At 61.2% G+C, this 115343-nt stretch carries 60 protein-coding genes and 15 pseudogenes (2 of these 75 cut by a window edge); 30 read left to right on the forward strand and 45 right to left on the reverse strand.

Going from position 1 to position 115343, the window contains the following annotated elements:
• Both JFV26_RS07070 and JFV26_RS07075 read right to left on the reverse strand, forming a co-directional pair.
• On the reverse strand, window positions 1–19 hold the start of the coding sequence (locus JFV26_RS07070; protein ID WP_201190947.1) for a FecR family protein. It extends 956 nt beyond the left edge of the window; only the first 19 of its 975 coding nucleotides appear in the window; the start codon lies at window positions 17–19; the stop codon falls past the left edge of the window.
• Between the two features lie 97 nt (window positions 20–116).
• Window positions 117–617 carry a sigma-70 family RNA polymerase sigma factor gene (locus JFV26_RS07075; RefSeq protein ID WP_201190949.1) on the reverse strand — a complete coding sequence of 167 codons (501 nt, stop codon included), beginning with the start codon at window positions 615–617 and terminating at the stop codon, window positions 117–119.
• A 114-nt stretch (window positions 618–731) separates the two neighbouring features.
• Here JFV26_RS07075 and JFV26_RS07080 point away from each other — a divergent pair, with 114 nt between their 5' ends.
• The 5 genes and pseudogenes from JFV26_RS07080 (at window position 732) to JFV26_RS34390 (ending at window position 6361) form a co-directional block, all read left to right on the forward strand.
• Entirely contained in the window at window positions 732–893 is a 162-nt protein-coding gene (locus tag JFV26_RS07080; RefSeq protein ID WP_201190951.1) for a hypothetical protein, read from the forward strand.
• 69 nt (window positions 894–962) lie between these two features.
• Complete coding sequence (locus JFV26_RS07085; protein WP_201190953.1) at window positions 963–2144, forward strand: acetyl-CoA C-acyltransferase family protein; 1182 nt, start codon at window positions 963–965, stop codon at window positions 2142–2144.
• Window positions 2145–2306: 162 nt separating this feature from the next.
• Window positions 2307–3476 carry an aromatic ring-hydroxylating oxygenase subunit alpha gene (locus JFV26_RS07090; protein ID WP_201190955.1) on the forward strand — a complete coding sequence of 390 codons (1170 nt, stop codon included), beginning with the start codon at window positions 2307–2309 and terminating at the stop codon, window positions 3474–3476.
• Between the two features lie 150 nt (window positions 3477–3626).
• A complete protein-coding gene (locus JFV26_RS07095) occupies window positions 3627–5288 on the forward strand; it encodes a choline dehydrogenase (RefSeq protein ID WP_201190957.1) in 1662 nt (553 codons plus the stop codon).
• A 9-nt stretch (window positions 5289–5297) separates the two neighbouring features.
• Window positions 5298–6361: pseudogene (locus JFV26_RS34390) on the forward strand (GlxA family transcriptional regulator).
• 98 nt (window positions 6362–6459) lie between these two features.
• Here JFV26_RS34390 and JFV26_RS07105 read toward each other — a convergent pair.
• Window positions 6460–7194 (reverse strand): class II aldolase and adducin N-terminal domain-containing protein, encoded by a 735-nt coding sequence (locus tag JFV26_RS07105; RefSeq protein WP_201190965.1) that lies wholly within the window; start codon window positions 7192–7194, stop codon window positions 6460–6462.
• Window positions 7195–7321: 127 nt separating this feature from the next.
• Here JFV26_RS07105 and JFV26_RS07110 point away from each other — a divergent pair.
• Both JFV26_RS07110 and JFV26_RS07115 read left to right on the forward strand, forming a co-directional pair.
• A pseudogene (locus JFV26_RS07110) lies at window positions 7322–8873 on the forward strand (aldehyde dehydrogenase family protein).
• A gap of 261 nt (window positions 8874–9134) precedes the next feature.
• Window positions 9135–10070: a choline ABC transporter substrate-binding protein gene (locus JFV26_RS07115; RefSeq protein WP_201190967.1), complete on the forward strand. Its 936-nt coding sequence runs from the start codon at window positions 9135–9137 to the stop codon at window positions 10068–10070.
• Between the two features lie 298 nt (window positions 10071–10368).
• Here the strand turns inward: JFV26_RS07115 and JFV26_RS07120 are convergent.
• From JFV26_RS07120 to JFV26_RS07130, 3 genes and pseudogenes are all read right to left on the reverse strand, one after another.
• Window positions 10369–14864, reverse strand: a pseudogene (locus JFV26_RS07120) (hemagglutinin repeat-containing protein).
• A gap of 92 nt (window positions 14865–14956) precedes the next feature.
• Window positions 14957–16684 carry a ShlB/FhaC/HecB family hemolysin secretion/activation protein gene (locus JFV26_RS07125; protein ID WP_201190969.1) on the reverse strand — a complete coding sequence of 576 codons (1728 nt, stop codon included), beginning with the start codon at window positions 16682–16684 and terminating at the stop codon, window positions 14957–14959.
• Between the two features lie 120 nt (window positions 16685–16804).
• Window positions 16805–17926 carry an MFS transporter gene (locus tag JFV26_RS07130; protein ID WP_201190971.1) on the reverse strand — a complete coding sequence of 374 codons (1122 nt, stop codon included), beginning with the start codon at window positions 17924–17926 and terminating at the stop codon, window positions 16805–16807.
• 101 nt (window positions 17927–18027) lie between these two features.
• Between JFV26_RS07130 and JFV26_RS07135 the strand changes: the two genes are divergently transcribed.
• The 3 genes and pseudogenes from JFV26_RS07135 to JFV26_RS07145 all read left to right on the forward strand — a co-directional run bounded on the left by JFV26_RS07135 (window position 18028) and on the right by JFV26_RS07145 (window position 21597).
• On the forward strand, window positions 18028–18792 hold the full coding sequence (locus tag JFV26_RS07135; RefSeq protein WP_201190973.1) for an AraC family transcriptional regulator: 765 nt from the start codon (window positions 18028–18030) through the stop codon (window positions 18790–18792).
• A gap of 96 nt (window positions 18793–18888) precedes the next feature.
• Window positions 18889–20010: an HlyD family secretion protein gene (locus JFV26_RS07140; RefSeq protein ID WP_201190975.1), complete on the forward strand. Its 1122-nt coding sequence runs from the start codon at window positions 18889–18891 to the stop codon at window positions 20008–20010.
• Window positions 20007–21597: pseudogene (locus JFV26_RS07145) on the forward strand (DHA2 family efflux MFS transporter permease subunit). Before JFV26_RS07140 ends, JFV26_RS07145 begins: the two are co-directional and overlap by 4 nt.
• Here the strand turns inward: JFV26_RS07145 and JFV26_RS07150 are convergent.
• The 3 genes and pseudogenes from JFV26_RS07150 to JFV26_RS07160 form a co-directional block, all read right to left on the reverse strand.
• Window positions 21598–22038, reverse strand: a complete 441-nt coding sequence (locus JFV26_RS07150) for a carboxymuconolactone decarboxylase family protein (RefSeq protein WP_201190977.1) — start codon at window positions 22036–22038, stop codon at window positions 21598–21600. It abuts the pseudogene before it with no gap.
• 108 nt (window positions 22039–22146) lie between these two features.
• A pseudogene (locus tag JFV26_RS07155) lies at window positions 22147–23591 on the reverse strand (mechanosensitive ion channel domain-containing protein).
• 152 nt (window positions 23592–23743) lie between these two features.
• Window positions 23744–24610 (reverse strand): pirin family protein, encoded by an 867-nt coding sequence (locus JFV26_RS07160; protein WP_201190980.1) that lies wholly within the window; start codon window positions 24608–24610, stop codon window positions 23744–23746.
• Between the two features lie 213 nt (window positions 24611–24823).
• Between JFV26_RS07160 and JFV26_RS07165 the strand changes: the two genes are divergently transcribed.
• Together JFV26_RS07165 and dkgB are read left to right on the forward strand one after the other, a co-directional pair.
• The gene (locus JFV26_RS07165; RefSeq protein ID WP_201190982.1) at window positions 24824–25363 is read left to right on the forward strand and encodes a PaaI family thioesterase; all 540 of its coding nucleotides are present in this window, start codon (window positions 24824–24826) and stop codon (window positions 25361–25363) included.
• A 197-nt stretch (window positions 25364–25560) separates the two neighbouring features.
• On the forward strand, window positions 25561–26364 hold the full coding sequence (gene dkgB / locus JFV26_RS07170; protein ID WP_201190984.1) for a 2,5-didehydrogluconate reductase DkgB: 804 nt from the start codon (window positions 25561–25563) through the stop codon (window positions 26362–26364).
• A gap of 9 nt (window positions 26365–26373) precedes the next feature.
• Here dkgB and JFV26_RS07175 read toward each other — a convergent pair whose 3' ends face one another.
• From JFV26_RS07175 to JFV26_RS07265, 18 genes and pseudogenes are all read right to left on the reverse strand, one after another.
• Window positions 26374–26718: an Hpt domain-containing protein gene (locus tag JFV26_RS07175; protein WP_342215432.1), complete on the reverse strand. Its 345-nt coding sequence runs from the start codon at window positions 26716–26718 to the stop codon at window positions 26374–26376.
• A 136-nt stretch (window positions 26719–26854) separates the two neighbouring features.
• Entirely contained in the window at window positions 26855–27481 is a 627-nt protein-coding gene (locus JFV26_RS07180) for a response regulator transcription factor (protein ID WP_201190987.1), read from the reverse strand.
• A gap of 144 nt (window positions 27482–27625) precedes the next feature.
• Window positions 27626–28059, reverse strand: a pseudogene (locus JFV26_RS07185) (response regulator).
• 109 nt (window positions 28060–28168) lie between these two features.
• A complete protein-coding gene (locus tag JFV26_RS07190; protein WP_201190989.1) occupies window positions 28169–29377 on the reverse strand; it encodes an EAL domain-containing response regulator in 1209 nt (402 codons plus the stop codon).
• 139 nt (window positions 29378–29516) lie between these two features.
• Complete coding sequence (locus JFV26_RS07195; RefSeq protein WP_201190991.1) at window positions 29517–30290, reverse strand: OmpA family protein; 774 nt, start codon at window positions 30288–30290, stop codon at window positions 29517–29519.
• 10 nt (window positions 30291–30300) lie between these two features.
• The gene (locus JFV26_RS07200) at window positions 30301–30714 is read right to left on the reverse strand and encodes a DUF4398 domain-containing protein (RefSeq protein WP_201190993.1); all 414 of its coding nucleotides are present in this window, start codon (window positions 30712–30714) and stop codon (window positions 30301–30303) included.
• 74 nt (window positions 30715–30788) lie between these two features.
• Window positions 30789–31250, reverse strand: a complete 462-nt coding sequence (locus tag JFV26_RS07205; RefSeq protein WP_201190995.1) for a response regulator — start codon at window positions 31248–31250, stop codon at window positions 30789–30791.
• A gap of 80 nt (window positions 31251–31330) precedes the next feature.
• Window positions 31331–32431 (reverse strand): fimbrial protein, encoded by a 1101-nt coding sequence (locus JFV26_RS07210; RefSeq protein WP_201190998.1) that lies wholly within the window; start codon window positions 32429–32431, stop codon window positions 31331–31333.
• A gap of 154 nt (window positions 32432–32585) precedes the next feature.
• Window positions 32586–33245, reverse strand: coding sequence for a fimbria/pilus outer membrane usher protein (locus tag JFV26_RS34105; RefSeq protein ID WP_342215433.1), 660 nt, complete (start codon window positions 33243–33245; stop codon window positions 32586–32588).
• Entirely contained in the window at window positions 33158–35026 is a 1869-nt protein-coding gene (locus JFV26_RS07215; RefSeq protein ID WP_274610330.1) for a fimbria/pilus outer membrane usher protein, read from the reverse strand. Before JFV26_RS07215 ends, JFV26_RS34105 begins: the two co-directional genes overlap by 88 nt.
• A gap of 34 nt (window positions 35027–35060) precedes the next feature.
• Window positions 35061–35801: a fimbria/pilus periplasmic chaperone gene (locus tag JFV26_RS07220; protein ID WP_201191000.1), complete on the reverse strand. Its 741-nt coding sequence runs from the start codon at window positions 35799–35801 to the stop codon at window positions 35061–35063.
• Window positions 35802–35873: 72 nt separating this feature from the next.
• Window positions 35874–36419, reverse strand: a complete 546-nt coding sequence (locus tag JFV26_RS07225) for a fimbrial protein (protein WP_201191002.1) — start codon at window positions 36417–36419, stop codon at window positions 35874–35876.
• A gap of 421 nt (window positions 36420–36840) precedes the next feature.
• Window positions 36841–40474, reverse strand: a pseudogene (locus JFV26_RS34700) (transporter substrate-binding domain-containing protein).
• Window positions 40475–41101, reverse strand: coding sequence for a response regulator transcription factor (locus JFV26_RS07245; RefSeq protein ID WP_201191009.1), 627 nt, complete (start codon window positions 41099–41101; stop codon window positions 40475–40477). It lies immediately after the preceding pseudogene.
• A gap of 163 nt (window positions 41102–41264) precedes the next feature.
• A pseudogene (locus JFV26_RS34400) lies at window positions 41265–42451 on the reverse strand (EAL domain-containing response regulator).
• Window positions 42452–42663: 212 nt separating this feature from the next.
• On the reverse strand, window positions 42664–45369 hold the full coding sequence (mgtA, locus tag JFV26_RS07255; protein ID WP_201191011.1) for a magnesium-translocating P-type ATPase: 2706 nt from the start codon (window positions 45367–45369) through the stop codon (window positions 42664–42666).
• A 491-nt stretch (window positions 45370–45860) separates the two neighbouring features.
• A complete protein-coding gene (locus JFV26_RS07260; RefSeq protein WP_201191013.1) occupies window positions 45861–47198 on the reverse strand; it encodes a lysine N(6)-hydroxylase/L-ornithine N(5)-oxygenase family protein in 1338 nt (445 codons plus the stop codon).
• Window positions 47199–47329: 131 nt separating this feature from the next.
• Complete coding sequence (locus tag JFV26_RS07265; protein WP_201191015.1) at window positions 47330–47812, reverse strand: sigma-70 family RNA polymerase sigma factor; 483 nt, start codon at window positions 47810–47812, stop codon at window positions 47330–47332.
• A 320-nt stretch (window positions 47813–48132) separates the two neighbouring features.
• Between JFV26_RS07265 and JFV26_RS07270 the strand changes: the two genes are divergently transcribed.
• The 3 genes and pseudogenes from JFV26_RS07270 (at window position 48133) to JFV26_RS07280 (ending at window position 52680) form a co-directional block, all read left to right on the forward strand.
• Window positions 48133–49305 (forward strand): efflux RND transporter periplasmic adaptor subunit, encoded by a 1173-nt coding sequence (locus JFV26_RS07270; protein WP_201191017.1) that lies wholly within the window; start codon window positions 48133–48135, stop codon window positions 49303–49305.
• A pseudogene (locus JFV26_RS07275) lies at window positions 49306–51278 on the forward strand (MacB family efflux pump subunit).
• 7 nt (window positions 51279–51285) lie between these two features.
• Window positions 51286–52680: an efflux transporter outer membrane subunit gene (locus JFV26_RS07280; protein ID WP_201191019.1), complete on the forward strand. Its 1395-nt coding sequence runs from the start codon at window positions 51286–51288 to the stop codon at window positions 52678–52680.
• Between the two features lie 1077 nt (window positions 52681–53757).
• Here the strand turns inward: JFV26_RS07280 and pvdP are convergent.
• Complete coding sequence (gene pvdP, locus JFV26_RS07285; RefSeq protein ID WP_201191021.1) at window positions 53758–55377, reverse strand: pyoverdine maturation tyrosinase PvdP; 1620 nt, start codon at window positions 55375–55377, stop codon at window positions 53758–53760.
• Window positions 55378–55630: 253 nt separating this feature from the next.
• On the opposite strand from pvdP, the gene pvdM reads away from it, so the two are divergent.
• From pvdM to JFV26_RS07320, 7 genes and pseudogenes are all read left to right on the forward strand, one after another.
• Window positions 55631–57001: a pyoverdine-tailoring dipeptidase-like protein PvdM gene (gene pvdM / locus JFV26_RS07290; RefSeq protein ID WP_201191029.1), complete on the forward strand. Its 1371-nt coding sequence runs from the start codon at window positions 55631–55633 to the stop codon at window positions 56999–57001.
• On the forward strand, window positions 56998–58278 hold the full coding sequence (gene pvdN, locus JFV26_RS07295; RefSeq protein WP_201191031.1) for a pyoverdine-tailoring periplasmic protein PvdN: 1281 nt from the start codon (window positions 56998–57000) through the stop codon (window positions 58276–58278). Before pvdM ends, pvdN begins: the two co-directional genes overlap by 4 nt.
• Window positions 58279–58316: 38 nt before the next feature.
• Window positions 58317–59204: a dihydropyoverdine dehydrogenase gene (gene pvdO, locus JFV26_RS07300; protein ID WP_201191033.1), complete on the forward strand. Its 888-nt coding sequence runs from the start codon at window positions 58317–58319 to the stop codon at window positions 59202–59204.
• Window positions 59205–59574: 370 nt separating this feature from the next.
• Window positions 59575–61233, forward strand: coding sequence for a cyclic peptide export ABC transporter (locus JFV26_RS07305; RefSeq protein WP_201191035.1), 1659 nt, complete (start codon window positions 59575–59577; stop codon window positions 61231–61233).
• Window positions 61234–61252: 19 nt separating this feature from the next.
• Window positions 61253–65394, forward strand: a pseudogene (locus JFV26_RS07310) (amino acid adenylation domain-containing protein).
• Between the two features lie 484 nt (window positions 65395–65878).
• Window positions 65879–66373 carry an antitoxin Xre/MbcA/ParS toxin-binding domain-containing protein gene (locus tag JFV26_RS07315; protein ID WP_201191037.1) on the forward strand — a complete coding sequence of 165 codons (495 nt, stop codon included), beginning with the start codon at window positions 65879–65881 and terminating at the stop codon, window positions 66371–66373.
• Complete coding sequence (locus tag JFV26_RS07320; RefSeq protein ID WP_201191039.1) at window positions 66370–66864, forward strand: RES family NAD+ phosphorylase; 495 nt, start codon at window positions 66370–66372, stop codon at window positions 66862–66864. The genes JFV26_RS07315 and JFV26_RS07320 overlap by 4 nt, the downstream gene beginning before the upstream one ends.
• Before the next feature lie 92 nt (window positions 66865–66956).
• Here JFV26_RS07320 and JFV26_RS07325 read toward each other — a convergent pair whose 3' ends face one another.
• The 9 genes and pseudogenes from JFV26_RS07325 to JFV26_RS07355 form a co-directional block, all read right to left on the reverse strand.
• Entirely contained in the window at window positions 66957–69440 is a 2484-nt protein-coding gene (locus tag JFV26_RS07325; RefSeq protein ID WP_201191041.1) for a TonB-dependent siderophore receptor, read from the reverse strand.
• 544 nt (window positions 69441–69984) lie between these two features.
• Window positions 69985–73196 (reverse strand): annotated as a pseudogene (locus JFV26_RS07330) (non-ribosomal peptide synthetase).
• Window positions 73193–75027 (reverse strand): annotated as a pseudogene (locus tag JFV26_RS34120) (TauD/TfdA family dioxygenase). Before JFV26_RS34120 ends, JFV26_RS07330 begins: the two co-directional pseudogenes overlap by 4 nt.
• Entirely contained in the window at window positions 74910–86690 is an 11781-nt protein-coding gene (locus JFV26_RS07345; RefSeq protein ID WP_201191053.1) for a non-ribosomal peptide synthase/polyketide synthase, read from the reverse strand. Before JFV26_RS07345 ends, JFV26_RS34120 begins: the two are co-directional and overlap by 118 nt.
• A 1-nt stretch (window position 86691) precedes the next feature.
• Window positions 86692–87162 carry a phosphopantetheine-binding protein gene (locus JFV26_RS34705; RefSeq protein ID WP_446739902.1) on the reverse strand — a complete coding sequence of 157 codons (471 nt, stop codon included), beginning with the start codon at window positions 87160–87162 and terminating at the stop codon, window positions 86692–86694.
• Window positions 87096–90482, reverse strand: coding sequence for an amino acid adenylation domain-containing protein (locus tag JFV26_RS34710; RefSeq protein WP_446739907.1), 3387 nt, complete (start codon window positions 90480–90482; stop codon window positions 87096–87098). The genes JFV26_RS34705 and JFV26_RS34710 overlap by 67 nt, the downstream gene beginning before the upstream one ends.
• Before the next feature lie 17 nt (window positions 90483–90499).
• Entirely contained in the window at window positions 90500–97522 is a 7023-nt protein-coding gene (locus tag JFV26_RS34715) for an amino acid adenylation domain-containing protein (RefSeq protein ID WP_446739903.1), read from the reverse strand.
• Window positions 97519–99108, reverse strand: a complete 1590-nt coding sequence (locus JFV26_RS34720) for a condensation domain-containing protein (RefSeq protein WP_446739904.1) — start codon at window positions 99106–99108, stop codon at window positions 97519–97521. Before JFV26_RS34720 ends, JFV26_RS34715 begins: the two co-directional genes overlap by 4 nt.
• A 249-nt stretch (window positions 99109–99357) precedes the next feature.
• Window positions 99358–100092 (reverse strand): alpha/beta fold hydrolase, encoded by a 735-nt coding sequence (locus JFV26_RS07355; RefSeq protein WP_201191055.1) that lies wholly within the window; start codon window positions 100090–100092, stop codon window positions 99358–99360.
• Between the two features lie 130 nt (window positions 100093–100222).
• Here JFV26_RS07355 and JFV26_RS07360 point away from each other — a divergent pair.
• Window positions 100223–100381 (forward strand): annotated as a pseudogene (locus JFV26_RS07360) (cupin-like domain-containing protein); the annotation flags it as partial.
• A gap of 122 nt (window positions 100382–100503) precedes the next feature.
• On the opposite strand, the gene JFV26_RS07365 reads toward JFV26_RS07360, so the two are convergent.
• Window positions 100504–101676 carry an MFS transporter gene (locus tag JFV26_RS07365; RefSeq protein ID WP_201191056.1) on the reverse strand — a complete coding sequence of 391 codons (1173 nt, stop codon included), beginning with the start codon at window positions 101674–101676 and terminating at the stop codon, window positions 100504–100506.
• Window positions 101677–101913: 237 nt separating this feature from the next.
• Between JFV26_RS07365 and JFV26_RS07370 the strand changes: the two genes are divergently transcribed.
• From JFV26_RS07370 to JFV26_RS34725, 4 genes and pseudogenes are all read left to right on the forward strand, one after another.
• Entirely contained in the window at window positions 101914–102714 is an 801-nt protein-coding gene (locus JFV26_RS07370; RefSeq protein WP_201191058.1) for an SDR family oxidoreductase, read from the forward strand.
• On the forward strand, window positions 102707–104533 hold the full coding sequence (locus JFV26_RS07375) for a glycoside hydrolase family 15 protein (protein WP_201191060.1): 1827 nt from the start codon (window positions 102707–102709) through the stop codon (window positions 104531–104533). Before JFV26_RS07370 ends, JFV26_RS07375 begins: the two co-directional genes overlap by 8 nt.
• A 547-nt stretch (window positions 104534–105080) precedes the next feature.
• Complete coding sequence (locus JFV26_RS07380) at window positions 105081–105470, forward strand: hypothetical protein (protein ID WP_201191062.1); 390 nt, start codon at window positions 105081–105083, stop codon at window positions 105468–105470.
• A gap of 104 nt (window positions 105471–105574) precedes the next feature.
• Window positions 105575–106476: pseudogene (locus JFV26_RS34725) on the forward strand (alpha/beta fold hydrolase).
• Here JFV26_RS34725 and JFV26_RS07390 read toward each other — a convergent pair.
• The gene (locus JFV26_RS07390) at window positions 106445–107428 is read right to left on the reverse strand and encodes a GlxA family transcriptional regulator (protein ID WP_201191071.1); all 984 of its coding nucleotides are present in this window, start codon (window positions 107426–107428) and stop codon (window positions 106445–106447) included. The pseudogene JFV26_RS34725 and the gene JFV26_RS07390 sit on opposite strands and share 32 nt — an antisense overlap.
• Before the next feature lie 91 nt (window positions 107429–107519).
• On the opposite strand from JFV26_RS07390, the gene inhA reads away from it, so the two are divergent.
• Complete coding sequence (gene inhA, locus JFV26_RS07395) at window positions 107520–108206, forward strand: isonitrile hydratase (protein ID WP_201191073.1); 687 nt, start codon at window positions 107520–107522, stop codon at window positions 108204–108206.
• A gap of 723 nt (window positions 108207–108929) precedes the next feature.
• Here inhA and JFV26_RS07400 read toward each other — a convergent pair.
• Together JFV26_RS07400 and JFV26_RS07405 are read right to left on the reverse strand one after the other, a co-directional pair.
• Window positions 108930–109730 (reverse strand): aminoglycoside phosphotransferase family protein, encoded by an 801-nt coding sequence (locus JFV26_RS07400; RefSeq protein ID WP_201191075.1) that lies wholly within the window; start codon window positions 109728–109730, stop codon window positions 108930–108932.
• 7 nt (window positions 109731–109737) lie between these two features.
• Window positions 109738–110226, reverse strand: a complete 489-nt coding sequence (locus tag JFV26_RS07405) for an SRPBCC family protein (protein WP_201191077.1) — start codon at window positions 110224–110226, stop codon at window positions 109738–109740.
• Window positions 110227–110395: 169 nt separating this feature from the next.
• Here JFV26_RS07405 and JFV26_RS07410 point away from each other — a divergent pair, with 169 nt between their 5' ends.
• The gene (locus tag JFV26_RS07410; protein ID WP_201191079.1) at window positions 110396–110800 is read left to right on the forward strand and encodes a GFA family protein; all 405 of its coding nucleotides are present in this window, start codon (window positions 110396–110398) and stop codon (window positions 110798–110800) included.
• A 205-nt stretch (window positions 110801–111005) separates the two neighbouring features.
• On the forward strand, window positions 111006–111410 hold the full coding sequence (locus JFV26_RS07415; RefSeq protein WP_201191080.1) for a lysozyme inhibitor LprI family protein: 405 nt from the start codon (window positions 111006–111008) through the stop codon (window positions 111408–111410).
• A gap of 96 nt (window positions 111411–111506) precedes the next feature.
• Here the strand turns inward: JFV26_RS07415 and peaD are convergent, their stop codons facing one another.
• From peaD to peaA, 4 genes and pseudogenes are all read right to left on the reverse strand, one after another.
• The gene (gene peaD / locus JFV26_RS07420) at window positions 111507–112625 is read right to left on the reverse strand and encodes a quinohemoprotein amine dehydrogenase subunit beta (RefSeq protein WP_201191082.1); all 1119 of its coding nucleotides are present in this window, start codon (window positions 112623–112625) and stop codon (window positions 111507–111509) included.
• A gap of 23 nt (window positions 112626–112648) precedes the next feature.
• Window positions 112649–112971 (reverse strand): annotated as a pseudogene (gene qhpC, locus JFV26_RS07425) (quinohemoprotein amine dehydrogenase subunit gamma).
• 1 nt (window position 112972) lies between these two features.
• Window positions 112973–114403 (reverse strand): quinohemoprotein amine dehydrogenase maturation protein, encoded by a 1431-nt coding sequence (gene peaB, locus JFV26_RS07430; protein ID WP_201191091.1) that lies wholly within the window; start codon window positions 114401–114403, stop codon window positions 112973–112975.
• 94 nt (window positions 114404–114497) lie between these two features.
• Window positions 114498–115343 carry the 3' portion of a quinohemoprotein amine dehydrogenase subunit alpha gene (gene peaA, locus JFV26_RS07435; protein WP_201191100.1) on the reverse strand. The gene runs 735 nt beyond the window's last position, so 846 of the gene's 1581 nt are visible here — the last part of the coding sequence; the start codon falls outside the window, past its right edge — the gene reads right to left on this strand; its stop codon occupies window positions 114498–114500.

Here is a 115343-nt window from a genome sequence, read left to right on the forward strand (position 1 = left end):
AATCACGAGTATCCATCATGGAAATTCCTGTTTGGCCGGGGTTGGAAATAGGACGTCACGGCACGTCTCCCTGTAGGAGCTGCCGAAGGCTGCGATCTTTTCCGGTGCACCAGGAATCATGACTGCAATCCATCCAGTCGATCACGCAGATGGCGCAGGGTGCGGATCATATACTTTTCCACCATGTTCTTGGACAGCCCCAACCGCTCGGCGATTTCCGCCTGGGTCAGGCCTTCGATCTTCTGCCAGACGAACACCTTGCGGCAGTTGATCGGCAGCTCCGTGAGGGCCTGTTCAATGGAATCCGCCAACTGGATCGCATGCATGAAATGCTCCGGGTCGCCGGACGACGACACACTGTGATCAATCGCCTCGGATTCCATGGCGCCCCGCCGATCCTCACGCCGATAGCCATCCACCGCGATGTTGCGCGCGGTCTGGTGCAAGTACGCCCGAGGCTGCTCCACCGCCGCCGAATCGGACTCAAGCACCCGCACGAAGGTGTCGTGGGCCAGGTCCTCGGCCTGCTGACGATTTCTCAGGCGACGGGTCCAGGTGCCGATCAACTCTTCGTAATGCTCGAAAAAGCCGTGGGTGCGAGGCAGCTTGGGGGTCATTGCGGTGTGCTGTGGGGAGGAGGCGCGAATAGTAATGCTTCCTATTAACCGGAAGCAATGTATTCCACTTAACCGGCTGTTTTCGATGAGTTACTCCGCGTTGTGCGGCGCGACATGGCAAAAAGCAGCAGTTTCATTGACTCGTTTCGTCATAGATCAACGCTGTTCGGGCGCTTAGAGTGCCCACGCACCGAGCAGCTCAATGCGCTGGACAACAACATGAACACCGAGCGGGCCGACCGGCTGCTGGCTCTGCGCCGCAATTCCCTGCCATGAAACATAAGCGGCGTTGACCGCCCTGTTCAATCGCAGTGCAGAAAAGAACTCACCAAGAGGAAAGACGTGATGAACACTCCAGAAGTTTTTGTTGTCAGCGCCGCACGTACGGCCATCGGGACCTTCGGTGGTTCGCTCAAGGACGTCCCCCTGGCCGATCTGGCGACCACGGCGGTCAAGGCGGCCTTGCAACGCTCCGGTGTGGACCCGGCGCAGATCGGTCATCTGGTGATGGGCAATGTGATCCCGACCGAGACCCGCGATGCCTACATTTCCAGGGTAGCGGCGATGAACGCCGGCCTTGCGAAAGAGACGCCCGCCTACAACGTCAATCGCCTCTGCGGCTCCGGCCTGCAAGCCATTATCAGTGCGGCCCAGACCCTGTTGCTGGGCGACGCCGAAATCGCCATCGGCGCCGGTGCCGAGTCCATGAGCCGCGGACCGTACCTGATGCCTTCCGCACGCTGGGGTGCACGCATGGGCAACGTCCAGGCCATCGACTACATGCTCGGCATCCTGCATGACCCGTTCCACGGCATCCACATGGGCATCACCGCCGAGAACGTCGCCGAGCGCAACGGCATTACCCGCGAGATGCAGGACGCGCTTGCACTGGAAGATCAAAAACGCGCGGCGTTCGCGATTGCCAATGGCTACTTCCGCGAGCAAATCGCCGCCGTCGAAGTCCGTGATCGCAAGGAAACCAGGCTGTTTAGCGTCGACGAGCATCCTCGCACCACGACCCTCGAACAGCTGTCGCAGATGAAGCCCGCGTTCAAGAAGGACGGCTCGGTGACTGCCGGCAATGCTTCAGGCCTGAACGATGGTGCCGCTGCGCTGGTCATGGCCACCGGCAGCGCGGTTCAAGCCAACAACCTGCGGCCTCTGGCCCGCCTGGTCAGCTATGCCCATGCAGGTGTCGAACCGGAACTGATGGGCCTGGGACCGATACCAGCCACGCGCCTGGCACTCAAACGCGCGGGTTTGACCGTGGCGGATCTGGACGTGATCGAAGCCAACATCGCCTTCGCCGCTCAAGCGTGTGCGGTCAGTCAGGAACTGGAACTGGACCCGGCCAAAGTCAACCCGAACGGCTCGGGCATTTCCCTCGGGCACCCGGTGGGCGCGACAGGGGCAATCATTGCGACCAAAGCCATCCATGAACTTCACCGCATCAACGGCCGATACGCACTGGTGACCATGTGCATTGGTGGCGGTCAGGGGATTGCGGCGATATTCGAACGGGTTTAAATCATTGAGCGATGCCCGGTGGATCACCGGGCATCGTGACTGCTTGATGATTTCCTTCGGCAACTGGTCGCAATCCATCAATCCCCACCCTCCCCCGCCCCCTAAATTAGCTCCCAGAACCAGCCGCCGTGCCGTGCGGCCAGCCACTGTGGAGAGCGTCCCATGCAAAATTTCCAGACCCGCAAACAGCAAAGCCCCGTAGAGGGTTGGGATCATCAGGACCCGGAAGAGGCCTTCACCCTGCCCTCGCGTTATTTCTTTGACGAGACGCTGTTCAAGGCTGAGCGCGACAATATTTTCATGCACGCCTGGCACGTGGCCGGGCATGTCAGCGAGTTCGCCGAGCCGGGTCAGTACGTGGTGACCGACCTGTTCGACCAGAGCGTGGTAGTGGCGAAGAATCGCCAGGGCCAGATCCACGCCTTCCACAACGTTTGCCAGCATCGCGGCAATCGCTTGCTCGAAGAACGGCGCGGCACCACTGGCGGCGTGGTCCGCTGTGCCTATCACTCGTGGTGCTACGAAATGGACGGCAGCCTGCGCAGTGCGCCGCGCTGCGAGAAGATGAAGAACTTCGAGTTGCAACAATTCAACATTCCGCAAATCCGCACGGAAGAACTCGGCGGATTTATTTACTTCAACCTCGACCCGGCGGCGCCTTCGCTGCGGGACTTGTTTCCCGGTGCTGACGAGGAAATGCATCGGGTGTTTCCAGACCTGGCGAACATGCGCTTGATCGAGGAACAGGAGGTGATCGTGCCGGCCAACTGGAAGGTAATCATGGACAACTCCATCGAGGGTTATCACTTCAAGTTGTCCGGGCCGTGCCACATTGACCTGGCCAAGCTGATCGACTTCAAGGGCTATCAGTTGAGCAAACGCGACAACTGGTGGACCTACATCGCCCCGGCCAACCTCTCGGTGACCGAAGCCTACGGTGTGCCACTCAAGCCTGAGGTGAATCCCGACGAATGCTTTTTCAACATCGGCATGTGGCCGAACAACACCTTCTACACCTTCCCGTTTTCGGAGTTCCTGGGCTCGTTCATCATGATCCCGCTGGACGCCGAACGTTCACTGCTGCGCTTCGGTTACTACTCCAACAATGCCGAAACCGCGGCGGTCAGTGCGTCTTGCATGAAGTGGATGAACGAAGACCTGGGACCGGAAGACATTGCGCTGAACATCTCGGTGCAAAAAGGCCTGCATTCGCTGGGTTACGACCAGGGCCGCTACATGATTGACGCCCAGCGCAGCAATGAAAGCGAGCACCTGGTGCATCACTTTCATCGGCTGGTGTTTAACGGGATTCACGGCCCCTCCGCCGCTTGAGCCAACGCGGTCCCTGTGGGAGCGAGCCTGCTCGCGAAAGCGGTATGTCCGTCAACATCAATGTTGAATGATTGATTGCAATCGCGAGCAGGCTCACTCCCACAGGTCTGAGGCCTCTTCATAAAAGCTATTGATGGAGTAACGCAAACCATGGTCGATCATGAGTTTGATTACCTGATTGTGGGCGCAGGGTCAGCCGGCTGCGTGTTGGCCAACCGCTTGGGCGAAGACTCAAACGTACGGATTCTGCTGCTGGAAGCCGGGCCGGCGGACAAGAGCTGGACCATCGACATGCCCTCGGCCGTCGGCATCGTCGTGGGCGGCACGCGCTACAACTGGAGCTACAACTCCGAGCCGGAACCGTATCTGGACGGTCGCCGAATTGGCACGCCACGGGGCCGGACCCTGGGTGGTTCATCGTCGATCAACGGCATGGTCTACATCCGCGGGCATGCCCGGGATTACGACGCTTGGGCCGAGCAAGGTTGCAGCGGATGGAGCTATCAGGAGGTGCTGCCGTACTTCAAACGGGCGCAAACCCATGCCGACGGCACCGATGATTACCGTGGGGCGACGGGACATTTGCACGTCACGCCGGGCGATACCGAAACCCCGTTGTGCGCGGCGTTTCTGGCGGCGGGTGCCGAGGCCGGGTATGGCTTGAGCCGCGACTTGAACGGCTATCGCCAGGAAGCCTTCGGGCCGGTGGATCGCACCACCCGCAACGGGCGGCGCTGGAGTACCTCGCGGGGTTATTTGAGCGAGGCGCTGGCGCGGGGCAATGTTCGGGTGGCCACCGATGCGTTGGCGTTGCGCATTTTGTTCAAAGGCCAGCGTGCTGTCGGGATCGAGTACGAGCAAAACGGGAAAACCCATAAGGCTTTCGCCCAACGCGAAGTGTTGCTGACCGCCGGGGCGATCAATTCACCGCAGTTGTTGTTGCTCTCGGGCATCGGCCCGGCAGCCGAATTAAGGGCTCTGGGTCTGAACGTGATTCACGATCTGCCCGGCGTCGGCAAAAGGCTCAACGATCACCCGGACACCGTCGTCCAATACCGGTGCAAAAAACCGGTGTCGCTCTATCCGTGGACCACCGCGCCGGGCAAGTGGTGGATCGGCGCCCGTTGGTTCGTCACCCATGACGGACTGGCAGCGAGCAATCATTTCGAGGCCGGGGCGTTTATCCGTTCGCGGGCCGGGGTCGAGCATCCCGACCTGCAACTGACCTTCATGCCGTTGGCGGTGCAACCGGGCAGCGTCGATCTGGTGCCGGATCACGCATTCCAGATCCACATCGACCTGATGCGTCCTACCAGCCTGGGCAGCGTCACCCTGAACAGCGCCGACCCTCGACAGCCGCCGCGCATCCTGTTCAATTACCTGAAAACCGAGCAGGATCGAGCCGACATGCGTGCCGGTGCCCGGCTGGTGCGCGAGATCATCGAGCAACCGGCGATGGCCGCATTTAAAGGTGAGGAATTGGTGCCCGGCGCTCACGCCCAAAGCGACGAAGCGCTGGATACGTGGGCCAGAAACGTGACGGAAACCGGCTACCATGCCAGCGGCACCTGCAAAATGGGACCGATTGGCGACCCGCAAGCGGTGGTCGATCCACAGTTACGGGTGCACGGCCTCGACGGCCTGCGAGTAGTGGACGCCTCAATCATGCCGATCATCGTCAGCGGCAACACCAACGCGCCGACAGTGATGATCGCGGAAAAGGCCAGCGACCTGATTCGTGGCCTGCCAGCGCTGCCGATGGCTGATGCACCGGTCTGGAGCCATCCGCAGTGGCAGACTCGACAACGATAGAGATCACTCATGATTAATCAGTCGTCCAACAGCACAGAAAGTCGCTTCACCTGGCGCCGTGGCGATGTCGCGCCGTTGCGGGTCGCGGTGTTGCTGTTGCCGTCGTTTTCCAACTTCGGCCTGGCGGCGGTGCTGGAACCGTTGGCGATTGCCAATTGGCTGACCCAACGCCAGATATTTGAATGGTCGCTGTTGTCGCTGGACGGCGAACCGGTGCAGGCCAGCAATGGCCTGACCACCGTAGCCAACGACGGCCTGCGCGCCGATCAAGGTTTCGATGTGTGCCTGGTGATCGCCAGTTTCGATGTGCACAAACACAGCCGCAACCTGACGCTCAAGAGTTGGCTGCGTAAACAGGCGTTGTTCGGCGCGGTGTTGATGGGCGTCGAAACCGGCACCGAACTGCTGGCCGCCGCCGGGGTGCTGGACGGTTATGAAGCGGCCGTACATTGGGACAACCTGCAAGGCTTTCAGGAAAGCTATCCGCGGGTTCACGCCAAGCCGCAGCTCTATACGCTTGAGCGCCAACGCATGACCTGCGCCGGCGCCACCACCACGCTCGACATGCTGCTCGGCTGGATCGGCCAAAGCGTCGACAGCGACCTGTCCCGGAAATCGCCATGCACCTGCTGATGGGCCATGTGCGGGCGCCGGCCGATAACCAACTCGACGGCGGCCTGAGCAACACCGGAATGTACGGCAGCAAGATCCGCCGCGCGGTGCAGTTGATGGAAAAAGCGTTGGAGGAACCGCTGGATTGTGAGGCGATTGCCGGTCAGGTCGGGCTCTCGCGGCGGCAACTGGAGCGTCAATTCAAGCATCAAACCGGCCTGTCGCCGCTCAAGTACTACATCACGCTGCGCTTGGCCAAGGCCCACAGTTTGTTGCAACAGACGCGCCTTAGTGTGGCGCAAGTGGCGGCGTGTTCGGGGTTTGGTTCGCTGGAACATTTCTCCCGTACCTACCGTGCTCGCTTTGGCTGCCCACCCAGCGAAGACCGAAGCCAGGTCTTTACCGCCCCGGTGATGCGCCAGCCTTTAAGCAAGGCGCATCGCCCGGCCGAGGCGGACTGATTTATAACCAGCCAAGAAAGTTTCAGGCGAAAAATGCTCGTTGTAGCAGCTGGCGAAGCCTGCGTTCGGCCCGAGCCGAGCGCAGGCTTCGCCAGCTGCTACGGCATTAGCCGATAGCCCGGCTCTTCTTCATCCAGAATCCCCATCAGCGCGTTGAAATGCTTGTCGGCAAAACCTGGGTAATCCAGCCATTGCCGGCAAGTCTTGCGGGCGATCTCGTCGCTGGTAATGCGCAGTTCGCGGCCGGTTGAGAGTGCGGTGATGTAGGTCTCGCAGGCGCGCTCGAAATAGTACAAATCGTCGAACGCCTGGGCGATAGTCGGCGCCGCCACCAGCAGGCCATGGTTGCCCATCAACAGGATCGGTTTGTCCCCGAGCAAATGGCTGACGCGCTCGGCCTCGTCACCCAAGCCCATGCCGTCGAATCCGTTGTCGATCACTACGCGCTCGAAAAAGCGCATGGCGTTTTGTTCGATGGGTGGCAATCGTGAGTCCGCCAGGCAGGCCAGCGCGGTCGCGTATCTGGAATGGGTGTGCAGGATGCACCGCGCGTGGGGCTGGTTACGGTGCAAGGCGCTGTGCAAGGCCCATGCGGTAATGTCCGGCGCGTCCGGGCGGTCGAGGCTGGCCGGGTCATCGGCGTTGACCAGCAGCAAGTCACTGGCCTTGATCCGCGAGAAGTGCTTGCCGTAAGGGTTGATCAAAAACTCCCGACCGTCCCCCGACACCGCCACGCTGAAGTGATTGGCGATGGACTCGTGCAGGTTCAGCCGCGCGGCCCAGCGAAAGGCGCAGGCCAGGCGGATTCTCAGTTGCTCGACAGGTTGATTCATCGTGTGCCCTCAGCGTGGTAAATCGGCTTTTCGGCAGTGTAGAGAGACGCCGCGTCAGCACTTGATGGGAAACGACATTGGCTGCCGTTATTTCGCGGCGCTGGCACCGTGAAAAAACGGCGTGCTTATGCCGCGTTTGATCAAGAGCAGCGCTGCCGGCACCGCCATAGTGAGCGCCACGACCCACTTGGCTGGAGACACCGATGTTGCAGATTCCGTTGTTTATTGCGGGGTTTGGCAGGCGCCGCAGCAGGCGCGCTACCGGGCGGTGATCAACCCGGCGAATGAAAACGTGTTGGCCGAAGTGGCGGTGGCCGGGCCTGTTGATGCGCAACTGGCGATCAGTGCCGCGCGCCAGGCATTTGATCAAGGCCCCTGGCCAACGATGGCCGTCACCGAACGCGCGCAACTCATGCAGCGGATCGCCGGGTTGATCGAAAAGGATGCCGAGCATCTGGCACGTCTGGAAACCCTCAACGCCGGCAAGACCCTTGGCGAAAGCCTCGGCGACGTCGGTAATGTGGTCGCCACCTTTCGCTTCTATGCCGCGCTGCTGGAAACCGAAAGTGCCAGCGTCAACAGCCATGCGCCGGCCCATGTCATCAGCTTCAACCAACGCGAACCGGTGGGCGTTTGCGCGTTGATCGCGCCGTGGAATTACCCGCTGCTGCAAGCGGTGTGGAAGATCGCCCCGGCGCTGGCCGCCGGCAACACCGTGGTGTTCAAGCCCAGCAGCCTGACGCCGATGACTGCGCACCGGTTGGCTGAGTTGCTGGCTGAAGCGGGTTTGCCGGCGGGCGTATTCAACCTGCTCTGCGGTCCAGGCGATGTGGGTGAACTGCTCGCGGCAAGTGGTGACGTGGACCTGGTATCGCTGACCGGTGGGGCCGGGGCCGGCGGCAAGGTGATGCGTGCGGCCAGCGGTAACTTCAAGCGGGTGGCGCTGGAATTGGGGGCAAGAATCCGAACATCGTGTTTGCCGATGCCGATTTCGAAGTGGCGCTGGATCAAGCGCTGAACGCGGTATTTTTCAACGCCGGGCAGATCTGTTCCGCCGGTTCGCGGTTGCTGGTGGAGGACGGGATTCATGATCGATTTGTCGAGGCATTGCGCAAGCGGATTTTGAAGATTCGCCTGGGGGACGGCCTCGATCCACTGACGCAAATGGGACCGCTGATTTCGGCCGGCCAGCGCGATCAGATCCTGACGATGATTGCCGGCGCTGTTGAACAAGGCGCGACCTTGCTGGCCGGCGGCACAATTGCGGAGCAGTTCGAACGGGGTTTCTGGCTGCGCCCGACCTTGCTCGGCAGCGTCCGTGCCGACATGCGCATTGCCCGGAAGAAGTCTTCGGTCCGGTGATCACCGTCGAGCGCTTCAGCGGCGAAGCCCAGGCACTGCAGTTGGCCAATGACACGCCCTACGGCCTGGCCGCCGGGGTTTGGACCAAGGACCTCGGCAAGGCCTATCGGATGGCCAAACGGCTGCGGGTCGGCACCGTGTGGATCAACGACTACAACGCCGCGTTTCCCCAGGCACCGTGGGGCGGCTTCAAGTCCAGTGGCATCGGCCGCGAACTGTCCCGCGCCGGGCTCGATGAATTCACCGAACTCAAGCACATCTACCTCAACACCGAACCGGCGCCGTTGAACTGGTTCGGAGTTGATCAGTTGGGCTGAAGCCATGAGCCCAGTCAGCTAAGGAGTGAACACCGCAGCACCTGTGGGAGCGAGCCTGCTCGCGATAGCGGCGTGTCAGGCAACATTTTGTCGGCTGAATGATCGCTTTCGCGAGCAAGCCCGCTCCCACAGGTTCTGCGCCTTGACTGACTGGCACTTTGGTAAGCGCCCCACCACAGGCAGGCTTTTGCATCACCCCACAACAACAAGACCGCCACACCCCAAACCGCTGCCGACGTTTACCTTCGAGGAGTTGATCCCATGAAAGCCTTGCTCTTGCTTGCAACCCTTACCCTGCCGTTGATGGTGCACGCAGCGGAACCTGAATCCTGCGCCACCGTGCGGTTTTCCGATGTCGGCTGGACCGACATCACCGTCACCACCGCCATCACCAGCGAAGTGCTGGAGTCCCTCGGCTACACCACCAAAACCACCCTGCTGTCGATCCCGGTGACCTACCGCGCCCTGGCCGCGGGCAAGGACCTGGACGTGTTCCTCGGCAACTGGATGCCCACCACCGAAAACGACATCAAGCCCTTCCGTGACGCCGGCACCGTGGAAACCGTGCGCGCCAACCTGCACGGCGCCAAATACACCCTGGCCGTGCCGGATTACGTGTACGACGCCGGGCTGCACGACTTTGCCGACATCGCCAAATTCAAGGACAAACTCAACGGCCAGCTCTACGGTATCGAACCGGGCAACGACGGTAATCGGCTGATCCAGAGCATGATCGACAAGGACGCCTTCGGCCTCAAGGACTTCAAAATCGTGGAGTCCAGCGAAGCCGCCATGCTCTCGCAACTCAAGCGCGCCACCCGCAAAAACGAATGGATGGTCTTCCTCGGCTGGGAACCGCACCCAATGAACACCCGCAACAAGATGAAGTACCTCAGCGGTGGCGATGAGTACTTCGGGCCGAATTTCGGCCAGGCGACGGTTTATACCAATGTGCGCAAGGACTACCTCACGCAATGCAGCAACGTCGGCAAGTTACTGCAGAACATGGAGTTCAGTCTGGCCATGGAGAACCAGTTGATGGACGCGGTGTTGAACCAGAACCAGAAGCCGCGGGCGGCGGCGAAGGCGTGGTTGAAGGCAAATCCACAGGTGCTGGAAGCTTGGTTGGTGGGGGTGAGTAGTCGGGATGGGCGCGATGGGGTGAAAGTGGCCAGTGCCAGCCTGACCGGTCAATAACGCCGAACACATTTTCCAATGCCAATCACAGCTCCCCTGTAGGAGCTGCCGAAGGCTCGGGCCGCGTTCGGACGAGCTTTTGACCTTGATCTTCAGCGGGCTCGAAAAGATCAAGGTCAAAAGATCGCAGCCTTCGGCAGCTCCTACAAGGGATCTTCGTCGAACTCAAAATCTGTGTACGACAGTGACCCAATGTGGGAGTGAGCCTGCTCGCGATGGCGGCGTGTCAGGCAACATTTTTGTCGACTGGACGGCCGCTTTCGCGAGCAGGCTCGCGCCCACAGGGAGGATGTGGTGCTTAGGTGTTTTTCTCGTCAATCCCGGCCTGCAGCGACTGGCTGTCGTAATGACCGCCAATCGTCACGGGGCCGAGTTTGACGCTGTGTTCACCCGCAGGCAAAACCTCGGGCTTGCTGCCCTCGGCTTTCGGTTTCTCTGGCAGATCGAGACCGGCCGTTACACCGTAGTCGCGGTTACTCAGGTCCGTGGTACTGAGTTTGGAGCCACCCAGATCGACCCGACCTGCAGCCGAAACAATCCGTGCGCCGGTCAGTTGCGTGGCGCCGTCGACCTTCAGATCCACACCTTGGGTGCCGCTGATGCCGGAAGCCTGGCCGACACTGTCCTTATGCGCGTAACCGCCATCGAGTTTCAGCGTCGGCGTGTAATCCATCCCGCCAGCCACTTTGTCCTTATCAGCCGGTGCAGCCTTCTTGCCGGTCACCCCCAGATCCACATCGACCTTGGCGCCAGTCTGGCGGTCCTGACGACTCTCCACGTTCAAGTCGCCGCCGACCTTGCCGCTGACCGTCGCCGCATCAACTCGCGCGCCGGCCACATGCACATCCCCGGTGCTGTTCAACACCACGCTGTCAGCCTTGATCTGGCTATTCTGCTGAGTGGTGCCCTGCAGATAATCGACCCCGACCTTGGCCCCGGCATTAAAGCCGTGATCACGGGTGGCGACGTTCTTTTCATCGACGACAGCCGGTGTGCTGTTGCTCAGGTTGCCGCCGGCATTCAGCGCGACATTCCAATGGGTACGGTTCTGCGTGGACTGGGCCGACTCCTGATTGATCCCGCCCTGCTGCGCATCAAGGCTGACGCTCGGGGCACTGATCTGGGTGCCTTGCAGGTGAATCGCATCACCGCTGAGGGCAATGTTGCCCTGACTGTTGAGCTGGCCACCGGTCAAGGTTTGAGTGTATTCGTTGACCCGGCCAATGTTGAAATTGCCGCTCAAATTGCCGCCCTGATCAGCGCTTTTCTCAGTGCTGGTTTTACTGCCACCGACCTTCAGGCCACCGCCAAGGTTGCTGCCCGAAGCAGTGTGCGTGTCGGTCGCCGCTTGCAGATCGAGTTTGCCGTCAGCCTTCAGTTCGATGCCGCCAGTCGTATCAACCTTCGTCCCTTGCAGGATTTGATCGCCACCACTGCTCAACACCACCGGGCCTTTGCCCTGAATGCTCGCCACCTGAGCCTGGCTGTCCCGGGTCTGTTTGCCGGTGTGATCGAGCTGGAAGCCGGCGCCAAGATCAACATTGGTGCCGTTGGTGCCCGGCGCCGTACCGACGTTCAGCGAGCCATTGCCGCGCAGGCTTGACGTATCACTGCCCCGACGGTCGTTGGCCTGATTCAGCGCCAGCTCACCGCCAGTCTTGATCGAAACCCCGCCCTGCCCGCCATCGAAATGGCTGCCTTCAAACTGACCATCGCCGCGCAGGTTGATGTTCACCCCGTCGCTGCCGGCATAGTTGCCAGCCACTGCGGTGGAACTGTCCTTGCGCGTCTGGCTGCTACCACCCGCACCGCTGCCGGCAACATTCACGTCTTCAGCGGTTTTGGTGTAGACCCGTACGTCAGCCTTGGCGTCCAGCGCCTGATCGGTGCTGCTGTGGGTGTTGCTCGCAGCGTTCGCCACCAACGCGTCGGCGCTGATGTTCACCTTGCCCGCACCCGCCTGATACTGCGTGCCCTGGTCCTGCAAGGTGCCGGCGACGTTGACGTCCACGGTGCCGCCCTTGAACTGGCTGACCACGGCGTTGCCGGTTTGCCCGGTGTGGCTGGTGTCCTGATGACCGATGGCCACGTCGATGCCGACGTTCGGTTGACCGAGGTTGGCCAGTGCATCCTTGTCCGGCACCTTGCCGTTCAACACGTCCTTGACCGCCCCGGCGATGGGCCGGGTAATGTCTTTGTATTCGACGTTGGCACCGATGTCCGCCGACCAGTTGCTCTGGTTATGGGTGCCGCTGTCGGTATTGCTCGCCGCCCGATTGTCGACCTCGCCCGCCGCAACATTCAAACCTTTGCCGGCATCCAGACGTGCGCCTTCAGTGCTGAGTTTGTCGGTGTTGATGTTCAGGTTGCCGCTGCTTTGGACGCCGCTGGTTTGCGCCGTGGTTTTGCTGGCCGTGTCTTGCGAGGTGTTGTGGGCGAAATCGACACCACTGCCGGCTCGGTCGAGGCCGCCGGTGTAGTAGAAACCACCGCTGGTGCTGGTTTTATCGGTCGAAGTGCTGTGGCTGTCCTGCTCGGCCAGCAGCGAGACATGCTTGCCGGTCAGGGTCGCGTCACCGTTGATGGCTTTGACCTCGGCACCCTTGAGCGTCAGGTCGCCGCCCGCCACCAGTTGCACGTTGCCGCCGCTGAGGCTGGAGCCCTGCTGCTTGACGTCGTTACTGGTGACAGCTTGCTGCGTGTCTTGGTAATGCACACCGGCGCGGTACTGGCCGGCGTCCGGGGCGTTTTCCCTGGCGTAGGCGTCGAAGCCACGGGGCTCGGTGGTTTTGCTGCTGTCGCTGGTGTTTTGCGCAGAATGCACATTTACATCCCCGGCCGCATCAGCGCTCAGGGTGCCACCAGCCTTGACTGTGGAACCCGCCACTTCGATGTCCCTGGCGCTCTTGAGCTTGAGGTTGCTGTCGGAGCTCAGCTCGCTGCGCACGGTGGTGCTGTCGTTGGCGTTCTGCCGGGTTTCGTCCTTGCTGATGCCGAAGAATTTGCTGTCCTTGGCGTGGCTGTTGGCGTGGAAGGTGTCCTGAACGCCATCGATGATCAGCGACCCCTTGTCGCTGATGACGCTGGCCTCGGTGCCACCGCGCACCTGGCTGGCGCTGATGCGCACGTCGTCAGCCTTGACGATCAGTTTGCCGGCGGCGTTGACCTTGCTGCCCTGGTTTTGGGTTTTACCTTGATCGGCGTCGCCGGTCTTGCCGAAGAAACCGCCGCCGACCAGATCACCCGAGTAGCTGTTGTCGCTCTTGCGCTGGGTGCGGCTGGCGCTGGTGATTTCGACCTGTTTGCCGGCGAGGTTGATGTCGCCCTTGCCAGACAATTGCGCACCTTCGGAACGCAGCAATGCCGCCGTGGCCAGGGCGATATTGCCGCCCGTCAACTGGCTGGTGACGCTGCGTTGCTCTTCACTGCGGGTGTCCCAGTCGGCTTTCCACAGGTGTTTGCGATGGTTGCCCTGGTCGGTTTGGGTGTGACTTTCGGTGGCGGCGGTCAGGCGTAGGTCGCCGCCGCTCTGGACGTTTAAATGGTTGGCCGCTTCGACTTTGACCGCCTTGAGTTCGGTGTCGCCACCGGCGGAAAACTGCGCATCCCGGCTGGCGAGAATCTGGCTGCCGTGCTGGCGCGAGTCGCTGTCGGTCTGGGTCCGGTCGTAGGTTTCCCAGGTGATGCCGAGGGTGCTGTTGTTCCAGTTTTCCGGGTTTGCTGAAGCTTGCGGCTTTCGACGGTGGTCAGGGTCAGGTTGCGTTTGGCGTCGAGTTTGACGTCGCGGCCACTGACGTCGGCAGCGGCCAGGGTCAAGTCTTTGCCGCTGTGCAGGCCGACATCGCCCTGACTGCTGCGCACGCCGGCACGGCTGACATCGAGGCTGTCGGCAACGGCTTGGCCGCTGATGCTCAGGTCGCCAGCGGAACGAATCTGCACGCCATCGCGGCCCGCAACTTGCACCGGGCCCACCCGCACGCCTGCACCTTCGGCGGTGCTGACAATGTTGATACGCCCGGCCTGCATCGCGCCGAACAGGCTGGCGTCGATGCGTTGGTCCTGGGTGTTGCCGGCCGGGTCCACGGCTTTCACCTGGCCGGTGGCGTAATCCACCTGATTGCGACCGACCGTGAGGTTCAGTTGATCACGCGCACTGAGGCTGCCCTGGCTATCGATGCGCGGGGCGATCAGGTTGATCGAGCCTTCGCGGTTTTGCAGGCCTGCGCCTTGAATCTGCAAGCTGCCCGTCGCGTCGCGGGTGCTCAGGGCTTGCAGCTTGCCGTCGTTCAATTCGGGGCGACCGACCACGAGGTTGGCGTTCGGCGTGTTGATGAAACTGCCGCCGTTCACCGAGATACCGTTGGGGTTGGCCAACACGTAATCGGCGGATTTGCCGAAGATTTCCTGGGCACCATTGAGGGCCGAGGCATTACGGCTGATCACTTCGTTGAGGATCACGCTCGCGGCCTGGCCCCGAAACTGCGGGTTGGCCGCCAGTTGCCCGGCGAGCTGGGATTGCCCGGCCTGCAAGGCGTTGTTCAGCACCAGACCCTGGCGGTCGACGTTGTAGTCCAGAAACTGGTTATGCGACAGACCGGAACCGTTGGGCGCAACGATGTTGACGATGGGCACGCCGCCCTGGGTTTGCAACTGCGCCGTGCCACCGGGACCGGGCGCAACCACCACGCCACCCGCAAGGGCGTTGGGCAGATGGGCAAGCAGGAACAGGCTGGCAATCGCCCAGCGCAGTTTGCCCCGAGGGGAAAGATGGAACGCAAATGTCTGTGCAGGCATAAAAACCTCTCAATTAAAGTGCGGCATCACGTTGCGCGCCGAGTTATTGGCCGTGGCTGTGGCGCTCAGGTCCGACGGCTGTTGCTGGGTGTTCATAAGGCCAATCCCACGCGCATCAGCCAGATTTCTGGCTCCTGATGAAAACCGCTGGGGGTGTTGAGACTGCGTTGGTAATCGATGTCCACTTGCAGGTTTTTCCAGCCCAGGTTGACCCCGGCACTGGCCCCGCTCAGGCGTTGCCCCTGGGCGCCGTGGTCGGCCTTGACCCAGCCGTTGTCCAGGCCCAGGCGCGGGGTGACCTGCAGCGCAAAATCGTTTCGTAAAGGCAGGCGCAAGGTGTTGCGCCAGATCGCGCCGCTGGCGCCGGAGGCACTGTTGACCCGGTAGCCGCGCACGGCAGAATCGTCGGTGCCCAGTAGTTGCTCGATGGTCGGCAGCGGATCGGAGCTGTATTGCACGTTGAACTGGCTCTGCCATTGCCACGCCTGTTGGCCGTATTGGCCGTTGCGCCACTGGCTGAGGCCGGCCCGGTACTTGCGGAACTGCGCTTTTGGCTGGTTGTTGACCTGCCGATTGGCATCGTCGTCGGCACCGAGCCAGCGCAGGCCCTGGGCATAATTGATGTCCAGGTTCCAGACCGCGCTGTTGAGCCAGAACAGGTTCAGTCCGGCTTCGGCCACGGTCAGCGTCGGGCTCTGGATACCGAGGCGAACGTTCTCCAGGTAGCTGTCGACGTCCTTGTGCGCCAGTTGCAGGTTGGCGCTGAGCTGACGGCTTTGATCGCGCCACAGCACGCGGTCGGCGCGCAGGCTGAGCTGGTCGGTGATCCCGGTGCTGTGGAATGTCACGCTGGGGAGCTTGAGCAGCGCGCGATATTCGGCGTGGCTGGCGAAAACGCTGTAGGTCCAGTAGCCGTAAGGAATCGCGTAATAAAGGCTGGCGTTGCGGCTATAGCGATCGCCGTGATTGAGGGTGTCGCTGACGCTGAGATTGAGTGAGTCGTTGAGTTCCAGGGGGCTGTCGAGACTCAGGCTCAGGGTGTCGCGATCACGCCCGGTGCTGGCGCTGCCGAGGTTGTCCGCGCCCAGGCCCAAGGCCCAGCGCGACTGACCGCTGGTGCGCGAACGCAGGATGATTCGCGAGGCGCCGGGCTGGCTGCCGGGGGCGATGTCGGCGGTCAAATCAATAGAGCGCAGGCGGTTCAACTGGTCCAGGCCTTGCTCAAGATCGCGCAGGTTCAGCGGTTTGCCGAGCATTCCGGGGAATGCGCCGCCGAGGGACACTGGCAGGCTCTGGTCGGCCAGTTCGATGGATTCGACATAACCTTCATCGACCACGATATCCAGCGACTGCCCCGCCGCCGGCGCGCTGCGGAGGTACGGCCGACTGGCGATGTAACCCGCGTCCACGTACAGCGCGGTGATGGTCGCCAGCAGATGGTTGATCTGGCCGACGCCCATGCACGCCGACAGCTGCGGCTTTATTCGCTCATTGAGTTTTGTGCTACTGATCAGGGTGACACCGCCGATGCGCGTACCGCTCAGCGGCCAGCAGCGTTCATCCGGGGTGACTTGGGCGGGCAGCACGGGCGTCACCGGCGGCGCACCGAAACTGCCGCGTTCCAGTTGCCGACGGCGTTCTTCCAGTTGCAGTTGTTGCAGGTCGCGCTGTTGCTGTTGCTGCTGGCGCAGCACTTCCTGGCCTGGAGCGGAAGGTTCAGCGGCCTGAAGGGATGAAACACTCAGGCTCATCAACAAAACCAACAACAGCGTGCGAGGCGTGGGACTGCGGCGAGGAACAGCGCGAAGCGAATACGGCACTCAACATCCTTGCGATCATCAAATGGCTCAATGCCACCCCATCAATTTTCGTGATAGTCAGATCGTTCCCATGCAAATGCAAGATGAGTCCTACAACGCTTACATTTCTTAAACAATTGCTCAGCTATGCCTTTTCGCCAGCAGCAAGGCCAACGCGCCACACAGCATCAAGGTTTCACCCAATGCCTGGGACCACGCGACCAGCATCAACCCACCGCCGATCAACAGGTAATACATCAAACCAAACAGCGCGCCGGCAGTACCGAGTCGATCACCGTAGTTCGCCAGGGCCGAGCCGAGGATGTTCGGGATCGCCATGCCGAACGCCAGCACCACCAGCACCATTGCCAACACAAACACGCCGCTGCCTTGCATCAGCCACACGCCGACGCCGCCCAGCAATCCCAGGCAGGCCGCAATACGGATCATGCGCAAACCACTGAAGCCGTTAAGCAGCAGACGCTTATTGAGCCAGGCGCCAAGACCGGAACCCAACGCCAGGATCACACCGCTGTAACCGAACAGTTGCCCGCTCAAATCCAGCCGTTCAAATACGAAGGGGCCAAGGCTGTAGTAGCTGAATAGGGCAATGTTGAACAACGCCACCAGCAGCACCGAACGCCAGATCTCGCGATCTTTCAGCATGTGCCCCAGCGTCTCGAACAGACCCGCCGTGATCAGTTGCGCGGGTCGGGTTTCCGGCAGGCTTCGCAGACACCACAGCCACAATCCCAGTGACAGCAGCAACAGGCACCAGAGCACGCCTCGATAACCGAAGGCTTGCACCAGGCTTGCCCCGCTGAACAGCCCGATGGCAGGGCTGGCGGCCAACGCCATGCCGATCAGCGAAAACACCTGCGCCAGTGCTGCGCCCTGGAAGCGGTCACGCAACAGGGTTTGCGTCACCACCGAGCCGACCGCCGCGCCACATGCAGCGAATGCCTGGGCGATCAACAGGCCGCTGAACGTGCCAACCGTCAGCGCCAGCGCCGAGGCCGCTACGTATAACGCCAGTCCGATCAGCATCGTGGGGCGCCGACCGATCCGGTCGCACACCCTGCCCCACACCACCACGCCAAACGCAAAAGCCAGGAAATACACCGACAGGGTTTGCGCCGCCGCTTGTGGCCCGACGTCAAATGCCTGGCCGATGTCCGCCAGCGCCGGGCTATACAGGGTTTGGGCTATTTGCGGAAACATCAGCAAGGTCATTGCCAAGATCAATAAATTTCGAGGGTTCATCACAGCGTCACTCTTCAATAAAAACTGCTGAGGAGTTTAAGAAGGCGCGCCTGACGTATTATCCAAACCCGGACACTTTATCGTTGAAATCGGACATCTTTATGGCCTGGCTGGATTCCCATGCATCGTTCGACCCCGATGGCTACCTGGCGCCTGTCATAGGCATCGCCTCAACCCTCGGCGATCACGATTCCGGTCTGCACCGGCATCTTCGTGGACAACTGCTGTTCACTCGACAGGGCTGCACGCGCATTACGTTGGCGCAGCAGTTGTGCTTATTGCCACCGTCCCGCGCGGCGTGGATTCCCTCGGGGATTGCCCATCGCGCGGTCATGCAGCAAAGCGTCGACTATCGATCCCTCTACCTGACAGCGGACGTGTGCGCCGACTTGCCACATCAAGTCTGCGTGATTGAAGTCAGCCCATTGCTGCGCGCAGTGCTGGAACCGATGGCCCTGGCTGAGTTCGACACCGATTGGCAGCAGGGCAAATTCAGCCATCTGCTGGCCCTGTGCTTGAGCGAAATTCGTGAGGCTGCGCAGCAGCCGATGCTGCTGCCCCTGCCCCACGACAAGCGCCTGGCCCCTCTGCTGGCAACCCCGGAACAACTACCGCCGGAGCTCCAGGTGCTGGAGCAACAGATCGGCGCGAGCGGGCGGACCATCGGTCGAATCTTCCAGCGTGAAACCGGCATGAGTTATCAGCAATGGCGCCAACAATGGCGGCTGATGCGCGCCATGGAGTTGCTCGCCACCGGTCGCAGCCTTAGTTACAGCGCTTTCGAACTGGGTTTCGCCAGTGACAGCGCGTTCATTGCGTTCTTCAAGGACATGACCAGCGTCACGCCCGGCACCTGGCTCAAATAAGCACCTGACGACCGGCAGTAAAAATCAATTGTCAGAATATATTACCTGCGTCATATTACATCCGTAATAAAGAGTCATTTGCCACAGGTATTCCCCATGACCAGCATGCCCACCGTTGAACCCGACCTGGCTGTCCCGGTGACCACCCACAAGCCTCCCGTGCTCAAACGTCTGCTTCTACTGAGCGTGGCCATCGCAGCGCTAGTGGGCATTGGTCTGTACGGCGCCCATTGGTGGACCGCCGGACGCTTCCTCGAAGAAACCGACGATGCCTACATTGGCGGCGATGTCACGGTGATCGGGCCGAAAGTCGCGGGCTATATCGAAGAAGTGCTGGTGACCGACAACCAGAAGGTCAAGGCTGGCGACGTATTGGTTCGGCTGGATTCGCGAGACTATCGCGCCAACCTGGCCAAGGCCGAAGGCGCGGTCGCCGCCGAGCAAGCCCTGCTCGCCAACCTCGACGCCACCGAACAATTGCAACACGCGGTTATCGGCCAGGCCCGCGCCGGGATCGATGCCGCTGGCGCCGAAACCTCCCGCTCACGGGATGACGATGCGCGCTACAAAAAGCTGGTCGGCAGCAACGCAGTCTCGGTGGAAAGCGCCCAACGCGCCAACGCCACCTTCAAGACCGCCCAGGCGATCAGTGCCCGGGCCCAGGCCGAATTGCTGGCCACCCAACGTCAACTCGACGTGATCGACACCCAGAAACAACAAGCCCGAGCGGCGCTGATGCAAGCCAAGGCCGAGCGTGACCTGGCGCAATTGAACGTCGGTTACACCGAACTCAAAGCCCCGGTGGACGGCGTGGTCGGCAACCGTCGGGCACGGGTGGGCGCCTACGCCCAGGCCGGTTCGCAACTGCTGTCGGTGGTGCCGTCCAGCGGGTTGTGGGTCGATGCCAATTTCAAGGAAGACCAACTGGCGCGGATGACTTCCGGCCAGCGCGTCGTCATCCGTGCCGATGTGCTTTCGGGCCAGGTGTTCCACGGTCATCTGGACAGCCTCGCCCCGGCCAGCGGCGCGCAGTTCAGCGTGTTGCCGCCGGAAAACGCCACCGGCAACTTCACTAAAATCGTCCAGCGGGTGCCGGTGCGGATCGTCCTCGACCCGGCCGATGGCGTGCTCGGCCATTTGCGTCCGGGCCTGTCGGTGACTGCAGAAGTCGATACCCGCACCGAGGAGAAAACCCCAGCCGTGGCCAGCGCACCATGAGCCGCGCCCTCGCCGCCCCGGCGCAATCGTTCAACGCTGCTGACATGGCGACTGCGACCAAAATCTTCGCCTTCGCCAGCATGTGCATCGGCATGTTCATTGCCCTGCTGGATATCCAGATTGTCTCCGCCTCGTTGCGCGACATCGGCGGCGGACTCTCGGCCGGCACCGACGAAACCGCGTGGGTGCAGACCAGTTACCTGATTGCCGAAATCATCGTGATCCCGTTGTCGGGCTGGCTGTCCCGGGTGTTCTCGACCCGTTGGCTGTTCTGCGCCTCGGCGGTCGGTTTCACCCTCGCCAGCCTGCTGTGCGGCGCGGCCTGGAACATCCAGAGCATGATCGCCTTCCGCGCCCTGCAAGGGTTTCTTGGCGGTTCGATGATTCCGCTGGTGTTCACCACCGCGTTCTTTTTTCACCGGCAAAAAACGGGTGATCGCTGCCGCGACCATCGGCGCGGTGGCCTCGCTGGCACCGACCCTCGGCCCGGTGATCGGTGGCTGGATCACCGACATTTCATCCTGGCACTGGCTGTTCTACATCAACCTGGTGCCGGGGATTTTCGTCGCCGTGGCGGTGCCGATGCTGGTGAAGATCGACCAGCCGGAACTGTCGCTGCTAAAGGGCGCCGACTACATCAGCATGGTGTTTATGGCGCTGTTTCTCGGCTGCCTGGAATACACCCTCGAAGAAGGCCCGCGCTGGAACTGGTTCAGCGACAGCACGATTCTGATCACCGCATGGATCAGCGGTCTCGCCGGTCTCGCCTTCATCGGCCGAACCCTGAACGTAGCCAACCCGATTGTCGATTTGCGCGCCTTGAAGGACCGCAACTTCGCCCTCGGCTGCTTCTTTTCATTCGTTACCGGGATTGGCCTGTTCGCCACCATTTACCTGACGCCGCTATTTCTCGGGCGGGTGCGGGGCTACAGCGCGCTGGACATTGGCCTGGCGGTTTTCTCCACCGGGGTGTTCCAGATCATGGCGATTGCGCTGTACGCCTTTCTGGCGAATCGCGTTGATCTGCGCTGGATCATGATGACGGGCCTGGGACTGTTCGCGTTGTCGATGTGGGATTTCAGCCCGATCACCCATGACTGGGGCGCAAGGGAACTGATGCTGCCGCAAGCCCTGCGCGGGATTGCCCAGCAACTGGCGGTGCCGCCGGCAGTGACGCTGACCCTGGGTGGCCTGGCGCCGGCGCGGCTCAAACATGCTTCGGGGTTGTTCAACCTGATGCGTAACCTCGGCGGCGCCATCGGCATTGCCGCGTGCGCAACCATCCTCAACGACCGCACCAACCTGCACTTCACACGTTTGGCTGAACACTTGAACAGCAGCAACGAAGCACTCAACCAGTGGCTGTCCCAGGTCGGTAACAACTTCGCCGCCCTCGGCCAAAGCGGTGACGCGGGTGTCACCGCCAGCCTGCATCAGCTGTGGTTGCTGACGTATCGCGAAGCCCAGACGCAAACCTATGGCGACGCGTTTTTGATGATCATGGTCTGCTTCATTATTGCCACGGCGATGGTGCCCTTGATGCGCAAGGTGCAACCACCGGCCGCGCCGTCAGCAGACGCTCATTGATCAGGCTTGAGGCATTTTGCGAAAGCCAATGGCCAGGCGGTTCCAGGCGTTGATGGTGGTGATCGCCACCGTCAGGTCGACCATTTCCTTGGGGCTGAACTCGCAGACTGCCAGTTCATAGTCCGCGTCCGGGACGTGGGTCTGACTCACCAGGGTCAGGGACTCGGTCCAGGCCAGCGCCGCACGTTCGCGCGGGGTGAAGAACGGCGTTTCACGCCAGGCCGACAAGGTGGACAGGCGACGCTCGTCTTCACCGCCCTTGCGGGCGTCGGCGCTATGCATGTCCAGGCAGAAGGCGCAGCCGTTGATTTGCGAGGTACGCAGCTTGACCAGTTCGATCAGGGTCTTTTCCAGCGGCAATTTCGAGACGGCAGCTTCCAGGGCGATCATGGCTTTGAGGGCGTCTGGGGAAGCGGTGTAGAAATCGATGCGAGGTTTCATGGCAGGGCTCCGTCACAAGTGGGTGTGGAGCACACCTTAATCCCGCACCGGGCCTGAACAAATAGCCAATTCCTGGGAAGTTGAGGTAGCCAATAGACCACTGGCCCCTCAATGACCGCGACTACGCAACCACTGCAAAAATCCTTTTTCTCCACCACTGTCGGCACTTCCCGGGTCAGCGCCTGTGCGGTGTGCAGACGGTAATCGAGCAGCGCCTTCATCGCTTCGCTGATGTCATGCCGGGCATCGAGGCATGGCTTGAGGTATTCCTTCTCGATGCGATACAACGCGCAAAAGGTCTTGGCCGAAAAATCCGCCGGCACGGATTCGTCCGAGAGAATCCCGGCTTCGCCGATCACCTCGCCCGGCCCCATGCGCCCGGCCTCGAACTTGATCCCGGCCCGACTCAGGGCCACCGAGACCACGCCGGATTCGATGATGAACAGGTGATCGCTGACCTCGCCGCCCGCCAGGATCATTTCCCCGGCGCGGAAGGTTTGCAGTGTCATGTTCTGGCTGAAGGTTTCTTTCTCTTCCTGGCGCAGGGTGGAGAAAATGCTCGAGCTTTCCAGCAGCGCCCGTGGCCGTGACAGGCTGGCCGGTACGTTGGATTCGACGCTCGACAACAGGCTGATGCCCGACGCCTGCAAGTGCCGGTACGCCAGGTCGAACAGTTGATTGCGGACCATGCGTTTCTGGTCCATGGAAACCACAAAACCGCTGATTTCATACTCCACGCCACTGCTGCTGGAGCTTTTCAACGCCACGCACGGCGCCGGCTTATTGAGCAGAAAGCGACAGCCCTGCATGGCCCGCTCCAGCGCTTCGATCACTGTGTGCGGCCGGGCGTGGGGGCTCAGTTGCAGGCTGATCGACACGCCAAAAATATCGCTCGGGCGGCTGAAGTTGATGATCTTGGCCTTGGCCGCCAAAGAGTTGGGAATCACCGCCATGCTGCCCTGAGCGGTCTGCATCCGGGTGGCACGCCAGTCGATGTCGGTGACCCGGCCTTCGGTGCCGTCGATGGAAATCCAGTCATCGATTTGATAAGGCTTGGTGGTGTTCAGCACGATGCCGGAGAACACATCGCTGAGCGTGCTTTGCAATGCGAGGCCGACGATGATCGCCACCGCGCCGGAGGTCGCCAGTACGCCTTTGACCGGCAGGTCGAGCACGTAGGCCATGGCCGCGATGATCGCGATCAGGAAAATCACCGCGCCAAGCAGATCCTGGAGCAAACGCCCGGTGTGCCCGACCCGCTGCATCATCACCGCACCGATCAGCACCGTCAGGGTTCGCGCACCGAACAGCCACCAGCCGATCTGCAAACCGGTGGCGGCCAGGTGCAACGCTACGTTGTCGGCCCAGGGCGCCGGCTCCATCGGGTTCAGGCCTTCGTTGAACAACAGAACGCTGAACAACGAGAAAATCACCAGGCGCACGACCAGTTTCCAATTACTGCCGTTGGTGCTGATCAAACGCCATAGACCCAGATCAATCAGGATCAGGGCCAATGCGATAAGCAACGGGTGATCGGTGAGCAGTGACAGCATCAAGCAACTCCAGCAAGGGCCAATGGTGCAAACATCTCACACATTGTAGGAGCTGGCGAAGCCGGCGATCTTTTGATCTTGAGCTGTTTAAGGAAGCTGAACACCAAAGGCCAGATCAAAAGATCGCAGCCTTCGGCAGCTCCTGCGAGTGGTTAACCTTTCATGTGGCCAAACCGGCCCGACTGGTAATCGGCAAAGGCCTGGTGAATCTCCTGTTCGCTGTTCATCACAAACGGGCCATGGCCGACGATCGGTTCGTCGATAGGCTCGCCGCTGAGCAGCAACACCACCGCGTCGTTATCGGCTTCCAGGCTGAGCTGATCACCGTCGCGTTCGAACAACGCCAACTGCCCTTCGCGCACCCGTTCCACGCCGTTGACCTGCACCGTGCCGCGCAGCACCACCAGCGCCGTGTTGCGACCTCCATGCACATCCAGGGTCAGCAACTTGCCGGCATTCAGGCGCAGGTCCCAGACATCGATCGGCGTGAAGGTGCGTGACGGGCCGGTGTGGCCGTCGAACTCACCGGCGATCAAGCGCAGGCTGCCGGCCTGGTCCTTGAGCGGGATGCTCGGGATGTCGCTGTCGAGAATCGTCTGGTAACCGGCATCGGCCATTTTGTCCTTGGCCGGCAGATTGACCCACAGTTGCACCATTTCCAGGGTGCCGCCGCTCTTGGCGAAACCTTCGGAGTGGAACTCCTCATGGATAATCCCAGAAGCCGCCGTCATCCATTGCACATCGCCAGGGCCAATCTTGCCACCGCTGCCGGTGGAGTCGCGGTGCTCCAGTTCGCCGTTGTAGACGATGGTCACGGTTTCAAAACCGCGATGCGGGTGCTGGCCGACGCCACGACGCTCGGTGGTCGGGGTGAATTCGGTGGGACCTGCGTGATCGAGCAGCAAAAACGGGCTGATGTGTTTGCCCTGGGTGTCGTAGGAAAACAGCGTACGAACCGGAAAACCGTCTCCTACCCAATGGGCCCGTGGGCTGGTGTAGATACCGATGATGTTTTTCATGGTGCCTCCGAAAAAGGTGGGTGAAGCCATGAGCCCAGCTTAAATCTGATGCCAATCGCACACTAGACGGCAAAAATCGGCTTTAGCGTTCTACCAGAAGGACAATGCCTGCATTGTTCCTATTGAAGAGGGGTAGCCAGGATTTTATTTCGGACATAATATTGCCCTCGAATTACAACCATAATATCCGCCTGCCCGACCGAGGACATGACCATGCAAAGCCCGACCCGTGAAGCCACACTCGCCCAATGGATCGCTCAGGAACACGCCATGCGCGCCCGCCTCGCCAGCCCCGGCAGCCTGTCCATGGCCGAGGTCAGCACCCTTACGCCCTCCGAGTTTTTTGAAGGCATCGGTAACGGTGAATTGCCCTCGCCGCCCATTGGCACGCTGATGGATTTCATCCCGATTGAATGGTCAGCCGGGCTGTTCATCTTTCAAGGCACGCCGGATTCGCGGCATTACAACCCGCTGGGCAGTGTGCACGGCGGCTATGCGGCGACCTTGCTGGATTCGTGCATGGGTTGTGCGATTCACACCCAGCTGATAAAAGGTCAGGGCTACACGACGCTGGATTTGCGCATCAGTTATGTCCGGGCGTTGACCGGCGCCAGCGGTCCGGTACGGGCCGAGGGCAAGATTGTGCATCTGGGGCGTTCGACGGCGTTGGCCGAGGGGCGGATTTATGACGTGGATGGGCGGCTGTATGCGACAGGGTCGACGACTTGCATGATTCTTGAGGCGCGGGGGTAAAGCAAAGATCAAAAGATCGCAGCCTTCGGCAGCTCCTACATGGCATCGGTGGAGAAGCTGCCGAAGGCTGCGATCTTTTGATTGTGATTCTGGATTCATGACTTGCGGTAAACATTGCTTTGCCTCATCAGCGGTTTTTCTCAAGGACATCGACGCGGATACTCGTGCTCATTCCCACTGCAACCCTGGAGTCATCAATGTCTGTTCCCGCATTCGGTCTTGGTACCTTTCGCCTGCAAGGTCAGGTGGTCATCGATTCGGTGAGCACCGGCCTTGAACTGGGCTACCGGGTCGTCGACACCGCGCAGATCTACGAGAACGAAGCCGACGTCGGCCAAGCAATTGCCAACAGCGGCGTCCCCCGACATGAGTTGTTCATCACCAGCAAGATCTGGGTCGCCAACTTCGCCAAGGATCAACTGCTCGACAGCCTCAAGCAGAGCCTGCGCAATTTGCAGACGGACTACCTGGACCTGACGCTGATTCACTGGCCGTCTCCGGAAGATCAGGTGCCGGTAGCAGAATTCATGGGCGCCCTGCTCGAAGCCAAGAAGCTGGGCCTGACCCGCCAGATCGGTGTTTCCAACTTCACCGTGGACCTGATGAAGCAGGCCATCGCTGCGGTCGGTGCCGAAAACATTGCCACCAACCAGATCGAACTGCACCCGTACCTGCAAAACCGCAAGGTTGTCGAATTCGCCCAGAGCCAAGGCATCCAGATCACTTCCTACATGACTCTGGCCTACGGCGAAGTGCTCAAGGACCCGGTGATTCAGCAGATCGCCGAGCGCCTGCAAGCCACACCGGCACAGGTCACCCTGGCCTGGGCCATGCAATTGGGCTACGCGGTGATCCCGTCGTCGACCCAACGCGCCAACCTGGAAAGCAACCTGCAAGCCTGCGCCCTGACCCTGAGTGAGGCCGACATGGCGCTGATCGCCGGCCTCGATCGCGGCCATCGGCTGACCAGCCCCAAAGGCATTGCCCCGCACTGGGATTGATCTCCAGCGCTAGCCAAAGCTTTCGTCCAGGCGCGCCATGGTCTGCTGCAAACGCTCGACGGCTTCGTCGATCATTGCCGCACGACCTTCGGCGCAAACCTGCTCCAATTGCTCGCAACACTCGATCAGTTGCAACGCCCGGACCATGCGCGCACTGCCCTTGATGCGGTGCGCCAGGTCGCGCAGTCCCTGGCGATTCTTGGCTGCGTGGGCCTGAAGCAGGTGCTCGCGATCCTCGCGGTTGGTTTGCGCCAGATCGTGCACCAGGCGATTGATCAACGCGCGGTCGCTGCCGACGTACTGTTCAAGGCTACTCAAGTCGATCTCTGAAACCGGTTGTTCTTCGACAGACATTTTTGACTCCCCCTCAAACCTGGTCGCCAGCCATCCGCTCAAATCGCCCAAACGAATTGGTTTGAACAGACAATCATCCATGCCGGCTTCCAGGCAACGAAGTTTTTCCTCGGGCTGGGCGCACGGTCTGGCTCGTTCAAATCAGATGATTGCGTTTAGCGAAATCCCGGCAGTGCACCGCCGAGGTCAACCCGAGCTTTTCGTTGCAGCGTGTCTTGTAAGTGCTGACGGTCTTGTGACTCAGGTGCATGGCCTCGGCGATGGCCTTGTTGCTCAACCCCCGCGCCAGATGCTGAAAAATCATCAATTCGCGATCAGAGAGCTTGTCGATCAGTTCCTTTTCGCTGCTTGGCAGGTTATTCAGCGCCACCGCGCCTGAAGCGAGCTGGATGAAATAGGTGTAACCGGCCATCAAGGCGTGCACTGCCTTGTGCAAATGGCTCAAATCATTGGTCTTGGGCACATACGCCATGGCGCCGGCCCGCATGCAGCGTTCTTGATAAAACTGGGGTTCCTGGGAGGTGAAGACCAATACTCTGGAAGGCACGTCAGCCATCTTCATCCGCCCCAGCACATCGAGCCCATCGAGTGAAGGCATCACCAAATCCAGCACCACCAAATCAGGTGAATGCTCACGGACCATTGGCATGACCTCATTCCCGATAGCCACCTCGTAAATCCGATTGAACCCCTCTTGCTCAAGTACGATTTTGACTGCGGCGCGTACAACCGGATGATCGTCCACAATCAGCGCAGACTTCATGGCAACTCCCTATGCAAAAACATGACGATTGCACTGCGAATACTCGCCGCGCCTGACCCGGCGTAGACGCAACGGCTGCGCAACGACTTTTGCATGGCAGGCAAGGCAAAACTACCGGTCAGATCTGACAGTAGCGACGAACGGTCAACCGCGGTTTTGCTTGTAGAGCGAGGTCAGCCAGGGTTGGTCGTCCGCTTGCGCCGGCAGATCGATGATCGCCATCAGGCGCGTAAGGGTACTCAGGTCGGGCAGCCCCGATTGGCTGACCTGGATTTTTTGCTGCGTACAGGCCGGGATCGGCGGCAACTGCGCCTGCCCGCCGTTATAGATCAAGGCGTGATGCACTTGCGGGTTATTGCGAAAAAACCCAGCAGATCCAGCGCCCCGGACGCCAGCGCAGCATTGATCACCACCAGGTCAAACGGCTCGCAACCGTATTCCACCAGGGTCAGCAACTCTTCAAGGTCTTGTGCCGGTGCCACCCGGTAGTAGTCGAGCTGATTGAACAGCCGCTCGACTTTCATCCGATGAAAATGCTGCTCATCGGCGATCAGGATTCGTAAGGCTTTGTTCGGCATCGTCGCCCCCCATGAGAGTGAATATCGTGAGGGCGCAAGGCTACGGAACACTGACGAGGGTATCTGTAGGACTTTTCCTAAAGATCACTTTTCGCCTTAGATCATTGATCTACAGCTTCAATGCCTGCGCAGCATCGCGTAACGGCAGCCAACGGAGCAAATCCTCGCCATTCATGGGCCGCGCATACCAATAGCCCTGCCCTAACGTGCAGCCGAGCGCCAACAGTTGCTGGCATTGCGCCTCGGTCTCGATACCTTCGATAACCACCGACATTCCCAGGGTTTCACCCAGCGCCAGGGTGCTGCTGATGACCGCCCGGCAACGGGGTTCGTGTTCCAGGGTGCGGACGAACTCGGCATCAAGCTTGATCTCGTTGAACGGCAACTGACAAAGGCGTTGCAACGAAGAAAACCCGGCACCGAAATCGTCGATGGACAACCGGCAACCCATCATCCTCAAGCGCACCAGGCTTTCGAGGCTGGTGGCCGGGGCTTCCAGCAGCCCGCTTTCGGTGAGTTCGAAGGTCAGGCTGGCGCCCGGCGTGGCATGGCGGGCCAGGATGGCCTTGATGGTGGACGTCAGTTCGCCATTGGCCAGTTGCGCCGTTTGCAGGTTGAACGCCATGTTCAGGGCAAAGCCATGGTGCCTGGCCAGTTGTTGCAGGCTCAGCGCCTGATCCAGTTGGACAAACAACAACTCATCCATCAGCCCGCAACGCTCCAGCACCGGCATGAACACTGCGGGCGAGATAACACCGTTAATCGGGTGCAACCAGCGACATAGCACCTCAACACCACACACTTCACCGGTTTGCAGGTTGAACTTGGGTTGATACCAGGCCTGCAATTGCTGCTCGACCAATGCTCGACGTACCGCCTCCTCGCTGGCCAATGCCACGGTGGCCGCCGTCCACAGCTCAGTCACCGGGCTGTCGAGGTATTTTTTCAACAGAGGCGCCAGCACCTGCGCGTGCAACGGCTTGCCGACATCGCCCAATAATTCCAGGCCCAACAACGAAACGATTTGATGCACCGCCCGACGCAAGTCTGCCGACAGCGAACTGCTGATGATGATCGACTTCACCTGCCCCGACGCGCCGACCCGCTGCAAAAACGCCAGACCGTCCATGCCTTCCATCTGCAAATCGCACAGGGCGATATCCACCGGGCCGATGGCGTTCAGAACGTCCAGCGCCTGGGCGCCGTCACTGGCTTCGAACACCTCGCGACAGCCCAGCGAACGCAACATATTCACGGCAACGGAGCGCTGGAAGGTGTGGTCTTCGAGAACCAGAACGCGGAGCGGCAGGCTGGGCATGGGATGTCGACTCGTCTTTTAATTGGGTGGAGGATTGTCCATAAAGCGAGGGGGAAAGCTAATTAGGAAACGTCTGAAGCTTTGTAGGAAATTTCCCAGAAACACCGGGAAACGAGCCCATTCCGGGCTCGTTTTCTGTTCAGTTACGCGTTCCGACCGCCGATGAACCGTAGGAAATGATCACTTCCACCCGACGATTCATCTGCCGGGAATGCGCATTGCCGTTGTCGGCTATCGGGAACTGTTTGCCATAACCCTTGGTTCTCAATCGATCCGCACTGACGCCCAATTGCGTCAGCGCCAATGCCACCGACTCGGCACGGTGCTCGGACAGCCGCTGATTGAAGGCATCCCCGCCCACCTCATCGGTGAAGCCTTCGATGCGCACTTTGCGCTCAGGGTTGTCCGACAGGTATTGCGCCAATTGCTGGACCGTACGCTGGCTGCCGTACTTGAGGTCAGCCTTGCCGGTGTCGAACAGCACATCACCAAACGTCACTACTTCGCCACGCTCGGTTTTTTTCGCCTTCAACGCTTGCAACGCCTTGAGCTGCTGGGTGCGCACATCGAGTTGCACCTGAGTGCGCTCGGCGTCGATTTTCTTCAGCCCGACCTCGGCCTGGCGACCGACTATGGTCTGCTCGGCGAGGGCGATTTTCTGGCTGGCGAGGTAAGCCAACTGATCCACTTGCGGCGCCTTGCGGTCCTTGAGGGACGCCTGATCCGCCTTGTTCAGTGCCGTGAATGCGTCCTTGGTTTCGATGGCCGCCAGGGTGTTGGACTCGGGCTTATGTTGCAGCGCGCTGAACTGTTCGCGAGCCTGGACCAGGTTCGGGTTTTCCGGTGGCGTGGCGCAGCCGGCAAGCATCAGGCCCATCACGCCCGCAGCAGGTAACAGCAGAGAAATACGCATGGTCGGTTCCTTATTGAGCGCTGGACGGTGGCGTGAAACCCGTGGCCGGGTCTTGCAGCATTTCCTGCTTGAGCACCTGGATACCGTTGCGTGCATCGGTCAATTGCCGCTGCCATTTCACGGCCCGGGCTTTGCGCTCGGCGAGGTTGGCGTCCGCTTCGATTTGTTCGGCCAGGGTCCGAGCCTGAACGTAATCACGTTCCCCCATGGCTCGTTCCATCAGAAACATCTTGTCCTGAGCGGCTTTCATTTCCAGCGGCGCGTATTGCGTCGCTTCAGCGGACACCGCACGGTTGACCGCGTCCCGGGACAGCGAAATCTGCTGCTCGGGAATCGGTGCACTGGCGCAGGCACTCAAGGCGCCAGCCAGGATAATCAGGCAGGCTGATGCCCGCGCGCGGGAAGACACACGTTGAATAGTCATCAAACGCTCCAAACAGTAAAAGTGAGGTGAACCCGGTCGTTATCGATCTGTGGGTTCTTGTTTTTCGCTCTCAATCAACCACGTTTTGCTGCACACACTCTTGGGGGATAGGAAGACACAAACGACGCGAGTGCCGATTCGTCGCTTGGGTCGATGTGCGCCATAAAGCGACGCACCGCATACTCATCGGCGGTGTCGATCAGCCGAATCTGCCGGGGCTCGCCGACGGCGGGTAACGTGCGAGACATCTGCCCGTGGGCAACGCCATAGACCAGGGCGTTACGCACCTGGGGATTGCCGCGACAGAACAGCTCCATGTCAATACCGGCGGCCTTGGCCAGGTCCATGTTGATCAGCAGCACGTCGAATAACTCGATGGGCTCACAGGTGTAGTGAGTCAGGATCAGCAACTCTTTGAACGACTGCACCGGGGCCACACGAAAGTAGCCCAGCCGATTGAGTATTTTTTCCAGTCGCACGCGCTGTGCGTGCTGGTCATCGACAATCAGGATGCGTAAACCTTGGGTGGCCATCATGGGCAGTCGTCCTAACGTTCCGGGGTTAAACAAACGCCTGACTCTTCTTCAGCAGAGGCTCCAGCGCGCGTCTTGAATGGCTAGTAGTAATTAATGGTGAACGTCGCCGTGGCATTGGCCGGGCCAGCGGTGATGCTGTCTTCAGTCTGGATGTAGCGTGCCTTCAGCGCGATGGTGTAACTGGCGCCCTCGACGGCACGCGGGGTGATGCCACTGGCACGCAGGGCGGCCAGGGGTAATGGCGTGCCGCTGCTGTCGGCTACTTGCAGGCCTACGCCGGTGGCCGCCGGATCATCGCCGGGGGCGCTGGGGTTCAGGCTCATGATGCCCAGGTTCGGCGTGATCGCCGTTCGGGTCGGGTCCAGGCGCACTTGCAGCACGTTGTTTTTGCGCGAGTCGAGGTTATTGCTGGTGCCGTCGCTCAGCCAGCGTGGGCCGGTGTCTTGGTAGTAACCGTTGAACGCAGGGCAGTTGTTCAGCGCGATGGAGAAGTCCTTCCATTGCGTGAAAGTGTTTTTGCCGGAGAACTCGTTGAGCATGTGCGTGCCCATCGGTACCGAGACGTCCGGTGTCGAACAGGTGCGCGAGACAATATTGATGCTGCCGGAAACGTTGACTCGCATTACTTCGACTGAATTGCTTCCGACCCGAGTCTGAGTCGTCGTCGGCAACTGCGAACCCTGGATGGTGCCTGGTGACACGTCACCGATCTTGATGAACGACATGTCGAAAGCCAGGGTGCCCTGCAAGGTGTACACACAGTACGCCGTCCCCGACCCGCAATTGATGGCATCCGAATTGAAGGGCATAGCCGTACCCGCGAACCAGAGCGCGACACCTATGCCCGGGACGCCGGTCTGATAAACGTTGCCACCCCAGGGCGACCCCGTCCAGGCAGACAGCGGCAACGGTCTGACGGGCAGCTCACGGCGCGTCTGAATGTTGTAGAGACCGGGGGAACAGCTCAACAAGCTTGGCGAGGCAATGTTGAACGTCTGGCGATAGATTTCCGCGCCCAGCGGCACATCGCGTCCCACCGTGATGTTGCCGCCCAGTAACGGCATGGTGCGTATCACTGAACTGCCGCTGTCAACGAAGTTGCAATCCGCCATCGCCATCCCGGCCATCAACGACAACCCCGCCACCGCCACACTCGACTTGATCACACGCATCATCTTCATCACTTGTTCCCCTGTGCGCTGTTCACAGAAGCAACGCGATTATCTGATTGAGCGACCGAGCACAGCGCATCCACTTGGCGCAGTTGCTTGCCATCGCTTTTGCCTGGCGGCAGTGGCAACGCGCACTGCTGACCGGCCTGAGTGCCCCAACTGATCAACAGCCGGCGCGCATCGTCCTTGACCCGGCATAGAGCTGACCGCCCTGCCCGACCACACCCACCGACACGCCGCGGTCATCGACCACGCTGGCGCCGAACGGCAATGGATTGCCATCAGACAGAGTGACGTTGAGCAACAAGGCCTGGCCGTTGCTGGTGCCGTATTTGAGGGCCACGACGGCGCCGGCACGCGGCGCGACTTGCTGGCTGGTTTCAGTCAGTTCGACGTCCAGGGAAGTGCCGAGCGGATCGATCGCCACTTCGTTCAACTCATAAGGCCGCAAGTACGGCACCACGGCGTTGCCGCGACCGTCGAGTTTCAACCCCGGAAAGCCGACCACTTTGGCGCCTTCGGCACCTTCGGCCGTGATCACCGCCATGGTTTCGCCGCGATACGGGGTCATGGTCACGCCGTTCGGGTGGGCGACCACCGAGCCACTGGCATTGAGCGACAGGCTGTCATAGCCCTCGCCACGGCTGACGGTGGCGCCAACGATGGCTTTGGGACCAATGTACTGGCCGTTGACCGAGGTGCTGTTGGTGCGGCTCGCGCCTTCATGACCGGCGGTCACGCCATAGTTGTACTGGCGGTCTTCGCCGGCGGTGCCGCTAAGGGTCGCCTGTTCGCTGAAGTTGCCGTTGGTGTCGCGCAGCACCGGGCCGAGATCTGTGGCCGGTTGACCGTAGAACCGAACTCGATCGGCAGGCTCACGGTAAACAGCAAGCTGTTGTCCATGTCGCCCAGGCCGATGCGCGCACGGTTGGCGCTGACGCCATAACTGACCGAACCGACCTGCTTGTTGTAGCTGAACTGATACTGCAGGTCGCTGCCCGGCAAGTTCCAGTAATTCTGCGTAAAACCACTGAACGCCACTTGGCCCCATTCGCCCAGACTCTGGTTGGCGGTCAATGACAGACGACTGCGCGGACGGCCGAACAGGCTGGTGTCCAGGCCGCTGCGCTCGGCGTCTAGCAATTGCACGGCGTTGCTGAAGTCCAGGTAGTTTTCCGTGGAAAACCGCGTCGCCGCCACGGCGAAGTTACTGCCGGTGCTGAGAATGTTTTTGCTGTAGCTCACCCGCGCACTCTGGCCGCTGGCCGTGCCGCTTTTGAGGTCGGTCTGGGCATGGGTGACGTCCACCGCCACCGCGCCGACCGGCGTGCTGAACGCCAGGCCACCGAGCGCCGAACGATAGTCGTCACTGGCCTGCGCGCCGCCGTAGCCGGTGAAGATATTGCTCAGGCCCCGCTGATAGGTGCCCTGCAACAACTTGGCCTGGCTGTCGATGTAGTTGTTGCGGGTTTCGCCGGCCGTGACACTGAAACGCGACGTGCCGGGGCGCAGCAATTGCGCGGTGGAGGCGAACGGCACAATAAAGCTCTGTTCGCTGCCATCGGCTTCATAGACGGTCACGTCGAGGTCGCCGCCGTAACCAGTGGAGTACAGGTCATCGATCACGAAGGCGCCCGGCGCCACCGTGGTTTCAAACAACAGGTTGCCGGCCTGGCGCACCGCCACTCGCGCACTGGTGCGGGCGATACCGCGGATCACCGGCGCATAGCCGCGTTGGGACTCGGGCAACATGCGGTCGTCGGTGCCCAATTGCACACCGCGATAGGCCAGGGTGTCGAAAATCTCGCCGCTGGTATTGGCCTCGCCCACGGTCAACTGGCTCTTGAGCGAGGTGATATCGCGCTGGGCATAGGTGTTCAGTGCCTGGTAGTTCTGCCCGGTTTCTTTCTGCCAGCTCATTGAACCGTTATGGCGCAGGCGCCAGTCACCCAGGTTCAGCCCGGCGTTGAGGCCCAGGTAGGCCGAATCGTAATTGCCGGTGTCGGTTTTGTTGTGGTTGGCGTTGAAGTTGTAGCTCAAGGTCCCGGCGGTCACGCCGCGATCCCACAGCTCGGGACTGACGTAACCGCGAGCGTCACGCCGCAAGGCAATCTGCGGGATGCTGACATCCAGTTGCTGACTGGAAGGCGAAAAAGTAGCACTGGCGCCTTCGATCAACTGCGCGATGTCCAGGCACGATGCGCCACTTTCCACGCTCGCCGTGGCCTCGGGTGACAACCGACGCAGGTCGACGCCGATCAGCTCCAGCAAGCCACGACTGAAGCACACGGTCGGATGGCTGCCATCGGCGTCGGCATTGATACGAATGTCCTGGCGATTGACCAGTTTGCCGTTCACCGCCACGTCGGCACGGTATTCGCCGGGCAGCACCGGGTTGCCTTGCTGGTACTGGGTCAGGTCGAGGCTGCGCGAATCTTCGGGTAAAAATGCGTCGTTGAACTGCACGTCTTCGGCCAGGGCCGCCTGAGCCGCCAACACACCCGAAACAGCTGCCAGCGTACGAAGAATCAAGGCTGTCACCGGATTCAAGGCAAAGCGAGGGCGCGCCTGCGGGTTGGCCCCCAGGCTTGGAAAAGTCGTCATAAATTACTCGTGCACTAGAACGATCGCGAAGAAATCAGGGCTTGAGCGCTTGCTTGATCGGCATCAGCGCGCCGTAGTCGTTGATGGCATTGAATTCGACCTGAGCGGCTGCACCGGGCAGCGACTTGAGCGTCGGCAAGGCAAAGACTTTGGTCTCGCCGGGGTTGACCATGCCGTTTTCACTCTCATAACGCTGGTTGCCAACGGCCAGGGCCAGTTCAACCTGAGACACGTGAAACGCCGTCGGGTTGTAGGCTTGCAGCGCGTAGCCGTGGTCGGCCGGGATGACCTTCCACTGCACCGATTGCGGCGCATCAGTCGGGTTACCGGGCAGGCCGTCGGGACGGTAGAAAATCTTGATCCGCGAACGGAAGGCCATTTGCAGCACGTTCAAGTCCACCGGGCCTTCAGCCTTGGGTGGAATCTCCAGTACGTTGAGCCAGAACACAGATTCCTGATTGGCCGGCAAGCTTGCGCCGGTGAACATCAGGCGCAGGCTCTGGCCTTTGCTCGGATCGACGCGCGACACCGGCGGCGACAGCACAAACGGTGCTTTCGAACTGGTGGGGCTGGATTGGATATCGCCAGTGTCGACCCAGGATTGCACCAGGGCCGGACGCGTGCCGTTGTTATTCAATTTGACGGTGATTTCCTTCTGGCCCGCCGGGTACACCAGGCGAGTCCCGGTGATCACCACACCGGCCTTGGCGTGTGAATACATCAACGTGGAAAACATCAGCAAGGCTGTAAGTCGTATTACGGTTGCATAACGCATGACGCACCTCATCGGCTGCACGGTTGCGCGCCCCTGCCCGCCTGGGCAGGAGCGTGCCGCCATGGGCATGGCTTATTGGTAGTCGACGTTGTACGTCACGGAGCTGACCACGGTACCCAGGGTGGTGGTGCCGGTGGCGAAGTACTGGACGGTGTACGGCATGTTGGCTGCACCGGTTGCATCGATAGTGTTACGGGTGGTCTTGGTTTTCTGGTTGGTGTTACCGGCCTGAATAACTGCGCTGCCCTGTTGATCGACCAGTTGCAACTGAACGTGGCTGGCAGTGCCGGTCATGTTGAGCAGGTTGCCGCTGGCCGGGTCCACGGTTGCGCCCGAGTTGAAGAACGCGGCGGCGGTGGTCGCCGTACCGACGCAATTGGTCAGCTGGATGTTGAAACCGGTCTGGCCTTCAACCTCGCCGGAAGTGGTCAACAGCCCCGTGGAAATGGTCGGCAGCGTGACGGTCGCAACGGCTGGCGTAACCACGCCATCAACGGCGATGGTGCAAGTCTGGTTGCGCAGTTCACCGTTGAAATTGATGGTGCCGTCGGCAGCGTTGGCAAATTGAACGCCAGTGGCGGAAACCAGTACGGCGAGGGCGATGGCTTTGCGATTCATGGGACAACTCCAAAAGTAAGATTTCAAACCTTGTCGCGAAAGCCTGAATGGGTTGCCAGACGCGGGATGCGTCGTGGTTGTAACAAACCATGTGCCTGGGCGACGGGGTGAATCATCGGCTTCTGGAAGGGCTCTTCGTGTAGGGCCCATCCCTGCACTGCGTAGGAAATTTCCTAGCGATTTGGAATGGATCAACCGCAAAAGATCGCAGCCTTCGGCAGCTCCTACATTGGAATGGGTGTACGTCCTGCAGGAACTGCCGAAGGCTGTGATGGGCTTGATGTGATTGCCGGCGATGCCAGCCAGTTAAAGCACGAAACCCGTGGGAGCGAGCCTGCTCGCGAAAGCGGTGTATCAGCCAACATTGATGCTGAATGTAAGGCCGTCTTCGCGAGCAAGCCTGTTCCTACAGGGGTTGCGGTTAAGCGAGGTAATCCTGCAGCCGTTCGGCCAAGCGCTCCATCGCCTGTTGCAGCACATCAACCGCCTCGGTCAACACCACTGAATCCAGTCCGTTGCAGGCTGTTTCCAAGGCCTCGCAGGCCAGGATCAAGCCCTGTGCCCTGATAATCCGCGCGCCGCCCTTGACCCGATGAGCCAGGTCCGCCAACCCCGGCAGGTCATGCTGGGTGAACAGACGCATCAACCGCGCCATGTCGTCAGCGTTGCTGCTGGCCAAATCGCCCAACAGGCTCTTGATCGAGTCTTCGTCACCGCGCGTCAATTGCTTGAGGCTGGTCAGGTCGATGTCATCGTCCACTGGCTCACCCGTGACGTCGGTCGGGACGTGCACGGTATTGGGCGCCACCGTGGCCAAACGTGCGTTGAGGTCCTTGAGGCTGATCGGTTTGAACAGGCAATCGTCCATGCCGGCCTGCCGGCAGCGGTCCTTTTCTTCGGGTTGGGCGTTGGCCGTGAACCCCAGAATCAGGCCCGGTGACAGATCGCGTGCACGTTCTTCGTCGCGGATCGCCCGGGCCAGTTCGTAGCCGTTCATGATTGGCATGTTGCAATCGGTAATGACCACGTCAAAGTGCTGACTGCGCCAGGCGCGCAGGCCATGGGCGCCGTCTTCGGCATCCTTGACCCGATGACCCAGGTAGCTCAACTGTTGAGACAGCAGCAGTCGGTTGGCCGGGTAGTCGTCGATCACCAGGATGTTCAAGGCGTGCGCCGGGGCGGTGGGTTCGACGGCAGTTGACGGGGACTGCACCACGGCTTGCAGGGTGGGCAATGAGAGCAGCACTTCAATGTCGGTGCCCACGCCCAGTTTGCTGGTCATGTTCAAGCGCCCACCCATCATTTCGCACAACGTACGGCTGATCACCAATCCCAGGCCGGAGCCGCTGCGCGCCGACTGGTTATTGTTGCCGGCCTGAGTGAACGGGCTGAACAAACGCTGCTGGTCTTCGCTGGAAATGCCGCTGCCGGTGTCTTCGACCCGCAGGCAAATGTCCAGGCGCTCTCCACTGCTGTCCGGCGTAGCTTTCACGCTCAAGCGCACCTGGCCTTCAGCGGTAAACTTGATGGCGTTACTCAACAGGTTCGACACCACCTGCTTGAAGCGCAGCGGATCGATCAACACATCACGGTGCAGCGCCGTGTCCAGGTCCAGCACCAGGCGCAACTGTTTTTGCCGGGCCAGGCCTTCAAAAATGCGCACCACCGACTCCAGCAATTCGCGCAGGTTGGCCCGCTCCGGCGCCAGGGATAAACGCCCGGACTCAATGCGCGCGATGTCGAGGATGTCGCCGATCAGGTCAAGCAAGCCCCGCGCCGCACCTGAAGCCACTTCGATGGCGAAACGATCCATCACGCCTTGATCGGCCTTCTTCATCGCCAGTTCAAGCATGCCGATCACCGCGTTCATCGGCGTGCGGATTTCATGACTCATGGTGGCCAGGAACGTGGTCTTGGCCCGGTTGGCGTCGTCAGCGCTGTCCTTGGCGTCCTGCAACGCTTCAAGCAAACGCCGACGTTCGCTGACATCGATCCAGCCGCCGATCATGCCCGTGACTTCGCCGTCGCTGCTACGGTACGGCAGCATCCAGTGGTAAATGGTCAACAACTTATCGTCGATGGTCAGGCTGCGATCCTGTACCCGCGGCAAACCTTCCTTCATCACTTGCAGGAAATCGTCGTGGTAAGCGGTTGCCTCATCAAGGTTGTGCACGACGCCTTCGATCACGGTCTTGCCGATCACCGCTTCACGCGCCAAGCCAAAGACTTGCAAATAACCGGCATTACACACCAGTAATCGCCCCTCACGATCCCGGACATAAATCGGGTGCGGTGTGCCGTCGATCAACACGCGCATGAATTCCAGCTGATCGTTGAGGGCGATTTCCGCGAGCCGACGCTTGCCAATCAACCGCCGCAGATAGGCAATCCAGCCCAGCGCGATCAACAGCAACACCGCTGCCACGGAGAAGCCCTGGACAATCGCCGTCCGATTGCGTAGCCAATAACTGTCATCGACCACCACTTCACTGCGCCAGCGATTGGTTACCTCGTCCATCTCTTCGGGCGGGATGCTCAACAGCGCCTTGTCGAGGATCGAATACAGCTCCAGCGAACCCGGGCTGTGGCGAAAGCCACGCGCGCCGATTGAGTGCCGACGGTGCTGGTGATACGCAAACGGTCGCGATATTGCCGCGAGATCATGTAGCGCGCAGTAATCAGGGAATTGACGGCGGCATCGGCCTGACCATTGGCCACCAGGGTCATGGCCTGCTGGGCGTTGCTGGCGTCCACCAGGGTTATTTTCGGGTATTGCTCGATCAACAGATCACGCACCGGGTTGCCACTAATCACTGCCAGGCGCTTGCCGTCCATGTCATCCAGGGTGCCGGGGCTGTCGGGGCCGATGCGGCTGACCAGGACAAACGGCATGCTCAGGTAAGGCCGGGTGAACCGCAAAACACCTTCGCGCTCGGTACTCGGAGTCAGCGTAATCAACAGGTCAGCCCGATCGGTGCGAATCTGTTCGACCAGTTCGGGCACCGACTGGGCACGCTGAATATCGAATTTCAGGCCAGTGCGCAGCGCCACCTTGGCCAGCACATCGGCGCTGATGCCCCGGAATTCGCCGTCCTGACCGAAAAACGACAATGGCAGGAAACTGTCATCAATCGCCACCCGCAAACGCGGATGCTGAGCCATCCAGCGCTGCTCGCTGACACTGAAATGCAGCACCTGCTTGCCCGGCATGCTCGCACCACCGGCACTCCAACGGCGCAGAATACTCATGCTCTCACCCGCAGGAATGACCGCCAGCGCCGCATTGACGATACGCAACAGCTGCGGATTGCCACGGGCCATTGCGAACGAAAAATGGCCGACTTCCAATTGCGAGAAGTCGGCCAGTTGCACATTGTTCAGGTAGTTCTTGTTGATCAGGTAATTGGCACTGATGGAGTCGCCCAGGTAGACATCGGCCGCACCGAAGGCCACGGCGCCGATGGCACTGAGGGTCGAAGGATAAAGTTGCAACTTCGCCTTGGGGTAGAACGCCTTGACCACCTCGGGTGGCAGGTAGTGATAAAGCATCGCCACTTGCTTGTCAGCCAGGTCTGGCGTCAGGTTCTGGCTGTCACCAACCCGGTGACCAGGGTCGGCTGATCCTCGGCATAAGCGCTGGACATAGCCAGTTCCGGATCGGCGATTTCAAAGCTGTTAGCCGTCCCCAGCAGGTCCACTTCACCTTTTTTCAACGCCTCGACCACGTCTGCCCGTGAGGCAAAACGTCGTACCTCAACACGTACATGCAGCAACTCGCCGAGTAATTGCGCGTAGTCGGCGGTCAGGCCTTCATAGTCATCACTGCTGCCGGTGATCTCGAAAGGCGCGTAATCGGGCGCCGACGCGCCCAGCAACAAGGTGCCCTTGGCCCGCAGCCAGCGCCAGTCCTGATCATCGAGGGGCACGCTGTAGTCATCGACGTTCGAGCGCCCGAGCACCAACAATGATTGCGGGGCCTCGGTCGCGGCCAGTGCAGTGTGCATGACGCTGAGCAGCGAGAACGCAATAAGCCATTTTCTAAAGTAAATGCTCATTCAGATCAGGTTATTGCGCTTGGCGAAATCGGCCAGGTACACCACCGATTTCACATTGAGCTTCTCGATCAGCCGGGTCTTGTAGGTGCTGACGGTCTTGTTACTGAGCAGCATGGCGTCGCCGATTTCCTTGTTGCTGAGGCCATGGGACAGTTGCTGCAAAATCGTCAGCTCGCGGTCGGACAGGCTCTGGATCAGCTCCAGGTCTGTGGATTCGACATCGCTGCGTCGCACCGAACTGGTGGCCAGGTTGGGAAAGAAGGTGTAGCCGTCCATCACGGCTTTGATCGCCTTCACCAACTCGTCGAGGTCATTGGTCTTGGAGATGAAGCCGGCAGCGCCAGCCTTCATGCAGCGCATGGAATAGAACAGCGCCGACTGCGAGGTCAGCACCAGGATCTTGCTTTTGAGGTTCAGGGCGCTGATGCGGCTGATCACTTCCAGGCCATCGAGCTTGGGCATGGCGATATCCAGCACAATCAGGTCCGGCGTATGTTCGCGGGCCAGTTGCACGGCATCGGCACCGTTGTCCGCCTCGGCAACCACCTCAAAACCCTCCTGTTTCAAGAGCATTTTGACCGACGACCGAATAAACGGATGATCGTCTACCACCAACGCTTTAAACATATGAACTCCTGTAAAACACGCCGGAAATAACCGGTGACGAGAATGTCCATGGCGCAAAAAAACAATGAAATGGCTGACCAGTCGCCGCCGTGTTCGAAAATACACGAGCCCGACTGAAGTGTAGGAAATTTCTCGGCTTTTTCTGTCAAGTTTGAAACTGCTCTCATTTTGCCACTCCGTGCCCGTCCAGCCATTGCAGCAGGTCGTGACCGGTCATGGGCCGGGCCAGATGAAAACCCTGGCCCAATTCACACCCCATCGCCACCAATTGATCGCGAATGCGCTGGCTGCTGACGCCCTCGATCACCAGGCTCATCTCCAGTGAACGGGTCAGCGCCAGGGTGCTGGCAATCATCGCCCGTCGGCCGGGTTCGCGCAGCTGCTGGACGAATTGCCCATCGAGTTTGAGCTGATTGAAAGGCAATTGGCACAACAGACTAAGAGAGGAAAATCCGACACCAAAATCATCGATCGACAGCCCACACCCCAAGATGCGCAACCGCAACAGGTTCTCCCGGTGCTGGACGGCAGGTCCAGCAGGCCGTTCTCGGCCAGCTCGAACATCAATGTGGAGCCAACGAACCCGTGGCGTTGCAATCGGTATTGGATGTGATTGACCAAGACGCTGTCGGCCAGTTGCGAGGCATGCAGGTTGAACGACAACTCAAGACTCAAACCCTGGCGGCGCAAGACACCCAACAGGCTCAGCCCCTGCTCCAGTAACTGTTTGAACATTTGATCAATCAGATCGTAGGCCAGCACCGCGCCCAGAAAATCCCTGGGCAGCAGCACCCCTTTGGCCGGATGTTCCCAGCGCACCAGTGCTTCAGCGCCGGCAATGGTGGAGCGGCTCATGACGAACTTGGGCTGAAACCAGGCCCGAAACTCACCCAGGGCCAGCCCTCGACGCACTTCATCTTCGCTGGGCAGTTCCGTCAGAACGACGTCTGGAGTACAGAGCCCATGATTGAGGTTGTAACGATGAAGCAAGGTATACAACGAGCGCAGTTGTATCGGCTGGCTCATCACGCCCAGAAGCTGTAAGCCGGACAACGAAGCCATCTGCCCCAGCGCCCGACGCAGTTCCGGTTGCAAGGTGCTGCACAAGGCGACCGCACGGACCATACCGACCTGGCTGGCACAGCGCAGGAACTCCAGGCAATCGAGGCCCTTGTCCGCCAGATCGCACAACACAATATCGACACCGCCGCACAAATGCAGCTGCACCATAGCCTGTTCGCCGTCACTGGCTTGCAACACTTCACGCACACCCAGGCGCTGCAGCATCTTGACCTGCACACTGCGGGCAAAGCCGTGGTTTTCCAGCACCAGAACACGTGGAGAGGCCATATTCCATTCATCACTTCACAGACCCGAAGGCGCGAATAGTGACGATTGGAGGTGTATTTGACTGAAGGATTTATCCTGCCACCATGTAGGAAATTTCCCAGAACTATGACCGTAGGAGCGAGGCTTGCCCGCGAAGACGGAGTGTCAGCCATCATCCATGTTCAATGACACTCTGCCTTCACGGGCAAGCCTCGCGCCTGCAACTGGCAGGATTACTGCCAGCCAAACCGGCGGATATAGAAGCCCTTCACCGCTTGGGTCAGGACCATGTACGCCAGCAAAATCACCGGCAGGAACACGAAGTACAACGACGGCAGTGCCTGCAGTTTGAAGTAGTGCGCCAGCGGCCCCATCGGCAGGAAGATCCCGACCGCCATGATGATCCCGGTCATGACCATCAGCGGCGTGGCCGCGCGGCTCTGCAGGAACGGGATTTTCGGCGTGCGGATCATGTGCACGATCAGGGTCTGTGTCAGCAACCCCACCACAAACCAGCCGGACTGGAACAGGGTCTGGTGGTCCGGGGTGTTAGCGTCGAAGACGTACCACATCAACGCAAACGTGGTGATGTCGAAGATCGAACTGATCGGACCGAAAAACAGCATGAAGCGCCCGACGTCCGCCGGCTGCCAGCGTTGTGGTTTTTTCAGCATCTCGGCATCGACGTTATCGAACGGGATGGCGATTTGCGAAATGTCGTAGAGCAGGTTCTGCACCAGCAGGTGCATCGGCAGCATCGGCAGGAACGGGATAAACGCACTGGCCACCAGCACCGAAAACACGTTGCCGAAGTTCGAACTGGCGGTCATTTTGATGTACTTGAGCATGTTGGCGAAGGTCCGGCGCCCTTCCAGCACGCCCTCCTCCAGCACCATCAGGCTCTTTTCCAGCAGGATGATGTCGGCCGCTTCCTTGGCGATGTCCACCGCGCTGTCCACCGAAATACCAATGTCGGCAGCCCGCAGCGCCGGGGCGTCGTTGATGCCGTCGCCCATGAAACCGACCACGTGGCCGTTGCCTTTAAGCAAGCGGACGATGCGTTCCTTGTGCGACGGCGTCAGTTTGGCGAAGACGTTGGTGGTCTCCACGGCCAGTGCCAGTTCGGCGTCGCTCATTCGCTCGACGTCGCGGCCCATCAACAGGCCTTGTTGCTCCAGGCCGACTTCGCGGCAGATCTTGGCGGTCACCAGCTCGTTGTCGCCGGTCAGCACTTTTACCGCAATGCCGTGTTCGGCCAGCGCGCGCAGGGCCGGCGCGGTGCTTTCCTTGGGCGGATCGAGGAACGCCACATAGCCGATCAGGGTCATTTGCTGCTCGTCGGCGAGGCTGTAAACCGACTGCTCCTTGGACGTGTGTCGCGCCGCCACGGCCACCACGCGCAGACCTTCCTCGTTGAAGGAGGCGGTCACTTCGCGAATCCGCGTCAACAGTGCTTCAGTCAGCGGTTCGTCGTTTTCGCCATGCCGAACGCGGGTGCACACCGCGAGGATTTCTTCCACGGCGCCCTTGCACACCAGCAAGTGATGCTGTTGATCATGCTCGGCCACCACCACCGACATGCGCCGACGGTTGAAGTCGAACGGCACCTCGTCGACCTTGGCGAACGCGGTGGCCACTTCCAGCTCACGGTGTACCTCGACGTGTTGCAGCACCGCCACGTCCAGCAGGTTTTTCAGGCCGGTCTGGTAGTAGCTGTTGAGATAGGCCATTTCCAGCACGTCATCGGACTCTTCGCCCCAGACGTCCACATGCCGGGCGAGGAAAATCTTGTCCTGGGTCAAGGTGCCGGTCTTGTCGGTGCACAGCACGTCCATCGCGCCGAAGTTCTGGATCGCATCCAGACGCTTGACGATGACTTTCTTGCGCGAGAGGAACACCGCCCCCTTGGCCAGGGTCGAGGTGACAATCATCGGCAGCATTTCAGGGGTCAGGCCGACGGCGATGGACAGCGCGAACAGCAGCGCCTGCATCCAGTCACCCTTGGTGAAACCGTTGATAAACAGCACCAGCGGCGCCATCACGAACATGAAGCGAATCAGCAACCAACTGACCTTGTTGACCCCGGTTTGAAACGAAGTCGGCGTGCGGTCAGTAGCGCTGACCCGCTGCGCCAAGGCACCGAAATAGGTGCTGTTGCCGGTGGTCAGGATCACCGCGATGGCCGCACCCGAGACCACGTTGGTGCCCATGAACAGGATGTTGTCCAGGTCCAGCGGGTTGCTGGTGTCGCGGTCTTGCTGACGGGGGAATTTTTCCACCGGCATCGACTCGCCGGTCATGGCGGCCTGGCTGACAAACAGGTCCTTGGCGCTGAGTACCCGGCAATCGGCCGGAATCATGTCGCCGGCCGAGAGCACGATCAGGTCACCGGGCACCAGTTGCTTGATCGGCAGTTCAATGCGCTGCGCGCCCTGGCGCATGACCGTCGCGGTGTTACTTACCATCGCCTTGAGCGCATCGGCGGCCTGGTTGGACTTGGCTTCCTGCCAGAACCGCAGCAAGGTCGAGAGCACCACCATGGAGAAAATCACCACGGCGGCTTTCACGTCCTCGGTCAGCCAGGAGATAAACGCCAGTAACGTCAGCAGCAGGTTGAACGGGTTTTTGTAGCAATGCCACAAGTGAACCCACCACGGCAGCGGCTGCTCGTGCTCGACCTCGTTAAGGCCATATTGCTCGCGCAGGGCCTCGGCTTCGAGCTCGCTCAAACCATCGGTGTGGCTGCCGAGTTTGTCCAGCAATGGACCGGTGTCACTGTTGGCGGCAGACACCAGGGTTTGCGCCAGGGTGGGCGGTACTTCACGGCTGACCGTGGTGTCGGTGAAGCTTTCCAGCAACGCCAGGCGACGGAAGTGCCGGGCGATGTGGCGGGTGCGCAGGAATCCGGCGAAGAATTCCTTGAGCAAGGTCAGGTTCATGGCAGTTGCCCCCCAGGGTCAGCCGGGAAACCGTCAAGCAGGCATGTTGAGTCGCCGCGATGACGACGGGCACGTCGAACATCACACGATTCAGTGTCGATGAGAGGACATCGGGACGGGCCAGCACTGGCCGCGATAGAGAATGCCGCTACTCGCTTTTCAGCAAGATAACGGCACAAAAAGACTGCGCGTTATCTTGCCGAGAAAATGCCGGTTACCTGAACCGGCCGACTACTGTCACTCGAACAAGTGCCCACTGTGGGTCTCCGCTATTGAAGAAATCGCGCGAAGCTTACGCCCCGACTCAAGGAGAGTAAACGACGCTGGGGCGTGTGCCGGGGGAATCGCAGGGGTGTTCAGGAAGGGTTCAGGATTGATCAATTTCAGGCCCGAAAAAGCAAAAGATCGCAGCCTTCGGCAGCTCCTACATTGGGATGGCGTACACCCTGTAGGAGCTGCCGAAGGCTGCGATCTTGAGGGCCGCCCCGCTATCAGCTGGCAGTCGCCAACAACATGTCCAGCACCGAACGGCTGTGCCCACGGTGTTTGCCATGGTCATACAGGGAGCCGGCAATTTCATCGGCCCGAATCGGCAGGATCGACAGCAAGGTGTCGCTCAAGCCGTGGCTGGCCTGGCAGAAGCCCTGCATGTAGATGCCGGCCTTGCAGCGCTCGTCGGTGATCAGTTTGTAGTTGCGATCGACGTCGAAATCACCGAGATACTGCTCCAGCGGCGCCAGCAGTTTGCGGTGCATCTGGCGCTCGTAACCCGTGGCGAGCACCACCGCGTCGTAATGACGAACCGTGACTTCGCCGGTGGCGTTGTTGCGCACGACCAGTTCAATACCGTGCTCGGTGGCGGTGGCTTTTTCGATAGTGGTCAGGGTGCGGAACGCATGACGGGCGATACCCGAGACCTTCTGGCGATAGAAGATGCCGTAGATGCGTTCGATCAGGTCGATGTCCACCACCGAGTAGTTGGTGTTGTGGTACTCGTTGACCAGACGCTCGCGCTCGCTGCTCGCTTGCTGGAACACCAGGTCGGTGAACTCCGGCGAAAACACTTCGTTGACGAACGGGCTGTCGTCTGCCGGCTTCAGGGCCGAACCGCGCAGGATCATGTCCACTTGCACCGACGGGAAGCTGTCGTTCAGGTCGATAAAGGCTTCAGCCGCGCTCTGCCCGCCGCCGATGATCGCGATGCTCATCGGTTGATTGTCCACGCACGGCTGCTGGGCCATCTGCGCCAGGTATTGGGAGTGATGGAAGACCCGACTGTCGTCCTTCAGCGCCTTGAACGCTTCGGGGATACGCGGTGTGCCGCCGGCACTGACGACCACCGAGCGGGTGGTGCGCACATGCTGATGACCCAGTGCATCACGGGAAATCACCCGTAGCGCCTCGACCTGCTGCTGGTGCAGCACCGGCTCGATGGTCAGCACGTCTTCGCCGTAACGGCTCTGTTCGGTGAACTGCCCGGCCACCCAGCGCAGGTAGTCGTTGTACTCCATGCGGCACGGATAGAAGGTGCCCAGGTTGATGAAGTCCACCAGGCGGCCATGATGCTTGAGGTAATTGACGAACGAGTACGGGCTGGTCGGGTTGCGCAGGGTCACCAGGTCCTTGAGGAAGGAAATCTGCAACTCGCTCTGGGCCACCAGGGTGTTGCCGTGCCAGCGATAGTCGGCCTGCTTGTCGAGAAACAGTACATCCAGCTCACCCTGATTCGCCGAACGCTCTTGCAGAGCGATGGCCAGCGCCAGGTTCGACGGGCCGAAACCGATGCCGATCAGGTCGTGAACGATGGGCGATGCAATTGCCTGTGTCATTTCCAGTGTCCTCTGGATGAACCCCTCAACCGTGGGGATAAAGCCTGGGTGACCTGACCGGCCTTGGGCGGGACAGCAGATCGTCTGTTGAGTAGGAACGAGGACAATGAAAAAAATTTAATCGCAAGGGATCAATGGGCATCCCACTGCTTGATTCGCACCCGGCAGTGTTTCATGGCGTTGACGATATGCTTCTCCACCAGCGCCCGGGAAATGCCCAGCCGTTCGGCGATCTCCGGGTGCGACAGGCCATCGATCTTGCGCAGCAGGAAGCTCTCGCGGCACAGCCGTGGCAGTTCGGCCAAGGCACGCTGGAGCATTTCCAGGCGCTGACCGTGGTCGAGGCAATGGTGCGGCGAGGGAATGAAGTAGCGCTCTTCGGTATCGAGCACTTCCAGGGATTCGACCTGACGCAGGGCATTGCGCCGATGGTCGTCGATCACCAGATTGAGTGCGGTGCGATAGAGAAACGCCCGGGGCTGCTCGATCGGCGTGTCGCTGGAACGCTCCAGTACCCGCACATAAGCGTCATGCACCACATCTTCGGCCACCTGACGGTTGCCCAGCTTGGCGTTCAGGAAACACACCAGCTCGCGATAGTAGTTTTCCAACATGACTCCCGACCGCTGGGAGTGCGGCTTCTGTCCTTGAGCCAGATCCGCGACTGCCGAATGGGCAACGGCACGATGATGGCAATTTGAGTCGCGTAATTTATAGTAATTCTCATATAGATTTAAAGTACTGATTCGGTTTGCCCGACAAATAGTGCGGCGCTATCCCTGTAACTCTGTGTGTCCGCGCTTAAATTGCGCCCTTCTCTCCTCGTTTACAGGACAGCTCCCCGTGTCTGTCGGCTCCCCGACAGCGTTTGGCTGTCGCCCAGATGTGCGCGCCGCCTGAACGACGGGCCGATTTCCTTTGGCCGGAACCCTGCATGAAACGTCCCCGACACACCCGACGCGCCCTGCTTGTAGCCCTGTGTCTGATCCCCGTTATCGCCGTCGCTGCCTGGCAGATCATCCCGCCCGGTCGCGATCAGTTCGCCACGGTTCAAGTCACACGCGGGGATATTGAAAGCAGCGTCACCGCCCTGGGCACCCTGCAACCGCGGCGTTACGTCGACGTCGGCGCCCAGGCATCGGGGCAGATCCACACGCTTCATGTGGAGGTCGGCGACGTGGTCAAGGAAGGCGATTTGTTGGTGGAAATCGATCCGTCCACCCAGCAAGCCAAGCTCGACGCCGGGCGTTTTTCCATCGACAACCTCAAGGCCCAGCTTCAGGAGCAACGGGCGCAGCACGAACTGGCCCGGCAAAAATTCCAGCGCCAACAACATCTGGCCGCTGGCGGCGCCACCCGCGACGAAGACGTGCAAACCGCCCAGGCCGAACTGCGCGCCACCCAGGCTCGGGTCGACATGTTCCAGGCGCAAATCCGCCAGGCCCAGGCCAGCCTGCGCAGTGATCAGGCCGAACTCGGCTACACGCGCATTTATGCACCGATGAGCGGAACGGTGGTCGCCCTCGATGCCCGGGAAGGCCAGACCCTCAATGCTCAGCAACAAACACCGTTGATTCTGCGCATCGCCAAACTGTCGCCGATGACGGTTTGGGCCGAGGTCTCGGAGGCTGACATCGGCCACGTCAAACCCGGCATGCACGCCTGGTTCACCACCCTCAGTGGCGGCAACCGCCGCTGGACCAGCAGCGTGCGGCAGATCTTGCCGATCCCGCCCAAGCCGCTGGACCAGACCGGCCAGGGCGGCGGCAGCCCCGCCAGTTCGAGTAAAAGCGGCACCGGCCGCGTGGTGCTCTACACCGTATTGCTCGACGTCGACAACGCCGACAACGCCTTGATGGCGCAAATGACCACCCAAGTATTCTTCGTCTCCAGCCAGGCGAAAAACGTTCTGAGCGCACCGATTGCCGCATTGCAGGACGGCTCGCAGCCCGACAGGCAGACCGCCCGGGTCGTCGCCAAAAACGGTGACATCCAGCAACGGGACGTGCGCACCGGTATCAGCGATCGTCTGAAAGTGCAGATCCTCGATGGCCTCAACGAAGGCGATCACCTGCTGATCGGCCCGGCTGACGGGAGTGGCGGCTGAATGCAGACGCCTCTGATCGACCTGCAGGACATCCGCAAAGCCTACGGTGGCGGCGACGCCCCGCAAGTTCACGTGTTGCGCGGCATCGACCTGTCGATTCATGCCGGCGAGTTCGTCGCGATTGTCGGTGCTTCCGGTTCCGGCAAATCGACGCTGATGAACATCCTCGGCTGCCTCGACCGACCGACCTCGGGCGAATACCGCTTCGCCGGAGAAAATGTCGCCGGGCTCGACAGTGATGAGCTGGCTTGGCTGCGCCGCGAGGCGTTTGGTTTTGTGTTCCAGGGTTATCACCTGATTCCGTCCGGCTCGGCCCAGGAAAACGTCGAGATGCCGGCCATCTATGCCGGCATCCCGGCGGCCGAACGCCACGCCCGCGCCGCCGCCCTGCTCGACCGCCTCGGGCTGGCCTCGCGCACCGGCAACCGGCCGCACCAGCTCTCCGGCGGCCAGCAACAACGAGTGTCCATCGCCCGCGCCTTGATGAACGGCGGCCACATCATCCTCGCCGACGAACCCACCGGCGCCCTCGACAGCCACAGCGGCGCCGAGGTGATGACCTTGCTAGACGAATTGGCGAGCCAGGGCCATGTGGTCATCCTCATCACCCACGACCGCGAAGTGGCGGCCCGGGCCAAGCGCATCATCGAGATCCGCGATGGCTTGATCATCAGCGACAGCGCACGCGACGACCCAACGGTGCAAACCTCGGCCAACCCCGGCGCGTTGCAAGCGGTGGATTTGCGCAAGCGCCTCAGCGCCGGCGCCGAGGCCACCGGGGCCTGGAAAGGCGAGCTGATTGATGCGGTGCACGCGGCGTGGCGTGTGATGTGGATCAACCGCTTTCGCACGGCGCTGACCTTGCTCGGGATCATCATCGGCGTGGCGTCGGTGGTGGTGATGCTGGCGGTCGGCGAAGGCAGCAAGCGCCAGGTCATGGCACAAATGGGCGCCTTCGGCTCGAACATCATTTACCTCAGCGGCTCGGCACCGAACCCGCGCACCCCGCCCGGCGTCGTCACCCTGGCGGACGTCGCCGCACTGGCCAGCCTGGCGCAAGTGAAGCGGATCATGCCGGTCAATGGCGCCGAGGCCGGCGTGCGTTACGGCAACGTCGACCACATGAGTTACGTCGGCGGCAATGACACTAATTTCCCGACGATTTTCAACTGGCCGGTGGTTCAGGGCAGCTACTTCACCGAGGCCGATGAAAAAATGCCGCGGCCGTCGCGGTGATCGGACACAAGGTTCGCAGCAAATTGCTCAAGGATGTCCCCAACCCCATCGGCCAGTACATTCTGATCGAAAACGTGCCATTCCAAGTGATCGGCGTACTCGCCGAAAAAGGCGCCAGTTCTGGCGACTCCGACAGCGACAACCGGATCGCCATTCCGTACTCGGCGGCCAGTGTCAGGCTGTTCGGCACACTCAACCCTGAATACGTGGCCATCGCCACCGCCGACGCACGCAAGGTCAGGGAAGCGGAAGTCGCCATCCGCGAGCTGATGCTGCGCCTGCACGACGGCAAGCAGGATTTCGAACTGACCAACAACGCGGCGATGATCCAGGCCGAAGCCCGGACCCAGAACACCCTGTCGCTGATGCTTGGCTCGATTGCCGCGATCTCGTTGCTGGTGGGTGGCATTGGCGTGATGAACATCATGCTCATGACTGTGCGCGAACGGACCCGCGAAATCGGCATCCGCATGGCCACCGGCGCCCGTCAACGCGACATCCTGCGCCAGTTCCTCACGGAAGCGGTGATGCTCTCGGTGGTCGGCGGCATTGCCGGGATCGGCCTGGCGCTGATCGTGGGTGGTGTGCTGGTGCTCAGTGAAGTCGCCGTGGCGTTTTCCTTGATGGCGGGGCTCGGTGCCTTCGGCTGCGCCCTCGTTACCGGGGTTGTCTTCGGCTTCATGCCGGCCCGCAAAGCTGCCCGGCTCGACCCGGTCACGGCCCTTACCAGTGAATGATCGATCTATGAAGCCGCCATTGAGTCTGTTGACCCTCTGCCTGCTGCTCGGTGCATGCGCCAGCCCTGGCCCGCTCCCGGACAGCAGCCTCGTTCCACCCGCCACCTGGCAATCCCCGCACCGCGAAAGCGCCGTGCACAGCAATGCGCAATGGTGGACCCGGTTTGGCAGCCCGTCACTGGATCGCCTGATCGAACAGGCGCGGGCCGGCAGTTTCGACCTGGCGGCGGCGGTCGCCCGAGTGCGTCAGGCCCAGGCCGGCACGGTGATTGCCGGCGGTTCGTTGCTGCCGCAGGTCTCGGCTGGAGCCAACGCCAACCGTCAGAAACTGCTGCACGGCAAGGGCTACAGCCAGCTCGATGCCGACAGCAGTAACAACGCGGTGGACTACTTCGACGCCAACCTCAGTGCCACTTACGAAATCGACTTCTGGGGCGCTAAACGCGCGTCCCGCGACAGTGCACAGTTCGGGCTGAAGGCCAGCGAGTTCGATCAAGCCACCGTGGAACTGACCTTGCTCAGCGCCGTAGCCAACCGCTATGCGCAGACCCTATCGCTGCGCGAACAAGGACGAATTGCCGAACTTAACCTGGCCAATGCCCAGAGCGTTTTGAAACGGGTGCAAACCCGCTTTGATGCAGGTTCTGCCACCGCGCTGGAACTGGCCCAACAGAAAAGCCTGGTCGCGGCGCAGCAACGGCAATTGCCGGCGGTGCAGCAACAAGCCCAGGAGGCGCTGATCAGCCTCGCGGCCCTCCTCGGACGACCGATTCAACAACTGGTGCCCATCGACGAATCCTTCGATCACTTGCAGTGGCCGGTCATTGGCACAGGCGTGCCCAGTGAATTGCTGGCCCGCCGCCCGGACATTGCCCGCGCCGAAGCGCAACTGGCCGCCGCCCAGGCCGACGTCACCGTAGCCCGCGCCGCCATGCTGCCGGCCGTGACCCTCAGCGCCAGCCTCGGCTCCGGGGCGAACAGTGCCGGCGATATCATGCGCAGCCCGTTCTACAACCTCACCGCGGGCCTGCTGGCGCCAATCTTCAACAACGGCCGCCTCGGCGCCGAACGCGACAAAGCCACGGCGCGCCAGCAAGAACTGCTGGAGATCTATCGCGGGGCCATCATCAACGGTTTGACCGACGTCGAAAAAGCCCTGAACAGCATTCGCGGGCTGGACGAACAACGCCAGTGGCAACGCGAAGAACTGAGCCAGGCGCAGACCGCGTTCAACATTGCCCAAAGCCGTTATCAGGCAGGCGCTGAAGATTTGCTAACGGTGCTGGAGACCCAGCGCACGCTGTATGCGGCGCAGGATATGAATGTGCAGCTGAAACTGGCGCGAGTGCAGGCCAGCGTGGCGTTGTACAAGGCGCTGGGTGGCGGGTGGCAAGCGATGTGATGGCGGTGAGTGTTCGGACGCCTTCGCGAGCAGGCTCGCTCCCACACTGGATCTATGGCGAACACATTATTTGTGAACGCTGAAGACCCCCTGTGGGAGCGGGTTTGCTCGCGAAGGCGGTCTGACCGTCGACTGAGAAGGTGAATGTGAAGGCCTCTTCGCGAGCAAGCCCGCTCCCACGGTTGATGTTCAGTGGCCGCAGAGTTTGCGTACGACTTAGATCCAGTATGGGAGCGGGTTTGCTCGCGAAGGCGGTCTGACCGTCGACTGAGAAGGTGAATGTGAAGGCCTCTTCGCGAACAAGCCCGCTCCCACAGTTGATGTTCAGTGGCCGCAGAGTTTGCGTACGACTTAGATCCAGTGTGGGAGCGGGCTTGCTCGCGAATGCGGTCTGACCGTCGACTGAGAAGGTGAATGTGAAGGCCTCTTCGCGAGCAAGCCCGCTCCCACAGTTGATGTTCAGTGGCCGCAGAGTTTGCGTACGACTTAGATCCAGTGTGGGAGCGGGCTTGCTCGCGAATGCGGTCTGACCGTCGACTGAGAAGGTGAATGTGAAGGCCTCTTCGCGAACAAGCCCGCTCCCACAGTTGATGTTCAGTGGCCGCAGAGTTTGCGTACGACTTAGATCCAGTGTGGGAGCGGGTTTGCTCGCGAAGGCGGTCTGACCGTCGACTGAGAAGGTGAATGTGAAGGCCTCTTCGCGAGCAAGCCCGCTCCCACGGTTGATGTTCAGTGGCCGCAGAGTTTGCGTACGACTTAGATCCAGTGTGGGAGCGGGCTTGCTCGCGAAGGTGGTCTGACCGTCGACTGAGAAGGTGAATGTGAAGGCCTCTTCGCGAACAAGCCCGCTCCCACGGTTGATGTTCAGTGGCCGCAGAGTTTGCGTACGACTTAGATCCAGTGTGGGAGCGGGTTTGCTCGCGAAGGCGGTCTGACCGTCGACTGAGAAGGTGAATGTGAAGGCCTCTTCGCGAACAAGCCCGCTCCCACAGTTGATGTTCAGTGGCCGCAGAGTTTGCGTACGACTTAGATCCAGTGTGGGAGTGAGCCTGCTCGCGATGAACGATGACGCGGTACTCAGGCCTGGCGTTCTTTGGCCTTCAAATTCCGCGCATACCACGGCCGTTTCGGCACGCGGCGGAACAGGTCGGCGAGTTTCTTTTCGTCGCTGGCAAAGGTAATGCGCAGCGCCAGCTTCATGGTTTCCGGGTCCATTTCCACTGATTTTCCGACCTGCAATCCCGGCGTGGTGCTGCAACCATGAGTCACCGGACCGAGCCACGGGTCATCGACTTCAACCCAGCGCCCAGGCGCAAACCAGTGCACACCGTTGACTTCCAGCCGGCCGACTTCACCCGGATGGAAGCGCTCATGGGCGCGAAACCAGTCTTCGACGCGGTCGTCGATCCAGCCATGAAAGTGCCAGAACACCGGGTTCACGTGGGACGAAAACGGATCGCCGAGGAAGTCGTTTTCCGGGGCAAACCAACGCGCCGCAAAGTCGTCGAGGTCACGGGCGAGTGGCACCGGTTGACCATTCGAAGGGTCACGCGGCACTGACGCCCAGCGCATGTGCAGCCAGTCGTGCAGCCCCAGCTCCACTTCGGAACCGAACTGGCCAAGGGTCAGCGTCGACAGGTATTGCGGGTCGCGGTACCGGGATTCCCAGACCTGGAAGTTGCTTTGATACGTCTCGGCGGTCTTGAGGTCGGCGACCCACTGGGTGTATTCGTCATCACCTTCGGCCAGCCAGGTCGGCGGCAGCGACGTACCGTCGTGGTTGTCGAAGTAACGGGCGAAACCGGGGCGATCACGGATAAGCTCCGGTTGTGGCAACGGAAAGTACTGCCAGGACGGCAAGTCCTGCATCGAGCGTGCAGTGCCGAGCATGTGCCGGTGCATGAAGAAGAAGTCGATCCCGGAACCGTTGCGATCCTTGCGTGCGCCTCGGGCATCGCGCTCGCTGTCCCAGGGGCCCGGCTGCCAGCCGATGCCGCGCAGGGCATCGCGCTTTTCGTCGGGCAGGGTGTGCCATTTGTCCCGGGACGCGTGCCAGAGCTGGTGAAACAACCGATGTTCCGGCGACACCAGCCAGGCCAATAACATCGGGGTCAACCCGGTGCGCTCGCGGGCTTCGGGGAAAACCCGCTTGACCGCGAGGAAGCGATTGTCCTGCATCGGCAGGGCCAACGGCCGGTCCAGGCGCAGCACCCGACCACTGAGGCTGCCAATGCCGGCATTGCCAAACGCGGCCCAGACTTCATCCAGGTCCATGTTGAATTGGTAATCGGTGGTGCCGTTGACGCCAACCAGTCGCCAGCTCAACTGCGCAGCATTGGCATCGGCCAGGTCGCCGACGATTCGATAGCGCGGCACGTCGCTGGTGCGCAAACGCTCGGCCGTGTCGAGAAACCCGGTGACACCACGGCCCTTGTGGCCAATGTCGAGAAACACTTCGAGCCCGTCCCGTGGCAAGCCGTCGAGGCCGGCATCGCGACCGTCAAAACGAATCGTCCAGACCCCACGCAAGGCATCCGCCAGGCGCTGGCCGGCGACATCTGCCACATCGAACGACGCTTCACCGGGAGTCATCGTCGGGTCCGGCTTCGTCCATTCGCGATGCCCATAAAAAGCTGCAGGCACGGCCGCGCCGGTCAGCGCCAGGCCCGCCATGAACCATCGTCGAGAAATCGTCATTGCCCTACCTGTGTCAGCCATGAAAGCAGGCTTTATCCAAGCTAGGACGTTCATCCCCGGCACAAATTTATGCTGTTCCCGAAAAGATCGCAGCCTTCGGCAGCTCCTACAAGGGTATGCGCTCCAAAGCAGGCGCTGCCGAAGGCTGCGATCTTTTCGGCGACACCTAAATTCCTCTGCCGATCACTCGTTCTTCCCAGATAGCAAAGGCCCCTGCGCCTGCACCGGGGCGGCGAACCTGACTGAGATGGCAATGACAAAACCACGTTCGAAAAAGGCTCTTTACATCGGCCTGCCGCTGGCCCTGGCGATCAGTGCCGGTGCAGGTTTTGCGGTTTGGGATCACTGGTTCAAAGACAACCCCGGTTACCCGCTCAAGGTGCTTCAGCAGGCCGATGAACTCCATGAGCGGATGCTCTCGTTTGACAGCCACATCACCGTGCCGCAGGAATTTGGCACCACCGGCAACGAAATCGACAAGGATGGCAGCGGCCAGTTCGACCTGGTCAAGGCCAATCGCGGACGCCTGTCCGGCGCAGCCCTGACAATCTTCGGCTGGCCGGAACTGTGGAACGGCCCCAACGCGCCGCACAAACCCACCGCCGGGTTCGTCGCCGAAGCGCGTAACCAGCAAGAGATCCGCTACAAGATCATCTCCGGCATGGTCCGCGACTTCCCCAATCAAGTCGCCATCGCCTACAGCCCGGCCGATTTCCGGCGCCTGCACGGCGAAGGCAAGTTCGCGATCTTCATCAGCATGCTCAATGCCTACCCGCTGGGCCACGACCTGAACCTGCTGGACCTGTGGGCCGCCCGCGGCATGCGTATGTTCGGCTTCAGTTACGTGGGCAACAACGACTGGGCCGACTCCTCGCGCCCGCTGCCGTTCTTCAATGATTCGCCGGATGCGTTGGACGGTTTGTCGGACATCGGCAAGCAAGCCGTGCAGCGCTTGAACGACCTCGGCGTGATCATCGACGTCTCGCAGATGTCGACCAAAGCCCTGGAGCAAGTCGCGCAATTGAGCCGCACACCGCTGGTGGCCTCGCACTCGGCGCCACGGGCGATGGTCGATATTCCACGCAACCTCAGCGACAAGGAATTGCAGCTGATCAAGAACAGCGGCGGCGTGGTGCAAATCGTTGGCTTCTCCCAGTACTTGCGACCGCTGAGCCAACTGACCCAGGACAAGCTCAACACCCTGCGCGCCCGCTTCGACCTGCCGCCACTGCCTAACCTCGCCTACGCCTTGATGCCGGGCGACCCGATCATCGCCGCGTGGTCCGAGCAGAAGTTCGGCGAATACGCCGGTCAGCTCTACGCGATCCTCGACGAAGAACCGAAGGCCAGCCTCAAGGACCTGGGCGACGCCATCGAATACACCGTGCGCAAGATCGGCATCGACCACGTCGGCATCAGCTCCGATTTCAACGAGGGCGGCGGCGTCAAAGGTTGGGAGAACGTCGGCGAAATCCGCAACGTCACCGCCGAGCTGCTGTCGCGCGGTTACTCCGAGGCCGACATTGCCAAACTCTGGGGCGGCAACTTCCTGCGGGTCTGGGATCAGGTGGAAAAAGCCGCCAAACCCGCCCTGATTTCAGCTCGGGATGCCAGCAAGCCATGAGTAATCGTCGAGACTTCCTCAAGCAGGCCGGGATTCTTGCGGCCGCATTGCCGCTGGGCGCGGGGCTGCAAAACGTCGCCAACGCCGCCAGCATCGCGCCGCTGCCACGGGACAAATGGGCGCAGTTGCGCCAGTTGTTCAATCAGGACCCGGACTGCCTGCACTTCTCCAATTTCCTGATCACCACCCACCCAAAACCGGTGCGTGATGCGATCGAGATGCACCGCGCCGCACTGGACAAAAATCCGGGGCTGGCGATGGATTGGGACCTGGGCGTTATCGAACAGCGCGAAGAGGACGTGCGGGTCTGGGCCGGTAAATACCTGCAAGCCGACCCGAAGCAAATCGCCCTGACCGGCAGCACCACCGAAGGCCTGGCGATGATTTACGGCGGTGTGCACGTGCGCCCCGATCAGGAAATCCTCACCACCGTCCACGAACACTACGCGACCCACACCCTCCTCGAACTGCGCACGCAACGGGATGGCACCAAGGTGCGCAAGATCACGTTGTTCAAGGACCCGCAGACCGTCACCCAGGAAGAAATCCTCGCGTCCATCGACCGCAGCATCAAACCGCAAACCCGGGTGCTCGGCATGACCTGGGTGCAATCGGGCAGCGGCGTGAAAACCCCGATCAGCGAGATCGGCGCCCTGGTGGACAAGCACAACCGTCATCGCAAAGACCAGGACCGAATCATCTACCTGGTCGACGGCGTGCACGGCTTCGGGGTCGATGACCTGGGCTTCCCGGCGATGAACTGCGACTTCTTTATTGCCGGCACCCACAAATGGATGTTCGGCCCGCGCGGCACCGGCATCGTGTGCAGCCGTAGCACCGAGGTCAAATACGTCACGCCGATCATCCCGACCTTCTCCGAAGCCGAGCATTTCTCCACCACCATGACCCCCGGCGGTTATCACGCCTTCGAACACCGCTGGGCGCTGAACGAAGCCTTCAAGTTGCACTTGCAACTGGGCAAGGCCGAGGTTCAGGGGCGCATCCATGCGCTGAACAGCTACTTGAAAAAACGCCTGCAGGCGCGGCCGCAGATCGAACTGGTCACGCCGCTGAGCCCCGAACTGTCAGCCGGTTTCACCTTCTTCCGGGTCAAGGGCAGGGACAGCGACAAAATCGCCGCCTACCTGATGGCCAACCGCGTGATTTGCGATGCCGTCGAACGCGACGTCGGGCCGGTGATCCGCACCGCACCGGGCCTGCTCAACACCGAAGCGCAAATCGACCAATTGCTCGCCGTGCTCGACAAAACCCTTTGACCCCAGACGCTGCCTTTTACCCTTTATCGAGATCAATGATGAACAGTGACCTGCGTAGTTTTTCCTTGAAGGCACGCCCGGCCCTGCTGTTGGCCGCCCTGGCTGCCAGTCTGCTGCCGGGCGCTGCCCAGGCCGCCGCTTCGGCGCAACCGGGCAAGGTGTTCAAGGACTGCAAGGACTGCCCGGAAATGGTCGTGCTGCCCACCGGCACTTTCACCATGGGCACACCGGAAGATGAAGTCGGCCGCGAACCCGATGAAGGCCCGCTACACCCGGTGACCTTCGCCAAGCCTGTGGCGATCAGCCGCTTCCAGGTGTTGAAAGGCGAATGGGACGCCTACCTCCACGACACTGGCTACGTGATGCCCGATGGCGACACCCGCCCTGGCCGTGAATGCAAGACTGGCATCCCGCGCTACGAATACACCGCCAAACACCCGGCCGTGTGCATGGACTTCCCCGAGGCCAACGCCTACGTGGCGTGGCTGTCGAAGAAAACCGGGCAGAATTATCGACTGGTCAGCGAGTCCCTTCGCGAGTACGCGGCCCGTGGCGGCACCAGCGGTCCCTTCCCCTTCCCGTTCGATGAAGGCAAGGAATACAGCATCGCCAAGCACGCCAACACCTACGGCGCGGCGGACGGCTACAACTTCACCTCGCCGGCCGGCAGCTTCCCGCCCAACGCCTTTGGCGTGTACGACATGCACGGCAACGTCTACGAATGGACCGCCGATTGCTTCAACGATGACTACGTCGGCGCCCCGAGCGACGGCAGTGCCTGGCTGACCGGTAAATGCGAGTTCCGGCGCATGCGCGGTAACGACTGGAGCGAAGCGCCGGTGTTCTCGCGCTCCGGCAACCGCAACGCCACCTCCCCGGATGACCGCGGCGACTGGCTGGGCTTTCGCGTCGCCCGGGACCTTTAAGGCTTTTAAATGTGGGAGCGGGCTTGCTCGCGAAGGGGCCGTCACGTCCACCTTCTATATTGACTGTCAGAGCGCTTTCGCGAGCAAGTCGAATCGTCGCACCGCCGCTCCCACAGGGGATCTGTGTCGTACGCAAATTCTGCGACCACAGGGGATCTAATGTGGGAGCGAGCCTGCTCGCGATGACGGACTGTCAGCCAACAGGATGCTGACTGACACGCCCACTTCGCGAGCAGGCTCACTCCCACCTCCCATCGCCATGACTTGCAAGAGACCCGTGCACGGCTAAATCGCCGCCCACGGGTTTCGTCTTTTAAGCAGCCAAACTCTTGAACCATTGCCCTCAGCGGCACTTGAAGCGGAAACCTCCATGACCTCAAATTCCCGCGGAGCCATCAGTGAAGTCCTCGGCCTGCTCAAGCCATTCCGGGTCATCGTTGTGGTGTCGATCGCGCTCGGCATGCTCGGCGGCCTCAGCATCACCGCGTTGCTGGCGACCATCAATGATGCCCTGAATGCCGACGGCAGCCCGACACCCCGGCTGCTGGCGACGTTTGTCGGCCTGTGCGTGGTGGCGTTGCTGACGTCGATCCTGTCGGACATCGGCACCAACCACGTCGGGCAGAACATCATTGCCGGGCTGCGCAAGAACCTGGGCGAAAAAGTCCTGCGCGCGCCGATTGAGCAGATCGAACGCTTTCGCAGCTATCGACTGATTCCGGTGCTGACCCACGACGTCGACACCGTCAGCGATTTCGCTTTCTCCTTTGCGCCGCTGGCCATTGCACTCACCGTCACCCTCGGTTGCCTGGGCTACCTGGCCTGGCTGTCGCTGCCGATGTTCGCCTTGCTGATGGTGGCGCTGGTGATCGGCACATTGGTTCAACTCGTTGCACGGACCAAGGGCATCCAGGGTTTCGAGGCCGCTCGCGCCGGCGAAGATGAACTGCAAAAACACTACAGCGCGATTGCCGATGGCGCCAAAGAACTGCGCATCCATCGTCCGCGCCGCCAACGCATGTTCCACCAGCGCATCGAAGCCACGGCCGACTACATCTGCAAGACGCACATCCGCGCGGTGAATACCTTCGTGGTGGCCAAGACCCTCGGTTCGATGCTGTTTTTCGTGGTGATCGGCCTGGCGCTGGTGCTGCAATCGTTCTGGCTGGGCACCGATAAAGCCGTGCTCAGCGGCTTCGTGCTGGTGCTGTTGTACATGAAAGGCCCGCTGGAATACCTGGTGACCACCCTGCCCGTAGTCAGCCGCGCCAACATCGCCTTCAAGCGCATTGCCGACCTGGCGGAACAGTTTTCCTCGCCGGAGCCGCATCTGCTGCTCAGTGACCAGGCCGCGCCGAAACCGGCGGTCGAACACCTGGAATTGCGCGACGTGCACTACGCCTTCCCGGCCGTCGACGGCAACAAGCCGTTTGCTCTCGGGCCGGTCAACCTGTCCATCAGCCAAGGCGAAATCGTCTTTATCGTCGGCGAGAACGGCGGCGGCAAGACCACGTTGATCAAGTTGCTGCTGGGGCTCTACGCGCCACAGGGCGGTGAAATCATCCTCAATGGCGCGCCGGTGGTGGCCGAAAACCGCGACGACTATCGCCAGTTGTTCACCACGATTTTTGCCGACTACTACCTGTTCGATGAACTGGTGCAGGGCGACCAGGAGATTCCCGAAGACGCCGACCGCTACCTGGAACGCCTGGAGATCGCCCACAAAGTCACGATCCGCGACGGCGCCTTCAGCACCACCGACCTGTCCACCGGCCAGCGCAAACGCCTGGCACTGTTGAACGCCTGGCTGGAAGAACGCCCGGTGCTGGTGTTCGACGAATGGGCCGCCGACCAGGACCCGGCCTTCCGCCGGATCTTCTACACCGAGCTGCTACCGGAACTCAAATACCTGGGCAAGACCCTCATCGTTATTTCCCACGACGACCGTTACTTCGATGTCGCCGACCAACTGGTGCGGATGGAAGCGGGTCGGGTCATCAGCGAAAAAGCGCCGGTCGCGACCGCCTGAGCCCTTTGCGAGAACCCTCATGAACGAACTGCTTGATGATGATCTGCTGGCGCTGCTGATGGCCGATGCCGCAGACGATGAACCCTCTACCCCGTCGCAGCGCCGGGACCGGGCGCCGCTGTCGTTTGCCCAGCAACGCCTGTGGCTGGAGCAACAACGGGCGCCGGACAGCTCGGCCTACAACTTGCCGCGCGCCTTGCACCTGACTGGCGAACTGAATGTCGATGCGTTGGAAGTGGCGCTGAATCGCGTGATTGATCGGCATGACATTCTGCGCACGGCCTTCACTGAACTTGATGGCGTGCCGACGCAGGTAGTCGAGCGTCAGGCTCGGCTGACCTTGTATCGCCGGGACCTCACGGCGCTCGACATTGACGCCCGTGCCGATGAACTGGCGCAGCGTGTCCAGAGCCAGGCCACGCAGGCGTTCGACCTGGGTCAGGCGCCACTGATTCGCGCGACGTTGCTCAAGTCCGACACCCGGGACTACGTGCTGCTGTTGAACATGCACCACATCGTTTCCGACGCCTGGTCCAACGGGATTCTGATGCAGGACCTGTCCCGCGCCTATGCCCAAGCCTGCCTCGATGATCATTCGCCGCTGCCAACGCTGACCATGCAGTACGCCGACCACGCTGATTGGCAGCGCGGTGAATACCTCGACAGCGCCGCGTGCACCCGCAGCGGCGAGTATTGGCGTGAGTACCTGGGCAGCGAACTGCCGGTGCTCGAAATGCCCCAGGACGTGGCTCGTGCAACCGGTCAGCAGCATTTGGCCGGTCGTTTTCAATGGACGCTTGAACCGGCGCTGAGCCAGGCCTTCAACGCCTTCTGCCAACGACAAGCGCTGACCCCGTTTGTGCTGGCATTGGGTGTATGGCAATTGCTACTCGGGCGCTACAGCAACCAGCACGACTTCACCGTCGGCGTGCCCAACGCTAACCGAAATCGCGGCGAAACCCAGGCGTTAGTCGGTTTTTTCGTCAGCAGTCAGGTGTACCGCGCACGCATCGATTCGACCCAATGCATTGCCGATTATCTGCAGGATCTGCGCGGGCAATCCCTGGCCGCACTGGAACATGCCGATTACCCGCTGGAACTGATGTTCGATCAACTGCAACGACCGGGCAGCCAGAGCGCCAACCCGTTGTTCCAGGTGTTGTTCAACTGGCGCACTGGCGGCGCCGAGGCACAACCCGTCGAATGGGACGGCTTGGCGCTGGCGTTTCTCGATGCTGGTGATAACCAGGCGAAATTCGACCTGTCGCTGGACATCGACTATTCGCACCAAGGCCTGACCGGAACCTTCGAATACAGCCGCGACCTCTACCGTCCGGCGACGATCGAGCGCATGGCCGGGCATTGGCAGAACCTGTTGCAAGGGATCATCCAGGCGCCCGGGCGCAGCCTCGGCGAACTGCAACTGCTGAGCCCCGACGAGCAGCAACAGACGTTGGCCGACTGGAATCGTCAGCCCACCGTGCTGCCTCGCGGTCAGTGCCTGCATCAGTTGATCGAGGCCCACACCGAGCACTGCGCTGACGCCATCGCCCTGAGTTTCGGCGAGCAACACATGAGTTACGCCGAGCTCAATCGCCAGGCCAATCGACTCGCTCATCAATTGATCGGCGAAGGTGTCGGGCCGGACGTTCTGGTCGGCATCGCCGTGGAGCGCACGCCGCACCTGATCGTCGGCCTGCTGGCGATCCTCAAGGCCGGCGGCGCCTACGTGCCGCTGGACCCGGCCTACCCCGCCGACCGCTTGGCTTACATGATCGAGGACAGTGGTGTCGCGTTGGTTTTGACCCAGGCGCACCTGCGGGAACAGCTGGCGCTGCCGGCCGACGTTCGCTGCCTGTTGCTTGAGCAATCGTCCGCCGGCCACGAGCACAACCCCGACGTCGCGGTGCATCCGGACAATCTCGCCTATGTGATTTACACCTCGGGCTCCACCGGCAAACCGAAAGGCGCGCTGCTGCCCCATCACAACGTGGTGCGGCTGCTCCAGGCCACGGCCGGTTGGTTTGATTTCAATCATCGCGACGTCTGGAGCCTGTTTCACTCCTACGCCTTCGACTTCTCGGTGTGGGAGATTTTCGGCGCGCTGCTGCACGGTGGCCGCCTGGTCATCGTGCCCCACGCGGTCAGCCGTTCGCCGCAAGAGATGTATGCGCTGCTGTGCGAGCAAAAGGTCAGCGTGCTCAACCAGACGCCGTCGGCCTTCAAGCAATTGATGCAGATCGCCTGCGAGCCGGGGCAGCCTCTGACCCAACACCTGCGCCATGTAATTTTTGGCGGCGAAGCGATTGATGTGCAGAGCCTGCGCCCGTGGCTCGAACGCTTCGGTGATCGTGCGCCGCAACTGATCAACATGTACGGCATCACCGAAACCACCGTGCACGTGACCTACCGCCCGTTGTCGTTGAACGACCTGGATTCGAACGCGGCCAGCCCGTTGGGCGTGCCGATTGTCGACCTGTCGTGGTACGTGCTCGACCCGCACCTGAACCCGGTGCCCAAGGGTTGTGTGGGTGAGTTGTACGTTGGCCGCGCCGGCCTGGCACGGGGTTACCTCAAGCGCGCCGGCCTGACCGCCACTCGCTTCATTCCCGATCCATTCGACCCGTTGCCGGGCGGGCGCCTGTATCGCACCGGCGACTTGGCCCGTTATGGCGCCAACGGCAGCATCGAGTACATGCGCCGCATCGACCATCAGGTGAAGATTCGCGGTTTCCGCATTGAACCGGGAGAGATCCAGGCCCGTCTGCAAAGCCTGCCGGCGGTGCAGGACTGTGTAGTGCTGACCCACCAAGGCCTGAGTGGCCTGCAACTGGTCGGCTACGTAATCGCCAGCCAGGCGGCCAACACCGAGCTGCGCGATCACCTGCTGGCCGCGCTCAAGTTGCAGTTGCCGGACTACATGGTCCCGGCTCATTTGCTGTTCATCGAGCACTTCCCGCTCAACGCCAACGGCAAGCTGGATCGCAAAGCCTTGCCCGAACCGGACGCCAGCCTGTGGCAGCAGACCTATGTCGCGCCGAGCAATCATCTGGAAGAAGCCCTGGCCGAGCTGTGGCAGCGAACCCTGGGACTGGAAAGGGTCGGCGTCACTGACAACTTCTTTGAGCTGGGTGGGCATTCGATTCTGGCGATTCAGTTCATTTCCACCCTCAAGTCACAGCTCAACATCGAACTGCGCCTGCAAGAAATGCTGGCCCAACCGAGCATTGGCGAGTTGGCGGCGCTTATCTCGCGCAAGCACCGGGAACAGACCCGGTGCGTGGTCGAACTCAACGGCGCACCGGCCGCTGTACCCACACTGTTCTGCATGCACCCGAGCGGCGGCATCGTGTTTTGCTATCAACCACTGGCAAAAAACTCAAGGCCCGAGCCGGCGTCAGCGGCGTCATGCACCGAGGGTTCGGCAAGCAGCACAACGACCGGCAAACCTGGGACGAGATGATTGACGACTACAGTCGCGAAATCATCAAGGCCCAACCTCAGGGGCCTTACCACTTGATGGGCTGGTCGCTGGGCGGCGCAATTGCGCTGGACGTCACCGCGACCCTTGAAGGGCTGGGGCACGAAGTGAACTTCCTCGGTCTGGTCGACAGCACCCTCCCGGAACACGTGTACCCGGAGGACATGCCGCGTTATCGACAACTCAATCCCCACAAAACCAGCGATGAAGCATCGGCAGAACTCCTCGACGCCATTCAATACTTCGACTTGTTGTTTCCCCTGCTCACGGAGCGCACGGCGGCTTACCTGAAAGACGCGCCACACAGTTCGGCCAAGGACTTCTATGACTGGGCCACCGACCAGGTCGCACCGGGCCAGGGCGATTTGTTGGCCATCGTGCAAAACGTCAAAAACGAAATCATGAACGCCCAGGCGTTCTCGGTGCACGACCGACTGCTGGAAGCGTTTGCGGCGTTTACGTTCAAACCGGTCAACGTCAAGCCGAGTTGCTGGTGGGCGCTGCCGGAAAAAACCAAACAGGAACTGGCGTTCGGCGAAGCCCTGATCAAGGGCTACAGCCGCTCGGGCGAATTGAACTGTTCGGTTTACTCGCCGCTGCTGCACCGCAGCATGATCTTCGAAGATGAAATGATCGACTCGTTGATCGAGACCTTCCTGGCCAGCACCCTCCTGCGCTGACCGGCCTCGTATGATTGCAACCCGCCGTACGTCTATGGCGGGTTGCCCGTCGCTACAAAACCTCGATATCAGTTGGCCGGAACGAGGTTATCCAGCACTCGATTCACCGCTAACGCCCCGAATGCCGATCAGTTAAGAAGATCTCAAGGTGACACATGCTTTGTGTAGCAGCTGGCGAAGCCTGCGTTCGACTGCGAAGCGGTCGTAAAATCTGAGCACGCGGTCTTTCTGACACACCGCGTCGTCTGGATTGACGACTGCTTCGCAGTCGAACGCAGGCTTCGCCAGCTGCTACAGATCGCGTTTGGCTTAACTAATCGGCAGTGGCCAACGCCCTCGTCTTTAAATACGCGCGATTAAATCGCGTGAATTCATATCAAAGATTTCAGGAGTTTTCTGACAGCACTCAAGGAAAAGTCCACTTGCCCAACCCGCGACATTTGGCGCTACTATTGTGCCAAGTGTCGTATTGGAGGACATCGGTATGTCCGCAGCGAATCAGCTAGAAGAAAGAGCCGCTAAATACACGGGAACGAGCACCAAGAAGGTCAGCCGTAAGCCGACTGAAGTGCTGTTACATGGCCGCAGTGGTGATACGCGAATGCTGATCATCCGGTACACGCAGGAGGGCTTTGACCTGAGCGATGTCCGGGACATGCTTTCCACCTCCGCGCTGTACATGGAACACGATCTTGTTCAGCGCATCACCGGCAAGTCCCTCAGGACTGTCCAACGCTTGGTGAAAGAAACCAAACCGGTGCGCCTGAACCAGCAGCAGAGCACGGTTGCCTTTCAGTATGCGCAAACGCTGGAGCACGCCACCAACGTGTTTGGCAATCAACAGTTGGCTGAGGACTGGCTGAAGAAACCCTGCAAATACCTGGACGATCATGTCCCGCTGGAGTTGATCGATAACTCGCTGGGCTTCCAGGTGGTAGAGGAATATCTGACCCGGATAGAACATGGGGTCTATCAATGAATCCTTTGCCCTGGGACGGGAAGTGGCACGCTTGGCGCCTTGACCGCGAGGTCTACAAGCACACCTGGGACAGTGGCATTGGTGCACAGAGATCCGGTGGTCGATGGAATCCTCCCGGCCGCCGGGTCATTTACGCCTCGGCCGACCCCTCGACAGCCATTCTGGAAGTCGCAGTCCATACAGGCTTCGATACCCTTGATCGGGTGCCTCACGTACTCACGTGCTTCGAAGTGCTTGACCCGAACATCATCAAGATTGTTCAGCCCGAAGATGTACCGAACCCGAACTGGCTGGTCCCGTCCCTGCCCTCGCCCAATCAGCAACAGTTTGCTGACGGGATGCTGGCCGAGCATCCTTTCGTGCTGATCCCCTCTGCAGTAACCCGCCATTCGTGGAATTTGCTGGTGAGTTGCGACTTGGCGGCGAACCAATTCAAACTCGTCTCGCAGGAGCGCTTTGGACTGGATACGCGGCTGGTCAGGCAGACGTGACGGCGCGTGGTGCGCCTGAAATTTTCTTCAGGCCATAAAAACCCCGACCCGCAATCTGCGGGTCGGGCTCTTTACAACCGGCACAGTACTTATCAGAACTGCGGTTTGTACGTCACGCTGAACATCATGTTGCGCGGGTCGCCGTAGTAGTTGTTGGCGCCGATCTGGCTGTAGGACGGGATGAAGTACTTCTTGTCGAAGATGTTGTTGAAGTTCACCGCCAGGTTCACTTCGTCGCTCAGGTCGTAGCCGACGCGGGAGGCCCAAATGGCGAAGCCCGGCTGGTTGAAGTTGCGGTCGAAACTGATGGTGCTGGTCTGGGCGTTGACGCCGCCACCCACGCTGACTTTGTGGAAGTCACCCGGCAAGCGGTAGTCGGCCCACAGGCGCGCCATGTGTTTCGGGGTCCAGGTGCTGAAGACTTTGCCTTTGAGGTCGGTGTCTTCCAGGAACTTGGTGGTGTTGTAGGTGTAGCTGCCAGACAGTTGCAAGCCTGGCGCCACTTCACCGCTGACTTCAGCTTCGAAGCCCTGGCTGCGGACCTTGCCCGATGCCTTGGAGCAGTACCAGCCGCCGCAGGCTTCGCTGCTTTCGATGTCGGTGCTCAGGTCGGTGACCGCGCGGTTCTTCTGCTCGGCGCGGAAAATCGCGAACGAGGTGTTGAGCTGGCCGTCCATCAACTCGCCTTTGAGGCCGAGTTCATAGTTGTGGCCTTCGATCGGCTTGAGTACTGCGTGCTGCTTGTCCATGTCCGTTTGCGGGATGTAGACGTCGGCGTAACTGCCGTAGACCGACCATTGTTCGTCCAGCGCATACACCAGGCCGGCGTAGGGTGTGATCTTGCCGTTATGCCGGGTGGTGCTGTTGACCGCGGCGGTCGGGTCCACTACGCGGGCAAAGGCGTTTTCGGCATCGTACTCGTATTGATACCAGGTCGACCGTGCGCCCAGTGTCAGGGTCAGCGGGTCGGCCAGTTTGACCCGCCAGGTGCCGTAGAGGCCTTTCTGGCGCACGTCATAGGTACTGGTCGTCAGGTTGGCGACGTCGGCAATCGAGTTGAAGCTTTGTTGCGGTCGATGGTGGTCGATCTCGTCGATATCGACGCCCGGCGTAAAGGCACGCGCGTATTGGTCGTCGGAGGTGTACTTCGAATAGTTGGCGCCGAACATCACGCTTTGCTTGAACGACAGGGCTTCGAAGTCGCCATTGACGTAGACGTCAAAACCACGGTTCTTGTTGTAGAAGTCGGTGGAGTAATCGGCGTACTGGGGGCCGGTGGACGTGCCCGGCGTGACGGGTCCGGTGATGAACTGGTAGGTCGATTCGTTCGACTCGTTCATGGCCAGGGCAGTGGCCTTGATTTTCCAGCTGTCGTTGAAGTGATGCTCCAGGTCCAGGTAAACGGAGGTCTGGTTATTGAAACCACGGTTCCAGCTCGCGCCGCCGTAGGCAGAACGCCCCAGGTTCAGCACGGTGCCGTCAGCGTAGCGTGGCAGGCCGATCAGGTAAGGCGTGGAATGGCTGGTCTTGTTGCTGAAGCCGACGCCGAGCACGGTGTCCGGGCTCAAGTCGAAATCGAGGGCGCCATAGACGGTCTGTTCCCAGTTCGACACGTAGTCGGTGAACGATTTACCGGTTTCGTAGTTGACCACCGCACGACCGCGGATAGTGCCTTCATCGTTCAACGGACCGCCCACATCGGCCTGCGACGCGTAACGATCCCAGCTACCGGCCTTGGCGCTCAGGGTCACGGTCGGCACGTCTTGCGGACGCTTGCGCACCATGTTGATCGCGCCGCCAGGGCTGTTCGCGCCTTGCAGCAGGGCCGACGAACCACGGAGGATTTCCATGCGGTCGTAGATCGCCATGTTTTCGGTGATGTAGCTGCCCAGCGAATACATGTTGCGCGGCACGGGCACGCCGTCGTACTGCAATGACTCGATATCAAAACCGCGGGCGTAGATGAACATGCCCGGCCCCGGGGTCTTGACCGAACTCATGCCCGGCGTGGCTTCCAGCGCCTGGGTCAGGGTGGTGATGTTCTGGTCATCCATGCGCTTGCGGGTCAGGACGCTGACCGATTGCGGGATGTCCTTGAGTTTCTGCTCACCTTTGCCAATGGTCACGGCCCCGGTGGTGTAGGAGTGGGTGCCTTCGGTGGTGGTACCCAACTGTTGTGCGTTGATGGTCGTGGCGCCCAGTTCCAGACCCTCGGTCGAACTGCCGCGCACCAACATCAGCGTGTTGCCTTCAAAGCTGTAGCGCACGCCCGTGCCTTTGAGCAGTTGGGTGATCGCCGCTTCGCGGCTCAACTTGCCGCTGACACGGGTGCTGCGCAGGCCGGCCATGTCGTCGGCGCTGTAGATCACCTGTTGATTGGTCTGCGCGCCAAACGCCTGCAGGGCCTGAGGCAACGGCTGGGCCGCAATATTGAGGGTGAATTCTTCAGCGCACACCTGCACGCTGAGCGGCAGCAGGCACGCCATGCCCAAACCGGCCAGCGAGCGACGCGAGCGCAGGGTTCGGGCAATGACCAAGGCCTTGAACAGAGGTTTCAACTCATGAATTGCTGACATCGTGCTCTCTATTATTGGTTGAAGTGGATAAGACCAATGGGCCACCGAGTGCCCTGACGCTGCCTGGACCTGTGAACCGTTTCGCTCCCGCAAAAGTCGGTGATCGGCCCCTCCCGGGCTCGATCGTGGGTCCGGGCAGCGGTAAAAATGCTTCTACAACCAGGAAAAACCGAACCCAGTGGCTACCCTGCCCGGCTCTATTTGCCTGCTTACATTAGTAAGACGCAGCACCGGAGCAAAACCGGAATGAGTTTATTTATCATTAACGCGAAATCTCAAAAAAAAAGGCCGACGCGGTGGGCGTCGGCCTAATGCCTATCAGTGAAGCCGACACTCGATCTGTAGCAGTTGGCGAAGCCTGCGTTCGGCTGCGTAGCAGTCGTGAAATCAGGCTGCGCGGTGCTCCAGAAAGACCGCATGTTCAGGGTTTACGACTGCTGCGCAGCCGAACGCAGGCTTCGCCAGCTGCTACAAAAGAGCGCATTTCGCCCGATATTTTCTTACCTGATCGACATTAGGGCGTCGGCCTGTTCCTTGGGCTACCTCAATCGTTTTGTGCAGCCTTGGCGTTTTGCAGTTGCCGGGCTTTTTCGGTGAGCAGGGCTTTTTCTTCGGGGCTCATGTTGTCCAGACGTAACCGCGCCTGAGCGATTTTCTCCAGTTGACCGGGGCTGCGTTCCCCGGATCGCAGCGCCGCCGCCAGACCCGCCACGGTCGGGTGGTCAAACACCACGCCCGGCTGGATTTCGCACTGCAACAGCTTGCGAATCCCGGCCACCAGTTTGATCACCAACAAGGAATGGCCACCGGCGGCGAAAAATCGCGGTCGATGCCCAATTGCTCGACACCGAGCAATTGCGCCATGCGAATAGCCAACAATTGCTCAAGGGCATCGCGGGGCGCCATGCCCTCGTCGCCAGCCTTGGCGGCGGCGAGTTGCTGCAAGGCTTTGCGGTCGACCTTGCCGTTGGCCAGTCGCGGGAAGCTGTCGAGCCATTGCAGATGCTGCGGCAGCATCACGTCGGGCAGGCGTAGGGCCAGTTCGTCGCGAATCTCGTCGAGCACAGTGGCCGAAGGTGTTTGCTGCGGGACGATGAACGCCAGCATCGCTTCTTGACCTGGCAACACCAGGGCCTGCGCGACGTGGGGCAGGCGCAGCAACTCGGCTTCGACCTCCGCAAGTTCGATACGGAAACCGCGCACCTTGATTTGCTGATCGCGCCGACCGTGTAACTGAATCGCCAGATCCGGGCGATAGCGGGCCAGGTCGCCAGTGCGGTACAGACGCTCTTGTGGGTTGAACGGACTCTGAATGAATACCTGCGAATCAGCTTCGACGTTGACGTAGCCCCGGCACAACTGCGCGCCACCGAGGTACAACTCGCCCAGCACACCGACCGGCGCCAGTTGCAGGTTGTCGTCGAGGACAAACACCTGATTGTTGCCCAGCACCCGGCTCAGAACGGCAGCATCCGGCTCTTGCGCATTGAGCAACAACGGATGAACCAGCACGCCCACGGTGGCCTCGGTCGGCCCGTAGTGGTTGAACACTTGGCAATCGCTGCGCAAGCGAGCGATACGCTGCACCAGCGCCGGGGCAATCGGCTCGCCACCCAGAATCAGCGTGCGAGGCAATTGCGCGCACTCGCTTTCGAGCAACGCGGCGAGATGCGACGGGACGATCTTCAGGCAATCAATCGTCTGCTGTTGCACGAAGTCGGCAAGCAACGCGCCGTCCTGCATCTGTTCATCGCTGGCCACGTGCAGTGTCGCGCCATTGAACAGAGCGCCGAACAGCGCCGTGTTGCCCAAGTCCGCCGCCACCGTGGAGGTGAAGCCGAACTGTTTGCACTGCTCCAACGCCAAGGCCTCACTAACCTGAGCGGTGTAATTGAGCAATTGCCGGTGCTCGATCACCACACCTTTCGGTACACCGGTCGAGCCGGAGGTGAACAGCACATAGGCAGCCTCATCCCCCTGCGTGACGAGCTCGATGGCCGGCCCGGCAGCCGGCGCCGATTGCAGCACTCGCGCCACCGTCGCCAGGGGCAACGGATGAGCGTGCCATTGCGCGATGTGCCGGGCATCAACCAACAGCAGCGCGGCGCCGGCCTGTTCCAGCATCAAAGCCTGGCGCGCCTGCGGCCATTGCGCATCCAGCGGAAGATACGCCGCCCCGATCCGCCAGGCCGCCAGCATGGCGACCACCAGGTCCGCGGAACGCGGCAAGGCCAGCGCAACAATCGCGCCCGCCGTCAGGCCTTGGGCTTTCAGTGCCTGGGCCAACGCCTCGACGTTCGCCTGCAACTGCCCATAGCTCAGGCGTTGATCGCCGTCGGTCAACGCGATGGCATCCGGCGTGGTCCGGGCCCAATCGGCAATGCGCTGCGGCAGGAACCGGCCATCGTCCAATGCCCGCGCTGGCGGGTTGATCGCCAGCAGGCGCTGCTGTTCAGCGGCGCCCAACAGGCTCAATTGGCCGAGTTCGGCGTGAGCATTGGCAACGATGTTTTCAAACAACACACGCCACTGCGCCATCAACCCTTCAATGGCCTGAATCGAGTAGCGGGACGCGGCGTAGTGCAGATGGAGTGCCTGCGGATTGCCCGATTCGTCTTGCTCCAGTTCCAGCATCAGCTCAAACAGCGCTTCTCGCGCCAACGGACGCGGAACCGGCGTCCATTGCAGATTCGCCGATGTCTCGGCCTGCGAGGCCCGGCGGACGGCAAAACCATAAGCCGGGCGAGCGGCCGCCGGTGCCAACTCGGGCGACCAGTATTCCTGCCAGGTACGGTGCTCATCCAGACGCGCCGCCAGCTCGACCAGCCACGTGCTGAACGTTGCAGTCGCCGGCAGCACAAGGCTCAGCGGCAGGGTTTTCTCGAACACGCCCACGGCTTCGCTGAAGTATTCGTAATCGTCGCGGCTGTCATGCCGCACGCCGACCAGCACCTGTTCATGCCCGCTCAATCGCCCAAGCAGCAACCACCAGGCGGCTTGCAGCACCACGCTTGGCGGTTGCTCCAGAGCATGGGCCAACTGCTGAAAACCGGGGTCGACGGCGACCGTCAGCGAGGCCCTGGCCGACAACGATGCCGGGGTGCGATAAGCCAGCCACGGCGTGCTCAGCTCCGGTTCAGCACCTTGCAGGTGTTGCTGCCAGTAGGCGCGAGCGCCGGCCGCGTCTTCGTCGAGCACCACTTCACTGCGCCATTCCAGGTACTGGGTGAATTCCCCGGTCTCTTCGTCGTCCGCCGTCGCCTGTTGCTCATACGCCCGAACCAATTGCTGAAACAGCAACCGCACGGCACTTTCATCGAGGCTGTGCCGGGCAATGCCAAGGACCAGTTTCCAGCGATCATCGGCCAGGCGATAGAGCACCGCGTGCGTATTTTCGGACTCAGCGATATCAAAAGCGCGCTCCGCCCATTCGGTGAGCTGCGCCTGAACATCGGCCGGCGTTTCGAGCTGCATCAGCACGGTCAGCGGGAAGCGCTCAACGGTCCCGACGAACTGCCGAAGACCATGAAAACCTGCCGCCTTACCGAGCCGCGCGACCAGCATCGGCTGCTGCGCCAGCAAGGTATCGAGCGCCAATTGCACACGCTGCGGATCGAGGGCGCCGCTGATCTCGACCTCCAGAAAACGCAGCGCATCCGCGCAGGTCGATGCCTTGGGCAACTGTTCAATCAACAGCTGCTGCTCGGGCGTCAAGGCGTAACCCAGGTCCTGCTGGTCCATCGATACCACGTTCATGCTCCGGTTTCCTCGGTGTTCATTGCGCGTTCAAGGGCGCTGCGGTCGAACATGTCGCCCATGGCCACGACAATCTTGCGTGGGCCTTCAAACGGATCACGGGCGTGAGCCACCAGCATGTTGTCGAGCAGGATCGCGTCGCCTTTTTGCCAGTCGAAGCGCACCGCGCATTCTTCGTACAAGTCCCCGATGCGTTGCATCACCTCGTCTTCGATCGGTGTGCCGTCGCCGTAAAACACCTGGCGCGGCATGCGGTCCAGGCCGAACATCGACAGCAGGTCTTCGCGCACATCCGGCTCCAGCCAGTAGATGTGATGCAGTTGCACCTGGTTGAAGAACGACTTGGCGCCGGTCACCGGGTGACGAATGATCGCCGGCCCTGGAGTACGGGTTTGCAATTCGTTGTTGTCGAGCCAGCGCCATTCGATACCACCGGCCCGGCAGCGGGCCTCGACTTCGGCGCGGTCTTGCGTCTTGAAGAAGTGCTGCCACGACACATCGAGGTTGTCGGTGAAGGTGCGCACGTAGAGCAAGCCCTTTCTTCGAACGTGTCACGCAGGTCCGCCGGCAGTTTTTCGTACATCAACCGGCAATCCACCACCGGCGTCGCCCCACCGACCGGCGCGGCTTGCTCGCAATAGAACATCTGCTTGCGCGGCCAGCGGTCCTGATGAGAGCTCTCGTTGTGGAACAGGATCATCTTGCGCTCCGGGTATGGCGTGGAACGGTAGGTGTTCTTGCCGCCCTCCTTCTTCGGCAGATCGCCGTACTGGCCGTAGAGTCCTGGCTGGATCGCTTCGGCGAAGGCCTCAAAGCCCTGAATGCCGTCGAGCTCGAAGCCCCGGAACAGAATCCCGGCATGGGTTGCCAGTTTTGCTTCGATCAACGGCCGGTTGTTGTTGATCCATCCGATCAAGTCCAGGTGCGGCTCGTTCGGTTCCAGCAGCAGCGGGAACGGCTGGGGTTCGGCGATCAGCGATTCGCGCACCGGCGCTGGCCGGGCCTTGCCCGCCGGGGCAGCAGCGCGTTTGAGGAACTTGCCGAGTTTGTCGGCCTTGGGTCCCGGAGCGGCTGGCTTGGCGGCCACCGCTAAAGTGTCGACTGGCATGCTGATAGCTCCCAATTGAATGTCCTGATCAGCGACGATCTGTTCCAACAGGGCTATCCAGGCCTTGGCCAGGTGCTGAATGCGCTCGTGTCCGAACACGCTTGTGGCGAATTGCCAATTACCCAGCAATTGCCCGTCTTCATCGTCAACGAACAACGCCATGTCGAATTTAGAATGAGTGTCCAGCGCCGGCAGCGCTTCCACGCTCAAACCGCCCATGGCCTGGGTGCGTCCCGGCAGGTTGTTCATCACGAACAACACCTGCACCAACGGGTTCATGCCCTTGTGGCGCGGCACGCCCGAGGCGTCGACGATCATGTCGAACGGCAGGTCCTGATGTTCCATCGCACTGAGCAAGGTTTCCTGGGTCTGGGCGAGGAATGTCGCGAACGGCGTGCCGGCCTCGAACTGCGAACGCAGGGGCAGGACGTTGACGAAGAAGCCGATCAGCCGCTCCAGCTCCGGCTGTTCACGCCCGGCCACATCGGCACCGACCAACACATCCGAACCGCCGCTGACCTGGTGCAACAACACCTGGAAAGACGCCAGCAGCGTGCTGTACAGCGTGACGCCTGCGTCCCTGGACAGTTGACGCAACGCAGTGCTCAGCGTCGTGTCGAGCTGGAATTGCAGCGCATCGCCCTCGAAGGACGGCGCCAGGCCACGGGGGTGTCCAACGGCAGCTTCAACTGCCCGTTGTAGCCGGCAAGTCGCGCCTTCCAATAGTCGGCCTGGCGTGCCAGAACGCCTTGTTGCTCAAGCTCCTGCTGCCAGATCGCGAAGTCGGAATACTGCACCTCCAGCGCGGGCAGCGGGGTCGAATCACCGAGCTTGCTGCGGTCGTAAATCTGCACCAGTTCGTTGACCAAAACTCCCATCGACCAGCCGTCGGAAATGATGTGGTGCATCGCGTAGAGCATCACGTGTTCGGTCGGCCCCAGGCGCAGGATCCGGCCACGCAACAGCGGTGCGTGTTCCATGTCGATTGGCGTGCGCGCATTTTCCAGTGCCGCTTGCGCCACCCATTCTTCCTGGGCGCTGCGCGACAGACCGGAGAGGTCGATCACCGGGAAATCCAGTTCGACCTGCTCGGCGATCATGGCAATCGGGTCACCTTCATCGTCCTGGGTGTACGCGGTGCGCAGCACTTCGTGGCGGCGAACCACCTCGGCGAAGCTGCTGATCAACCGCTCGACCGACAACTCACCGCGCAAACGCAGGGCCATCGGCATGCCATAAGCCGCCGTGCCGCCGGACAATTGCTCGGCGATCCACAAGCGCCGCTGCACCAGCGACAACGGTGCGCTGTGCCGCGTGCCACGGGCCTTGAGCACCACGCCATGGTCGCCAGACTCAGGGCTGCCTTGCTGCTGCGTCATCCACGCCACCAGGTCCTTGAGGCGCGGATGGCTGAACAGGTCACGCAGGCTCAGGGTGCCGGTGGTGAATTTGCGCAACCGCGAAACCACTTGAGTCGCCAGCAGGGAATGCCCGCCCAGTTCGAAGAAGTGATCGTCGCGGCCGACCTGATCCAGCTCCAGCACGTCCTGCCAGACGGCGGCGACCTGCTGTTCGAGTTCACCTTGCGGCGCAACGAAGTCCAACGCCGCGAGGCTGAGATCAACGCTCGGCAAGGCCTTGCGATCGATCTTGCCATTCGGGCTCAGCGGCAGGCGTTCAAGGAACATCACCTGGGTCGGCACCATGTAATCCGGCAGGCTCGCTTTCAGGCGGGCCTTGATGTCATCGCGCAGCGCCGCCAGCGTCGAGGCATCGGCGTTGGCTTGCGCCGGGTTATCGAGTACCACGTAAGCGACCAGTTGCTGACCGATGACGCCGGGTTGCGCGACCACCAAGGCCTGACGCACCGCTGGAATCTGCAACAGATGGCTTTCGATTTCACCGAGTTCGATGCGCAAGCCGCGAATCTTCACTTGATGATCCAGGCGCCCGACGTACTCGATCACGTCGTCGGCGCGATAACGCGCCAGGTCGCCGGTGCGGTAGACGCGGCCACCGCCCAGTGGATCAAACGGATCAGGAATGAAGCGCTCGGCGGTCAATTCCGGACGCTGGAAGTAACCGCGAGCCAGCAGCTCACCGCCAATCACCAGTTCACCGACCACCCCGACCGGCGCCGGTTGGCCCTGGGTGTCGAGCACATGAATCGCCCGGCCGCCCAACGCCCGGCCAATCGGCATGGTCACCGGCAACGCGCTGCGCCCGGACACGTAGTCGCGGCAATCGAGCAGCGTGGCGCTGACCGTGGTTTCGGTCGGGCCGTAGGTGTTCAGCAGGCGCACATGGGCCAGGCCAGCCTTGCCCCAGGCAGCCACGCCTTCCGGCGGCATGGCTTCACCACCGACGATCACCTGGCGCAGTACCCCGTAATCGCGATGGCCGGCAGCGGCGAAGTCCTTGGCCAGCATGTTCCAGTAGGCGGTGGTCAGGTCGCTGACGCTGAACTGTTTGTCGAGCAATTCGCGATACCAGGTCTCACAGTCCCAAATGTCCGGACCGCGCAACACCACCGAGGCGCCGCAAATCAGCGCCGGGTACAGCTGCTCGACGAAGGCATCGAAGTTGAACGTGGCAAATTGCAGCGAGCGGTCCTGCGGCGTCAGGCCGAGGAAGTCCAAAGCCACCTGGGCGTGACGAGTCAGCGCCGAGTGGCTGATGCCGACGCCTTTCGGGCGCCCGGTGGAGCCCGAGGTGAACATCACATACGCGAGGTTCTGCGGGCCGCTGCCCTCGGGCAGGTTGTCGGTCTGAGTCGGGTAATCCAGCTGATCCAGGCTCAGGACGGTCACGCCCGCCGCACGTGGCAACGCCGCCGCAAGGTGACTTTGGCTCAACAACACGCGCAGGCCACTGTCTTCGATCATCGCGCCGAGGCGCTCGGCCGGGTATTCCGGGTCCAGCGGCACGTAGGCACCACCGGCCTTGAGCACCGCCAGCAGGCTGATGATCATCTGCGTCGAACGCTCGACCGCGATGCCGACCAGGACTTCCGGGCCGACGCCGTGTTGCAGCAGCACGCGGGCCAATTGGTTGGCCTGGGCATTGAGCTGCGCGTAGCTCAAGCGTTGTTCGTTGAAGATCAACGCCAAGGCTTTCGGCGTGCGCTCGGCTTGTAGTTCAAACAGACGCTGCACGCACACCTCATCCACCGGCAGCGGCAGCGGCTCGCGAACGGCAGTCGAGACCAGCGCCAGATCGCCAATGCAACTGGCAGCCGGTGCCTCGACCATTTGCAACAACAGATGCGCGAGGTGCGCGGCCAATTGCTCAATCGCCGCACCGTCGAACTGCTGACGGTCGTAACTCAGTTGCAGCGACAACTCTTCACCCAGGTTGACCGCCAGGGTCAGCGGGTAGTTGGTCTGTTCGAAGTTACCGACTTCACCGAAGCGCAGTTCTTGCGGCGCGCCTTGTTGCAGGGCTTCGGAGATCGGGTAGTTCTCGAACACCAGGATATTGTCGAACAGCGCTTCACCGCCCTGCCCGGCCCAGCGCTGGATGTCGAACAGCGGCGTATGTTCCTGCTCGCGCAGGGCCAGGTTTTGCGCCTGCACGTGCTGCAACCACTGCGACAGCGGCTGCTCGGCACGCGGGCTGGCGATCACCGGCAGCGTGTTGATGAACAGACCGATCTGTTGCTCGACTCCGGCCAACTGCGCCGGACGCCCGGACACGGTGGCGCCAAAGCTGACCGTGTCGAGCCCGGTGTAGCGCTGCAACAGCAGCAGCCAGGCGGCTTGCACCAGGGTGTTGAGGGTGACTTTTTGTTCCCGGGCAAATGCATTGAGCCCCGCGGTCTGGGTCAAGTCCAGTTCGAGGAAGTGTTCGCCCTGCGTCATGTTGCCCGCTTCGCTGCCGGTCCAGACCAGCGCTTTGGCCAGGCGTGTTGGCTCCTCGAACTCGACCAATTGGCCTTTCCAGAAACGTTCGGTGACCTGCGCGTCCTGCTTGGCCAGCCACTCGATGTAGTCGCGATAACACCCTGCCGTATTCGCCGGCACCTCGCCGCTGTAGCGTTGCAGCACTTCGCCCAACAGCTGCGAGTTGCTCCAGCCGTCCATCAAGATGTGATGGCTGGTGTAGATCAGGTGATAACGCTCGGCGGCAATTTGCACCACGGTCAGATTAAGCAACGGTGCGCTGGCAAGGTCAAAACCCTGCTGGCGCTGGGTGGTCGCCAACTCGTTAAGCGCCTGGGCCACATCGCGGTGGGCACGCCAGTCGTGGAAGGTGAATGGCACATTCAGTTGCTTGTGGATCACCTGCAACGGCTGCTTGAATTCACCGTCCCAAACAAAACTGCTGCGCAGCACATCGTGGGCGTCCATCGCCGCTTGCCAGGCATCGCGAAAGCGCTCGACGTTGAGGCCTTCGATGTCCACGCACATCTGGTTGATGTAATCGCCACCCTGCTGCTCGTAGAGCGAATGGAACAGCATGCCCTGCTGCATCGGCGACAGCGGATAGAGGTCGGCGATCTGCGGCGGCGCGACCGGCACGCGGTCGAGCTGCACCTGGGTCAGGCCGGCCAACGGGAAGTCCGACGGTGTCAGGCCCTGGACGCCCGGCGTTATGCAGTGGGCGATCAGCGCCGCCAGTTCTTCTGCGTAATCTTCGGCCAGGCGCTCAATGGTCGCGGTGTCGAAACGTTCGCTGCTGAAGGTCCAGCCGATCGTCAGCTGGCCGCCGTAGACCTGACCATTGAGGGAAAGCCAGTTGCCCAGCGGTGCATCGAGGCTCTGGTCCAGGCCGCAGTTCTCTGACGCAGGGATAAACAGTGCCGCGTCATCCTTGTCGAAACTGCCGTCGAACTGGCCGAGGTAGTTGAAGGTGATCCGCGGGCTTGGCAAGGCACGCAACGATTGCTGCGCTTGCTCATCCCCCAGATAACGCAAGGCGCCGAAGCCGATGCCTTTGTGCGGGATCGAACGCAGTTGTTCCTTGACCTGTTTGATCGAGTCGCCCAGCGCATCGGCCGGGGTCAGCCGGACCGGGAACAGGCTGGTGAACCAGCCGACGGTGCGGGTCAGGTCAACGCCGTCGAACAGCTCTTCGCGGCCATGACCTTCGAGCTGAATCAGTGTCGAGGCCAAACCGGTCCAACGACCGATCACCCGCGCCAGCGCCGTCAGCAACAGGTCGTTGACCTGGGTGCGATAGGCCGCCGGGGCTTCTTGCAGCAATTGCCGGGTCAATTCCTGATTGAGCTGCGTGTGAACGTTGAGTGCCAGACGATTCTGCTGACCGGCATCCACGCGTTTGCACGGCAGGTCGGTGCTGACATCGCTCAAACAGGCTTGCCAGTACGCCAGTTCCTGCTGCAACGCCGGGCTGTGGGCGTAACGCTGCAAGTGCTCGCTCCAGTCCTTGAAGGCACTGGTCTTGGCCGGCAGGTTCAGGGCTTTGCCGTCCTGCAAGTGTTGATAAGCGTTTTGCAGGTCTTCCAGCAGAATCCGCCACGACACGCCGTCCACCGCCAGGTGATGAATAACCAGCAGTAACCGCTGGCTGCCATCACCGAGGGTCGCGAGCACGCCGCGCAGCAGCGGGCCGTCTTGCAGATTCAGGCTGCGTTGGGCCTGATTGGCCAGGACTTCCAGCGCCTCGGCATTGGCCACTTCGGTGTTCCAGAGCAGGCTGTTTTGCACCAGGACATCGCGGTGGTGGGCCTGCCAACCTTCCGAGGTTTCATTGAAGGACAAACGCAACGCATCGTGGTGCGACACCAGTGCCTGCAACGCCTGTTCAACCAGCGTCAGTTGCATCGGCCGGGCCGCTTTCAGCAGCACCGATTGGTTGTAGTGATGGCGCTCGGGGATCGCATCAGTGAAGAACGCTTGCTGGATCGGCAGCAACAGCGCCGGCCCTTGCACCGGGGCTTGATCGATGACCAGCCCTTCGCCACCGACTTGGGCCACGGTCGCCAAGGCTTGCACGGTCTGGTGCTGGAACAGGTCTTTCGGGCTGAAGCGAATGCCGGCCTGCCGCGCGCGGCTGACCACCTGGATGGAGATGATCGAGTCACCGCCGAGTTCGAAGAAGTTGTCGCTCAGGCCGACGCGCTCCAGTTTCAGCACGTCCTGCCAGACCGCGGCGATCTGTTGTTCCAGTTCGCTGTGCGGGGCGACGTAGTCTTGCTGTGCCTGGCTTGCGTCGGGTTGCGGCAGGGCCTTGCGGTCGAGTTTGCCGTTGGCGGTGAGTGGCCATTGCTCGAGGAACAACAGGTGCGTCGGCACCATGTAATCCGGCAGGTCAGCCTTGAGTCGGGTCTTGAGGCTGTCGCGCAGGACTGCTTCGTCGTCGGTGGTTTGATGTGCGATTACGTAGCCGACCAATTGCTGGCCGCTTGGGCCTTCCTGGGCCAGCACCACCGCTTCGAGCACGGCGTCCAACGCATTCAGTCGAGCTTCGATTTCGCCGAGTTCGATACGAAAGCCACGGATTTTCACTTGATGGTCAATGCGGCCGACGTACTCGATCACGCCGTCGCTGCGGTACTGCGCCAGGTCGCCGGTGCGGTACAGCCGCGCACCGCTTTCGCCGAATGGATCAGGGATAAAGCGCAGCGCGGTGAGATCGCCACGATTGAGGTAACCACGAGCCAGGCCGGCGCGACCGACGTACAACTCACCGGTGCAGCCTTTCGGTACCGGGTTCAGGTCGCCGTCGAGCAAGTACCAGGACAGGTCGGTAATTGGCTCGCCGATTGGACTGCTGGCCTCCAGCTCAAGGTCGGCCAGGGACAGCGGACGGTAGGTGACGTGGACGGTGGTTTCGGTGATGCCGTACATGTTGATCAATTGCGGGGCTTGATCGCCGAAGCGTTCGAACCATGGACGCAGGGACTTCACGTCCAGCGCTTCACCGCCGAACACCACGTAGCGCAGGGCGTTGGCGCGTTGATCGGCAACGGCGACGTGCATCAATTGCTTGAACGCCGAGGGTGTCTGATTCAGCACCGTGACGCCAGCGTCGCACAGCAAGGCGTGGAAATCCTGCGGGGAACGGCTGACGTCATACGGCACGACCAGCAGTTCGCCGCCGTGCAGCAAGGCACCGAAAATCTCCCACACGGAGAAGTCGAAGGCGTAGGAGTGGAACAGACTCCAGACATCCGAAGGGCCAAACCCGAACCACGGCTCGGTGGCTTCGAACAGGCGCAGGATGTTGTGGTGCGCCAGCAACGTGCCTTTCGGTTTACCGGTGGAGCCGGAGGTGTAGATCACGTAAGCCAGGTTCGAGGAGTGCATCGCCACGTGCGGATCGCTGTCGGCGTAGGCGCTGACGTCGACGTCCAGCATCAAGGCTTGCACACCTTCCGGCACCGGCAGTTGGCTCAACAACGACGCCTGGGTCAGCAGCAATTGGATACCGCTGTCCTCGATCATGTAGGCCAGACGATCCTGCGGATAGGTCGGGTCCAGCGGCACGTAGGCACCGCCGGCCTTGAGGATCGCCAACAGGCCGACCACCATTTCCAGACCCCGTTCAGCGGCGAGGCCGACCAGCACATCCGGGCCAACGCCCTGCTCGATCAGCTGATGGGCGAGACGATTGGCACGGCTGTTGAGCTGCGCGTAAGTCAGGGTTTCTTGGCTGAAACGCACGGCAATCGCCTCAGGATGCAAACGTGCCTGCTCGGCAATCAGTTGATGCGCACACGCTTCGTTCGGGAACGCCTGGGTCGACGGGTTCCAGTCCTTGATAATCGCCTGCTGCTCAGCCACATCGAGCAACGGCAATTCGCCGATGCTCTGTTGCGGGTTGGCGACGATGCCTTGCAGCAGGTTCAGCCAATGCCCGGCCATGCGCTGCGCGGTCGCAGCCTCAAACAAGTCAGTGGCATAAGTCAGCGCCGCAGTGATTTCACCCTCGGCTTCGAGGGTGTCCAAGGTCAAATCGAACTGCGCAGTGTGGCTGTCCCAATCCTGCGCCTCGATGGTCAACCCGGACACTGACGGCACCGCCTGACGCCCGGCGTTCTGGTGGTTGTACAACACCTGGAACAGCGGGCTGTGGCTCAAATTACGCTCAGGGCGCAGCGCTTCGACCAGTTGTTCGAACGGCAGATCCTGATGCGCCTCGGCACCCAATGCCGCGTGTTTGACCTCGGCCAGCAGTTCACTGAAACGCTGCTGCGGGTTGACCTCGGCCTTGAGCACCTGGGTGTTGACGAAGAAGCCGATCAGCCCTTCGGTCTCGACCCGGTTACGGTTGGCAATCGGCACGCCGACCCGAATGTCCGACTGGTCGCTGTAGCGATGCAGCAAGGTCTGGAACGACGCCAGCAGTAGCATGAACAACGTGCCGCCTTCGCGCTGGGCCAGTTGCAGCAACTGTTTGCCCAGCGCCGGCGGCAGGTCGATGGCCAGGCGTGCGCCGGCAAAACTTTGCTGGGCCGGACGTGGACGGTCGGTCGGCAATTCAAGTAGCGGTTGATCACCGCCGAGCACACCGGTCCAGTACGCCAATTGCCGCTCGCGCTCGCCGGCGTCCATCCACTGGCGCTGCCACACGGCGTAGTCGGCGTATTGAATTGGCAGTTCGGCCAGATCGACATCCTGGCCCTGGCTGTAATCGGCGTAGCGCTGAATCAGTTCCTGCACCAGCAACTGCATCGACCAGCCATCGGAGACGATGTGGTGCTGGGTCAGCACCAGCACATGTTCGTCAGCGGCGATGCGCAGCAGGCCAACCCGCAGCAGCGGACCGCCTTGCAGGTCGAACGGCTGTTGCATCTGCCGTTCAACGAACGCGCGGACCTGAGCACTGTTGTCGCCAGTCGTCTCAGTCAAAATCTCCGGCACCACAGTCGGCGCCAAATCAGCATGAATGACCTGGAACGCCCGATCATCGATCTGGACGAAGGTGGTGCGCAGACTTTCATGGCGCTGCACCAGCGCGCTGAAACTGCGCTGCAGGGCCCCAAGGTCGAGGGCACCGTGAATCCGCAGCGCCGCCGGAATGTGATACGCCGTGCTCAACGGCTCCATCTGCCAAAGGAACCACTGGCGTTGCTGGGCGTACGACAAGGCCAACGGCGCATCCCGGGACACCCGCGTAATCGTCGCCGGACGACTGACCTGGGTTTGTTCCAGCGCGGCAATGCAGGCCTTGAGGCTGGCGTTTTCGAACAACTGGCGCAGTTGCAGGTTCAGACCGAGGCTCTGGCGAATGCGCGAGACCATTTGCGTGGCCAGCAGCGAGTGGCCGCCGAGTTCGAAGAAGTTGTCGCTCAGGCCGACGCGCTCCAGTTTCAACACGTCTTGCCAGATCGCGGCGATCTGTTGTTCCCGTTCGCTGTGCGGGGCGACGTAGTCTTGCTGTGCCTGGCTCGCGTCGGGTTGCGGCAGGGCCTTGCGGTCGAGTTTGCCGTTGGCGGTGAGTGGCCATTGCTCGAGGAACAACAGGTGCGTCGGCACCATGTAATCCGGCAGGTCAGCCTTGAGTCGGGTCTTGAGGCTGTCGCGCAGGGCGGCTTCGTCGTCGGTGGTTTGATGTGCGATTACGTAGCCGACCAATTGCTGGCCGCTTGGGCCTTCCTGGGCCAGCACCACCGCTTCGAGCACGGCGTCCAACGCATTCAGTCGAGCTTCGATTTCGCCGAGTTCGATACGAAAGCCACGGATTTTCACTTGATGGTCAATGCGGCCGACGTACTCGATCACGCCGTCGCTGCGGTACTGCGCCAGGTCGCCGGTGCGGTACAGCCGCGCACCGCTTTCGCCGAATGGATCAGGGATAAAGCGCAGCGCGGTGAGATCGCCACGATTGAGGTAACCACGAGCCAGGCCGGCGCGACCGACGTACAACTCACCGGTGCAGCCTTTCGGTACCGGGTTCAGGTCGCCGTCGAGCAAGTACCAGGACAGGTCGGTAATTGGCTCGCCGATTGGACTGCTGGCCTCCAGCTCAAGGTCGGCCAGGGACAGCGGACGGTAGGTGACGTGGACGGTGGTTTCGGTGATGCCGTACATGTTGATCAATTGCGGGGCTTGATCGCCGAAGCGTTCGAACCATGGACGCATGGACTTCACGTCCAGCGCTTCACCGCCGAACACCACGTAGCGCAGGGCGTTGGCGCGTTGATCGGCAACGGCGACGTGCATCAATTGCTTGAACGCCGAGGGTGTCTGATTCAGCACCGTGACGCCGGCGTCGCACAGCAAGGCGTGGAAATCCTGCGGGGAACGGCTGACGTCATACGGCACGACCAGCAGTTCGCCGCCGTGCAGCAAGGCACCGAAAATCTCCCACACGGAGAAGTCGAAGGCGTAGGAGTGGAACAGACTCCAGACATCCGAAGGGCCAAACCCGAACCACGGCTCGGTGGCTTCGAACAGGCGCAGGATGTTGTGGTGCGCCAGCAACGTGCCTTTCGGTTTACCGGTGGAGCCGGAGGTGTAGATCACGTAAGCCAGGTTCGAGGAGTGCATCGCCACGTGCGGATCGCTGTCGGCGTAGGCGCTGACGTCGGCGTCCAGCATCAAGGCTTGCACACCTTCCGGCACCGGCAGTTGGCTCAACAACGACGCCTGGGTCAGCAGCAATTGGATACCGCTGTCCTCGATCATGTAGGCCAGACGATCCTGCGGATAGGTCGGGTCCAGCGGCACGTAGGCACCGCCGGCCTTGAGGATCGCCAACAGGCCGACCACCATTTCCAGACCCCGTTCAGCGGCGAGGCCGACCAGCACATCCGGACCAACACCCTGCTCGATCAGCTGATGGGCGAGACGATTGGCACGGCTGTTGAGCTGCGCGTAAGTCAGGGTTTCTTGGCTGAAACGCACGGCAATCGCATCAGGATGCAAACGTGCCTGCTCGGCAATCAGTTGATGCGCACACGCTTCGTTCGGGAACGCCTGGGTCGACGGGTTCCAGTCCTTGAGAATCGCCTGCTGCTCAGCCGCATCGAGCAACGGCAATTCGCCGATGCGCTGTTGCGGGTTGGCGACGATGCCTTGCAGCAGGTTCCGCCAATGCCCGGCCATACGCTGCGCGGTCGCATCCTCAAACAAATCAGTGGCGTAGGTCAGCGTTGCCGTCAGTTCGCCGTCGGCTTCATGCGTATCCAGCGTCAGATCAAACTGCGCCGTATGCGAGCTCCAATCCAGGCTTTCGACCCGCAAACCGGGCAGTTGCAGGGCTTGTGCCGCGCCGCCGTTCTGGTGGTTGAACATCACCTGAAAGAGCGGGCTGTGGCTCAAGTGCCGTTCCGGCGCCAGGGCCTGCACCAGTTGCTCGAAAGGCAGATCCTGGTGCGCCTGGGCGCCGAGCGAAGCCTGTTTGACCTGGGCCAGCAACTCGGTAAATGGCGTCGTCCCCTGGATCTGGGCGTCGAGCACCTGAGTGTTGACGAAGAAGCCGATCAAGCCTTCGGTTTCGGTGCGGTTGCGGTTGGCCACCGGCACGCCGACGCGGATGTCCGATTGGCCGCTGTAGCGATGCAGCAAGGCCTGGAACGACGCCAGCAACACCATGAACAGCGTCAGGCCTTCGCGCTGGGCCAGTTGTTTGAGGCGTTCACTGAGGTCAGCGGCCACGGCCAGGTCCAACCGCGCACCGCGATGGCTCTGCACCGCCGGGCGAGCGCGATCAGTCGGCAATGGCAACCCCGAACCGCCATCGCCCAGGCGACCGGTCCAGTAAGCCAGTTGCCGCGACAACTCGCCGGCCTCCATCCACTGGCGCTGCCAGATCGAATAGTCGGCGTATTGAATCGGCAACGGCGCCAGGTGGGTCGTCTGACCCGAGCTGAAGCCGGCGTACAGCTTGACCAGGTCGCCGACCATGATCTGCGCCGACGCGCCATCGGAAATGATGTGGTGCTGGGTCAGCACCAACACGTGATCGTCCGCCGCCAGTTGCAGCAGTTTGATCCGCAGCAACGGCCCGCGCTGCAGATCAAACAGTTGGGCGATTTCGGCATCGATCAGCGCCTTGAGCGCGCTGTCGTCCGGGATGTCATCCAGCGCAACCGGTGTGATCGGCAGGCTCAGGCGCGCTTGCGCCACTTGCACCGGACCGTCCGTGCCTTCAACAAACACGGTGCGCAACACGTCATGGCGCTCCAGCAGCGCATCGAAGCTGCGCTGCAAGGCCGGCAAGTCCAAGGCGCCGTGCAAGCGCAATGCCGTCGGCACATGGTAGGCCGCGCTGTCCGGATCCAGCTGCCAGAGAAACCACTGGCGCTCTTGGGCATAGGACAAGCCGATGGTCTCGAACTCGTCGCGCATCGGCGGAATCGGCAGCGCCGCGAAGCTCATGTTCTTGCTGTGCAGCTTTTGCAAAAAAGCCTGACGCTGGGCAAGCGGCAAACGGATAAAACGCTGAACCAGGGCCAGGTTATCGAACTGTGTCATATCAAAGGGTCTCCAGGTCCGCGAGGAAGTCGTGCATTTCACTCAGGTCGTCGCTGGAGTGAGGGCTCAGGTGTATCGCCAGTTGTTCGGCGTATTCAGCCAGGGATGAAGTCCGGAAAAGCAGGTCCAGAGGCACGGCGGCGCCCTGTTCCATTTGCAGGCGTGCCGTGGCTTGTGTCGCCAACAGTGAATGTCCACCCAGTTCAAAGAAGTTGTCGTCGCGCCCTAGCCGTTCCAGCTTGAGCACGTCCTGCCAGATCACGGCCACGCTCTGTTCCAGCGCGCCCTGCGGCACCACGTAGGCGCGCAGCAATTGGTTGGCGTCCGGCAGCGGCAAGGCGTTGCGATCGAGCTTGCCGTTCGGCGTCAGCGGGAAGCGTTCGAGCACCAGCCAGTGGGCCGGGATCATGTAGTCCGGGAGCATCGGCGCGAGGTGCGATTTGAGTTCGTCGCGCAATGCCGCGTCGGACACCGGCTCAGTCGTCGGGATGACGTAGGCGACCAATTGCGTACCGCCGGGCCTTCCTGCGGCACAACCATTGCCTCGCGAATCGACTCGTGGACGAGCAGGCAGGCTTCTATCTCGCCCGGTTCGATACGCAAACCGCGAATCTTCACCTGGTGATCGACCCGACCGAGGTACTCGACCACGCCGTCGGCGCGATGCCGTGCCAGGTCACCGCTGCGGTACAACCGCGCCCCTGTGCCGAACGGGTCCGGCAGGAAACGCTCGGCGGTCATTGCCGCACGCCCGTGGTAACCACGGGCCAGACCACCGCCGCCGATCAGCAATTCACCGATAAGACCGGCGGGGTTCGGCGCAAAGTGGTCGTCAACGATGTACAGCGACGTGTTGGCAATCGGCCGACCAAGGAATGGCTGACGCTTGCGTTCGGTCAGTTGATAAGCCGCCGACCAGATCGTGGTTTCGGTCGGGCCATAGAGGTTCCAGATCTGTCCGGCCACACCCAGCAGCCGCTCGGCCAGATCCTCGGCCAACGCTTCACCGCCGCACAGGCATTTGCGCCCGCCAAGGTTCGCCGCCAGCGGGTGGTCCAGCAACATCCGCCAGGTGGATGGCGTGGCCTGGACGATGCTGATCTGTTGCTGCTCGATCACCCGCAGCAGCGCCTCGGGATCGTGAGCGCTGAGTTTATCCACCAGCACCACGGCCGCGCCGCAGAACAGTGGCCCGTAGAGTTCCAGCCCGAAAATATCGAATGAGAAGGTGGTCAGCGACAACATCCGATCCGCCGCCGCAATGCCCGGCTCTTTCGCCAAGCTCGCGACAAAGTTCACCAGCGCTTCATGACGCACCATCACGCCCTTCGGCTTGCCGGTCGAACCGGAGGTGTAGATCGCGTAGCAGAGATTGTTGCCATCGACCGCGACTTGCGGGTCGTGGTCGGCGGCCGATTCGTCCGGCGCGCCGAGCAGCAGGGTTTGCACCCCGGCCGGAATCGGCAGTTGTTCCAGCAGCGACACCTGGGTCAACAGCAGTTGCAGGCCACTGTCTTCGATCATGTGCGCCAGGCGATCCGCCGGGTATTGCGGGTCCAGCGGCACGTAGGCGCCACCGGCCTTGAGGATCGCCAACAGACCGACAATCATCTCCAGACCACGGTCCACCGCAATCCCGACCAATTGATCCGGGCCAACACCTTTTTCGATCAAGCGGTGGGCCAAGCGGTTGGCGCGGCTGTTGAGTTGGCGGTAGGTCAACGACTGTTCGGCGAAGACCAGCGCAGTGGCGTCCGGCGTGCATCGGGCCTGGGCCTCGATCAATCGATGGATGCAACGCTCGCTCGGGTAGTCGGCCTGACTGGCGTTCCACTCCAACAGGTGCTGTTGGGTTTCCCGCAGGCCCAGCAGGGTCAGCTCGCCCAGCGGTTGCTGTGGGTTGCCGATCATTTGCTGCAGCAAGCGCTGCAGATGCGTGCCGATCTGCTCGATCGAGTCCTGGGCAAAACTCGCGCACTGGTAGCTGAACTGCACCGCCAGTTGCGCACCGAGGCTGACCGACAATGTCAGCGGATAGTTGGTTTGTTCCAGGTTATCCACCGCGCCAAAGCGCAGGCCTTGCGGCGAACCTTGCTCCAGCGCCTCGGAAATCGGGTAGTTCTCGAACACCAGGAGGGTGTCGAACAAGGCTTCACCGCCCTGCCCGGCCCAGCGTTGAATGTCGAACAACGCCGTGTGTTCAAACTCGCGCAGCGCCAGGTTCTGCGCCTGCACGACGTGCAGCCAGTCGACCAGGCGCTGCTCGGCACGCGGGCTGGCAATCACTGGCAAGGTGTTGATGAACAGACCGATCTGCTGCTCGACCCCGACCAGATCCGCCGGGCGCCCGGACACCGTGGCGCCGAACGCGACGCTGGAGTTGCCGGTGTAGCGCTGCAACAGCAACAGCCACGCCGCTTGCACCAGGGTGTTGACGGTGACTTTCGCCTCGCGGGCGAACTCGCTCAAGCGCAGGGTTTGCCCATCGTCCAGCGCTATGCGGTGCTGGCCATACAGGTGGGCCGTGACATCCTCGGTCGGCCGCGTAAACACTGGCGCCAGGCGCATCGGCTCGTCGAGGCTGCGCAACTGCGGCGTCCAGAACGCTTCGCTGGCTGCGGCGTCCTGACGTTGCAGCCAGGCGATGTAATCGCGATAACGCCCAGGCTGGCGAGCCACGCCCTGACCGCTGTAATGCTGCAACACTTCGCCGAGCAACTGCGCGCTGCTCCAGCCGTCCATCAGGATGTGATGGTTGGTGTAGATCAAGTGATGATGGTCGGTGGCGGTGCGCACCAGCACCAGACGCAGCAACGGCGCCTGAGTCAGGTCCAGGCCCTGGGCCCGTTCTTCATCGGCCAGGGTTTGCAGCGCCGCGTCGAGGTCAACCTGATCACGCCAGTCGAGTAGCGAGAACGGCACTTCGATATTGCGATGAACCACCTGAATCGGCTGCTCCAGATCGCCCTGCCAGAAGAACCCGGTACGCAGGATATCGTGGGCATCGAGCACCGCTTGCCAGGCATCGCGCAAGCGCTGCGGGTCAACGCCGTCAACGTCCAGACGCATCTGGTTGATGTAGTCGCCGGCACCTTGTTCAAGCACGGTATGGAAGAGCATGCCTTGCTGCATCGGCGACAACGGGTAGATGTCGTCGATCGATTGAGGCGCCACGGCCAGGTTGTCGAGTTGCGCCTGAGACAGCTGCGCCAACGGAAAGTCCGACGGCGTCACACCACAATGGGCGGTGTCGCAGCAATGGCCGATCAGCGCGGTGAGTTCTTGCAGGTAGTCATCGGCCAGGCGCTGGATGGTCGCTGCGTTGAACATCTCGCCACTGAAGGTCCAGCTCAGGTCCAGTTCGCCGCCAAACACTTGGCCGTCGAGGGCCAACGGGTTGCCCAGCGGGCCTTGCATATTCACTTCCTGGCCGCCGGACTCGCCGGTCGGCACGAACAGGGCATCGTGCGCCGCATCGAAACTGCCGTCGAACTGGCCGAGGTAGTTGAAGGTCAGGCGTGGTTTTGGCAACGCTTGCAGGGTTTGGCGCGCAGGGTCATTGCCCAGATGCGCGAGGGCACCGAAACCGATGCCTTTGTTCGGGATGGCGCGCAGTTGCTCCTTGATCTGTTTGAGCGAGGCGCCCAGCTCGGCGACCGGCGTGAGTTTCGCCGGGAACAGGCTGGTAAACCAGCCGACGGTGCGGGTCAGGTCGACCGCTTCGAACAGGTCTTCGCGACCGTGGCCTTCAAGCTGGACCAGCACGCTGTCGTCACCGGTCCAGCGCACCATCACCCGCGCCAGCGCCGTCAGCAACAGGTCGTTGACCTGCGTGCGATAGGCCGCCGGGGCTTCTGCAGCAGCCGCCGGGTCAGGGTTTTGTCGAGTCGGCTGCGGATCGCCAAGGCGTGCTGATGTTGCTGCCCGCCTTCGGCGTTGTCGCACGGCAAGGCCACCGGCGCGCCTTGCAACTGTTGCTGCCAGTAAGCCAATTCGGCCTGCAACGGTGCGCTGGCGGCATAGTCTTGCAGCGCTACGGCCCAGGCCTTGACGGCGCTGGTCTTGGCCGGCAATTGCACGGTTTCACCGGCCAGGCATTGGCGGTAAGCGGTTTGCAGGTCTTCGAACAGAATGCGCCACGACACGCCATCGACCACCAAGTGGTGAACGACCAACAGCAAGCGTTGAGAGCCATCGGCCAGGTTCGCCAGCACCGCGCGGATCAACGAACCGTCGCTCAATTGCAGGCTGCGTTGGGCTTGATTGCCCAGCACTTCGAGGGCTGCCAGGTCGGCAATGTCGGCTTGCCAGAGGATCGCTTCGGCCTCGAAGACGTCACGGTACTGCGCGGACCAACCTTCGGCCTGCGAAACGAAGTTCAAGCGCAGGCTGTCGTGATGCATCACCAGCGCGCCCAAGGCCTGCTCCAGCGCTTGAGGATTCAACGCCTGAGTCGGCTTGAGCATCACCGACTGGTTCCAGTGATGACGATCAGGAATCGGCTGGGCGAAGAACACCTGATGCACTGGCAACAGCGGGGTTTCGCCGCTCACCGGACGCTGATCGATCTGCTGCAACGGCTCGCCGGTCTGGACCACCGCCACCAACGCCTGAATGGTCGGGTGCTGGAACAGGTCTTTCGGCGTGAAGCGCAGGCCAGCCTGACGGGCGCGGCTGACCACTTGAATCGAGATGATCGAGTCGCCGCCCAGCTCGAAGAAATTGTCGTTCAAACCGACGCGCTCCAGCTTCAGCACGTCTTGCCAGATCGTCGCCAATTGCTGTTCCGGCGCGCTTTGCGGCGCCACGTAGGCTTGCTGCAATTGGCGGGCATCCGGACGTGGCAGGTTCTTGCGGTCGAGCTTGCCGTTGGGGGTCAGCGGCATGCGTTCGAGCAGCAACACGTAGGCCGGGACCATATGCGCCGGCAGTGCAGCTTTGAGTTGTTCGCGCAATGATTCGGCAACATTCCTGCCTTGCGCATCGCCGACCACGTAAGCGACCAGCCGTTTGCTACCGGCGCTCTCCTGAGCGACCACCACCGCTTCGCGAACGCCATCGAAGGTTTGCAAGCGCGCTTCGATTTCCCCCAGTTCGATGCGGAAACCACGGATCTTCACCTGGTTATCGATACGCTCCAGGTAATCAAAGGTGCCATCGGCGCGTTGGCGCACCAGGTCGCCAGTGCGATAGAGCAAACCGCCGGTGCAACTGAACGGATCCGCGACAAAACGCTCGGCCGTCAGGCCCGGACGATTCAGGTAACCACGGGCCAGCCCGGTGCCGCCGAGGTACAGCTCACCGGCCATGCCTTGGGGCAACAGATTCAGGTCGGCGTCGAGCACATAAGCGCTGCGATCACCGATGCGGCTGCCAATCGGCGCGTAGGCCGCACCGCACTGCATGTCGCGGGCAGCCTTCCAGATCAGCGGCGTGACCACGGTTTCGGTCGGGCCGTAACCATTGATGATGTACTCCGGGTTCAGCGCGCGCTTGACCCGTTCAAAACTGGCATGTGGCACCGCATCGCCGCCGAAGCAGTAGATGCGCACCTTCGGCGGGTTGCCTTCACGTTCGGCGTGTTCGGCCAGTTGTTGCAAATAGACCGGCGGGAACGCGACCACGGTCACGCCGTGTTCGATCATCGCGTTGTAGGTCTGCTCCGGGGTCCACAGGCTGTCATCGCGAATCAGCAGCGAAGCGCCGTGGGTCAGACTGGTCAACCAGCGTTCATGAGCACCGTCGAAGGCAAACGACATGAAATGGAATTCGCAGTCGCTGTCACGCATCTCGTAGCGCTCACCGATGGCCAGGCAATGCATCGCCAGTGGGCCGTGGGTCACGCTGACGCCTTTCGGATTGCCGGTGGAACCGGAGGTGTAGATCACGTAGGCGAGGTTGTTCGGGTCGAGGTTTACAACCGGCGCCACTGCCGGACGTGCGCTCAGGTCGAGGTGATCCAGTTCCAGAACGTTCATGACATCTTCAATCGGCAACCGCGCCGAAATCCGCGAATCGGTCAGCAGCAGCGCCAGACCCGAATCCTGCATCAGGTACGCCAGGCGTTCGCGCGGGTAACGGGTGTCCAGCGGCACATAGGCGCCACCGGCCTTGAGCACCGCCAGCAACGCGACGATCAAGCCTTCACCGCGCGCCAAGGCCACGCCGACCCGCACTTCCGGCCCGACGCCTTGCGCCACCAGTTCATGGGCGAGGCGATTGGCCCGCAGGTCCAGTTCGCCGTAGCTGAAACGCTGACCGTCGAAGATCACCGCCGTACGCTCGGGCCGCCGGGCGGCGAGTTCAGCGAAACGCTGATGCACCGCGACATTCACCGGGTACGGTTGCGGCTGATTGTTCGCTTGTTGCAGGGCCTGTTCTTGCGGGGTGACCAGGGCGATTTCTCCCAGGCGCCGCTCGGCGGACTCGGCAAAAGCGTCGAGCAGATGCAGCAGATGGGCGCTGAGACGTTCGATGGTCGCAGCGCTGAACTTCGCCTGATCGAAGCTCAGATGCAGCGCCAGGGTTTCACCCAAGGTCACACCAATGGTCAGCGGATAGTGGGTTTGATCCTGGTTGGCGACTTCGCCGAACACCACGCCTGGGGCGGTACCCTGTTGCAGGGCTTCGGAAATCGGAAAGTTTTCGAACACCAGCAAGGTGTCGAACAGTGACTCACCGCCCTGCCCGGCCCAGCGCTGGATGTTCGCCAGCGGCGTGTGTTCGAACTCGCGCAGGCTGAGGTTCTGCGCCTGCACGGCGGCCAGCCACGCGCCGACGCTCTGGTCCGGACGCGAACCGGCGATCACCGGCAAGGTGTTGATGAACAGGCCCACTTGTTGCTCGATGCCCACCAGGTCCGCAGGACGGCCGGCCACAGTGGTGCCGAACGCCACGCAGGCGTTGCCGGTGTAGCGCTGCAACAGCAACAGCCATGCGGCCTGGACCAAGGTGTTGACGGTGATTTTCTGTTGCCGGGCGAAATCACTCAGGCGACGGGTACGCAACGCGTCCGCCTCGAAATGACGCAGCGTATGAGCGGTTCCGCTCAGCACTTCGCCGCCGCTCGCCGCGGCTTGAGCCAACACGGTCGGCTCCTGGAAATCGCCGAGTTGCGCCAGCCAGAACGCTTCGCTGACCGCCCCGTCCTGGCGTTGCAGCCACTGGATGTAATCGCGATAACGACCGGCCGGGCGCGGCGGTTGTTGGCCGTTGTAACGCTGCAACACCTCGCCGAGCATCTGCGCGCTGCTCCAGCCATCCATCAGAATGTGGTGGTTGGTGAAGATCAGGTGATGACGGTCAGGCCCGGTCTGGATCAGGGTCAGGCGCAGCAACCCGGCCTGGGTCAGGTCGAAGCCTTGGGCCAGGTCGGCGGCGGTGAAATCGCTGAGGGCCTGGGCGATGTCAGTGCGTTCGCGCCAGTCGAGCAGCACATAAGGCAGCGGCAGGTGGCGATGGATGATTTGCAGTTGTTCCTGCAACTCGCCCTGCCAGATGAAACCGCTGCGCAGGATGTCGTGGGCGTCCATGGTCGCCTGCCAGGCGTCACGGAAACGCTCGGCGTCGAGGCCGTCGACATCGACGCACAATTGGTTGATGTAGGTGCCGGTGCCTTGCTCATACAAGGTGTGAAAGAGCATGCCTTGCTGCATCGGCGACAGCGGGTAGAGGTCCTCGATGCCAGCGGCCGGCACGGTGATCGCGTCCAGTTGTGCCTGATCAATGTGCGCCAGCGGAAAGTCCGACGGCGTGACGCCCATCGAGTCCGGCAGGCAGCAATGGCTGATCAACGCTTCGAGTTCGCGAGTGTATTCATCGGCCAAACGGGCGATGGTCGCTTGGGTGAACACCTCGCTGCTGAAGGTCCAGCGCAGGTCGAGTTCGCCTTCAAACACCTGGCCTTCGACGCCCAGCCAGTTGTCCAGCGGCGCTTCGGCACTTTGCTCCAGGCCGGCACTTTCACCCGCCGGGCTGAACAACGCACCGTCGTCGGCGTCAAAACTGCCGTCGAACTGGCCGAGGTAGTTGAAGGTGATGCGCGGTGCCGGCAAGGCTTTCAGGCTGGATTGCGCTGCCTCATCACCGAGGTATTTGAGTACACCAAAACCGATGCCTTTGTTTGGGATCGCTCGCAGTTGTTCCTTGATCTGCTTGAGCGCTGCGGCCAGGGAATCAGCCGGCGTCAGGCGCACCGGGAACAGGCTGGTAAACCAGCCGACGGTGCGGGTCAGGTCGACGGCGTCGAACAGGTCTTCGCGACCGTGGCCTTCGAGCTGGATCAAGGTGTCGGCGTGGCCGGTCCAGCGGCAGATCACCCGCGCAAGGGCGGTCAGCAGCAGATCGTTGACTTGCGTGCGGTAGGCGGCTGGCGCCTGCTGCAATAGTTGCTGGGTGAACGTTTTATCCAGTCGGCTTTGAACGACTTGGGCATGACGGCTTTGCTGGCTGCCTTGCGGGTTGTCGCACGGCAACTCGACCGTCACGCCGTTGAGTTGCCGGTGCCAGAAACTCAGCTCCGCTTGCACGGTTTCAGTGTGCACATAAGCCTGCAGATGCTCGCCCCAGGCCTTGTAGGAACTGGTTTTGGCCGCAAGTCTGGCACTCGCGCCCAGCGACGCTTGCTCGTAAGCGAACTGCAAATCTTCCAGCAGAATGCGCCAGGAAACTCCGTCGACCGCCAGGTGATGGATCACCAGCAACAGGCGCTGGCTGCCATCGGTCAACGTCGCCAATACACCGCGCAGCAACGGACCGCTTTGCAAGTCGAGACTGCGCTGGGCCTTGGCGTAGAGTTCGTCCAGTTCGGTGGTGCTGACGTTGTTGGCGGTCCAGAGCAATTCGTTGTCGACTACGACGACTGCGACTTCAGCACGTCCATCGGCAAACCGTGAACGCAGCACGTCGTGGTGCGCCACCAAGACGTTCAATGCTTGAACCAACGGCGCTGCTTGCAAGCGTTGATGGGCGCGCAGCAGCACAGCCTGGTTCCAGTGATGACGTTGCGGGATTTGTTCTTCAAAGAAGGTCTGCTGGATCGGCAGCAACGGCAGCTCGCCGCTGACCGGGCCCTGATCGATGGTCAGCGCCGCGATGCCCTGCTGCGCCACACCCGCCAGCCCCTGCACGGTTTGATGCTGGAACAGGTCGCGCGGACTGAAATGAATCCCGGCCTGACGCGAACGGCTGACCACCTGGATGGAGATGATCGAGTCGCCGCCCAATTCGAAGAAATTATCGGTCAGGCCGACCTTCTCCAGCTTGAGCACGTCCTGCCAGATCCCGGCGATTTTCTGTTCCAGTTCACTGCGCGGCGCCACGTAGGCCTGCTGCATCTGGCTGGCATCCGGGGCCGGCAGGGCCTTGCGGTCGAGCTTGCCGTTCGGGCTCAACGGCAATGCCACGAGAAACAGCAAATGCGTCGGGACCATGTAATCGGGCAGGTTGTCCTTGAGTTGAGCCTGGATCGCTTCGCGAGCCGCGCCTTGTTCTTCGGCGCGCGCGTGCACGAGTGAGGTGTCGGTCGGCACGACGTAGCCAACCAGTTGCAGGCTGCTACCGCCCTGCACGGCCAGAACCACGGTGTCGCTCACCGCATCCAGTTCCAGCAGTCGCGCTTCGACCTCACCCGGTTCGATGCGAAAACCGCGAATCTTCACTTGATGGTCGACGCGCCCGACGTACTCGATCACCCCTTGAGCGTTGAATCGGGCCAGGTCACCGGTGCGGTACAGGCGCGCGCCGGAACCAGAAAACGGATCAGGGATAAAACGCTCGGCGCTCAGGTCCGGGCGTCGGAAGTAGCCACGGGCCAGCAACTCACCGCCGATCACCAGTTCGCCGATCACACCGACCGGAGCTGGCTGGCCGTTTTCATCAAGCACGTAGGTGTGACGGCCGGGCAATGGCTTGCCGATGGGCAAAGTCAGCGGCAACGGCTGGCGGCCGAAGATGTAGTCGCTGCAATCCAGGGTCGTGGCAGTGACGGTCGCTTCGGTCGGGCCGTAGGTGTTCAGCAACTTGACCTGTTGCAGGCCGGCCTGACGCCAGGCCAGCACGCCTTCCGGCGGCATCGCTTCACCGCCGCTGTGCACTTGGCGGAGTTTTGCGTAGTCACGCGGGCCGACGGCGGCGAATTCCTTGGCGACCATGTTCCAGTAGGCCGTGGTCAGGTCCATCGCCGTGATGCCCTGTTCGACGATCTGCCGGTAGAGGGTTTCGCTGTCCCAGACTTCGTTACCGCGCAGCACCACCGAGGCACCGCAGGTCGGCGGACCGAAGAGTTGCTCGCCAAAGGCATCGAAGTTGAACGTGGCGAACTGCAGCACGCAATCGGCGGCGCGGAGGTTGTAGTAATGCTGTGAGGCAAACGCGTGTTTGCTCAACGCGCCATGGCTGATGCCGACGCCTTTCGGGCGACCGGTCGAGCCCGAGGTGAACATGACGTAGGCCAGGTTGTCCGCCCATACCGGGCAGGCGAGATTGCTTTCGTCCAGGGACATCCAGGCATCGGCCTGATCCAGGCACAGGCAAGCCACGCCGTCCGGCACCGGCAAACGCTCAAGCAGATAACTTTGGCTGAGGATCAACTGGCTGCCACTGTCTTCGATCATGCACAGCAAGCGGTCGCGCGGGTATTGCCGGTCCAGTGGCACATAGGCACCGCCAGCCTTGAGCACCGCGAGCACGGCGACGATCAGCTCCAGTCCGCGATCCACTGCGATGCCCACCAACACTTCCGGTCCCACGCCTTGGGCCACCAACGTGCGGGCCAGACGGTTGGCCCGAGCGTTGAGCTGGCCGTAAGTCAGGTGCTGGCCATCGAAGATCAACGCGGTCGCACCGGGGTTTTCTCGGCAGCAGTTTCAAACAGTTCATGCACCGGGCGCTCGCTCGGCCACACGCCGTCGTTGCGGCCCCAGTCAGCGATCAGTTGCTGATATTCGTCCGTCGCCAGCAGCGGGATTTCGCCCACCCGTTGCTGCGGGTCGTTGACGATGCTGCGCAGCAGGAACGTCCAGTGCCGGGCCAGACGCTCGATGGAATCAGGCTCGAACAGGTCGCTGGCATAAGTGAACGCCGCGTGCAGTTGCCCACCCTTCTCATACGTATCCAGGCTCAGGTCGAACTGGGTGCTGCGGCTTTCCCACTCGATCACACTCAGTTCCAGACCGGTGCCAACCTTCAGCGTGGTGACATCCGCCACTTCCGGCTGGTGGTTGTACATCACCTGGAACAGCGGGTTGTAGCTCAGGCTGCGTTCCAGTTTCAGCGCTTCGACCAGGCGCTCGAACGGCAGGTCCTGATGGGCCTGGGCGCCGAGGGCGGTTTCCTTGAGGTCGTGCAGCAGATCGCCGAGACGGGTCTGGCCGTCCAGTTGCACCCGCAGCACTTGAGTGTTGACGAAGAAGCCGATCAGCCCTTCGATTTCCCGGCGATTGCGGTTGGCAATCGGCACGCCGATGCGCAGGTCGTTCTGGCCGGTGTAACGGTGCAGCAGAATATTGAAGGTGCCCAGCAGCAGCATGAACAACGTCACGCCGTGCTGACGGGCAACGCCGCGCAGTTGTTCGGCCAGTACGGCGTCGACCACCTGCTCATGGCGACGACCGCGACAGCTCGGCAACACCGGGCGCGGATGATCGAGCGGCAACTCCATCACCGGGTGTTCGTCACCCAGTTTCGCCAGCCAGTAATCGAGTTGTTTTTGCTGCTCTCCGGCCCCCAGCCAGCGGCGCTGCCACAAGGCGTAGTCGCTGTATTGAATCGGCAGCGGGGCGAAATCCGGGGTTTGGCCCTGATCGTGGGCGTCGTAGAAGCGGCAGAATTCGTCGATCAATACGTTCATCGACCAACCGTCGGAGACGATGTGGTGCAAGGTCAGCAGCAGCACGTGCTCCTGCTCATCCAGCTTCAACAAGCGCACCCGCAGCAGTGGGCCCTGGGCCAGATCGAAGGGAATCAGCGATTGCTGCCCGGCGGCTTCGGCGACACGGGATTCACGCTCTGCCGGCGGCAGAGCGCTGAGGTCGATGCGCTCGATATCCAGCGGTTGCTGCACCGAAACTTGCAACAGGCTGTCGTCGGATTGTTGCTGGAATACCGTGCGCAGGGTTTCGTGACGCTCGATCAGGCTGGCGAACGCTTGCTCCAGCGCAGCCTGATTCAGGCGCCCGCTCAGGCGCACCGCCGCCGGCAGGTTATAGGCGCCGCTTTGCGGGTCCAGGTGCCAAAGAAACCACATGCGCTGCTGGGCATGGGACAACGCCTGGCGGTCCTCGGCCTCCACCCCGGCCGGGATCGGGAATTGCGAGAAATCCACGCCTTCCTTTTGCAAGGCCGCAAGGAACATCTGGCGCTTTTCCAGGGGCAACCCGATAAACCGGCGAGCAAGTTTCAAGGAGTCTTCAGCATTCATTTCTTAGCATCCGGATCAGTAGGCAGGAAGCACAAAGGCACGTCGTCCCTATAAAACGAATGCAGACCGGAAAAATTAGCGAATGAGAACAACTATCAGGAAGGGGGTATGTCGGAGAGTTTGAGGCTGTCGCAGATCAATGTGGGAGCGGGCTTGCTCGCGAATGCGGTGTGTCAGTCAACAACAATGCTCACGGACATACCGCATTCGCGAGCAAGCCCGCTCCCACAGGGTAAAGCAGTTGAGTCGTCAGGCGCTGGCGGCCATGGCATGCCGCCGCCGATGCACTTCCAGATGATCCTTGATCACCCGCAGCACCTTGGGTTCATGCTCATGGATAAAGAAGTGCCCGCCGGCCAGCATGTCCACCGAGAAGCTGCCGTGGGTTTCCTTGCTCCAGCCGATCAATTGCTCGGTGGTGGCCTTGTCGGCCTTGCCGCCGAGCACGTGCACCGGGCATTTGAGCAACGGGCGCTGGATCGGCTGAAAACGCCCGCACAACAGAAAATCCGCGCGCAGGATCGGCAGGGTCAGGCTCATCAATTCTTCATTGGCCAGCACTTCTTCGCTGGTGCCATTAAGGGTGCGCAACTGATCGATCAGTTCGGCATCGGTCTTGGGCTCGGCAAAACCGCGATCGTAGTCGGCGCGCAGGGTCGGCGCGGCGGTGCCGGAAGCAAACAGTGCCACCGGTTCCGGGCAGCCCAGGGCACGCAACGCGTGGGCCAACTCGCACGCCATCAAGGCGCCCAGGCTGTGCCCGAACAAGGCATACGGGGTCTTGAGCGTCAGGCGCAGTTCCTTGGCCAGTTGCATCGCCAGCCCGCGCATGTCGGTGTGCAACGGTTCGTCGAAACGGGCACCGCGCCCCGGCAACTCGACCGGCTGCAATTGCAGCCACTGCGGCAACTTGCGCCGCCAGCGGCTGTAGACCATGGCGCTGGCGCCGGAATAAGGCAGGCACAGCAGGGTCAGCTTGGTCACCGTGGGCTCCTCAAAAAGATGTCTGTAAAAAGGAACGCTCCGGCGCCCGGGTAAATTAGTCGAGGCGGGTTAAATTTCCAGCGCAAGCGATCGGTCCCTCCTCAGACCAAAACCTGCAAGAGTGAACGTCGTGGACCTGCAGACCATCCTGGGCAAACTGTTCGCCAACGCCGGCGCCGTCGGCATCGAAGGGGTTTTTCAATTTATCTTCGGTCCTGACCAGGCGTACTGGTCCGAGGTCAAGGCCAGCAGCCGCACCGACGCCGGGCGGCACGCCAGCCACGACGTGAACAGGCTGGTAACCCATTCCCCTGTGGGAGCGGGCCTGCTCGCGGAAGCGGTACATCAGCCAACATCAATGCTGAATGATACATCGCATTCGCGAGCAGGCTCGCTCCCACAGTTTGATCTTCATTTCAGATGGCGCAAGCTCTGGATCGCCGAGCCCAACACCACCATCCCCGCCGCAATCGCTACCCAAAACCCGCTGCGCGCCCCGAACGCATCCACCAGCCACCCGGAACTCGCTGCCCCCATTGCAACGCCAATGCTCAACCCGGTGACCAGCCACGTCAGGCCTTCGGTCAGTTTGGCTGGCGGCACGATTCGCTCCACCAACGCCATCGCCACTATCAGCGTCGGCGCAAAGAACAGCCCGGCGACAAACACCGCCAGCGCCAAGCCAACAATATTCGTCGCCAGCAGCAACGGCAATGTCGTCACCGCCGTCGCCACACCGCCATAAAGGAACAATCGCGGCAGCGGCACTTTCGAGCGCAACGCGCCGAACGCCAACCCGGCCAGGCACGAGCCAATGGCGTATACCGACAGCACGATACTCGCCGCCGCCGGTTGGCCCTGCTGCTGGGCAAACGCCACGCTGACCACCTCCACTACGCCGACGATGGTGCCCATCGCGGTCATCAACAGCATGAGCAGGCGGATTTCACCGGAACGAATGATCGAGCCCTGATGGTGAACTTCATGGGGATGCACCGCCGGCTCGGTGCCGCGCTGCAACACAAACACCGTGACTCCGATCGCCAGCATCAGCAATGCCGCCAAGGGACCTGCCTCGGGGAACGCCACCACACACAAGCCCACCGACAGCGGCGGCCCGACGATAAAGCAGACTTCGTCCAGCACTGATTCCAGGGCATACGCGGTTTGCAGTTGCGGCTGGCCACGATAGAGCTCGGTCCAGCGCGCCCGGACCATCGCCGACATGCTTGGCATGCAGCCGGCCAGGGCGGCGAACACGAACAGCGTCCAGTGCGGCGCCTGCAACCGTGTGCAAAGCAATAACAGCAACAACGAACCACCGCCCAGCAGCGCCGACACCGGCAAGATCCGGCCCTGGCCATAGCGGTCGACCAGCCGCGAAACCTGCGGCGCGCAGAATGCCGTGGCCAGGGCAAAAGTTGCCGCGACGGCGCCGGCCAAGCCGTAGCCACCCTGCAACTGCGAGAGCATGGTGATCAGGCCGATGCCGGTCATGGAAATCGGCATGCGCGCGATCATCCCGGCCAGCACGAAGGCCCGGGAGCCAGGGGCGTTGAATAGTTCGCGGTAGGGGTTTGCCATCGGTTGCGGCCTCAATCGGGGCCTGCAAGTTGCCATAAAGGCTGGTTGAGGGGAAAGCGGGGAATTGGGTCATAAGCCCATGAAGATCAAAAGATCGCAGCCTTCGGCAGCTCCTACATGGGAATGCGTACTTCTGTAGGAGCTGCCGAAGGCTGCGATCTTTTGATCTTGGCGCTGAACTCTCCAAGCTTTCTATCAGTCAGCTAGTTAGGCCCTCCCTTCAAGGCGCTAACGCTCATGCAGATATCTCTCGACCAACAAGTCGCCCTGGTCACCGGCGCCAGTTCCGGCATCGGTGCCGGTGCCGCCAAAGCCCTGGCCGCTGCCGGTGCGGCCGTAGTGCTCAACTACAACGCCCAGCCCGGCCCCGCCGAAGAGCTGGCCAAGCAGATCAATGACAGCGGCGGTCGCGCCATCGCCATCGGTGCCGACGTGTCGAAAGAAGAGGACGTCGAACGCCTGTTCGCCCAGACCCTCGACGCCTTCGGTTTCCTCGACATTCTGGTGGCCAATTCCGGGATGCAAAAAGATGCGAATGCCGTGGACCTGAGCCTGGCCGACTGGAACCAGGTGATCGGCGTCAACCTCACCGGCCAGTTCCTTTGCGCCCGCGCCGCCCTGCGGATTTTCAACAAACAAGGCATTCGCCAAGGCGTGTCCCGGGCCGCCGGCAAGATCATCCACATGAGTTCGGTGCACCAGCGCATTCCGTGGGCCGGCCATGTCAATTACGCCGCGTCCAAGGGTGGGGTCGATATGCTGATGCAGACCCTGGCCCAGGAAGTCAGCCAGCAGAAAATCCGCATCAACGGCATCGCGCCGGGTGCCATTCGCACGGCGATCAACCGCGCCGCCACCGAGGGCGACGCTGCGCAGGAACTGCTCAAGCTCATCCCTTACGGCCGTATCGGTGACGTCGAGGACATCGCCAACGCCGTGGTTTTCCTTGCTTGCGATCTGTCCGACTACATTGTCGGCACCACCCTGTTCATCGACGGCGGCATGAGCCTCTATCCGGAGTTCCGTGGCAATGGCTGATCATCATCCCGAACGACAAAGCGCCATCGACGCCCACGGCATCATTGGCGACATGCGCAGTGCGGCGCTGGTCAACGACAAGGGCAGCGTGGATTTCTTCTGCTGGCCGGAGTTCGACAGCCCGTCGATCTTCTGCTCGCTGCTGGACACCCCCGAGGCCGGGATTTTCCAACTGGCCCCGGACCTGCCCGACGCCCGCCGCGAGCAAATCTACCTGCCGGACACCAACGTGCTGCAAAACCGTTGGTTGAGCGAACGCGCCGTGGTCGAAGTCACCGACCTGCTGCCGATCGGCGACAGCGAAGATGACCTGCCGATGCTGATGCGCCGGGTGCGGGTGGTCAGCGGCACAGCGACGATGCGCATGCGGTGCGCGGTGCGACATGACTACGCCAGGGCAAAAACCGGTGCACGCATGGATGAAGAGGATGCGGTGTTTGAAGCCGCTGACCAGCCGTCCCTGCGCCTGTCTTCGGATCAAGCCTTGAGTCTCGATGGCAATGCCGCCATCGCAGAATTCACCCTTGAACAGGGGCAAAGCGCGGAGTTTCTGTTGGGCGCGGTCGACGACCCACGCTTCAAGGAAGGCGCCGCCGGACTGTGCCTGGAACGCACCCTGAAGTTCTGGCGCGACTGGATCGGTCAGTCCAACTATCGCGGTCGCTGGCGGGAAATGGTCAACCGCTCGGCCCTGGCCATGAAGCTGCTGACCTCGCGCAAACACGGTGCAATCCTCGCCGCCGCGACCTTCGGCCTGCCCGAAACCCCCGGCGGCGAACGTAACTGGGACTACCGCTACACCTGGGTCCGCGATGCCTCGTTTACCGTCTACGCCTTTATGCGCCTGGGCTTTGTCGACGAAGCCAACGCCTACATGAAGTGGATGCGCGGGCGGGTCAGTGATTGCCACGGCAACTCGACGAAAATCAACATCCTCTACGCCATCGACGGCCGCCAGAAGCTGCCGGAAACCGAACTTACGCACCTGGCCGGCCACGGCGGCGCAAAACCGGTGCGCATCGGCAATGACGCGTACGATCAGGTCCAGCTCGACATCTTCGGCGAGCTGATGGACGCGGTGTACCTGGTCAACAAATATGGCGAAGCGATTTCCCATGAAGGCTGGAAACACACCGTGGAGGTGGTTGATCAAGTCTGCCAAACCTGGGAAAGCGAAGATGTCGGCATCTGGGAAATGCGCGGTGAGCAGCACCACTTTCTGCATTCGCGGCTGATGTGCTGGGTCGCGGTGGACCGGGCCATTCGCCTGGCTTCCAAACGCTCCCTGCCCGCCCCGTTCGCCCGCTGGGACCAGACCCGCCAGGCGATCTACGCCGACATCTGGGCAAAGTTCTGGAACGAAGAACGCGGGCATTTCGTCCAGCACATCGGCGGCACCGCCCTTGATGGCTCGATGTTGCTGATGCCGCTGGTGCGCTTCGTCAGCGCCAAGGACCCACGCTGGCTCTCGACCCTGGAAGCCATCCAAAAAACCCTGGTGCGTGACGGCATGGTTTACCGCTACCGCAACGAGGAGACCCAGATCGACGGCCTGGCAGGCACCGAAGGCGCCTTCGCCGCATGCTCGTTCTGGTACGTCGAATGCCTGGCCCGCGCCGGCCAGGTGGAAAAGGCCCATCTGGAGTTCGAACAACTGCTGAGGTACGCCAACCCGCTGGGCCTGTATGCCGAAGAGTTCGACAGCCATGCACGACACCTGGGCAATACGCCGCAAGCGTTGACGCACCTGGCGCTGATCAGTGCGGCGAGTTTTCTGGATCGCCAGCTGAGTGGGGAGAAGAATTATTGGCAGCCTTGAGACCGCATCGCCTGCATTCGCGAACAAGCCCTCGTTTGACCGGATTCACTCAATTCCAATGTGGGAGCGAGCCTGTTCGCGAAGAGGCCATCAGCCAAAACGAAGGACTACCGACCTGAACTCGTCATCCAAAGCCACTAGATCTCGTCAGAAATATCCCTTTTCCAATCGCAAGCTGTAGGAACAAGGCCTATTCGCGACAAACAAAAACGCGATCCATCTGCCAAAACCCACTCCCTGTGGTGAGGGGGCTTGCTCGCGTCAGGGCGCGCAGTGGCCCCTTTAACTTTTTACCCCATTGAGCCTGAAGCACCGCGTTTGTTGGTTCTGCAACGGCTGCGCAGCCGACCGAGAGCAAGCGCCCTCACCACAAAACAGTGTAGGGCACAGACTTACAGCAACCAAACAGAGCATGGCGTTCCACCCACCTGCACCTGCGTCTTACACCCCAAAATACCTTGTTGCAAGCTGTTACATCCGCCCCTAACATCCACCGTCAACGGGCACAGCGGAGCTGTCCAACAAAACCCGAATTCAAGGAAACAGAATGACCCAGCGCATCCACCGCACCATCGACACCCCACTGCGCTCCGGCCTGAACCGGGATGAACTGTGGGAAGCCCACGACAAGGGCCTGATCAAATGCTGGGAAATCGGCCGCCAACGCGCCAGCCGATTCCCCGACATCGCCCAACAGTGCCTCGCCGGCGAACTGCCGGTGCTGGGCTGGAAAGGTGGAGTGAGCCGCAGCCTGAAGAAACTCGAAAAGTACGGATCGCTCAAGTATCTGGCGCAATGGCAGGGATTACGTGGAGAAGATCTGGATATTGATCTGAGTGAAGAGCGGGCGTTGACGTGTTCACGGACAAAAATGGTGGTGACGTTTACGCCGGATCGGTCGAAGTATTTTAATCAGGTGGCGGAAGTCGAGGCCTGAGGCTGACACACTCCCTCGCCACAGGTTCAGCGTGCGGCTTCAAGTCAGTCGTCATCACCGTAGATGATCTAGTGTTCTCGAATGCCAATGTTCAGGAGCCTGTCATGATCACGCCGCACGCCATTCAGTACGTTGAAACGCCCAACCTGAAAATCGCCTACGAACAACACGGCCCCACCACCGGCGAAGCCGTCATCCTGCTCCACGGCTTCCCCTACTCCCCCCGCGCCTACGACGACATCGCCCCAGCCCTCGCAGCTCAAGGCCTCCGCGTCATCGTCCCGTACCTGCGCGGCTACGGCCCGACTCGCTTCAACAGCCCCGACACCCTGCGCTCCGGCCAGCAAGCCGCCCTCGCCCAGGACCTGCTGGATTTGTTGAACGCCCTGGCCATCCCACAAGTCGCCCTCTGCGGCTATGACTGGGGGGTCGGGCGGCGTGCATTGTCGCGGCGCTATGGCCGCAGCGGGTTCGCTGCCTGGTCACCGGCGATGGCTACAACCTTCAAAACATTCCCGGTTCAACCCAACCGCTAGACCCAGAAACCGAACATCGTCTCTGGTATCAGTACTACTTTCACACTCCGCGTGGCGTTGAAGGTTTGACCAAAAATCGCCGAGCCTTTTGCGAACTGCTTTGGCGCTTGTGGTCGCCGACCTGGGCCGGGAAAGCCGAGCGTTATGCCTTGAGTGCACCGGCCTTCGACAACCCGGATTTCGTCGAAGTGGTGATTCACTCGTATCGGCATCGCTTCATGTCTGTCCCCGGCGATCCTGCGCTTGAGTGGATGGAAGAAGCGTTGGCCAAGCAACCGCCGATCAACGTGCCGACGATTTCCCTCTGCGGCGCCGACGATGGTGTCGGGCCAGCGACCGAGATCGACGAAGACGTCGAGCACTTCACCGGCCATTACGAGCGCCGCGTGCTGGCGGGTGTCGGGCATAACATTGCCGAGGAAGCGCCCGAAGCAACGATCAAAGCGTTACTGGATCTGCTGCGAGGCTGACGCTGAAGCGCTCGCGATAGGCCAGCGGCGTCACGCCCATGGCCCTCAGAAAGCTGCGACGCAAGGTTTCTTCGCAGCCAAACCCGCATTGCACCGCGACCCGTTTGATCGGCACGCCGGTATCGCTGAGCAGCCGCTGCGCCGTCTCGACCCGAATCAGTTCGATGGCCCGGGCCGGGGTCTGGCCGGTGTCGGCGCGGTAGTGACGGATAAAGCTGCGCTCGCTCATCCCGGCCTGCAGCGCCAGGGTCGGGATCCCGAGGTCTTTGGTGAGATTTTCGCTGATCCAGGCATGAAGTTCATCGAAGCGGTTGCCTTCCTGTTGCAGTGACCGGGTCACGCTGAATTGCGACTGACCGCCCGGGCGCTTGAGAAACACCACCAGGTGCCGGGCGACCTCCAGCGCCATCGCGCGGCCGAGGTCTTCTTCGACCATGGCCAGCGCCAAGTCGATACCGGCGGTGACCCCGGCGGAGGTCCAGACCGGGCCGTCGTTGATGAAAATCGGGTTGGGCTCGACGTGCAGGCGTGGATACATCTGCGCCAACTGATCGCAGCGGGTCCAGTGGGTGACCACTCGCCGACCATCGAGCCAACCACTGGCGGCCAGCAGAAACGCGCCGGTACACACCGACGACACTCGCCGGCACCCCATTGCATGTTCACGCACCCACGCCACCAGCGACTCGTCGACCGCTGCTGAGTGCACGCCCCAACCGCCAGCGATGATCAAAGTGTCGCTACCACCGTTCGGTAACGACTCGGCCAACATCGCCAACCCCGCCGACGACATCACCGCCCCGCCACCGCTGGCAATCACTGACGGCGCGTAGGGCGCTGGTAAACCCTGTTGACGGGCAATGTCGTTGGCCGAGGCGAACACTTGCAAGGGTCCGGTGACGTCGAGCAGTTGCACATTGGCAAACGCGAGTACGTGAATGGTCTTTGGCATGATTGGCGTAATTCGTGGGGTAATTGGCGGATACGCCAAATCCTACGAGCCTACAGTGAAGCCGTCCACCCCAACCCGGAGAAAAAACACCATGACGCTGCAGATCGGTTTTCTGTTGTTTCCACAGGTTCAACAACTGGACCTGACCGGCCCTTATGACGTGCTGGCTTCGTTGCCAGACGTAAAGGTGCATTTGATCTGGAAGGACCTGGTGCCGGTCACCGCCAGCACCGGCCTGGTGCTGAAACCGACCGCCACGTTCGACGATTGCCCGGCGCTGGATGTGATCTGCATCCCCGGTGGCAGCGGTGTCGGGCCGTTGATGGAAGATGAACAGACCCTGGCCTTCATCAAGGCTCAGGCGGTCAATGCCCGTTATGTCACCTCGGTGTGCACCGGCTCGCTGGTGCTTGGTGCGGCTGGATTGCTGAAGGGCAAACGCGCCACGACTCATTGGGCCTATCACGAGTTGCTTGAGACATTGGGTGCGATCCCAGTGAAAGATCGGGTGGTGCGCGATGGAAATCTGCTGACCGGTGGCGGGATCACCGCCGGTATTGATTTCGCCCTGACCCTGGCAGCCGAGTTGTTCGATAAGGACACGGCGCAAGTGGTGCAACTGCAACTGGAATATGCGCCGGCACCGCCGTTCCAGTCGGGCAGCCCGGAAACAGCGCCGCAGAATATCGTCGAAGAGGTTCAACGGCGTGCGGCGCAATCGTTCCTGCAACGCAAGCTGATTACCGATCGGGCGGCGGCCAAGCTCAACCTTCGATAAACAATCCCGCGGCTTGCCCGCGAAGAGCGATGACTCGGTTTGTCTGTGGTACCGCGTCAACTTCTTCGCGGGCAAGTCGGATCGCCGCACCGCTCGCTCCTACAGGGGCGGTGTTGTAGCGGAGTTTTCGATAGACGAAAAAACCCGCCGGGGCGGGTTTCTCAAGACCATTGCGACATCCTGTCGGCAGCCATCCTGGCTAATGGTCGATCATCCGTGATCCTGAGCACTTCCTGTGCTTCAGTTGATGAATCCAGAATAAGCGCATCGACGAGGCTTAAACAGAAGACATACCCGCGACGGCGTGTAAGCGTTTGACCTTCAGCGCCCCAATTACCCTGTGGGAGCGGGCTTGCTCGCGAAAACGGTGGCACATCCAAAATACGAGTTGGCTGATACTCCGCCTTCGCGAGCAAGCCCGCTCCCACAGGGGGATCTCGGTTGGCCACAGAATTTGTGTATGGCTCACTCCCACAGGGTTCTCCGTCGACTTTTCGACAGACGAAAAAAAACCCGCCGAAGCGGGTTTTTCCCAAGACCATTGCGACTCCCTGTCGGCAGCGAATCCTTGCTTATGGTCGATCATCCATGATCCTGAGCACTCCCTGTGCTTCAGTTGATGAGGCTAGATTACGCTTCGGATCCAATATGCAATAGACGACATAGCTACCATCGCGTGTAAGACATTCGCCATAGCAGCCCTTCCGAAAACCCTTAGGCCTGTCAGGCATCAAGCGTCAAAGCCGCGAGTTTAGCGACCTGCAACTGACCTTTGGCGGCCGTCGTGTCGTCATCTTCAAGAAACCAGGCGGCAGACAATCCGGCAAAGGCCAGCACCCACTGCAGCAAGCGCCGCCGCTCAAGCCCTGCTGCTTTAGCCACTATCCTGATTTGCCGCTCGAAACGCAGCGGATCCGTCGCTGCAGGCAGTTCGGGGTTGCAGATCAGGTTGGCGTAGTCGAAACCGCGCTCACCGATCACCCGCTTGGGATCGATGGCCAACCAGCCTCGCGTTTCGAAATCCAGAATATTGTCGTGATGGATATCGCCATGCAGCACAACCACGTCCTGCGGCTCGGCCAGCAAGGCTTCGGCCGTGGAAAGGCTGAGGGAATAGAGCCCATCGTGCTGTTCAGCGGCCAGGCGCAACGCGTTGAACCATTGCGTCAACGGAACCAGCGGCGGCAAGGGCGACAAGCGCGGTAGATGCAACTGTGCCACCGCCGCACACATGATCTGGTTGGCTTCGTCGTCCTGCCCGTTGAGCGCCATGCGCATCAGCGAGCGCCGACCCATGGCACGTTCAATCAATAAACCGTCGCCGTGATGGGCGAACACGTGGGCAGCGCCCTCGCCGTCCCACCAGGTCATCAGCAGATTGCCGAATTTTTCTTCATCATCGACGGCGACCTTCAGCATCGCCGGCACATCGCCCATGCGCACCGGTAGCAAGCGACTGCCGGGCGTGATGATGGGCTCGCCGTCCGGCACCAGCGCCCAGCGTTTCAGCCAAGGTTCAAACATACAACCTTCACTCGCCCTGATGCTCGCGGGCCTTGGTGCTGACTTTCAGAAACTCTTCGATATTGCTCATTTGCTCATCCCAGCCTCGGCTGTCCATACGGAACGCCTTGAGCCTGCGCGTCTGGGGAATGTGATCGAAACCGGACTCGGTGACCTTCAACAATGTACCGTTATCCATGTCTTCGAGCTCGAACAGCACCAGCGTGGTGGGCTCCTGGGAGTAGTCGACGTCCGGCTCCACCGCATACGGATGCCAGCGAAACGAAAACACCCGCTCCGGCTCGACCCGCTCCACCAGGACATTCCACAGCAAATGCTCATAACCGGGATACGTGATCTGCCCCTGGGTCCAGTCACCGGCGACAAAGCGCTTGCCCTCCAGTGACACGCCAAACCACTGGCCGAACGCTTCGGCATTGGCCAGCACGCGCCAGACCTGCGAACGCGGTGCCGTGAGCAGAATCTTCCTTTCGATGCGATCTGATGCTGGGTTCATAAGTCACCTCCTGTACTGAACAGTAGGCCTGTGAGACCACAAGACCAACCCTAAAGTTGTATCAGGCGGGTGCGCTTGTCGCTTTCGGGATCTTGGTCGCGCCTGCGCAAGCGCCTGACACGCACATGTTAAAGTACGCAACGTTTGAAATTCCAGCCAAGGACGCCCCATGCAACTTCCCTCCCTGCGCGGCAGTTGCCTGTGCAAAGCCATCGAATACCAACTCGATGGCCTCGACATGCCGATCGTCCATTGTCATTGCCAGACCTGCCGCAAGGCCCACGCTGCGGCGTTCGCCTCGACGGCCGGGGTCATGCGTGAGCATTTTCGCTGGACCAAGGGGCAGGACCGGCTGGGCAGCTACGAGTCGTCGCCGGGCAAGTTTCGGCATTTCTGTTCGGTGTGTGGCTCGCACTTGATGGCAGAGCGGTTGGCGCAGCCGCATGTGATCGTGCGGGTGGCGACGCTTGATGATGATCCGGGGATGACGCCGCAGGCGCATATCTGGATGGCTCATGACGTGTCGTGGCTTAAATATGAAGCCGTTGAACAATGCCCTGAGTGGCAGACATAAATTCCCGAGACTACGCAGAACCTAATGTGGGAGCGGGCTTGCTCGCGAAAGCGGTGTGCCAGGCAACATCGATGTCGACTGACACGCCCTCTTCGCGAGCAGGCTCACTCCCACAGGGGATTGTGGGGGACTGTAAATTGATTGATTCACTACCCGCTTCGCTACACTGCACCTCAATTTTCCATTGTCACCGCGAGAATCCCCCATGAACCCACGCTTTCTCCTGGCGCTGACGCCTCTGCTGTTCACCACCGTGGCGCATGCCGTGGACTGCGCCCACGCCAACGACCAGAGCACCATGAATCTATGCTCCGCCGAGCAGTACAAGGCCGCAGACAAAGAGCTGAATGTGCTTTACCAGCAGATCACCAAAAGGTTGAAGGACAGTCCCGATGCCAGGAAGCTGCTGGTCAGCGCCCAGCGTAGCTGGGTGGCGTTTCGGGACGCCGAGTGTGAGTTTTCTTCCTCCGGGGTGGCGGGTGGCAGCATGGAGGGGCTGATCTACAACCAGTGCACCACCCACCTCACCAAGGTTCGCGTCGAGACCTTCAAGAGTTACCTCAAGTGTGAGGAAGGCGATATGAGCTGCCCGGTGCCCTCCAACTCTTAAAAGCGAAAAGATCGCAGGCTACGCCAGCTCCTACAAGGATCGCGTAACACTGTAGGAGCTGCCGAAGGCTGCGATCTTTTGATTGTCTGCCGAGAATCAGCGCACAAAGATCTGCGCCGTGGTAATCGCCATATCCCCACCCGGCATTTTGATGCTGCCGATCTGTTTCAGGCTCTCGGCATCGAAGATCGCCACATCATTGAACGTCCCGGCCAGGTAGATCTTGCTGCCGTCCTTGTTGAAGGAAATGCAGTAGTAGGAGTGATCCAGCGTCGCCGACTGCAGCAGTTTTTTCTGCTTGATGTCGTACTTGGCCAACCGGTTGAGCACACCGAACATCAGGTTCGGGTCCTTCGGTGAGCGCATGCCGCTGAAGTAGATTTCCGTCAAAGGACCAAAATCGGTGGTTTCGGTCTTGCCGGTTTTCAGGTCGATACTGAACAGCCCGTAGAGGTATTCGGCGGTCAGCGGGTCCTGCTTCTTGTCCTTGAATTTCGCCGCGGTGTAGAGCAGCGAGAAGTCATGGCGATAGGTCTGCTGGTTCCACACGTAGAGCACGTCCGGCGCGCTGTAGTTCTCGCGTTTCCAGTGACGGCTGGGGATCAGTACATCGAACTTGCCGGTTTTGACATCGACCTTGTAGACGTCCGCCCCCGCCACATACAGCGTGCCATCGTCGCCACTTTGCATGATGGTCAACTGCCGTGGCGCCGGGAAACTGCGCACGGGTTTGGCGTCCATGCCAGCGTCGGTGGCGTAGACATCGAGCCGCGGTTGCTGCACTTCATAGCGGTCGTTGAGCATCAGCGTCGGGTTGGCGACAGCGAACAGTTCCTTGCCGTCATGGCTGAGGGTGAAGGCGAACATCGAGCGCGCTTTCTCACCGGGTTTCTGGGTGATGCTGGTGTGGAACACCTGTTTGCAGTTATCCAGCTCAACGCCGTAGATGTCCGCATAGTGGTTGTTCAGCACGTACGCGGTCTTGTGATCCGGCGACAGTTGGACGGTGCCAGGACCGAAGGCGTCCGGCATTTTGCAGGTCTTGAACAAGGTGTCGGTGGCCAGGTCAATCACGTTCAGGTTATTCGGGTAATTGGTGGTCAACATGTACTCGTGACCGTCTTGCAGTGCAGTGTTTTCATCGGCCAGAACGTTAAGCGAACAGACGCTCAGGACGGCGAACGCGGCCAGGCCGCAGGCTTTGACAATAAGCATGCTGAAATCCTTCTGAGGTCCGATCACTTATCTTTTGGGAAGACAGTCCCGAGGTTGCGCCAACTCTCGTTCGAGGCCTGCGCGTCCTTGTTCCAGTCCGGGTAAGTGCTCATCATGTCGGGCACCTGGGCCGGCCACCAGCACGGGTCGGAACAGCCATAAAGATCCGCTTCCATCGGCTGGCACAGCGACGACACACCGCCAAAGGCGTCGATTTCCCAACCGGGTCGGTGGTCGAGGCGCAGCCGGCGACCGAGCTCATCGCCACCACTTCTTCAATGCGGTTTTCGGCTGCGGCCTGATCGAGCTTCAGCGCTTTGTTATTGATTGCCTTGAGATGTTTCATATCAGTGAGCCTTGCGCGGAGTGATGTAGCTGCTGATAAACGCAGGGTTGTGGGCCATGATCCGGGTGTAGACCTCGATGCCGAAGTCGACCCAGTCACGCATCAGTTCGCAGTAGTGATAGGTCGGGTGGGTCGGGTCGCCGTAACGGGCATAGCTTTCGTGATAGCAGCCGCCGGAGCAGAGGTTGCGGATCTGACAGTCCTCGCAACCGGTGTTGGTGCGGTCCAGGCGCTGGGACAGGAAGTCGTTCAATTCGACCTGTTTTACACCGCTGTGCACGTTGCCAAACGTCGGCAGTGACGAGCCGGTAAAGCGGTGGCACAGGTTCAGCTCACCCTTGTGATCCACTGCCAGCATCTTCAAACCCGCGCCACATGGCAGGGCTTTTTTATGGCCTTCGTGGATGTCGGTGATCAACTGGTGCAGGTTGGAAAAACCGATATTGCGGTGCTCCAACGCGGCTTCCAGGTAACGCCGGCCGAGTTTCTTCATGTTGGCAAAGACTTCGATCAGCTCCTCGCTGGACAGGTTGAAGGTGCTGATGTCGCCAGACGTCACCGGGGCGAAACCGACTTCGGCAAACCCCAGTTCGTTGAACAGATGATCCCAGATGGTTTCGACATCGGTGACGCCGGTGGTCAGGGTTACCCGCGCGCCGACCGGGCGGCTGTTGTAGCGCGACAGCAGCATCTCGGCCTTGCGCCGCACCACGTCATAGGTGCCCTGCCCGCCCACGGTGATGCGATTGCGGTCGTGCACGGTTTTCGGCCCGTCGATACTCACAGAGAGCCCGAAACGGTGGGCGTTGAGGTAGTCCACGGTGTCTTCGGTGAGCAGCGTGGCGTTGGTGGTCATGACGAACTCGACGAACTTGCCCGCCTCGGCAAACCGCTTTTCACAATAATCGACCATGTACTCGATCAGCTTGCGGTTGCTCAACGGCTCCCCACCGAAAAACACCACGGTGAAACGCTCTTCATCCGGGGATTCGCGCAGCAGCATTTCTACCGACGCGACCGCCGTTTCAACGTCCATTTTCTTGCCGGCCGACGGCTTGTCGAGGTCTTCCTTGTAGCAGTAGGTGCAGCTCAAGTTGCAGCCGGTGTTCACGTTGAGCACCACGGTATTGATCGCCGTGCGCTCGACTCGTTTGGTGCCGATGTCCGGGGTCAGTGGCGAGCCGTCGCTGACCAGTTCCAGGGCCATCAGCTCGCGCAGGGTTTCGGTGATTTCGTCACCGTTAAAGCGTGCGGCCAAACGCTGGATCAGGTCCTCCGACGAACAGCCGGGACCGCGCAAGGTATCGATGATGGTGCCGGTCAGCTCATCGCTGGCGAACAGCGAACTGCTGGGGATGTGGAACAGCATGCGGTCGGCGTCGACGTGCACTTCGTGCAGATTGCGTTCAACCAGATTCAAAATAGCGCCCATTGCAACCTCCTGTGCAAACCCCGGTTTCGAGGCCTGCGGTCATTCCGAAAAAGTGTCTGAAGCCGTTGCGGTCAGCTAGCTCACGTTTTCAACATCATGGAATGGGTGGATTGTTCCAGCGTTGCACGGTGACGATCATGTGGCCTTCGCCGGTCAGGGATTTTCCTGCCTCGTCGACGGCGGCGATCACCTTGAGGTTGCCGGCATTGTTGGTGGACATTTTGCGCTGCGGGTTTGGCCCGGCATCGCCCGGTGTAAACACGCCGCTGTCGGCCTGCATGGTGCCGGCGAACTTGACGTCCTGGTCTTCCTTGGCGCGGTCATCGAAAGCTTCGACCTTCCACTGCGCCGGGAACACGCCGATGCGATACGACTTGCCGTCGGCGCCCTTGCCCCAGGCTTCAGCATCGAAACGGCCCTGGACTTTCGGCGTCGAACCTCCGCCCTCGCCGATCCGCGCCACCGAGAATTCCGGCACGACTTTGACGGCATCGATGCTGCTGTAGACCGACAGGGTCGGGCCTTTCAGCATGCCGACAGTGACGTTGCGCAGGCCCGGTTGAGCATTCGCAGCAGCCTTGAGTTTGACCTTGATCCGGTCAGGGCTTTGCTCGACGACGGCGACCACTTCCACGCCTTTGCCGAAGTTCGGTTTGCCGGTGAGGCCGCTGCCAATCAACGTCACTTCGGTTTCAGCACCAGCCTTCAGATAACCCGGTTGAACGGCCAGCAAACGGCTGCTGCCCTGCTTGGCGGCAACGAAGTCCAGACCACGCTCATCGTGCTCAGCCTCGAACATCCGGCCCTGCATCGCGGTGCCTTGGGCGGCGAACACCTGGCGCATGGTCACGCCGTCGATGGTCACGTTACCGCGCCATTCATAACCGCTGTAGAGAATCGCGCTACCGTCGCCGTTGAACGGGCTGCCATCGGCGTATTG

This window comes from Pseudomonas sp. TH31, from assembly GCF_016650815.1.
GTDB lineage: Bacteria > Pseudomonadota > Gammaproteobacteria > Pseudomonadales > Pseudomonadaceae > Aquipseudomonas.

What these genes read in the sequence shown, in the direction of transcription:
- JFV26_RS07080 (WP_201190951.1), top strand. Translation starts at nt 732, where the DNA reads ATGGCAAAAAGCAGCAGTTTCATTGACTCGTTTCGTCATAGATCAACG.
- inhA (WP_201191073.1), top strand. Translation starts at nt 107,520, where the DNA reads ATGACGCTGCAGATCGGTTTTCTGTTGTTTCCACAGGTTCAACAACTG.
- JFV26_RS07075 (WP_201190949.1), bottom strand. Translation starts at nt 617, where the DNA reads ATGACCCCCAAGCTGCCTCGCACCCACGGCTTTTTCGAGCATTACGAA.
- mgtA (WP_201191011.1), bottom strand. Translation starts at nt 45,369, where the DNA reads ATGAACCTGACCTTGCTCAAGGAATTCTTCGCCGGATTCCTGCGCACC.
- JFV26_RS07180 (WP_201190987.1), bottom strand. Translation starts at nt 27,481, where the DNA reads ATGAAGTCTGCGCTGATTGTGGACGATCATCCGGTTGTACGCGCCGCA.
- JFV26_RS07245 (WP_201191009.1), bottom strand. Translation starts at nt 41,101, where the DNA reads ATGTTTAAAGCGTTGGTGGTAGACGATCATCCGTTTATTCGGTCGTCG.
- JFV26_RS07130 (WP_201190971.1), bottom strand. Translation starts at nt 17,926, where the DNA reads ATGAACCCTCGAAATTTATTGATCTTGGCAATGACCTTGCTGATGTTT.
- JFV26_RS07225 (WP_201191002.1), bottom strand. Translation starts at nt 36,419, where the DNA reads ATGAATCGCAAAGCCATCGCCCTCGCCGTACTGGTTTCCGCCACTGGC.
- JFV26_RS07195 (WP_201190991.1), bottom strand. Translation starts at nt 30,290, where the DNA reads ATGCGTATTTCTCTGCTGTTACCTGCTGCGGGCGTGATGGGCCTGATG.
- JFV26_RS07210 (WP_201190998.1), bottom strand. Translation starts at nt 32,431, where the DNA reads ATGAAGATGATGCGTGTGATCAAGTCGAGTGTGGCGGTGGCGGGGTTG.
- dkgB (WP_201190984.1), top strand. Translation starts at nt 25,561, where the DNA reads ATGTCTGTTCCCGCATTCGGTCTTGGTACCTTTCGCCTGCAAGGTCAG.
- JFV26_RS07400 (WP_201191075.1), bottom strand. Translation starts at nt 109,730, where the DNA reads ATGTTTGAACCTTGGCTGAAACGCTGGGCGCTGGTGCCGGACGGCGAG.
- JFV26_RS07410 (WP_201191079.1), top strand. Translation starts at nt 110,396, where the DNA reads ATGCAACTTCCCTCCCTGCGCGGCAGTTGCCTGTGCAAAGCCATCGAA.
- JFV26_RS07390 (WP_201191071.1), bottom strand. Translation starts at nt 107,428, where the DNA reads ATGCCAAAGACCATTCACGTACTCGCGTTTGCCAATGTGCAACTGCTC.
- JFV26_RS34710 (WP_446739907.1), bottom strand. Translation starts at nt 90,482, where the DNA reads ATGGTGCGCTGGACCGGTGACGACAGCGTGCTGGTCCAGCTTGAAGGC.
- pvdO (WP_201191033.1), top strand. Translation starts at nt 58,317, where the DNA reads ATGAACAGTGACCTGCGTAGTTTTTCCTTGAAGGCACGCCCGGCCCTG.
- JFV26_RS07415 (WP_201191080.1), top strand. Translation starts at nt 111,006, where the DNA reads ATGAACCCACGCTTTCTCCTGGCGCTGACGCCTCTGCTGTTCACCACC.
- JFV26_RS34720 (WP_446739904.1), bottom strand. Translation starts at nt 99,108, where the DNA reads ATGAATGCTGAAGACTCCTTGAAACTTGCTCGCCGGTTTATCGGGTTG.
- JFV26_RS07270 (WP_201191017.1), top strand. Translation starts at nt 48,133, where the DNA reads ATGAAACGTCCCCGACACACCCGACGCGCCCTGCTTGTAGCCCTGTGT.
- JFV26_RS07160 (WP_201190980.1), bottom strand. Translation starts at nt 24,610, where the DNA reads ATGAAAAACATCATCGGTATCTACACCAGCCCACGGGCCCATTGGGTA.
- JFV26_RS07315 (WP_201191037.1), top strand. Translation starts at nt 65,879, where the DNA reads ATGTCCGCAGCGAATCAGCTAGAAGAAAGAGCCGCTAAATACACGGGA.
- peaB (WP_201191091.1), bottom strand. Translation starts at nt 114,403, where the DNA reads ATGGGCGCTATTTTGAATCTGGTTGAACGCAATCTGCACGAAGTGCAC.
- JFV26_RS07175 (WP_342215432.1), bottom strand. Translation starts at nt 26,718, where the DNA reads ATGTCTGTCGAAGAACAACCGGTTTCAGAGATCGACTTGAGTAGCCTT.
- pvdM (WP_201191029.1), top strand. Translation starts at nt 55,631, where the DNA reads ATGACAAAACCACGTTCGAAAAAGGCTCTTTACATCGGCCTGCCGCTG.
- pvdN (WP_201191031.1), top strand. Translation starts at nt 56,998, where the DNA reads ATGAGTAATCGTCGAGACTTCCTCAAGCAGGCCGGGATTCTTGCGGCC.
- JFV26_RS07190 (WP_201190989.1), bottom strand. Translation starts at nt 29,377, where the DNA reads ATGCCCAGCCTGCCGCTCCGCGTTCTGGTTCTCGAAGACCACACCTTC.
- JFV26_RS07305 (WP_201191035.1), top strand. Translation starts at nt 59,575, where the DNA reads ATGACCTCAAATTCCCGCGGAGCCATCAGTGAAGTCCTCGGCCTGCTC.
- JFV26_RS07105 (WP_201190965.1), bottom strand. Translation starts at nt 7,194, where the DNA reads ATGAATCAACCTGTCGAGCAACTGAGAATCCGCCTGGCCTGCGCCTTT.
- JFV26_RS07405 (WP_201191077.1), bottom strand. Translation starts at nt 110,226, where the DNA reads ATGAACCCAGCATCAGATCGCATCGAAAGGAAGATTCTGCTCACGGCA.
- JFV26_RS07115 (WP_201190967.1), top strand. Translation starts at nt 9,135, where the DNA reads ATGAAAGCCTTGCTCTTGCTTGCAACCCTTACCCTGCCGTTGATGGTG.
- JFV26_RS07320 (WP_201191039.1), top strand. Translation starts at nt 66,370, where the DNA reads ATGAATCCTTTGCCCTGGGACGGGAAGTGGCACGCTTGGCGCCTTGAC.
- JFV26_RS07205 (WP_201190995.1), bottom strand. Translation starts at nt 31,250, where the DNA reads ATGATGGCCACCCAAGGTTTACGCATCCTGATTGTCGATGACCAGCAC.
- JFV26_RS07370 (WP_201191058.1), top strand. Translation starts at nt 101,914, where the DNA reads ATGCAGATATCTCTCGACCAACAAGTCGCCCTGGTCACCGGCGCCAGT.
- JFV26_RS07085 (WP_201190953.1), top strand. Translation starts at nt 963, where the DNA reads ATGAACACTCCAGAAGTTTTTGTTGTCAGCGCCGCACGTACGGCCATC.
- JFV26_RS07280 (WP_201191019.1), top strand. Translation starts at nt 51,286, where the DNA reads ATGAAGCCGCCATTGAGTCTGTTGACCCTCTGCCTGCTGCTCGGTGCA.
- JFV26_RS07265 (WP_201191015.1), bottom strand. Translation starts at nt 47,812, where the DNA reads ATGTTGGAAAACTACTATCGCGAGCTGGTGTGTTTCCTGAACGCCAAG.
- JFV26_RS07260 (WP_201191013.1), bottom strand. Translation starts at nt 47,198, where the DNA reads ATGACACAGGCAATTGCATCGCCCATCGTTCACGACCTGATCGGCATC.
- JFV26_RS07200 (WP_201190993.1), bottom strand. Translation starts at nt 30,714, where the DNA reads ATGACTATTCAACGTGTGTCTTCCCGCGCGCGGGCATCAGCCTGCCTG.
- JFV26_RS07325 (WP_201191041.1), bottom strand. Translation starts at nt 69,440, where the DNA reads ATGTCAGCAATTCATGAGTTGAAACCTCTGTTCAAGGCCTTGGTCATT.
- JFV26_RS07345 (WP_201191053.1), bottom strand. Translation starts at nt 86,690, where the DNA reads ATGACACAGTTCGATAACCTGGCCCTGGTTCAGCGTTTTATCCGTTTG.
- JFV26_RS07380 (WP_201191062.1), top strand. Translation starts at nt 105,081, where the DNA reads ATGACCCAGCGCATCCACCGCACCATCGACACCCCACTGCGCTCCGGC.
- JFV26_RS07090 (WP_201190955.1), top strand. Translation starts at nt 2,307, where the DNA reads ATGCAAAATTTCCAGACCCGCAAACAGCAAAGCCCCGTAGAGGGTTGG.
- JFV26_RS07365 (WP_201191056.1), bottom strand. Translation starts at nt 101,676, where the DNA reads ATGGCAAACCCCTACCGCGAACTATTCAACGCCCCTGGCTCCCGGGCC.
- peaD (WP_201191082.1), bottom strand. Translation starts at nt 112,625, where the DNA reads ATGCTTATTGTCAAAGCCTGCGGCCTGGCCGCGTTCGCCGTCCTGAGC.
- JFV26_RS07220 (WP_201191000.1), bottom strand. Translation starts at nt 35,801, where the DNA reads ATGCGTTATGCAACCGTAATACGACTTACAGCCTTGCTGATGTTTTCC.
- JFV26_RS07095 (WP_201190957.1), top strand. Translation starts at nt 3,627, where the DNA reads ATGGTCGATCATGAGTTTGATTACCTGATTGTGGGCGCAGGGTCAGCC.
- JFV26_RS07135 (WP_201190973.1), top strand. Translation starts at nt 18,028, where the DNA reads ATGGCCTGGCTGGATTCCCATGCATCGTTCGACCCCGATGGCTACCTG.
- JFV26_RS07140 (WP_201190975.1), top strand. Translation starts at nt 18,889, where the DNA reads ATGACCAGCATGCCCACCGTTGAACCCGACCTGGCTGTCCCGGTGACC.
- JFV26_RS07150 (WP_201190977.1), bottom strand. Translation starts at nt 22,038, where the DNA reads ATGAAACCTCGCATCGATTTCTACACCGCTTCCCCAGACGCCCTCAAA.
- JFV26_RS07215 (WP_274610330.1), bottom strand. Translation starts at nt 35,026, where the DNA reads ATGACGACTTTTCCAAGCCTGGGGGCCAACCCGCAGGCGCGCCCTCGC.
- JFV26_RS07375 (WP_201191060.1), top strand. Translation starts at nt 102,707, where the DNA reads ATGGCTGATCATCATCCCGAACGACAAAGCGCCATCGACGCCCACGGC.
- JFV26_RS07165 (WP_201190982.1), top strand. Translation starts at nt 24,824, where the DNA reads ATGCAAAGCCCGACCCGTGAAGCCACACTCGCCCAATGGATCGCTCAG.
- pvdP (WP_201191021.1), bottom strand. Translation starts at nt 55,377, where the DNA reads ATGACGATTTCTCGACGATGGTTCATGGCGGGCCTGGCGCTGACCGGC.